This is a genomic window from Paraburkholderia sp. UCT2 (assembly GCF_014397665.1).
GTDB classification, from domain to species: Bacteria; Pseudomonadota; Gammaproteobacteria; order Burkholderiales; family Burkholderiaceae; genus Paraburkholderia; species Paraburkholderia tuberum.
In genome coordinates this window covers 1-114,287 of record NZ_VZQO01000005.1, presented here as the reverse complement: position 1 = coordinate 114,287, position 114,287 = coordinate 1, and the positions used below count along the sequence as shown (strand labels likewise).

Genomic DNA, 114,287 nt, shown 5'->3' with positions numbered 1-114,287 from the left:
CGCGGCGAGCACCCTGTCGCGGGTAGCGGTCCGCACGTTCTCGTGGCCGTTCAGCACGCGCGACACTGTCGCGACCGACACGCCCGCCTGCTCGGCCACGCCGGCGATCGACGGCCCGTCGGCCGCGCGCGGCGAGCGCCTCTGCGGCTGAGGTTGCGGTTGACTGCTCGCGCCGGACACCACGGCCGGCGACGATCGGGACGGCGTTCGGGACACACGACCTCACAGCAAAAATGTAATCGATTACATTTTGTGGCGATGGCGATGCGAATCGCAAGGACGGATCGCTAGGGATTAACACGGGGGCCGCCCGGCCTGTCGCTTGCCCGCGAGCGGCCGACGCGAGTCCGCCATTTGATACAATCCCGCAGTTCCCCTGACGCGGCTTGCGATGCGAATACCTTGCTCCGAAGCCGCGGCCGCCGGCAATCCGCCGGGGCCGGGTCAGGACAAAAGTCTGCGGCAGCCGCCGCCCGCTCGCCAAACCAAAACCGCCGAATCCACCATGAACATCGAGCAAGCGCGTTTCAACATGATCGAACAGCAGATCCGCCCCTGGGAAGTGCTCGACCAGGACGTGCTGAATCTGCTGTCGATCGTCAAACGTGAGAATTTCGTCCCCGCCGCTTACCGCGACCTGGCTTTTGCGGACTTCGAAGTGCCGCTGCCGGCCGGCCAGCACATGCTGGCGCCGCGCGTCGAGGCGCGCGTGCTGCAGGAACTCGCGGTGAAGAAGCACGAAAGCGTGCTGGAAATCGGCGCGGGCTCGGGTTACATGGCGGCGCTGCTCGCGCATCGCGCGCAACACGTGTTGACCGTCGACATCGAACCGGAACTGGCCGAGTTCGCGAAGAGCAACCTGATCGCCAACGGCGTGCTGAACGTCGAAGTCGCGACCGGCGACGCCGCGCGCGGCTGGACCGGCGCGGCACCGTACGACGTGATCTGCGTGTCGGGCGGTCTGCCGGTGCTGCCGCAGGAAATCCTCGAACAGTTGAAGATCGGCGGCCGTCTCGCGGCGTTCGTCGGCAGCGCGCCGGTGATGAAGGCGCAAATCATCACGCGCATCGACGAGAAGCAATACCGCATCTCCGACGTGTTCGAAACCTATGTCGAGCCGCTCGCCAACGCGGTGCAGCCGGCGCGGTTCAGGTTCTAAGCGGCTCTTTTTCGCTGCGCTTGGCCGCTGTATTGTTGATCTGGACGGACGGCGAGTAAGCCGCCGCCCCACGAACTGGATGTCTTGCTGATGCAAAACCTGACCGCTCCCGCACTCGCCGAATGGCTCGCCGATACCTCACGCCCCGCACCCGTGCTGCTCGACGTACGCGAGCCGTGGGAACTGCAAACGGCGTCGATCGCCGGCATCGTGTCGATTCCGATGCGCGAGATCCCCGCGCGCAGCGAAGAACTCGATGACGACGCGCAGATCGTCTGCATCTGCCATCACGGTGCGCGCAGCGCGCAGGTCGCGATGTTCCTCGAATCGCGCGGACACACCAACGTGTTCAATCTGCAAGGCGGGATCGACGCGTGGTCGCGTCAGGTCGATCCGTCGGTTCCGACTTACTGAGATTCGGCGCGAAGGTAGCGCGTTGAAGCGGCGCAAGGGCTGACGGTCCTTGCGCCGTTTGTCTTTGGTGCTGCGCCAGAAATGGTGGCGAACACCCCGCAAGATCGACGGCTTGCGGGGTGTTTTGTTTTTTGTGAGCGATCATTCAGCCCGTCATTGAGCAGGGACTAACGGTTGTTCGTGGACGTCCCTGCCGACCGATGACTATTGCGCACGCTGGCAAAAGCAAGCGGAAATTTTGGGCCGTCGCCCATATACGGACAACCGATCGCGCGGTGATTATCTGATCGCTGCCGATCCGGGCAGCGCCTTCAAATAGATCGTCGGCACCCCTATGTCCCTGTCCGTATTTGAGATGCACTCCGTGGAGTTGTTTTGCCAGAGGCCGTTGAGCGCTTGTTATGTGATCTCCGATGAGTGGCACTACAAGGCGTGCCTGCGCAAAGCCGCCGACCTCGAGACGGCCAAAGCAGATACGCGGGAATTTCTCGATATTGCCGGACTGAACTGTCGCGACTGGGAGGAAGACCGGAAGCTGGTCGAGCGCATCATAAGGCGTCGCTGGCTGTGGTTTCATAATGTGCAGGACCGGAACCCCGACACTGATGGCTGGTGGGTCATCAGTGCGCTTCTCGACGAAGTGCGCAGGGGCGCCCTGCTTGCCATTAAAGGGCGTCGTACTGACCTGCTTCCGCCACCCGACAGCACGCCAATGACGACTTTCACGGCGAGGGCAGTCGATTTCCCGAACGACGGACCCAAGCTGTTCGGCCGGTCTGATCCCGCCACTCGGCAAAGCCAGTTCATTGCCGCGCACACTGCTAGAGGTGGAAGCGATCTCGCCGACGATGGGCACACCTCAACGCTGCTCGGCAATGTGCAGCCGTTCGACTATCAGCCCGACGTGCCGATCGGCAACGCGATGGAATTGGCTGGAAGCGAAGGAAGGCCGCGCAACAATTTCGCCCAGAACAAACAGACCAATGACGTTGCCAGAGTCTTGCGCCTGACTCCCGACCAGGCCCAGCAGCTTCATTACGAACTCGGCAGTGAGCCTCCCATGGGATTTCACGAAATCATGGAACGAGCTAAAGACATGTTCAATCTGTGGTAACACCAGCGGGTTTGAGGAGGAATTTTAATGATTAACGATCAACGAGAAATCGAGCGCCGCTTGCAGGTGCTGCGAGGCTTGGAATGGAGCGACGTCAGCCGTGCAGCGGATATGCTTACCTTGGGTTTTGGTCCGAAGCACGAGGCGAAAAACTTTTATGGTGTCCCCAAGCAGGTCAGCGCATGGGCTCTTCATATTCAGTGCGCCTGGACGCTGAGTGAAGCTGGCAACGTCATAGCAACTGAACAGTCTCTCTGGGGTCCCGACGAGAAGGCTAACGAATTTGCACTGCGTCTGCGGCAATTGTTAGCGCGGAATGCACCCATCATCGTCGAGAGCATATCGGCCAACTCGGACTGCGGCCTGGTCGTGTCCTTGTCGCAAGCGTTCCGTTTGATTGTAGCGCCGGACGTAACATCGGATCACGAGAACTGGCGGTTCTTCGAGTCGAAACGCGATGCGAAACATTTGGTGATTGAAGGCGGGACAGTCGCTTCGGAATATCGGTAGCGCAACCTCCAGGATGACCCAACATGAAAATCATTGAACAGTACACATCGCTTCACGACTGGTACCTGCTCGGTATAACAGCAGACATGGAGTAACAGGTCGAGTGCTTGAGCAACAATGCAAATGCTTTCTCGATGATCGAATGGTGAAATCAAATCTTCTGGTAGTGGCGGTAATCGCGTCACTTGGCCTCGTTCTCGCCAATCAGGCTTGCGCAACAGAATTGGCGTGCTTGCCATCAATTTCAGTCAATGAGTCATTGAGCCAACCGATATCCCAAGAATGGACGCCCCAGATGGATACGTCACCTCGCTTTTTGCAAGGGATAACATTCTTTGATGATGATCCGAAAAAGAACGCAAGCATCGCCCCGACTAGCGACACGGCATTGTCGGGCCACGAGCGAATAGCCTGGTGGCGCTTTCGATCAAGCGGTGTCCCGATCTGGCTCGGGTGTCGATATGGAGGCACCGGCATCGTGCTTACAAGGCAACTACCTGCTTCCTATAAAGAATGCCGGCTTGTTTATGGCCCCGGTGGAGTCCTCAAGAAGATTAGCTGCGACTAGTAGTCCCTTGAAGTCGAACCCGAATCATCGGTTTAAGACACTGGCAAACTGAAAGCCGACCCTCGCGAGTCGGCTTTTTTGTGCCTGCGCCGCCTGCTTCCCGCTACGCTGTCTCCCTCAACATCTCAGCCACCGCCCTTGCTTCAGATTTAGCGTATGCGGCAAATGATCGACCGCCGGCGGCAACCCACCTGAAAAGCCTTCCGATTCGACGCGATACCACCGACCGAAATCCCGCCGCAGCCGAACCCGACGCCGTGATAGCCGCGCTCGCGTCCGATGAACCGGGTGCGCTCCCCTCCGCCTTTTGCGTGGTAGCAGGCAAGCGCTATCTTCTACGCGGTATCGACCGCTTCGGAACCCGGGTTCGCAGAGAAGATGTGCTTCAGATCGCCCGGCGTATGACGCGCGATTTTCGTCGCCGCCTCGAAGGCCTTCGGATGTCCCCTCCGGACGGTCTGCGCGAAATCCATTTCCGCGGCCTGCGCCTGCACCGCCGCGACGATCTCGTCGCGGCAATGGCCCGCGTTCACGCACCACAAGCCCGCCGTGCCGTCGAGTACGCGGCGGCCATCGTGCGTCGTGTAACACATCCCCTTCGCGCTCGCGAGCACCCCGCGGCGCGTTCGCTCATGTCGAGCCTCCTTGTTCCGCATCAGTGGCCATCCAGAGTAGCCAGAGCGCACGTCATGCACAAAGACGCGGCGCCCCGATGCCGCCCATGCACCGCCGATGCCCAGCGCGCGCCAGCGGCGCTTCGCTGGCGGCGAAGTGCGCTTCGTCGCGGCGCGACACGCACCCGAACGAGGCGCGGCGCGCGCGACTGCACCACTTTCGCGCCGCGGCATCGATGGCTCGACGCGCAGCCCTCTCGCCGGTAGCCGCGCCGCAACGGGCATCGCACGCGCATCGCACCGAATGTGTCACATGGCATGTGCCTTGCAGAAGACGATCGGCTAGTCGTGCGAGCTCAGCCAGGCTGGCTGAAATCGACGCTCATAAACAGTGACCATCAATGACAAGGGGAAAGCACATGAAACGTCGCAGTCTGTTGAAGTTCGGCTCCATGTCCGGCGCGCTCGCGCTCGCGGGCCGCGTGCCGTTCGCGCACGCGCAGTCCGATAGCGGCCCGATCAAGGTGGGCATCCTGCATTCGCTGTCCGGCACGATGGCGATCTCCGAAACGTCGCTGAAAGACACCGCGTTGATGACGATCGCCGACATCAACAAGAACGGCGGTGTGATGGGCCGTCAGATCCAGCCGGTGGTCGTCGACCCCGCGTCGAACTGGCCGCTGTTCGCCGAGAAGGCGCGCCAGCTTCTGACGCAGGACAAGTGCGCGGTCGTGTTCGGCTGCTGGACCTCGGTGTCGCGCAAGTCGGTGCTGCCGGTGTTCGAGGAACTGAACGGCCTGCTGTTCTATCCGGTGCAGTACGAAGGCGAGGAAATGTCGCGCAACGTGTTCTATACGGGCGCCGCGCCGAACCAGCAGGCGATTCCCGCGACCGAATACCTGATGAGCGCCGAAGGCGGCGGCGCGAAGCGCTTCTTCCTGCTCGGCACCGACTATGTGTATCCGCGCACGACCAACAAGATCCTGCGCGCGTTCCTCAAATCGAAGGGCGTGCAGGAAGCCGACATTCAGGAAGTCTATACACCGTTCGGTCACAGCGACTATCAGACCATCGTCGCGAACATCAAGACCTTCTCGCAAGGCGGCAAGACCGCGGTGATTTCGACCGTGAACGGCGATTCGAACGTGCCGTTCTACAAGGAGCTCGGCAACCAGGGGCTGAAGGCGTCGGATGTGCCGGTCGTCGCGTTCTCGGTCGGCGAAGAGGAGCTGCGCGGCATCGATACGAAGCCGCTCGTCGGCAATCTCGCGGCCTGGAACTACTTCATGTCGTTGCGCAATCCGACCAACGAGAAGTTCAAGAAGCAATGGGCCACGTGGGTCAAGGACAACAACCTGCCGGGCGGCACGAAGCGCGTGACCAACGATCCGATGGAAGCGACCTTCGTCGGCATGCATATGTGGAAGCAGGCGGTCGAGAAAGCAAAGAGCACCGAGGTCGACAAGGTCCGCGTCGCGATGGTCGGCCAGACTTTCGCCGCACCGTCGGGCTTCACGCTGGAGATGGACGGCAACCACCATCTGCACAAGCCGGTGATGATCGGCGAGGTACGCGCGGATGGCCAGTTCAACGTCGTGTGGCACACCAAGGGACCGATTCGCGCGCAACCGTGGAGCCCGTTCATCGCCGGCAATGCTGGCAAGCCGGATGTGGTCAGCTCGATTCCGGCGTTCCTGCGGCGCTCGCGCGTCGCATGACGTGTCGGCGTGAGCCTCGTTGCGGCTCGCGGCGGCGGTGTGGCGCGCGGGTCGCCGCTCCGGTCGCGACCCGCGACCTGCGAGCCGACGCGCGCGCGGCTCGCGCGTGACCCGGACGCGCTGCGCTTCGCGCCGCCGCCGCGCGTTCGCTGCGTCGCGCGGCGTGACCGCGCACGCCAATGCGCGGCAACGTCCCACTGAAGCGGCGGCGACGTCTGACGCGACGCCCTCGCGCTCTCGAGCGGGTCATCGATTCAACCCAGTGCAAAAGGCCATCATGGCGTTTTCATTTCCGACTTCCGTACGACGACGCGCCGCGACGCTCCTGCTGCCGCTCGCGGTCCTTCTCGCCGCCGCGCCGGGCGCCGCATTCGCGCTGACCCAGGCCGACGTCGCGCCGCTCGCGGGCGACGACTTCGAGGCGAAGTCCGCCGCGATCGACAAGCTGATCTCGACGCACGATGCCGCGTCGCTCGCGGTGCTCAAGGCGCTCGCCGACGACAACGCGCTCGCCACCGACGCAGGCGCGGTACTGCTGCAGGACGGCGACGCCACCCGCGATGCCGTCACCGGCCAGCCCGTCGCCACGAGCGACGCGCAACCGGTCACGCTGAACAACCTGCTGCGCTCGAAAGTGGCGGGCGCGCTGTCGGGTCTGCAACTCGCCTCGCCCGACCAGGCGACACGCGCAGCCGCCGTCGATGCGCTGCTGCAAAACCCCGATCCGTCGATCAAGCCACTCGTCGACGCGGCGCGCGCAAAAGAAACCGATCCCGCTCTGAAGAAACGTCTCGACACGCTGTGGGCGATGAGCGCATTGCACGACCCGGATCCGGCCAAGCGCCTCGAAGCGGTGCAACTGGTCGCCGCGCGCCACGACCTCGAAATGAACGAACTGCTGCGCCCGCTGGTCGCGAAGAAAGCCGACGGCACGTTTGCCGAAGCCGACGAACGCGTGCGCGCGGCCGCGCAAAGCGGCATCGATGAGCTCGATGCGATCCAGCGCCGCGGCCAGATCGCGGGCACGCTGTTCGCGGGGCTGTCGCTCGGCAGCGTGCTGCTGCTCGCCGCGCTCGGCCTGGCCATCACATATGGCCTGATCGGCGTGATCAACATGGCGCACGGCGAATTCCTGATGATCGGCGCGTACGCGACCTATGTCGTGCAGAACCTCGTTCAGCGTTTCGCGCCTAACGCGTTCGACTGGTATCCGCTACTCGCAATACCGGCCGCGTTCGTCGCGGCGGCGCTGGTCGGCATCGTGCTCGAACGGCTCGTGCTGAAGCACCTGTACGGCCGCCCGCTCGAAACGCTGCTGACCACCTTCGGCGTGAGCCTGATCCTGATTCAGGCCACCCGCATGCTGTTCGGCGCGCAGAACGTCCAGGTCGTCAATCCGTCGTGGATGAGCGGCGGCGTCACCGTGCTGCCGAATCTGATCCTGCCGTACAACCGGCTCGCGATTCTCGCGTTCTCGCTGATCGTCGTCGCGATCGCGTGGGCCGTGCTCACGCGCACGCGGCTGGGTCTGTTCGTGCGCGCGGTCACGCAGAACCGTCGCATGGCCGCGTGCGTCGGCGTGAAGACCGCGCGCGTCGATTCGTATGCGTTCGCGTTCGGCGCGGGCATCGCGGGGCTCGGCGGCTGCGCGCTGTCGCAGATCGGCAATGTCGGGCCGGACCTCGGCCAGAGCTACATCATCGATTCGTTCATGGCGGTCGTGCTCGGCGGCGTCGGCCAACTCGCGGGCACCGTGCTCGGCGGCTTCGGGCTGGGACTCGTCAGCAAGGCGATCGAACCGTTCTGGGGCGCGGTGCTCGCGAAGATCGCGGTGCTCGTGCTGATCGTGCTGTTCATCCAGAAGCGTCCGCAGGGCATGTTCGCCTTGAAGGGCCGTAGCGCGGAGGCATGAGATGACATCGGCTACTTCATCGGCAGACCCCGCTTCCGCTTCGTCGTCGCGCGCCGGTGCCGCTGGCGCTGGCGGCGCGCGCGAGTCCAACACCGGCTTCGCGCTCGGCCTGCCACCGCGGCCCGCGCTGTTGTCGCGTCGCGCGTGGCTCGCGCTGATCGCGCTGATCATCGTGTTCGGCCTCGGCGTGCCGTTCGCCGCGCTGGTGATTCCGGAGACGAGCGCCTTGCATCTGTCCGCGTATGCGATGACGCTGACCGGCAAGTTCATGTGCTATGCGATCGCCGCGCTCGCACTCGATCTGGTGTGGGGCTACTGCGGCATCCTGAGTTTGGGTCACGCTTTGTTCTTCGCGCTCGGCGGCTACGCGATCGGCATGTACCTGATGCGCGCGATCGGCCACGATGGCAAGTACGGCAGCGATCTGCCCGACTTCATGGTGTTTCTCGACTGGCACCAGCTGCCGTGGTACTGGCAGGGCACGCAACATCTCGGCTACGCGCTCTTGCTCGTCGTGCTGGTACCCGCCGTGCTCGCGTGGGTGTTCGGCTTCTTCACGTTCCGCTCACGCGTGAAGGGTGTCTATCTGTCGATCATCACGCAGGCCATGACCTTCGCCGCGATGCTGCTGTTCTTTCGCAACGAGACGGGCTTCGGCGGCAATAACGGCTTTACCGACTTCAAGCGCATCGGCGGTTTTCCGATCACGCATCAGGGCACGCGCGCCGCATTGCTGCTCATTACGTTCGCGGTGCTGATCGCCGCGTTCATCGGCGCGCGCGCGATCGTCACGTCGAAGCTCGGCCGCGTGGTGACCGCGGTGCGCGACGGCGAAACGCGGCTGATGTTCCTCGGCTACAGCCCGCTCGCGTACAAGCTGTTCGTGTGGACCGTGTCGGCGGTGCTGTGCGGCATCGCGGGCGCGTTGTACGTGCCGCAGGTCGGCATCATCAATCCGGGCGAGATGTCGCCGGGCAACTCGATCGAAATGGCGATCTGGGTGGCGGTCGGCGGACGCGGCACGCTGATCGGCCCCATCATCGGCGCGTTCGCCGTGAACGGTGCGAAGAGTTTCTTCACGGCGAACTTCCCCGAATACTGGCTGTTCTTTCTCGGCCTGATCTTCGTGCTGGTGCCGCTGCTGCTGCCGAACGGCATCATGGGGCTCGCCGATCTGCTGACGCGTAAAAGGAACCGCTGATGAACGAAAACCCGATGGTTCCCGATCTGGATTTGCCCGAAGCACCACCGGAACGCTCGCTGAGCGGCGTCGCGAGCATGGGACACGCGGTCGTGCCCGGCGAGATCGACGTATCGCACGGCACGATTCTCTACCTCGAAGACGTGACGGTCAGCTTCGACGGCTTTCGCGCGCTGAACGCGCTGTCGCTCGCGATCGACGCGGGCGAACTGCGCTGCATCATCGGCCCGAACGGCGCGGGCAAGACGACGATGATGGACGTGATCACGGGCAAGACCGCGCCCGATCACGGCAAGGTGTTTCTCGGCCAGTCGATCGATCTCACGCGCATGAACGAACCAGCGATCGCGCGCGCCGGCATCGGCCGCAAGTTCCAGAAGCCGACCGTGTTCGAGCAGCATCCGGTGTGGGAAAACCTCGAACTCGCGATGAAGACCGACAAGGGCTGGTGGGCGTCGCTGCGCGCGCGGCTCGATGGCGACGCGCAGGCCCGCATCGAGGAAACGCTCGCGCTGATCGGGCTGGAAAGCGAAGCGCGAAGGCTCGCCGGCGAGCTATCGCACGGCCAGAAGCAGCGCCTCGAAATCGGCATGCTGCTGATGCAGCAACCGGCGCTGCTGCTGCTCGACGAACCCGCGGCCGGCATGACCGACGACGAAACCATGCAACTCGCCGAATTGCTCAACCACCTGCGTGGCACCTGCTCGATGATGGTCGTCGAGCACGACATGGAGTTCGTCGCGGCGCTCGCGGGCGACACAGGCAAGGTGACGGTGATGGCCGAAGGCCGCGTGCTCGCGCACGGCACGCTCGACGAAGTCAAGCGCGACGAGACGGTGATCGAGTCTTATCTAGGCCGCTGATTGCTGCTGGAAGCGGCACCGCATCGTCAACCCGACCGGATGACTGAACCATGCTCGAAGTAGACCGACTGAACCAATACTACGGCGGCAGCCATATTCTGCGCGACGTGAAGCTCACGGTGCCCGACGGCAAGCTGACGGTGCTGCTCGGGCGCAACGGCGTCGGCAAGACCACGCTGCTGCGCTGCCTGATGGGCGTCGTGCCCGCGAAAAGCGGCGCGATCGCATGGCGCGGCGAACAGTTGATGAAACTGCCGACCCATGCCCGCGTCGCTCAGGGGCTCGCCTACGTGCCGCAGGGCCGCGATATCTTTCCGCGCCTCACCGTCGAGGAAAATCTGCTGGTGGGCGCCGCGAGCAGAAAGGCGCCGAAGAAAATCCCCGAACGCATCTACGAGCTTTTCCCGGTACTGAAGGACATGCGCAACCGGCGCGGCGGCGATCTCTCCGGCGGTCAGCAGCAACAGCTCGCGATCGGCCGCGCGCTGATGAGCGAGCCGCAACTGCTGATCCTCGATGAGCCGACCGAGGGCATCCAGCCGTCGATCATCCAGGACATCGGCCGCACGCTGCGGCAGCTCGTCGAGGACATGGGCATGACGGTGCTGCTGGTCGAGCAGTACTACGACTTCGCCAAAGCGATCGCCGATCGTTACTGGGTGATGAGTCGCGGCGAGATCGTCGCGGGCGGCGAGGGGGCGAACATGGATGCGGATGGGGTAAGGGGGTTGATTGCCGTGTAAGCGAGCTCAAGTTATCCGCCGCGCAACCGTTACACAGGCTAGGCAACGCCGCAACGGTTCGACGAGGTGGACACCATGGACGACAACAAGCAGGTCAGACGCGAGTTTTACAGAAACCCAGCCTCCTATTGCAGGGTGATGAACGTCGTGTCGGCGGTCACTTTTGGTCTATTCGAAGTGGACAGCGGCGGTACGGTCGGCATGCTGTCGGTGCGCTGGGAGAAGCTCGGCAACGAACTCGCGCCGCAGCTGCACGCGTATTACGACAGCTGGCACGTGCTCGCGTCGTTCCCCGACGTTCTCGCGAGAATGGCCGGGACGACCGGGCCGTCGTGTTCGCCGGAAGCTTTCTGTCAGCTATTGCTCGACTGCGGATTCATCAATCGCGCGGAACGGGGCGTGGACGATCACGCCGAGCCGACACCCGTACGCTAGACGCCGCCGCGATACGGCCTGGGTCGGCGACACAACATCGATATAGAGGGAGAAAAGCATGTCCGTGACGGTTCACGTCGAATATCAGTATTGCCAACATGGCAGGAAAGCCATCCAGACAGGCAGCGACTCGTTGACCGTCCAGGAAAACACCCCCCGCGCGATCCTTGCGTTGCTGCGACTGTTGCATCCGCAGTGGGAGGGCATCAAGGTGCTGTCGGTCACCGAAGCCTCGCCCGAGAGTACCGCGTCGTAGCCGCTGCCGCGGCTTCCGCGCTTCGACACGCGTGCTATCCTCGTCGCACGCCGATTCCCCCATCCATCCGCATGTCGCTTCACGAAAACCACGCCACGCTCGCCGCCGCGCACACGCCGTGGCGCGCGCGACTCGAACTCGGCTTCGTCGGCGGCGACGCTCGCACGACGCTCGCGCACCGGCTGCACGACGGACCGCTGCGCGTGCAGCGGCCGCTCTATCCGGAAGGCCCGTCGATCTGTCACGCGGTGATCGTGCATCCGCCCGGCGGCGTCGCGGGTGGCGATCAGCTCGACATCGACATCACGCTCGCCGCGCAAACGCATGCGGTGCTGACGACGCCGGGCGCAACCAAGTGGTACAAGTCGAACGGCCGCGCGGCGCGGCAGCGCATCGCGCTGCGTGTCGGTGAGCACGCGAAGCTCGACTGGCTGCCGCAGAACAACATCGTGTTCGATCACGCGAACGCGCACCTCGATTTTTCGCTGACGCTCGGCGACGGCGCGAGCGCGATCGGCTGGGACGCGACCCAGCTCGGACGTCAGGCGGCCGGCGAACGCTGGTCGGCGGGTAGCTTGCGCGCGGTGTCGCGCATCGTCGGCGCGAATGGCGAGCTGCTGTGGTTCGAACGCGCGAGCCTCACCGCCGACGATCCGCTGCGCGACGCGCCGCAGGGGCTCGCCGGCTTTCCAGCCTACGGCACGCTGTGGGCCGTAGGCGCCGCTTGCGACGACGCGCTCGCCGAATCGCTGAGCGCGCAACTGCCGTTCGACGACACGTTGCGAGCAGCCGCCTCGTGCGTGACGAACGGCGTGCTGCTCGTGCGTGCGGTGTCGCGCTCGATGGAAACGCTGCAGCACGCGCTCACGCGCTGTTGGCTGCAATTGCGGCCGGTCGTGCATGGTGTCGCGGCGGTGCCGTTGCGGATCTGGTCGACCTGACAGCGCGCTTCCCGCTTTCGTCTTCATCACGCTCTTTGCGCACCAAGGCGGCGCACGCGCACGCCCCAACCATGTGCGCGAACTGGCGCAGCACGCCGCCGCGCCACGCCGCAGAGGGATGGCACACAGCTTGCATTGCACTCGCCACTTCGCGGCCGGCCACGATGAAGCCAGCGACGACCCGACACCCACGACACCACCACTGCTCACGCCCATGACCCGCACTCTCCCCCGCTCCGCGCGCCGCGCCTTGCTGGCCGCATTGATCGCCCTGCCCATCGTCGCCGATCTCGCGTTTCATGCGGGCCCCGCGCACGCCGACACGCTCGACAACATCGCCAAGGCCGGCGTGCTGAAGGTCGCCGTGCCCGAGGACTATCCGCCGTTCGGCGCGGTCGGCCCCGACATGAAGCCGCAGGGCTATGACATCGACACGGCCGCGCTGCTCGCCAAAGCGATGAACGTGAAGCTCGAACTCGTGCCGGTCAACAGCGCGAACCGCATTCCGTATCTGCAAACGGGCAAGGTCGACCTCGTGATCTCGTCGCTCGGCAAAACGCCCGAGCGCGAGAAGGTGATCGACTTTTCGAGCGCGTACGCGCCGTACTACCAGGGCGTGTTCGGTCCCGCCGACATCAAGGTGAGCGGTCCCGCCGATCTCACCGGCAAGACCGTCGGCGCGACGCGCGGCGCGCTCGAGGAAATCGGTCTCACGCAGATGGCGCCGAACGCGACGATCAAGCGCTTCGAGGACAACAACGCGACGATCGCCGCGTTCCTGTCCGGCCAGGTGCAGCTGATCGCGGCCGGCAATATCGTCGCGGCCGCGATCCTGGCGAAGAATCCGCCGCGCCGTCCGGAGCCGAAGTTCGTGATCAAGAACTCGCCGTGCTTCGTCGGCATGAACAAGAATGAGCCGCGCCTGCAACAGAAGGTCGATGCCGCGATCGCCCAGGCCAAACACGACGGCACGCTCGGTGCGATGTCGAAGAAGTGGTTCGGCGCACCGCTGCCCGCCGACCTGTAATTCTGCAGACGCGGTGGCACGCGCGGTCGCAAACGTAGTTGTAAGCGCGCCGTTAGCCGGACTTGATACCGTGACCGGATGATCGCGCGACGCCAGGCCCCCGTCACCGCGACGCGAACACGACGCCGCCACGACACATCAAACGCCGAGACCCACACCCGATGAAGCTGACACCTCGCGAGAAGGACAAGCTGCTGATCTTCACCGCCGCGCTGCTCGCCGAACGGCGCCGCGCGCGCGGCCTCAAGCTGAACTATCCGGAGGCGGTCGCCTTCATCACCGCCGCGCTGATGGAAGCCGCGCGCGACGGCAAGAGCGTCGCCGAGGTGATGCACTATGGCACCACGCTGCTCACGCGCGCCGACGTGATGGAGGGCGTGCCCGAGATGATCCCCGACATCCAGGTCGAAGCGACGTTTCCCGACGGCACCAAGCTCGTCACCGTCCATCACCCGATTCCCTGAACTCCTCTTCGTCAAGGCTGGCCCCATGATTCCCGGCGAACTCCTCATCGACGACGGCGAGCACGAACTGAACGCGGGCCGCGCGACGGTCACGGTGGTCGTGTCGAATACCGGCGACCGTCCCGTGCAGATCGGCTCGCATTATCATTTCTACGAGGTGAACGACGCGCTGTCGTTCGATCGCGAAGCGGCGCGCGGCTTTCGCCTGAACATCGCGGCGGGCACCGCGGTGCGCTTCGAGCCCGGTCAGGAGCGCACGGTCGAACTCGTCGCGCTGGCCGGCGAGCGCATCGTCTACGGCTTCAACGGCAAGGTGATGGGCAAGCTGTGATGCGCTGCCCGCGCCCTGGCGTTTCGACCGCCCTGCTCCGCCTTGCCTTGCCTGTCGCTCGCTTGTAGCTCATTCCGGACCCACACCATGACACTACGCATTGGCCGCCGCGCGTACGCGGAGATGTTCGGCCCCACCACCGGCGACCGCGTGCGCCTCGCCGACACCGAACTGCTGATCGAGATCGAGCGCGACTTCACGACCTACGGCGAAGAGGTCAAGTTCGGCGGCGGCAAGGTGATTCGCGACGGCATGGGCCAGTCGCAGCGCGTGCATGCCGAGGTCGTCGATACCGTCGTGACGAACGCGGTGATCCTCGATCACTGGGGCATCGTAAAGGCCGACATCGGCATCAAGGACGGCCGCATCGCGGCGATCGGCAAGGCCGGCAATCCCGACATCCAGCCGAACGTGACGATCGCGATTGGCGCGGCCACCGAAGTGATCGCGGGCGAAGGGCTGATCGTGACCGCGGGCGGCATCGATACGCACATCCACTTCATCAGCCCGCAGCAGATCGAGGAAGCGCTCGCGAGCGGCGTGACGACGATGCTCGGCGGCGGCACCGGCCCCGCGACCGGCACGAATGCGACCACCTGCACGCCGGGGCCGTGGCATCTCGAACGCATGTTGCAAGCGGCCGACGGCTATCCGATGAACCTCGGCTTTCTCGGCAAGGGCAACGTGAGCCAGCCGGCCCCGCTGACCGAACAGATCGCCGCGGGCGCGATCGGTTTGAAGCTGCACGAGGACTGGGGCACGACGCCCGCGGCGATCGACAACTGCCTTGGCGTCGCCGACGATACCGACACGCAGGTCGCGATCCACACGGATACGCTAAACGAAGCGGGCTTCGTCGAAGCGACCGTCGCCGCGTTCAAGGGCCGCACGATCCACACGTATCACACCGAAGGCGCGGGCGGCGGCCACGCCCCGGACATCATCAAGGTGTGCGGCGAAGCGAACGTGCTGCCGTCGTCGACGAATCCGACGCGGCCCTACACGGTCAACACGCTCGACGAGCATCTCGACATGCTGATGGTGTGCCATCACCTCGATCCGTCGATTGCCGAAGACATCGCGTTCGCCGAATCGCGGATTCGCCGCGAGACGATCGCCGCCGAGGACATCCTGCACGATCTCGGCGCGCTGTCGATGCTTTCTTCGGATTCGCAGGCGATGGGCCGCGTCGGCGAAGTGATCATCCGCACGTGGCAAACCGCGCACAAGATGAAGGTGCAACGCGGCGCGCTGCCCGAGGACAACGCGCGCCACGACAATTTCCGCGCGAAACGCTATGTCGCGAAGTACACGATCAATCCGGCGATCACGCACGGCATCGCGCATGAAGTCGGTTCGATCGAACCGGGCAAGTGGGCCGACCTCGTGTTATGGGAGCCGGCGTTCTTTGGCATCAAGCCGTCGCTGATCCTGAAGGGCGGCATGATCGCGATGGCGCAGATGGGCGATCCGAATGCGTCGATTCCGACGCCGCAGCCCGTGCACTATCGCGAGATGTTCGCGACGCGCGGGGGAGCGCTGGGCCGCACGTCGCTGACCTTCGTGTCGCAGCTCGCCGCCGATGCGAATGTGGCCGAACGCTATGGTTTGCACAAGCGCATCGTCGCGGTGAAGAACTGCCGCAACGTGACGAAGGCCGACATGATTCACAACGCGTGGCGCCCGAACATCAGCGTCGATCCGGAAACCTACCAGGTGATCGCCGACGGCCAGTTGCTGACCTGCGATCCGGCCACCGTGCTGCCGATGGCGCAACGCTATTTCCTGTTCTGATCATGCGTACACTGAGCAAACTTCTCGCGCCGCATCTGAAGATCGCGCCGGTACTCGTCAAGCGCGCGCCGACCTTGACGCTCGCGTTCGATGAACGTCGCAAGAGCCGTCTCGCCGCGACGCTCGATGACGGCGAGGAAGTCGCATTGCTGTTGCCGCGCGGCACCGTGCTGCGCGATGGCGACGTGCTCGTCGCCGATGATGGCGGGCTCGTGCGTGTCGTTGCGGCTGATGAAGCCGTGCTTGTCGTACGCGCATCGGACGCGTTGACGTTGACGCGCGCCGCCTATCACCTCGGTAATCGTCATACGCCGGTCGAAGTGGGCGCCGATTATCTGAAACTCGAATACGATCCGGTGCTCGCCGACATGCTCAAGCGCATCGGCGCGACGGTCGAGCAGGTGTCGCTGCCGTTTCAGCCTGAAGCCGGGGCGTATGGCGGCGGACATAAGCATGGGCACGACGAGACGTTCGCCGAGGACTATGCGATCGCGCAGCAGGTGTTTGGTGAGCATCATGGGCATGAGCATGCTCATGCCCATGAGGGCTCTTCGCACTCGCACGATCACGACCATGACCACGTGCACGACGAATCGTGCGGACATGGACACCACCCGCATCGTCATGCGCATCGCTGAATTCACCGCGCTGCTGCATCTCGCGTCGCCAGCACTGCCGATTGGCGCGTTCAGCTATTCGCAGGGTCTCGAAGCGGCGATTGAAGCGCAGCTCATCACCGATGCCGACTCCGCGCGCATATGGATCGAACGCGGCCTGACCGACGTGCTCGCGCGCGGCGAGTTGCCGTTCCTCGCGCAGCAGATCGAACGCTGGCGTACGCACGACGCCGTGGAACTCGCCGACGCCAACGCCGAATTCCTCGCGAGTCGCGAGTCCGCCGAACTGCGCCGCGAAACCGAGCAGATGGGCTGGTCGCTGCGACAGCTGTGCGTGTCGCTCGAATGGGGCGACGTGGCGAGGCGCGAAACGCTCGCGTCGCTGACGCCACTCGCGCAGCCGAGCGCGTTCGCGTTCGCCGCCTATGCGCACGATGCTCCGGTCGATGCCGCGCTCGCCGCCTATGCGTTCAGCTGGGTCGAGAACCAGGCCGCCGCCGCGTTGAAGGCGGTGCCGCTCGGCCAACTCGCGGGGCAACGCATCATCGTCGCGCTGCGTGAGCCGATCGACGCGGCCGTCGCGCGCGCGCTCGCGACCTCGCGTGACGACCTCAACACGTTCGCGCCGCAGCTCGGCATTCTGTCGGCGCGCCACGAGTCGCAGTATTCGCGGCTCTTCCGCTCGTAGCACGATTCCCACGATCCATCATGAACGCATCTCATCATTCCGCTTCCCATACCGCGAGCCAGATCCGCACGAAGAAGCTGCCGCCGCTGCGCGTGGGCGTCGGCGGCCCGGTTGGCTCGGGCAAGACCACGCTGCTCGAAATGCTGTGCAAGGCGATGCGCGACCAGTACGACCTCGTCGCGATCACGAACGACATCTATACGAAAGAGGATCAGCGTCTGCTGACCGTCGCGGGCGCGCTGCCGGCCGAGCGCATCATGGGCGTCGAGACGGGCGGCTGCCCGCACACCGCGATCCGCGAGGACGCATCGATCAACCTCGAAGCGGTCGACCGCATGCTCACGCGTTTTCCGGATGCGGACATCGTGTTCATCGAATCGGGCGGCGACAACCTCGCGGCGACTTTCAGCCCGGAGCTGTCGGACCTGACGATCTACGTGATCGACGTCGCGGGCGGCGAGAAGATTCCGCGCAAGGGCGGACCCGGCATCACGAAGTCGGATCTGCTCGTGATCAACAAGACCGATCTCGCGCCGATGGTGGGCGCGAACCTCGATGTGATGGCATCCGATGCGAAGAAGATGCGCGGCGAGCGGCCGTTTGTGATGTGCAATCTGAAGGCGCTCGAGGGTCTTGATGATGTGGTGAAGTTTATTGAAAAGAAGGGGTTGTTGAAGGTGTAAGCAAGTGACGCTTCACTCGCCAGGATGGCATTCGCGCAGGAATGCCATCATTTCGGTGCCATCCTTCGATAGATAGAAGCGCACCATCTTTTCGTTGCCGTCGAAGAAAAACTGCTGCAACGCGCCGAACAGGAAGAACGCGCAGCCGCGCTCGAATGGATTGGAGACTTCTTCGCTGAGCGCGCGGGTCCCTGCGCCGAAAACCCAGTTGAGCTCTGGAGCACCCGGCACGGTAGGCAAAGGCGTATACCGCCCCGCATCACCCAGCGCGACGTCGGGCGTAGAGCGCGTTTGTTCACCTTCACCTCGGAAAACGCCCCCACTCGAGCGCTACGTTACGCGCTGCCACGTGGCTCTGCAAATCGCCGAACGTAAGCTTGGCGAGCGTGAATCGATCATTCCGCAACAGCGCCAGCAAACGCTTTGAAGCGTTCGCGAGGTTCAAAATCTGCTCATGATCGGATATCTTCCGACCACCGGCGGTGACGCCGTCGAGCAATGTCTTCACCTCGACGAACGTCGACGGATTCCCTTCGAGTACGCCTGCGTCCCACACGAACTCCGGCAGCATTCGGTGAAAACGGGAACATACACGTTTGACCGGATGGACGGGAACGTCTGGTGGAATCGCGGGGCGATCCCACCGAAAACCCAGTTGGGAGAAAAGTGTCATTGCCAGAGGTGAAAAAGCGATTGGTCCAACCAGCGACATGCTAGCTTTGAAGATTTTGCGACGGATCCAGTGGTACGCTGAGGCTTCAGATGTGAGCGTGAGAACATTTGCTCATATCTCACTGATACGCGCAAATATGTGGACTGTGCTGGCAGACGTTGGCGTGCCGCAGTGCGCGCATGCTGACGATACAAGGACAGACAATGGCTGAACCAAAAACCGAAGATGCAGGCTCTTCTTCCGCCGAATATGTGCAGCGCGTCACAACCTTCCTGGGGGAAGTGAGTGCCTGGTGCAGAGACCATGGTCTCACCGTGGAACGCGACGTCACAACACTCAATGAAGAGATGATGGCCCAATATGATGCCCCGAGCCTTCACATATCAAAGGACGGAGTGTCAGTGGCCAAGATCCAGCCTGTCGGATCGAAAATCATCGGCGCGCACGGGAGAGTGGATCTAATCGGCCGTGTGACGAGACATGCGTTCCTTTTCTACGTTGGAAAAGGTCCGACGTTTTCGACGCAGACTACCGTTGGTGGAAAAAACACAACCTCGTCGTCGGCACCCATGCTTTCTGGAGTCGACGGAGATGGCTGGTACTGGATCGAGGCCAGAGTACGTCGAGCAAAGCGCGTTGAAGAGGGTCTGTTTCTTGACCTGCTCACGGATGTTTCCGACTATGAATTTTAATAATCCTCTGGATCCAGTCTATAAGGCATTTGCTGTGGCGAACGATTGCTTCAAAGTCGCCACGCGCACGATTCAAATCCAGCACGAAGAACTCATCCGACGCACACAGTTCATTGGGGCAACTCCGGAGGAAGCAAATACCGCCCTTCAAGACGCAGCCAGGCAAGCGGCTGACCTTGCCATTTTGGCGCTATTCGCCACATTTGAGCGGTTCGTCATCGAGCATCTGCAAACGGCCAATCGGCTGCTGGCCGCCGGATATCCGCAGCAGTATTCCGACAAGCTGGCTGAAAAGTTCGAGAATGAAGTCGAATACTGGAAGTTTGGTGAGATTCTCAATCTTTTCAAAGGCGAAGTTGACCCCGATCTCATCGGGCAGGTCAAGCAAATCAAGCAGTATCGCGATTGGATTGCACATCAAAACCCAGGCAAACCAACCCCGACGCAAGCCACGCCGGAAACGGCTTTTGATGTCTTAACCAAGATGATTGAGCAAATCCGGCAGACCCACACACCTCCGCAGGAAGAGGAAGCGCTCGACGCCGTAGCGCCGACACAAGCCCAATAAGCGACGAGTCTGTCGCGAAGCAGCAATAACACTCGGACGGTTCATATCACATAAGCAAGCGTTAGCCACAAAGTGCGTGGCGCTTGCGGCTTGAATAATTCGCTCGGCGCGGTCGTCACCGGCGTTCCGGGACCTCAGCTCAGAATTTTGCACTTCGATTGGCGCGGACTGCGCCTTGTCGCTTCCTGAGGCCCCCGACATCTCGGGCACGACGCCACTGCAGGAAAAAGTACAACAGAGTCGAGTAGCCCTTTTTTGCTAACCGCGGCACCACAGTCACCTCTACTCCGGCAGCAACGCCGCCAACACATTCACCGTCCTCGCCGTCGCCCCGCGATGCCTCGCCGCAAACGCGGCAGCCGCACCGCCCATCGCGAGCCGCCGCGACTTGTCGCCGAACAGCTCGCGCAGCGCGCGCGCCAGATCGGTCGGGTCCTGCACCTGCACGGCGGCACCGGCCGCGACCGCATCGGCGGTGGCTTGCGTGAAGTTGAACACGTGCGGCCCGATCAGCACCGGCACGCCGACCGCACACGCTTCGATCAGGTTCTGTCCGCCAAGCGGCAACAGACTGCCGCCGATAAACGCAAGATCCGACGCCGCGTAGTAAGCGCCCAACTCGCCCATCGAATCGCCGAGCAGCACGTTCACGTCGCGAGGCAGCGGCGCCACGCCATCGTCGGCGGTGCGCGCCGCCGACGCGACCTTCGCATCGGGCGCCCAACCCGATCGGCGTTCGAGCCGCAACCCCGCTTTCTCGACGAGCGCCGCGACTTCATTGAAGCGCTGCGGATGACGCGGCACCAGAATCAGCAGCGCATCGTCGATGCCGAGCGCCGCGAACGCCTCGAGCACGAGCGCTTCTTCGCCCTCGCGCGTGCTCGCCGCGACCCACACGGGCCGCGTGCCGATCGCCGCGCGCCACGCGTGGCCGCGTGCCGCGAGTTCGGGCGGCGTGCTCATGTCGAACTTCAGATTGCCGAGCACCGCGACATTGCGCGCGCCGAGCGAGGTCAACCGCTCGGCATCGGACGGACTCTGCGCGAGCACGCGCGCGAAGCCGCCGAACACGTCTTTCGTCGCGCCGCCGAATTTCGCCGCGCGCTTGAACGAACGCGCCGACATCCGCGCGTTGGTCAGCACGAGCGGCACGTCGGCGCGACGGCACTCGTCGATCAGGGTCGGCCACACCTCGGTTTCCATCACGAGACCGAGCGACGGCCGCCACCCGCGCAAGAAGCGCCGTACCGCATGCGGCATGTCGTACGGTAGATAACTGCGCAACACGCGGTCGCCGAAAATCTCGATGCCGGTCGCGCGGCCGCTCGGCGTCATGTGCGTAAGCAGAATGCGCGCGTCGGGGCGCGCCTTCATCAGCGCATCGATCAGCGGCTGCGCGGCGCGCGTCTCGCCGACCGACACCGCATGCACCCAGATCAACGGCGCGCTGTCCTCCAACAAGCGCCCGCGCGAATAACCGAAGCGCTCGCCGATATGCTCGCGATAGCCGCGCTCCTTACGCGAACGGATCAACAGACGCAGCACCGCCAGCGGCGCGATGAGCCACCAGAGCGCGCGATAGATCGCCCTTAGCATCGGCGCCCCGCGTGATGCGGAAAGCGCAGCGCGCTCACGCGCGCGATGCGGGCCGGCATCTGCCCGGCCCTCGAATCGACCGCCGCGCTCAAACCAGCGCCCTGCCCTTCAGGCGCTCGAGAATGCCGAGCGGCGCGCATTCCGGCTGCGCCATCGCCTTCACCGGCAGGAAGAAAGTCTGCTCCAGCATGAACTGGCCGGACATCACCGCATGCGAGGTCTGGTCGGAGAAGCACACCCACACGCTGCCCGGCGGAAACGGCATGGTCTGTTGCGGGCTCGTCTTCTGATAGTCGAGGTCGGCCTTCATGCCGTCGTGCAGACTGAGCATCAGATGATCGTATTCGCTGCGCAGCGATTTGGTCACGTGCAGCAGGTTCAGCAGCCACGCGGAGCCGGGCATCTGCGGCTTGATACGCGGCAGGAAGCGCTGCGCCATATCCTCGAACGGCTCGCCGACGCGCCATACGCGCGGCACGCCACGCGGATTGACGTTGGTGAACACGCGCAGGATGCGCTCGCCGTAATTCGGCCGCGACGGAAACGCGTCGACGTGCAGGCGGCTATCGTCCTTGCGCCACGAGGTTTCGCGAGTCTCGACCTGATGCAGCCGCAGGCTCGTCGGCGCGACCCGCAGCTTGCCGCTGTACTCGGGGAAGAGCCCGTCGACGAGCGTGCGCGCATTCGCCTGATAACGCGCGATCAACGCGCGCACCGCCGACTGCGTGACCGCATCGCCGGCCACGCCATGCAACGCGCCGCCGTTCGGTTCGAGGCTGATGTTCTTGCGGTTCGGATCGGCGAGCGCCGGGTCGAGCAGCGCCTGCTCGCCACCGTCGATCGCGAAGCGCAGGTTCGGGAAGTACAGCACCTTGCCGCGCTCGACGCCGGCGAGCAGCGTCTCTCGAGGCACGGACAGGTTGCAGCCGTGCCAGTCGGCGTTCGCTACTTCGATGATCTGGGTTTCGTTCATGGTCGCCCTTTGGAACGGAGGGTGCGCAAGGCGAAGCGCACCGACAGGATGCAGCAGGTGCTGATGCCGGCCGGCCCGGGTTACAACAGCCCGAAGCCGGCAAGCACCGACTTCACCTGCTGCAGCGTAGGCGGCTGCCCCGCCGCGCCGAGATTGACGACGTTCGGCGACCAGTAGCCGCCGGTGCGCCACGCGGTCGAGAAATTGTACAACTCGACCGTGGGCCGCTTCAGCGCCGCCGCGATATGGACCAGACCTGTGTCAACCCCGACCGTCGCGGCCGCGCCATCGATCAGCCCCACCACCGCCGGCAGCGACAGCTTCGGCGGCACGATCGCGGCCGCGCCGAACTCCTTCGCGAGCCGCTCGCTGGTCGCGCGCTCGGCGTCGCTGCCCCACGGCAGCACGATCGAAGCGCCGCGCCGCACCAGCGCCTGCCCGAGTTCGATCCACGCGGCATCGGGCCACTGCTTGTCGGCGCGCGAAGTCGCGTGCACGAACACCACGTACGGCACCGGCAGATTCAGATTCGCCTGCGACAGCGCGAGCGCGGCACGGCCCGTGTCGAGACCGAAGTCGATGTCGTCGGTGGGTTGCGGCGGCGGATCGTTCAGCGCCGCGGCCACCAGTTGACGCGTGCGTTCGACCACGTGCGTGCGCGGCGCGATCGGCACGCGCCGCCCGTAGAAAAAGCGCACCGGCCATTCGTAGCCGGCGCCTTCGGTACGGTTGCCGAGGCCGACGAGCGGTCCGCGCGCCATGTTCGCGAGCCACGCGGTCTTGATGAGGCCCTGGCAGTCGATCACCAGATCGTAGTGCTCGGCGGCGAGCGCGCGGCGAAACGCGCCGATCTCGCGCCAGTTGTCGACGGACAGGATGCGCTTGCGCCAGCGCCGCAGCGACACCGGAATCGCGCGCCGCACGCCGCTCACGAGTTCCACGAGCCCGACGAAGCTTTCCTCGACGAGCCAGTCGATCTGCGCGTCGGGATGACGGCGCCGGATGTCGGCAATCACGGGCATGTTGTGAACGACGTCGCCCAGCGACGACACCCTCACGATCAGTATCTTTTGCGCGCTCAAGAGTGGGAAAACCGGCGATCCGGCTCGAAGATGCGTTGAAAGGACCGCAATTCTAGCGCGCCGTCCACGAAAGACATGAAAAACGCGGCGCGGTAAGGCAACCCGCGCCGCGTTCGGTAGGGGCGACGCTTCGAGCCGTCTTGACGAACTTCGAAGCGCAGCGCCGCATCAGCCGTCAGAACGGCAGTTTCGCATCGGCCTTCTCCGCGAGAATCACGCGGCGGAAGTCGTCCTGGATGCGTTTGAGCGCTGCGTCGTTGTCGGCCTCGAAACGCATCACCACGACCGGCGTCGTGTTCGACGAACGCGCGAGGCCGAAGCCGTCCGGATACTCGACGCGCAGACCGTCGATCTTCACGACGTTGTCCGCGCCGGTGAACTTCGCGTTCTGCTGCATACGCGCGATCAGCTCGAAGTTCTCGCCTTCCTCGAGTTTCAGCTGCAGCTCGGGCGTGGAGTGCGAGTTCGGCAGCGAGTTCAGCAGCTTGCTCGGGTCGGCGACACGCGTGAGGATCTCGAGCAGACGCGCCCCCGTGTACAGGCCGTCGTCGAAACCATACCAGCGGTCCTTGAAGAACACGTGGCCGCTCATTTCGCCAGCCAGCGGCGCGCCGGTTTCGCGCAGCTTCGCCTTCACGAGCGAGTGGCCGGTCTTCCACATCAGCGGCTCGCCGCCCTTGTCCTTGACCCACTTCGCGAGATTGCGCGTGCACTTCACGTCGTAAATGATCTGCGCGCCCTTGTTGCGCGACAGCACTTCTTCGGCGAACAGCATCAGCTGACGGTCCGGGTAGATGATCTGGCCGTCTTTGGTGACGACGCCGAGGCGGTCGCCGTCGCCGTCGAACGCGAAGCCGATTTCCGCATCCGTTTCCTTCAGCGCGCGAATCACGTCTACGAGGTTCTCCGGGTGCGCCGGGTCCGGGTGGTGATTCGGGAAGTTGCCGTCGACTTCGGTGAACAGTTCGACGAGTTCGCAGCCGAGCTTCCTGAACAGCTTCGGCGCAAGCCCACCGGCCACGCCGTTGCCGGTATCGACGACGATCTTGATCGGACGCGCGAGCTTCACGTCGCTCGCGATGCGCTCGAGATACGCGTCGGCGATGTCGTACTCGGCGTAGCTGCCGCTGCCGTCGGCGAAGTTCTCGTCGACGATGCGCTGATGCAGCGCGAGAATCTGCTCGCCGTAAATGGCCGCGCCGCGCAGCACCATCTTGAAGCCGTTGTAGTCCGGCGGATTATGGCTACCCGTCACGACGATGCACGAGTCGACGCGGCGCTCGCCGCCCGCCAGTTTCAACGGAACGCTCGCCGCGAAGTAGCCGACCGGCGTGGGCACCATGCCCACGTTCACGACATCGACGCCGGCCGCACGCAGGCCGTCGGACAGCGCCCCGATCAGCTCGGGGCCCGACAGGCGTCCGTCGCGCGCGACCACGACCGCGTCGCCGCCCTGCGCGCGCACTTCGCTGCCGAATGCGCGACCGATGGAACGCGCGGCGTCGGCGTCGAGCGTCTTGCCAATGACGCCACGAATGTCATACGCCTTGAAAATGGATTTGGAGATCATGTTGGCTCACTTGCGTGCAATGGAAAATTTTGACCTGCGCACCGACCTCGACCGGTAACAATCGCCGGTTAAAACGCGGTAAAAATTCGCGTTAAAAACCACGGTAATACTCACGTTAAAAACACCTGTTACCGCGCCTCGATGCGCCCTTGCCGGAAGCGCTCCGGTTCCAACTTATAATTGCGTTTTTCTGACCAGCCTGAATACCGCCATTCTAATGCTTAGACGCCCTCCATTTGTAAAGTTGCCGTGGCTGCCGGCCGGGCGGGCGAATGCGCATAGCGCCGCATGCATGGCCGTGCGAGGCGGCTTGACCGACGCGCAGCGGCGAGCGGCCAACGGATGCTGACGGTCAAGCGCTTCGCCAATCCCGACGTCACCCGAGCGTTTTCGAACATCGTCTGGCTGGGTCTCGAGCGGCTCACGCAGATCGGCGTCGCAATCGTGATCAGCGGCATGCTCGCGCGTTACTTCGGGCCCGAAACGTTCGGCAAATGGCAGTACGCGAATACGCTGCTGCTGGTGCTGTCGCCGATCACCTGGGTCTGCGGCGCGGAAATCCTCGTACCGACCATCGTCAACCGGCCGCCCGAACAACTCGGTACCGTCCTCGGCAGCGCGTTCGCGTTGCGCTTCTCCGTCTCGGCCGTTGCGCTGCTGCTCACGTGGCTCGGCATTGCGCTGCACTTCTTCGAACCGCTCGTCGGTGCGATGCTCGCCGGCCTCGCGGTGACGATGCTGTTTCGCGAGCCGTTCGTCGGCGTGATCAACGCGTGGCTGCAAAGCATGACCTACAGCAAGCCGCAATTGCTGACCAGCATGAGCACCGCAGTGATCAAGGCGGCTCTCGTCTATCTGCTGGTGCGCGCGACGGCCGCGCCCGCGCGTTTCGGCTGGCTGTGGGCGCTCGAATCGGCGGCGATCGGCGCGGTGCTGTTGCTCTACTTCATGCGCCGGCATGGCGGCAAGCTGGGCTGGCATGTCGAACGTTCGCTCTTCAGGCACTTCGCGAGCGCGGGCACCGTGTTCTGGCTCGGGCTCATCTGTATGTATCTATTTCTGAAACTGGACCGGCTGATGCTCGAGCGCGCGATTTCGTTCGCCGACCTCGGTCGCTACTCGGCCGCCCAGCAGTTGAATGAAAACTGGATCACGCTCGCGCTGATGCTCGCGCAAACCATTGCGCCCGCATTCGTCTACCGCGTGCAAGGCATCGCGCAACTGCGCCGCAACATGTGGCGGCTCACCGCGCTGAGCGCCGTGCTGATGGTGTGCGGCGCGTTCGTGCTCGATCTGCTCGCGGGCTTCATCATCCGCCGTGTGTTCGGGCCGGACTTCGAAGGCGCGATCGAAATCTTCCGCTGGGCCGTGTGGCTGTCGGTGCCCGCCGGCGTCGAGGCGATCAGCAATCTGGTCGTGCTCAAATATCAGGCCAGGTTCGTGTTGCTCACCAAGTGGCTGCTCGCGCTCGCCGTCGCGTTCGCGGTCAATCTGCTGGCGATCCCGCGGCTCGGCGCGTATGGCGCGCTCGTCGGCCTCGCGGCCGGCTATCTGGCGGCCGTCTCGGTCAATCTTTATTACATCCGTTTCAAATTGCGCCCATGACGAATTCATCCGCCACCGCGCAAACCACGCTCGACGACGTCGCGGTGCTGATACCCGCCTATAACGGTCAGGCGGACGTCGATTCTACGCTCGCGTCGTTCGAAGAAAGTGCGCTGGTGCACGTACTGATCGTCGATGACGGCAGCACGCCGCCGATCGTCGCGCCCACGCTGCCGAACCTGAAGATCGAAGTGCTGCGCATGGCGCAGAACGGCGGCATCGAGCGTGCGCTGCGAACCGGCATCGACGCGCTCGCGCAGCGCGGCTTTCGCTATGCGGCGCGCATCGACGCGGGCGATCGCGCGGTGCCGCGGCGGCTTGCGAAGCAGCGCGCGTTCATGGAAGCGCATCCGAACGTGGCGGGCCTCGGCATGTGGACCCAGGTCGTCACGCGCGCGGGCGAACCGCTTTTCATGCTGACGCCGCCGGCCGAGTCGAACGTGATCCGGCGCCAGCGCTTTTTCCGCTCGTGCCTCGCGCATCCGTCGATGATGCTGCGTATCGATGCCGTCCGCACAGTCGGCAACTACCGCGCCGCGTATCGTTCGGCGGAGGACCTCGATCTGTTCGTACGTCTGATGGAACGCTATGACTGCGCGAATCTGCCGGAACTCGGCCTTTTCTATGAGCTGAACGAAGGCGGCATCAGCGCGACGAAACGGCGCCGGCAGATCGGCTCGACGCTGCGCTTGCAGTTGCGCTACTTCAACGTGGCCAATCCTTACGACTGGTTGGGCCTCGCGAAGAATCTGTTGCATCTGATGCTGCCTTATCGCACGTTACAGCGGGTCAAGCGCGCGCTGCTCACGCCGCGCGCGAGCCGTTGAGTCGCGCCGCGTGTGAGCGCTGTCGTTGTCGTTGTCGTTGTCGTTGCCGCTGTCGCTTCATTCGCTGAGGTTCGCGCCGCATCGTAGGGCGCTGTCTTCGTATCAATGGTCCACACTTCATTCAACGCCCGGCATTTCTTCGCATGAAGCCCTCTTTCAAGTCGACGCCCGCGCTACGCATTACACTCGTTTGCAACACGGCCTGGGCAATCTATACCTATCGGCAAGGGCTGATCCGCACGCTGATCGGGCGCGGCGTCGACGTGACGGTGCTCGCGCCGCGCGACCGCACGTTCGAGTTGCTCGCCGCGATGGGCTGCCGTTGCATCGAGCTGCCGATGGCGTCGAAGGGCACGAGTCCGGGCGAAGATCTGCGCACGCTCGTCGCGCTGTATCGGCAGTACAGGACCATCCGTCCGCATGTCGTGTTTCACTACACGATCAAGCCGAACATCTACGGCTCGATCGCGGCGAAGCTGGCTGGCGTGCAGTCGGTGGCGGTCACCACCGGGCTCGGCTACGTGTTCATCCAGCACAGCCGCGCCGCGCAGATCGCCAAAAGGCTGTATCGTTTTGCGTTCCGCTTTCCGCGTGAAGTGTGGTTCCTGAATCGCGACGATCAGGCCGCGTTCATCGACGGCAAGCTGCTCGTGCATCCGGAGCGCGCGCGGCTGTTGCACGGCGAGGGCGTCGATCTCGAGCAGTTCGCGTTCACGCCGCTGCGCGAGCGCGCGGAGTTTCGCTTCGTGCTGATCGGGCGGCTGCTGTGGGACAAAGGCGTCGGCGAATACGTCGAGGCCGCGCGGCAATTGCGCGCGCGCTACCGCCACGCGCGCTTTCAACTGCTCGGGCCGGTCGGCGTCGACAATCCGAGCGCGATCACGCGCGACGAAGTCGCCGCGTGGGAACAGGAAGGCGTGATCGAATATCTGGGCGAGGCGCACGACGTGCGGCCGTTCATCGCCGATGCCGATTGCGTGGTGCTGCCGTCGTATCGCGAAGGCGTGCCGCGCACGCTGATGGAAGCGTCGGCGATGGGCCGGCCGATCGTCGCGACCGACGTGCCCGGCTGCCGCGAGGTGGTGGCCGACGGCGTCAACGGCTTGTTGTGCGAAGCGCGCAATGCGCAGAGCCTTGCCGCGAGTCTCGCGCGCATGCTCGACATGAGCGGCGCGGAGCGGCGCGCGATGGCGGAACGCGGCCGGCAGAAAGTCGCAACCGAATTCGACGAACGCATGGTCGTCGAAACCTATAAAGACCTGGTGCAAAAAATCACGGGTGTTTTACTTTAATGGGAGCAACAGCATGACCACGAAGGGCACGATTCTGGTAACGGGCGGCGCGGGTTTCATCGGCTCGCACACCTGCGTCGAACTGCTGAACGGCGGCTACGACGTCGCGGTGATCGACAACCTCGTGAACAGCAAGCGCGAAGCGTTGCGGCGCGTCGAGAAAATAACCGGCCGTGCGGTGAGCTTCTACGACGACGACGCGCGCGACGCAGCCGCGCTGCAGCGGATTTTCGATGCGCATCCGATCACCGGCGCGATCCATTTCGCTGCGCTGAAAGCGGTCGGCGAGTCGGTCGCGAAGCCGATCGAGTACTACGCGAACAACGTCGGCAGCCTGCTGACGCTACTCGGCGTGATGCGCGATCGCAACGTCAAGCAGTTCGTGTTCAGTTCGTCGGCAACGGTGTACGGCGTGCCGAAGAGCTCGCCTATCGACGAATCGTTCCCGCTGTCGGCGACCAATCCGTATGGTCAATCGAAGCTGATCGCCGAGCAGATCCTGCGCGATCTCGAAGTGTCGGACCCCTCGTGGCGCATCGCGACGCTGCGCTACTTCAATCCGGTCGGCGCGCACGAAAGTGGCCTGATCGGCGAAGATCCGGCCGGCATTCCGAACAACCTGATGCCGTACGTCGCACAGGTGGCGGTCGGCAAGCTCGACAAGCTGCGCGTGTTCGGCGGCGACTACGAGACGCCCGACGGCACCGGCGTGCGCGACTACATCCACGTGGTCGATCTCGCGCGCGGGCATCTCGCCGCGCTCGATGCGCTCGTCGAGCGCGATGCGAGCTTCGTCGTCAATCTCGGCACGGGCCAGGGCTATAGCGTGCTCGACGTGGTGCGCTCGTTCGAGAAGGCGTCGGGGCGGCCGGTGCCGTACGAGATCGTCGCGCGCCGCCCGGGCGACGTCGCGCAGTGTTTCGCGGACCCGAGCGCGGCCGAGAAAATCATCGGCTGGCGCGCGCAGTTCGGCATCGAGCGCATGTGCGCGGACCACTGGCGCTGGCAGTCGACGAATCCGCAGGGGTTTGCATAAAGCGCTTCGGCACCGGCGCATCCCGTTAAAAAAAATGGCGGCGGCATTCGCGTAGCGCGGATGCCGCCGCCGTTTGCTTTGGCGCTCACCTCGTCAGAACGGTGAGCGCCGTGGCTGCTGAACGCGTTACGCCGTTGCCCCATCCAGCTGGAACACCGCGACCGCATCACGCAACGCCATCGCATGCTCCTCCAGCGACTTCGCCGCGGCCGCCGCCTGCTCGACGAGGGCCGCGTTGTGCTGCGTGACCTCGTCGATCTGCGACACCGCCTTGTTGACCTGCTCGATGCCGTCGCTCTGTTCGAGCGCCGACGCCTCGATCTCGCTCATCACGCCGGTCACGCGCTCGACGGCCGTCAGCGCTTCCTGAATCGTCTTCTGCGCATCCGACACCAGCGACGCACCCTCCTCGACCTTCGCCGCCGATTCGCCGATCAGCTCCTTGATCTCCTTGGCCGCCGCGCCCGAGCGCTGCGCGAGGCTGCGCACTTCCGAGGCGACCACCGCGAAGCCGCGTCCCTGCTCGCCCGCGCGCGCCGCTTCGACGGCCGCGTTCAACGCGAGAATGTTGGTCTGGAACGCGATCCCCTCGATCATGCCGATGATCTCCGTGACCTTGCGCGACGACTCGCTGATGCCGTCCATCGTCTCCGTCACGCGCGACACCACCTTGCCGCCGCGCGTGACCGTATCGAGCGCGCCGTGCGCGAGGCGGTTCGCCTGCCTGGCGTTGTCGGCGTTCTGTTTCACGGTCGCCGACAGCTGCTCCATGCTCGCCGCGGTCTGCTGCAGCGCGGCCGCCTGCTGCTCGGTGCGCGCCGACAGATCGGCATTGCCCGACGCGATTTCGTTCGCGCCCTGCGTGATCGCGCTCGTGCTGCCGCGCACCTTGCCGACCGTTTCGACGAGGCCGTCGCGCATCCGCGTCAGTGCGCCGAGTAGCTGGCCCATCTCGTTGCGCGATTTCACCTTGATCGCGCCGCTCAGGTCGCCGGCCGCGATGCGCTCGAAGTGCTTGACCGTCGCGTTGACCGGCTTGATCAGCGCCGACGACAATGCGACGCGCGCGCCCACCGCGATCACGAGCGCGATCACCGCGATCGCGCCGAACAGCACTGTCGCGAGCTGGAAGCGTCGCGCGCCGGTCGCGGCCTGCTGATGCTGATTGTCCATCTGCGCTTTTTCGAGCGCGTCGATCGCTTTCGAGTAGGACGCGTACAGGCTGTTCGCCGTGTCGCCCTGGATGTTGCGGAAGGTGTTGAAGTCGAAGTCGGTCAATGCCTTGAATTCCGGTTCGATCGCCTTGTCGACGAGCGCCGCGCGCGCGTCGCCGACGCTCTGCGCGAGCTTGCGCTCGGCGTCGCTCTCGAACGGGCCGGCCATGTAGTTGCGGAAGTCGTTGTTCGATTCGAGCAGCACCTTGTGCGCGGCCGGCAGCAGATCGTCGGTCTGCTTGCCGACGCTGAACAAGGTCTGATAGGTGCCCAATGCGAGCTGCACCTGCAGAAGCTTCTCGGAACTCGCCTTCAGATGCGACAGCGCGACCGCACTGCGCTGCGTGTCGTCGAGGCTGTCGTTGGCGAGCTTCAGCGCGCCGTAGCCGACAGCGATCACCGTCAGAAGGAAGGCGACGAATACGCTGATCACGAGCGTCAGTCCGCCACGAATTGTGATGTTATTAAGCATTGGGTCTCCGGAACGCCTTTGTTGCGCGCGACTTACACTTCGTCGCATCCAGGTTTACGGTTGCGGCGCGCGCGCGCCGCATAGGGGGAATCCATGAGGAGCGAGCGCTCACGGGCCTGTGCGGGCCACTTCGGTCTCGCTATCTGGGATTTTTTGCCGGCCTGGATGAAAGCTTCGCGCCCGTGCCGCGCGCCGGCCGCCGCACGTTTCGTTTGTATAATTCCGCGTCTTCGCTCAGGCCCACTTTCATGCTTAGTTTTGCGCTCGGCTTTCTCGTCTCTCTGCTGATCACGCTGTTGATCGTGCGCTATGCGCATCTGCATGAAAAGTTCTCGACCGACACCGATCTGGCCGGCGTCCAGAAATTCCACGTGCGGCCGGTGCCGCGCATCGGCGGGACTGGGATTCTGGTCGGGCTGATCGTCTCCGCGGTGCAGTTGCATCGCGCGTATCCGGCCGTATCGGGCAGCATTCTCGGGTTGATCGCGTGCGGCATGCCGGCGTTCGGCTCGGGGCTCGTCGAGGATCTGACCAAGCGCGTGTCGCCGCTCGCACGCCTGATCTGCACGATGGCGGCCGCCGCGCTCGCCTGGTTCTTTCTCGACATCGCGGTCACGCGCATCAGCGTGCCGCCGCTCGACTTTCTGCTGTCATATGCGGCGATCTCGTTCGTGGTCACGGTGCTCGCGGTCGCCGCGCTCGCCAACGCGATCAATATCATCGACGGCTTCAACGGCCTCGCGTCGATGGTCGCGTTCATGATGTTCGCGTCGCTCGCATATGTGGCGTTCCAGGTGCACGACCCGGTCGTGCTGTCCGCGTCGTTCATGATGATGGGCGCGGTGCTCGGCTTCTTCATCTGGAACTTCCCGGCCGGGCTGATTTTTCTCGGCGACGGCGGTGCTTACTTCATCGGCTTCATGCTCGCCGAGCTGTCGATCCTGCTCGTGATGCGCAATCGCGACGTATCCGCGTGGTATCCGGTGCTGCTCTTCATGTACCCGATCTTCGAGACCTGCTTCTCGATCTACCGCAAGAAGTTCATTCGCGGCATGTCGCCGGGCATCCCGGATGGCGTGCATCTGCATATGCTGGTCTACAAGCGGCTGATGCGCTGGGCGGTCGGCGCGCGCACCGCGCGCGAGCTGACGCGCCGCAACTCGCTGACGTCGCCGTATCTGTGGCTGCTGTGCCTGATTGCGGTCGTGCCGGCGACGCTGTTCTGGCGGCACACGCTGCATCTGTTCTGCTTCGTCGTGGTGTTCGCGGCGACTTATGTGTGGCTTTACGTGAGCATCGTGCGGTTCAAGTCGCCGCGGTGGATGGTGGTGAGGAAGGGGAAGCGGTGAGCAGAAACGACAAAGGCTGAAATCGGCTCACTCGGCTCGAAATGTAGCAATAAATCCTCTCTTCACGAGATTCCTCCAAATTCATCAATGCACGGGATAAACAAAAGCCCCGCCGCCGGGGCTTTCGTCTACCTCGTGCGATACCACCGCCATAGCTTCAGGATCGCCACATACGCCAGCGCCGCCACGATCAGTTCGATAGTCACCCACACCCCGATATACAAATCTTCGGGGTCGCGGACACCGAGCCAATCCGAAGCCCCCCACCATGCTCGCGCTTCACCTTCTGTCCACTGATGGGATATCCGGACATAACGAAATGAAAGAAGAAACAACCCGATAAACAGCGCGATCTTGAAGAGCCTACCGACAAGTGTTGCCATATGTGATGACCTCAATTGTTCCGTAAGCGCGAAGCCCCGAAATGCCGGCAGGGATCGTCATGGTGTGCAGGAGTGAGTTGCGGATTCTCAGGAAATCCGTACGGCTCGGCAGGGTAATGCAGCCAAGCGAAACACCCTGACCACCTGCCGGATGCAACCGGAACTGGCCACGCTTGACGCCATTGACCCATGTCCAGTCATCAATCACACCATCGTCACGATATAGCGCGAACCATTCGTTGTGATCGGTTGGCCTCCCATCATAGGCATTAAACGCATCTTTTATCCACGCTAAAGCCCTGGAGCCTACACCGCCAGCGGGACGCGCGACGATCCAGTATTTACCAGCGGGAATTGGCCCTTTGCCCACCACCGCCGTGCAGCCGCCCCGATTGCGATATTGCTGATCACCCGAAAACGCGTCGAATGTGCCAATGCCATTAATGGTGAGCGGTGACAGCGGCGCGTTGTTCACGAGAAATTTGCCGAAGTAAGCCATGTTTCACGCCTCCTGATTGCGCTGGCTGTAGGTCATTCTCCTGCATAGGCTCCTCCCGTTGGTGAACCTTGACCGTAACCGCGCGGGCCGCTGGCGCGCTACAGGTCGATTCCGGATTTGCCGCCTCTTTCGCCTGGAAAAAAACGCGCCTCAAGGGCGCGCAAAACCTTTGCATCACAGAAAAAGAGCCAATAGAGCCGCCACCTCAGCGGGAGTGACATACTGGGTGGCGACGGTTCAATGCTAGGTGTATGTGCCGGGCGCAGGCTTCAGACAACTCCGAAACGCCGAGGCGTGCGCGATGGTCGTCAACTTTCCAAGGCAGAAAAAAGCCCCGTCGCCGAGGCTTTCATCTACGTCGTGCGAAACCACCGCCATAGCTTCATGATCGCCACATACGCCAGCGCCGCCGCGATCAGTTCAATCGTTACCCACACCACGAAATACAAATCTTCGGGATCGCGAACACCGAGCCAGCGCGAAGCAGCAAACCACGCGCGCGACTCGCTTTCTGTCCACTCATAGGGGTACGGACGGACATAGAGCAGGGAGAGACAGAACAGGCCGATAAACAGGGCGACCTTGAACACCCTACGGGCAAGTGTTGCCATATGTGATGATCTCAATTGTTCCGTGGGCGAGAAGGCCCGAACAGCGCGCGGGAATTTTGACGGTGTGCAGCAGCGCGTTGCGGATTTTCATGAAGTCGCTATGGCTCGGCAGCGTGATGCAGCCAAGCGAAATCCCGCGTCCGCCTGCCGGATGCAAACGGAACTGCCCGCGTTTGACGCCATTGATCCACGTCACATCATCAATCGTCCCATCATCACGATATAGCGCGAACCATTCACCGTGATTCGATGGGTGACCCATTGCTGCATTCCACTCATCTTTTGCCCATGCAAACACCTGAGAACGGATGCCGCCCGTGGGGCGGTCAACGATCCAGTATTTACCGGCAGGAAGCGGCCCATCATTAGGCACCATCGTGCAGCCGCCCCGATTGCGGTATTGATTGTTGCCTGAATACGCGTTGAACGTGCCGATGCCAAAAATGGTGAGCGGTGATAGGAGTTCGTTATTCACGAGAAATTTGCCCGTGTAGGCCACGTGTCACGCCTCCTGATTGCGCTGGCTGTAGGTCATCGCGTTCTGCATAGGTTCCTTCCGTTGGTGAACCTTGACCATAAGCGCGCGTGCCGCTGGCGCGCTACAGGCGATTCCGGATTTGCCGCCTCTTTCGCCTAAAAAAAAACGCGCCCCACGGGCGCGCAAAACCTTTGCATCACAGAAAAAGAGCCAATAGAGCCGCCACCTCAGCGGGAATGACATACCGGGTGGCGACTGTTCAATGCTAGGTGTATGTGCCGGGCGCAGGCTTCAGACGACTCCGAAAAGCCGGGGCGTGCACGATGGTCGTCACCTCTCCAAGGCAAAAAAAAGCCCCAGCAGGTCTGCAGGGGCTTTTATCGATAACCATCCGACGGCCAACTTCAACGGGTCAAATGACCTGCCTTCGCGGGTACCGATCCAATGCTTCGACTACTCCGATGACTCGCGGCGGCGGAACGCCTACGACACCCGCGTCGCCGGCGCCACACTACGCAGCGTCGTCGCCGTTGCCGGCAGATACTCCGGCACCCAACGCCGCAGATCGCGCCGCACTTCATCGTCGGCCGGCACGCGATGCTGCATCAGCCACGGCAGCAGATTGTCGATCAGGCTGTCCGGCACCTCGCGCGCCTGTGCGATGCGCAGCTTCGGATGCGGCGTGCGCGTGGTGGTTTCGTCGTCCGCGAGCAGTTCTTCGTAAAGCTTCTCGCCCGGGCGCAAACCCGTGAACACGACGCGAATCTGCTCTTCGGTGAAACCGTACAGGCGGATCAGATCGTGCGCGAGATCGGCGATTCGCACCGGCTTGCCCATGTCGAGAATGAAAATCTCGCCGCCGCGCCCCATGCTCGACGCCTGCAACACGAGCTGCGACGCCTCCGGAATCGTCATGAAGAAACGCGTGATTTCCGGATGCGTGACGGTCACCGGCCCGCCGCGCGCGATCTGCTCCTGGAACTTCGGAATCACGCTGCCCGCGCTGCCGAGCACGTTGCCGAAGCGCACCGTCTCGAACTGCGTGCGCCGCGCGCCCTGCTGCTGCAGCGCCGAGCACGCCATCTCCGCGAGCCGCTTGCTCGCGCCCATCACGTTGGTCGGGTTGACCGCCTTGTCGGTCGAGATCAGCACGAAATGCGCGACGTCGTGGCGGATCGCCGCGCGCGCGACGCGGTACGTGCCAAGCACGTTGTTGCGCACCGCCTGCCACGTGTTGACCTCCTCCATCAACGGCACATGCTTGTAGGCCGCCGCATGAAACACGATGTGCGGACAGTAGCGCGCCATCACCTGATCGAGCAGCAGCGAGTCCTTCACGTCGCCGACGATCGGCACCACCGACACTTCCGGATATTTGTCGCGCAGCTCTTCGTTCAGCCGATAGATCGAGAACTCGGAGATGTCGAACGCGACCAGTTGCACCGGACCGAAGCGCAGGATCTGCCGGCATAGCTCCGAGCCGATCGAGCCGCCCGCGCCCGTCACCATCACGACGCGGTTTTTCAGCAGCGCGGCGACGTGCTCGGTGTCGATCGTCACCGGGTCACGGCCGAGCAGGTCTTCGAGATCGATCTGCCGCACGCGCGACAGGAACGCCTGACCTTGCGTGAGCGGCGTGAGCGCGGGCAGCGTCATCGCGCGTACGCCGGCGCGCACGCACAACGTGGCGATGCGCCGATGCGCCTCCACCGACGCCGACGGCACCGCGATGATCACATGCTCGACCTTCAGCTCCGTGCAGATTTTCTGCAGATCGCTGATCGCACCAACCACGCGATAGCCGTAGATTTCACGGCCCTGCTTGATCGGATCGTCGTCGAGCAGACCGACGAGGCGCCATTGGCCCGAGCGCTTCAGCTCGCGCACGAGGTTCGCGCCGGCATTGCCCGCGCCGAGCACGAGCACCGGCTTGCCCTGGCCGACCAGTCCGCCGTAGCGATAGAACTCCTTGGCCGCGCGATACAGCGCGCGCGAGCCGCCCATCGTCAGGAACAGCAGCATCGGCGACACGATCAGCACCGAGCGCGGCACGACCGGCGCCGGCTGCAACAGCGCCGAGCCGATCACGACGACGAGCGCGCCGACGCCGATCGCTTTCGCGATCCGCACGAGATCGGGCAGGCTCGCGAACACCCACATGCCGCGATAGAGGCCGTAGCCGCGGAACATCACCGCGTAGATCAGCAGCACCCACACGAGCGCATGTAGCCCGCTCGACCAGAACGGCGCGGGCACCGGTCCGTTGAACCGGATCACATAGGCCAGCAGCCAGGCCATTGCCACCGCGCACAGGTCGAACGCAAACGCACTGAACGAAAGCCATCTGGCTTTGAAGCTTTTCATTGCGCAGAACCTCAGATTGGCCCGGAACGGGACACATGGCGCCGCCAGCGGCGATCAATACACAGGCCCGCGACGACCAGCACGGCAGCCCATGCGACGACAACCAGCCATTGATACAGAAGAGCGAATTGTAGCGCCCAGAGAGCAAGTATTATGCCCGCCGCCATGAACAAATACCAAATCCACGCGGTCGATGCGTGCCCGAAACCCGACTGCACCAGTCTTTGATAGTAGTGTTCACGATGCGCCTGCCAAAATTTTTCACCGCGCAGCAGACGCTTGAGCAGCGTGACCGACGCATCGCCGATGAACGGCGCGAAGCACAGCGCCGGAAACCACACTGGCCATACACCCTCGCGCCACCCCCAATAGCCGAGCGCGCCGGCCAGAAAGCCGAGCGGGATCGAGCCGGCGTCACCGAGAAAAATGCGCGCCGGATGAAAGTTGAACAGCAGAAAGCCCGCGGCCGCGCCTGTGACGATCAGGCTCGCCGTCGCGAGCGCCGGGTCCGCATGCGACGACAGCGAGGCGGCCACCGCATAGCCGCCGAAGCCGAACAGCGCCATGCCGCCCGCGAGGCCGTCCGAGCCGTCCATGAAGTTGTAGAGATTGACGAGCCACACGAGTAGAACCGCCATGCACGCGAGCGCCCACCACGGCACGTCGGCCGGATAGACGGCGATCAGTGCCGCCACCGCCGCCGCATGACCGCCGAAGCGCACGCGTGCGGGCAGGCCACGTCGATCGTCGAGCTGCGATAGCGCCGCGAGCAGCGCCGCGGCAAGCGCGGGCAGCCACAGCGACGGCGCCGCCAGCGCGATCAGCAGCACCGCGACCGGCACGATGCCCCAGCCGCCGACGCGCGGCGTCGGGCGCGTGTGCAGCGAGCGGTCGTTGGGAATGTCGGTGGCGAGCCGCCACGCGAGGCCGGTGCGCAGCAGCGTCCACAGGATCGCCGCGCAGGCGGCGAGCGCGGCGACGCCCCACGGCAGTAGAGAGACGACGGAAGAGGCGGAGTGTGCAGCGAGCGGCATCGATAGCGTTAGCGGTTCAGGTCGGAGTCAAGGCGGGTTCAACCCGTGGTCAATGCGTTGAGCGATACCACGCCGCGGTTTCGAGCAGCCCATGCTCGACCGTATGCGGCGCAGACCAGTTCAGACATTCGCGGATATGCGAACTGTCGACGCGCAGCTCGCCGGTCAATCGATCGATCTGCGCCGAGCGGCCGGTCAGGCGACCCGCGAGACGCAGCAGGCTGGCCGGCACCGGCACGAGCCGCGCGGGCACGTGAAGCTGCGTGGCCAGCAGACGCGCGAGTTCCGGCACGCTGAGGTCGCGGCCGTCGGTCACATGGAAGGTTTCGCCGGCCGCGCGCGGATCGGTCGCGCAATGCACGAGCGCGTCCGCGAGGTTATCGACGAACACGAGGCTGCGCAGCGCGCTGAGCGCGCCGAGCGGCAACGGAATGCCTCTCGCGACCGCGTTCATCAGCTGCAGGAAGTTCGCGCGCACGCGCGGCCCGTAGACCAGCGGCGGCCGCACCACGACGACTTCGAGACCCGTCGAGCGGCCGAAGTCGAACAGCGCGCGCTCGGCTTCCAGTTTCGAGATGCCATACGCATCGGACGGCGCGGGCTGATCCGTTTCGGCGATCGGCCGGCCGCTGCTCGCCTCGCCCATCGCCTTGATGCTGCTGACGAACACGAAGCGCCTCGCGCCCGCGCGCCGCGCCGCGGCCGCGACGCGCAAGCTGCCCTCGACATTGGTCGCGCGATAGGCGGCGAGCGGCTCGGTCAGGGTCTCCCGCATCACGTGCACGCGCGACGCCAGATGGATCACCGCATCGCAAGTGAGCGCGACCGGCCAGCGCTGGTCGATGCCCGCAAAGTCTTCGGTATCGAGCAGCCATTCGCGCACGCCCTCGGCGGCCGTCTGCGGCCGGCGCACCACGCCAGTCACGCGATCGCCCCGCCGCAGCAACGCGCGGGACACCGCCTGGCCGACGAAACCGTTGGCGCCGGTGACGAGGATCTGCAGACTCATCGCAATGCTCCGTCATGCACTTCGCGGCGCACGATTACGCCCACGCCATGCCGCGCGACCCACGCAAACAGACGATCGCAGTCAGGACTCGACGCAGCCGCAAACGGCGGGAAAGGCGGATCGGACACGATACAATCTGGCATCGGCGGTGCTTTCTCAGGAAGTCTGGCTGGGAACGTATTGTATTCGGGCCGTGATAATAAAACGGACCTGCGCCTGCTGGCGCGTCGTTCGTACACTTCGTAACAACTCAAACATATTCGCGCATGTGGAATTCGTGGTATCGATCCGACGTGCTCGACAACAGCACACGCCGGCCTGCCCGCTGGCCGTGCGATCCGGCTCCGGCCCGCGCGCCGGCAAGGCCGCGCAAGCGCGCGGCGAGCATCCACGTGAATGCCCCGAAACCTGCCGGTCTCGCCGCCCTGTTCGCGCGTTACGCGCAGCGACGTGCCGCGACGCGCTGGTCTGAAGAAAAGAACTGTTTGAGCGACTAGAGTCCCACCTATGAAAGTGCTGTTCGCCACCTACCCGATGGCTTTCCATACCCCCGGCGGCGGAGAAATCCAATTGCTTGCGTATCACAAGCATCTGCCCGCGCATGGCGTCGACGTTACGCTGTTCGATCCGTGGAAGCCGCGTTTTCTAGAACACGACGTGGTGCATTTCTTCTCGTGCGTCGGTGGCTCGGTGCACTTCTGCAACTTCGTCAAGCAACTCGGCTTGCCGCTCGTCGTGTCGTCGAGTCTGTGGGTGACGGAGGAAACCAGGCATCTCTATCCGATCGGCGAGATTCACCATCAGTTTTCTCTCGCGGACCGGGTGGTCGCGAACTCCGAAATCGAATGCGACACGCTCGCTCGCACCTTCGATCTGCCGCGCGAGAAGTTCGCGAGCGTGTTGAACGGCGTCGAACAGAGCTTTTACGAGCCGGTCGCGGCGGAGCCGTTCCGCCGTGAATCCGGCATCGAGGGCCGCTTCATCCTGAATGTCGGCAACATCGAGCCGCGCAAGAACCAGCTCGCGCTGACCCGGGCGATGAAGTCGTTCCCCGACCTGAAGCTCGTGCTGATCGGCCATCAGCGCGATCCCGAGTATGCGAAGGCCTGCTTCGACGAGGGTGGCGCGCAGGTCGTCTACGCCGGCACGCTGCCCCACGATTCGCCGCTGCTGCGCTCAGCCTACGCGGCCTGCGAAGCGTTCGTGCTGCCGAGCACGCTCGAAACGCCGGGGCTCGCCGCGCTCGAAGCACATGCCTCCGGCGCCCGCATCGCGGTGACAAAAGTTGGCTCTACCCAAGAATATTTCGCGCAGCACGTTGCCTACCTGGATCCGTTCGACGTCGACAGCATCACCGGATCGATTCGCGCGGCGCTCGCGCAACCGCGCGGCGCTGCCGCTGCTCCGACGCGCGATCTGACCTGGCAGGCCGTCCTGTCGCCCTTGAAAGACCTCTACGATTCCCTGCTGACGAAATGACAAAACCCGTGACGAACCTCGTGAAGAACCTCATGAAGAACTTCGAACTTCGTCCCTTGAATAACGTCGAGGCGTCCTCGAATTCCGGGTTCGCCTGGAACGCGACGAACGGCGATCCGCAGTTCGAGCTGACGGGATGGGAAGAGCTGTCGGGTCGCGCCGCGCGTATTTCGTTCGAGCTCGCGAAAGAAGACATGCCGGCCTCGCCATGCATGATCTATTTCGACGCGGGCGCGGGCATGTCGGAGCACGCGACGATCGGCCTCGTGGTCGACGCTGACGGCAAGGTGGATCAGGTCGTCGCGTTTCCGCCGCTCGTCGGTCCGTTGCGCCTCGATCCGATCGCGCGCGCGGGACTGTTTTCGATCACCGGCTTCAACGTCGAACTGGTGGCCGACGCCGACTGCCCGACGGAACTGCTCGAACGCGCGCGCCGGATGGCGTCATGGAGCGGCGGCGCTCAGCCCGCGCCGGCGCCAACCGTGGGTCACACGTATCAGGAATGGATCGAGCGGCACGAGCCGCCCGCGTCGCATTACCCGGAACTGCGTGCGCGCTCGAAGGCGTGGGCGCTGCAACCGCTGATCAGCATCGTGATGCCGACCTACAACACGCCGGCCAGGTGGCTGCGCATGGCGATCGATTCGGTCGTCGACCAGGTCTACGAGAATTGGGAATTCTGCATCGCCGACGACTGCTCGACGAACCCCGAGGTCAAGCAGGTGCTCGACAGCTACGCCGCCAAAGATCCGCGCATCAAGGTCGCGTACCGCACGACGAACGGCCACATCAGCAGCTCCAGCAACACGGCGCTCGAGCTTGCCGTCGGCGAATTCGTCGGCCTGCTCGACCACGACGACGAATTGCATCCGCTCGCGCTCTACTGCGTCGCCGAGCTGATCAACGCGCATCCGGACGCGACGGTGATCTACAGCGACGAAGACAAGATCTCGATCGACGGGGTCCGCTCGGACCCGTACTTCAAATGCGACTTCAACTACGATCTGTTCCTGAGCCAGAACATGATCTCGCATTTCGGCGTCTACAAGACTTCGGTCATGAAGGAGGTCGGCGGCTTCAGAACCGGCTTCGAAGGCTCGCAGGACTACGACCTCGCGCTGCGCGTGATCGACCGCGCGGGTCATCACACGGTGTATCACGTGCCGCGCGCGCTGTACCACTGGCGCATGATCCCCGAGAGCACGGCGGCCGGCCATGAAGCCAAGCCGTACGCGCATATCGCGGCGATGCGCGCGCTCGACGAACACCTCGCGCGCAACGGCATCAACGCCCACACCGAGCACGCGCCGGGCACGGACGCCTTCAACAAGGTCGTGTACGACTTGCCCGAGGTGCTGCCGTCGGTGGAGATCATCATTCCGACGCGCGATTCCGCCGGACTCGTCGAGCAATGCGTGGAATCGGTGCGGCAGAAATCGAGCTACCCGAACTTCCGCATCACGATCATCGACAACGGCTCGCTCAAGCAGGAAACGCACGACCTGTTCGCGCGTCTGCAAGAGGACGAGCGCATCAAGGTCGTGCGCGACGATTCGCCGTTCAACTACTCGGCGCTGAACAACCGCGTCGCGCTCGCGAGCACGGCGGACTTCGTCTGTCTGATGAACAACGACATCGAAGTGATCAGCGCCGACTGGCTCGAGGAAATGGTGTCGGTCGCGCTGCAGGCGAATGTCGGCGCGGTCGGCGCGAAACTGCTGTATCCGGACGACACGATCCAGCATGGCGGCGTGGTGCTCGGCGTCGGCGGTATCGCGAGCCATGCGCACAAGCATTTCCCCAATTCGCACCCCGGCTACTTCGCGCGCGCGCGCCTGCGCAACGTGATGTGCGCGGTGACCGCCGCGTGCCTGCTGATCCGCCAGTCGATCTACAAGGAAGTCGGCGGCCTCGACGAACAGTTACACGTCGCTTACAACGACATCGATTTTTGCCTGCGTGTGCGGCAAGCGGGCTACCGCAATGTGTGGACGCCCTACGCGGAGCTTTATCATCACGAATCGGCAACCCGCGGCGCCGAAGACACACCGGAAAAAATCAGCCGCTTCAACCAGGAATCTGAGTTGGTCAGACAGCGCTGGGAGCATCTGTTGATGAACGATCCCTGCTATTCACCCAATCTGACACTGACTGCCGACGATTTTTCCTTTGCTTGGCCTTCAAGGATTGCAAATCTTGATTAATCTGGGACCCAAAAAAAACAAGACCGGATGGCTGGCGGAGTACCGCCATCCATCGCCGGGGGAACTGTTCTGCCTGCCGAGCGCGATCTACTTTCTGATGAAGTTCAGAGCCGATCTCGCGCGCTTCAATTCCAAAGTGCTGGATGACCGCGTCACGCTGTATTTCTGGTGGGAAATGTCGGCGCGCGAAACGTATCCGGACTTCAACTGGGTGCTGCGACAGGAAGACCTCGAATATTTGCGTCAGCTCGACAACGACACGCTGATCGAGCGGCATCCGGACGCCGTCACGTACTGGCTCGGCTCGACCAAACCGAGCGTGCTCGATGCGAAGCATCTGAGCGAGACGCTGCACGAGCCCGTCACCGTGCTCGAAGAAGCCGGCCTGCAATTGCCGAAGCTGATGACGACGGTCGTGCGCAATCGCGGCGATCTGTCCCAGGCATTCAACCTGAACACGCTGACCGGCTATCTGAACTGCCTCGACTGGTGGGAGCAGTACGGTCAGGTCACCTGCCCGCGCGTGACGTGGCGTCCGCCGATCGCGTGGCCCGGGCTGCTGGAACCGATCGACGCGCCCGACTCCAGCGCGATGCCGTTTCCGCGCTTCCTCGCGCTGATCACGACCGAGCGGCCCGATCTGCGCTGCGCGTTCAATCTGAACAGCTTCACCTCGCGGCTCAACGCGCTCAGCTGGTGGGAAGACCACGGCCAGCGCGAGTATCCGCGCATCAAGTGGTCGCAGCCGCCGATCGGCGGCTTCATGCTCGAGCCCGAAGCGCTTCCCGCGGACGGTGGCCCTTACGTGCCGCGCTTCCTGTGCGAGATCTACAAGGACCGGCCGGACCTGCAGGCGACCTTCACGCTGCAGTCCTTCCGCGGGCGGCTCAGCTGTCTGTCGTGGTGGATCGAACACGGCCAGCATCAGTACCACGCGATCAAATGGGTGCCGCCCACGCCCTCCGCCGTGATGTTCGAGCCCGAATTTGGCTCGCACGCAGACTGGCTACCGGTGCCGCGCTTCCTGCGGCTGCTGCACGGTGAGCGCCGGGACCTGCAGGAGCTCTGCTCGCTCGACAGCTTCACCGGGCGCCTGAAGTGCCTGTCGTGGTGGATCGAGCACGGGCAGCACCAGTATCCGGCGATTCACTGGGGCATCCCGCCGTTGCCCGACACCCTGTTCAAAATGGAAGCCGGCGAGCAAGGCGCGCTGCCGCTGCTGCCGCACTTTCTGCCGCTGATCTGGAACGAGCGGCCCGACCTGCAGGCGTCGTTCAACCTGAGCAGCTTCCGCGAGCGGCTCGCGTTCATTTCGTGGTGGGAAAAGCACGGGCACAGCGAGTACTACGCGATCGAATGGTCGCCGACGCATCTCGCCGAAGAACGCGAGGGCGAATGGGTGCCGCCCACCACACCCGCATTGATGTTCGAGCCCGAATGGGGCACGCACGCCGACTGGCTGCCGGTGCCGCGCTTCCTGCGGCTGTTGCATGACGAGCGCCAGGATCTGCAGGAGCTCTGCTCGCTCGACACCTTCACCGGGCGTCTGAAGTGCCTGTCGTGGTGGATCGAACACGGGCAGCACCAGTATCCGGCGCTTCACTGGGCCATCCCGCCGTTGCCCGACAGCTTGTTCGGCGCGCAAGCCGGCGAGCAAGGCGCGCTGCCGCTGCTGCCGCGCTTTCTGCTGCTGATCTGGAACGAGCGGCCCGACCTGCAGGCATCGTTCAACCTGAACAGCTTCAGCGAACGGCTCGGCTTCATCTCGTGGTGGGACAAGCACGGCCACGACGAGTACTACGCGATCAAATGGACGCCGACTCATCTGGCCGAAGAGCTCGCGAGAATCGACGACGAGCAGCCGGCGGACGACACCTTGCTGCCGCGCTTCCTGACGATGATCGCGAATGACCGCCCGGATCTGCGCGAAGTGTACGACCTGAACACCGCGGATGGCCGCGACCAGCTCGTGCGCTGGTGGAACGAATGGGCGTCGACCGAATATCCGCTGGTCGGCTCGCTGAAGGTGCGCTGGACCGACAGCGCCGACGCCGAAGCCGATGACGACGCGCACGAGCCCGCGCGCTATCACGCGCGCGTCGAAGGCATCGGCTACGACTTCGGCGTCAACATCATCGGCTTCCCGCAAGGCGTGCTCGGCCTCGGCGAAGACGCGCGCATGGCCGCCCGCGTACTGCAACTGTCGTCGACGCCGGTCACGCTGCTCAATGCGCCGATGGCGGGACCCGCGCGCCTCGAACACTCGGTCGATCATCTGATCAGCGACGAGCTCAAGTACAACATCAGCCTGATCTGCCTGCCGGCGCCCGAAATGGTGCGGCTCGCGCTGGAAGGCGGCCGCAGCCTGATCGACGCGCCCACGCACAAGATCGGCGCATGGCCATGGGAACTGCCCCACTGGCCGAACGCATTCGGCAACGTGCATCAGATGGTCGACGAAATCTGGGCGCAGAGCCGCTTCGTGCAGAGCGTCTACAGCCGGCTCGGCAACACGCCGGTCTACCAGATGCCGATGGCGGTCGAGGTCCCCGCGCCGCTCGAGCCGAAGCGCGAGCGCTTTGGCCTGCCGGCCAACGAGTTCCTGTTCTACCTGATGTTCGACGGCAACTCGTGGCTGAGCCGCAAGAATCCGCTCGCCGGCGTGCAGGCGTTCAAGCAGGCGTTCGGCGACAGCTCGCCGGGCGTCGGGCTCGTCATCAAGGCGATGAACGTGCGCGACGACGACCCGGTGTGGCGCGCCGTGCTCGACCTTGTCGCGGGCGATAGCCGCATTCACATCGTGTCCGAGCGCCTGAGCCGCCAGGACTCGACCGACTTCATGGCCTGCTGCGACGCCTACATTTCGCTGCACCGTAGCGAAGGCTTCGGCCGCGTGATCGCGGAGGCGATGGCGTTGGGGCAGCCGGTCGTGGTCACGAACTTCTCGGGCAACGTCGACTTTTGCGAACCCGACACCGCGTTCCTCGTGGATGGCGAACTCGTGCCACTGCGCCCCGGCGACTACCTGTTCGCCGAAGGCCAGTACTGGTGCGATCCGGAGGTATCGATCGCGGCGGAACAGCTCAAACGCATGATCGACGATGCGCCACTCCGTGAGCGCATCGCACTGGCGGGGAAGGCGCGCATCGAGCGCGACTACTCAGTTGAGGCAGTCGCACGCGCGTATGCGCGACGGTTGAACGACATTGCGGAGGCGAAGACGATATGACGCTGCGGGTATGTGCTCCGGACATTTTCTCGGGCGATGCGGTGGGTAACCACTGCATCGGTTTCGTACGCATGGCTGAACGTCTCGGCATGAGGGCCGAGCTGTATGCAAGCGGTTTCGAGGAGGGAACGAATGGAGTGCGCCCGCTTGACGCATTATTCGAAGAGGTCACTCGCGACGATGTGGTTCTGCTGAGTTACTCGATCTACGATCCGTACCTCGAGCGGATACTCGCGCTCGATTGCAGGAAGATCTGCTACATCCACGGCGTGACGGACCCGCAGTTGCTGCGCGCGCTCGAACCGCGCACCGCACAGTTGTGCGAGAAGGCACTCGCGCAACTGCCGCTGCTCGCGCACTTCGACACCGTCGTCGCGAATTCGCGCAGCACGGCGGCGAGCCTCGCCGGCATCGTCGCGGCGGACGCCGTCAAGGTCGTGCCGCCGATCTTTCCCGACATGTACGTGTTCCGGCGCGAAGGACCGCGCAAGGGCCGCAAGCGCCCTGAGCCGAACCTGCTGATGGTGGGCCGGGTGGTGCCGCATAAACGCATCGAGGACGGCATCGAGATTCTCTCGCTGCTGAAGCAGCGTGATTTCGGCGCGACGCTGAGCATCGTCGGCAGCACGCCGAACTACGATTACCTGAAATTTCTGATCAATCACGCGCGGCGTCTCGGCGTGCTCGAGCAGGTCGACTTCAAGGGCATGCTCGACGACGCCGATCTGTTCGAGTGCTACGAATCCACCCACGCGTTGCTCGCGATGAGCCGCCACGAGGGCTTCTGCGTGCCGGTGCTCGAAGCGATGCATTACGGCAAGCCCGTATTCGTGCGTGGCGGCACGGCCGCTCAGGAGATTTGCCCGCCCGACTGCGTGTTCGACGCCCATGCCGAACTCGCCGCCTGGATACCCGTGATCACGCAGCGCCTCGGTCAGACCCACGGCCGCTGTCCGATCGACACGGCCTTCGTCAAACACGCCGACGGTGTGCTGCAACGTGCCAGCGACGAGGTATGGCGCAACATCTTCATCGGCGCCGGGGTCGGCATGGCGGCCGCGTCGACGTATGCGCGCGCGGGTACGGCGGCCGTTTCGCTGAAAAGAGATAGATAGTCAGCGCCGCCGCTCACCAACCCATCCCGGCGCCCATCGGCGCGATCCAACCCGATCGCGCCGCCTCACTCGTTCGCTGGCGGCTTGCCGGTCCTGTCGAAGTCGATCGGTTGCCCCGTATGCGGATGCGGCGTGAACGAGAAATGCGCGCGCACGTACTTCTGCGATAGCGTGCACAGCAAGTCCATCAATGCAATCTGCTCGGGCGGAAAGACCGGCGCGCGATCCGCCGCGTCGATCGGTTTTTGCATGTAGCGCACGATGTCTTTTTCGAAATCGCTGACGCAATAGTCCAGCACCCGATCGCCTTCGATCGGATAGGCCGCCACCTTCAGTTCGGGATGCAGCGACAGATACGTGCTGAACAGACGCTCGGCAACGAATGGCAGGAACGGTGCGTCGTCCGAGTGGATCGTGGGCTCCAGCACCCCGCGCGCGGCCTCGGTGCCGCTCTGCGTTTCGAGAAACGTGGCAATCGGCTCAAGCACCTTGCCGACGTAGCTTTCCCAGAACGACTGCGAACCGACCCAGAAATTGCAATAGCACAGCGTGTGCGGCGACTGACGGGGCGCCTCACGCAGATTCCACGCGATGCCGCAGGCGTCGAGCAGTTGCTGGCTGCGTTCGACGAGTCCCGGATGCGCATGCTCGCCCTGCATCCACGCGGTGTACGAGAAATACGCGAGTTGCGGAAACGGATTGATCATCCAGACGTCGGCGTCGGCATTGGCCTGCACGAACTCCAGAAACCGGCTGCCGTCCATGCGCGCCTTCAGCGCGAACTTCGGCGAAAAAAGACCGGTGATCTGCTGCTGCCGATGCATGCCCTTGCGGTACATGTCGACGAGAATATAAAACTCGCGCCACGCGGCGTGCGCGTTATCGCGCAGTTCGAGCGGATGAAAAGCCTGTTCGGACAGGACCTGTCCCGGCGCGTAAAGCGGCTCGAAGATCTTGATCGATGCACTCATGACAGCCCTGCGATCTGCAGATAATAGTTTCCGGTATGCACGTTGCGCCGGAACAGCGTGAGCGATGCATTCGGCACCAGCACGTTGGGAAAGCGGGACAACGGCACGTTCAGCAGGTATTGCGAGATCACCGAGATCGGTCCCGCGTGACACACGGCGGCGATCAGGCCAGGCTGCTCAGCGTGCCGCAGCACTTCCTCCTCGAGCCAGTTCACCGAACGCGCGGCCAGTTCGAGATGCGACTCGCCGCCCTCGTAACGGTCCGACAGATGTTTGCCCCAGTCGGGAAACGCCAGACGAAAATCTTCGGCCTTCCAGGTCGCGAACCGCCCCGCATTGGTTTCGCCGAGACGCGCGTCGACGGACCAGGCACTGTTGTCCTTGAACAGCACTTCAGTGGTTTGCAACGCGCGCCGCCACGGGCTCGAAAAAACGCGGTCGGGCGCGAAACCGTGACTTTCCATCAGCGTGCGTAGCTTCGCGGCCTGCTGCAGGCCATGCTCGGTCAACTCGTCCTGCTCGGTCGAGTTCAACAGGCCAGCCACGTTGGCGTGCGATTGGCCGTGGCGAATCAGAAGAAGATCCATAGGTGTTAGCTGCTTTAAGGCTTGGGGTCGGGCAAGGCCTTCAGGAACATCGACGAAATGCGTCGCACGCTGAAACGGTCGAACACGTCGGCGTAGGCATTGCGGCGGATCGACTGGCGAAGCTGCGGGTCGCCCAGCATGTCCTCCAGCGCTCGTGCCCAGCTCTCGGCCGTGTTCGACGCAATGTATCCCGTCTCACGATGTTTGACGTTCTCGCGGTAGGTCGGGCAATCCGAATAGATGCTCGGGATGCCGAGGCTGCCGTAGTCCGCGTATTTGATCGGCGACTTGCACGAGTTGAAAAACAGCGTCTCCGGATCCTCTTCGGCGCCGAGCGGCACGATCGCGAACGTGTAGCCTTCGTCGCGAATGGTCTTCTTGTATTCGAGGTTGCCGCGGCTGCCGCGATGCGTCATGCGGGCAATCGTGTTGAGCTCCGGAAACGGATCGCCCCAGAAGTCGATCGACACGTTTTCGTGGCGCGCGAGAAAACTGCGCAAGGTGCCGAAAAACTCCTTGCGAAAGCTCACGAGCTTGATGCCGTCGAGATTGGAGAAGATGATCTTCGGCGGCTGGGTTTCAGTCCACAGTTCCGGCGACAGGTCGAACGCCTGATCGTCGAAACCGTTCGGGATGATCAGGACGTCGTCCGAGCGCCGCACTTTGCGCATGCGCTCCTGCAACAGCGGATTCGACGCCGTAGCCGCGCTCGCTTCGCGAATCATCGCGAGCACGTTGTAGAGCACGTCCTCGTTCATTTCGAGCACGCTCCACGACGGCAGATCGAGCAGCCAGTCGTCGAGATCGTAAATCGTATGAAGACCGAGTTCGTTGGCCATCCGCATGATCTTCAGCGACAGATTCGACACGTGCTTGTTGAACAGCACGACGTCGAAGCGATGCAGATGGCTGACGCCAACGTCCGCCTCCGAGATCTGCTCCCATTCGATCAACCGATGGCGCTGCATGTACGAAAGCAAAGGCGCGAAGCGCGCGCCGATGGTGCGCGAATTCATTCGCCCATCGGTCATGGAGCGCCGCTGAACGACGAGCAGTCGGGGAATCTTAGTAATTTGTGAGGCCGGCATCGATCAGGTGTCTGATTAGGTCTGCTGCTACCGTGCTCGACGAGTGCCGTGCATAGACGCGTTCGTAGTTACTTTCAATCTTTTCGTCCCTGTCCGGGTCGGTCAGGGCAGCCTGAATGGCGGGAACGATGTCCGGCGCGCGGGTGGAAGCCGCGTACCAGACATTGTCGTCGAAGTGCTCGCGCTGCCAATCCCCATCAACCATGACGAGCGGCTGCTTCACGAACGCGCCTTCGAGGCACGAGCGCCCGGGCGGATCGAGGCTCGGCTCCGCCACTACCATCGCGCTGGCGAGCGCGGAGCGCAACAGCGCGCTGCAGGGCTGGATGAACGGCAGGAAATGAATGCCGCGACGCGCTTCGCGAACGCACTGCCGGTAATACTCCTCGTCCCTGAAACCGCCGACCATCAGGCCGTTCATGTCGAGCTGGTTCAATGCGCGGATCAGTTCGAGCTGATTCTTGATCGGCTCGATCAAGCCGAGGCACAGCACGTAGTCCGAGACGTCGCAGACCGTGGGGAGCAAATCCTTGTCGGCCGGCAGCAGGAACCGGTCGGATATGCCGGAGCCCACCACCACGCATTTACCTGGATCGACCGGGATGTACCTGTTGAAGTGCGCGAGTTCGGTGGAAGACTTGAACAGTAGCCGCTCGGCACGCTGCACGAACGCCTCGATGCGGCTGATTTCCGCCGGGTCGGGCGCGCTCAACCACCAGACATTCGGCCACAGGAACAGCTTCTTGCCCTGATTCACCGTTTCGCGAACGATCGCTTCGCCGTCCGCATGGACGGAGAAGTGCATCACCGCGTCGTAAAAGCGTAGCGGCCGGCTGCGAATGCCGTAAATGTCGGCCTGTACGTCCGAATCGTTGAGCAGTTCGGCGACCTGCACGAGTTCCGACTCACCACCACCGCTCGTCATGAACGCGGTACTGTGAGTGGTCAGGAGAATTTTAAAATGCATATTGCGGGCTCCGTCCCGAATCGTCCCGTATCGTGGGCGCTGCTGCCGTCCGCCGGACGGTGCGAAATTCACGCGTTCGCGACCTGCGAAACAGGCGCGGACTATTATCGGCAGGGGCTCGATTTTACGCCAAATCGTAACGCAGACGATCGCCCACGAGCGACGCGCAGAGCACCCTGCTGCAAGCTTTCGTCGGCTTACGTGGCTTACGAAACGACGACCGCCCCGCCCTCTTCTGCCGCGCACTCGCGAGCCACGCGCGGTATCCGCGGAAAACGGACGGCACGTGACCCTTGGCCTCGCGGCTATGCCGATTGCTACGACGAATAATTTGTAAGTAACGGTAAATGCGGGCTCATGTCCGAACATCAGGAAATGTTGGACGTGCAGAATACTGGGGGTACGATAGACTGGCCGGCCGGGAGGGCCCGGTCGCCAGCCAGTCGGCATATCGGTATGAATTCGCTGCTCTGTCATGGCTTTTCGCAAATTCTTTCAAGCGGAGAAACAAGATGTCGGCATCGCCCGAGCTTCTCGATTCACTTGCCGCGCAGCATCCCGAGATTGCAGAACTGATCGCTGAACGGGACAAGTATCGCGACGCGCTTCAGGTCAATATTCCGCACTTTTCGAATCTCGGCGACGTGCCTCCAGGCCACTACTATTCGCCGATCCCGTCGATCCCCGACATCAAACAGGACGAAGCACGGCTGTTCGGTAACGTCTCGCGCACGCTGCCCGGCATCGAGTTCAACGAAGAGGCGCAGGTGCGGCTCGTCGGCGAGTTCGCCGACAAGTACTACGGCGAAATGCCGTTCGAGCCGCACAAGAAAGACGGCCTGCGCTTCTACTTCGAGAACGTGATGTTCTCGTATGGCGACGCGACGTCGCTGTACTGCATGATTCGCCACCTGCGGCCGCGCCGCATCGTCGAGATCGGCTCGGGTTTTTCGTCCGCCGTTTCGCTCGATACCAACGACCTGTTCTTCGACGGCCAGATCCAGTGCACCTTCGTCGAACCGAACAATGAACGCTTGCTGTCGTTGCTGACCGAGAAAGACAAGGTCACCTCGAAGATCGTCAAGTCGCTCGCGCAGGACGTCGACCTGTCCGTATTCGCGGAGCTCGAAGCGAACGACATACTGTTCGTCGATTCGTCGCACGTGAGCAAGATCGGCAGCGACGTGAACCGCATCGTCTTCGAGATACTGCCGATCCTCGCGCCCGGCGTGCACATACACTTTCACGACGTGTTCCTGCCGCTCGAATACCCGCCGCAGTGGATCTACGAAGGCCGCGCGTGGAACGAAGCCTATCTGCTGCGCGCCTTCCTCCAGTACAACAGCGCGTTCGAAGTTGTCCTGATGAATACGTTCATGGGACACTTCCATGCGGACCTGATGAACGCGCGGATGCCGCTCTTCATGCGCAATCCCGGCGCGAGCTTCTGGATTCGAAAGACACGTTAGGCGCCGCGGCGCAAACGTCTCACATTTTGCGGAGATTGATAGATGACTTCGACGAACGCGCTCGAGCATCGCACCGAAGGGGCGTCCATGCGAGCCGGCTTGCAAGACGGGGTGCGCGCGATGAAGGTCGGCCGCATCCCGGTACCTGAGTTGCTGCCCGGCACCGTGATCGTCAAGGTGGCGAGCGTCGGTATCTGCGGCAGCGATCTGCACGCTTACCGGAACGTCGACGTTCATCAAAGCTTTCCGAACGGCCACGAACTGAGCGGCACCACGGTCGAGATCGGCGAGGGCGTGACGAGCGTGCGCGTCGGCCAGCGGGTGACGATCGACATGGTGATGGGCACCGCGTGCGGCAAATGCGAGTACTGCAAGCTCGGCACGCCGATTCACTGCCGCGCGCGCGAATTTCCGTTCGGCGGCGGCTTTGCCGAATACGTGCGCACCAAGGAATCGGGCGTGTTCCCGCTGCCCGATGCCGTCGACGATCAGCTCGGCGCCATCGTCGAGCCGGTGGCGGTCGGCATCCACGGGTGCCGCAAGATGCCGATTGCGCGCGGCTCGGTCGGCGTCGTGATCGGCGCGGGCACGATCGGCCTCGCGGCACTCGCCGCGGCGCTGGACGCTGGCAGTGAAAATGTCTACGTGGTCGCAAGACACGCGGCTCAGGCGCGCGCGGCGCTGGCGATGGGCGCCACCGCGATCCTGCCGGCCGATCGCGCCGCAGCGCTCGCCATGGTCGAACAGGCAACCGGCGGATTGGGCGCGCACTACGCGATCGAAGCAGTCGGCGGAACGGCCGACACGTTCGACTTCGCCTGTCAGTTCGTGCGCCCGCTCGGCCACGTGTGCGTGCTCGGCGCCTTCGATCACGGCTTCAGGAACATCGAAATCATCAAACCGCACATCAAGGAACTGACGATTCATCTGCCGAACTGCTACGGCTATATCGACGGTCAGCACGACTTCGCGCTCGCGATCGATCTGCTGGCGCGCAAGGGCGATACGTTGCGCGCCATGATCACGCACGACCTGAGCCTCGACGACGTCGACGAGGCCTTTCGTCTGGCCAGCGACAAAAGTTCGGACTCCATCAAGGTGCAGATGCATACCTGATGGTGTAAGCGGTCTCGCGCAATGCAGTGAACATCGGTCATAACTGGAAGCTGTGCCGTCCAATACGAGGAGGCAACATGGCGAAGGAAGACAGCGGACTAAGCATCGGTGAATTTCGGGATAAGCGGCGTTGCCGTCTGCTGAAAGGGCTAGACGTCAGCGCCTTAGTGGGCGTAGAAATAGGCCCGCTTTGCTGGCCTCTCGTGCGACGCAGCGACGGCGGCGAAATCATCTACGTCGACCATACGGACACACCGCACCTGCGTCAGAAGTACAAGGACGATCCTCATCTCGACATTAATGAAATCGTCGATGTCGACGCGGTGTGGGGGCGCAACACGTTGCATGAAGCGATCAAGGGCCGCTATGTCGACTACGTGGTGGCCTCTCACGTCGTCGAGCATGTTCCCGATCCGGTGACGTGGCTCAGAGAGCTGGCCGCGGTCCTCAAACCGACCGGCGAAGTGCGTCTCGTGGTTCCCGACCGGCGCTTCACCTTCGACTATTTCCGCCGCGAAAGCCGCCTGCCCGAAGTACTGGCCAGCTATATCGCCCGTGCGCGGGTACCGCAGCCCTACTCGCTGCTGGATCACTGCCTGTCCGCCGCCGATGTCTCGGCCCACGAAGCGTGGCGAAAGCGGATCGACCCGCACTCGGTCAAGCGGCATCACACATGGCAAGGCGCGCTACATCTCGCGCGCGACGCGTTCGAAAACGGCACGTATCACGACGTTCACTGCTGGGTTTTCACGCCGCGCTCGTTCGCAAAACTGATTGCCGATCTATGCGAGATGGAGCTGATCGATTTCGCTTGTGAAAACTTCTGCGACACGCTGCACGACGACATCGAGTTTTCTGTAGTAATGAGGCGCTCGCGGAATCGCGAACATATTGCCGACAGCTGGCGACGAATGGAGCGGCAGGCCAGCGACGCAACGCCGGCCGTGCCGTTCTGGCGCACGCACCGCAAACTCAAGGAGCTATGCTCCGGACAGGACGCCGGTAACAGCTCGCAGCGCGTCTGCGGAAAGCGTAGCGAACTGGACCCGGACCAAGCGATTGAATTGCCGCCGGATTTCAATGAACAGGAATATCTCGCCGTCAATCCGGACGTGGCGGCGGCAGGAGTGGATGCGGGTCAGCATTACCTGCATTATGGGTGGCGGGAGGGGCGGCCCATTCGCCGCTCCATGGTTGTTCCGGCGCCGGTCCTGTCCGAAGCCCGCTGAGCAAGCGGGGGAAATACGGGTGTTGGGGGCTGGAGGATGCCTTAAAGACATTTGAAATGCTAGGATTGCGCGCTGTTACCATTCCTTCGGCCCGCAGCACATGCATCCTATTGAATCTGCTGAGCGACTACCGCAACGCCGCCAGTTTGCGATATGCGTCGCCATCGTCATACTCGCCCCCCTACTGGTCAAGGCTCCCTTGTTGTTCGGGATTCTGATTTCCGATCCGGTCGCGCTTTATACCGGAATCGCCACCAACGTGTTGCCAGGTCCCTTCGGCGGCTTTCCTCCGATGCCGACCATCGACCCGAATATCGCGTTCACGAGCCACGCGCTCGGCTATCGTGCCGCACTCGATGTTCTGTCGGGCCACCTGCCCTGGTGGAATCACTACGAGGGTGTGGGCGCGCCGCTTGCCGGCGAAATGCAGGCGGCAGCGCTATCGCCGTTGAACGTACTGCTCGCGCTTCCAAACGGCCAGCTGTACATGCATCTTTCGCTGCAGATCATCGCCGGGCTGTCGACCCTGGCGTTGCTGCGCAAGCTCGGCTGTGCACCGCTCGCCGCCCTGGCCGGTGCGCTGGCCTTCGAATTCAACGGCACGTTTGCCTGGCTCGCCAACGCAATCGTCAACCCTGTGCCATTCCTGCCGATGGTGCTGCTGGGCGTCGAAAACCTCCGGGAGCGCGTCGCTGAAGGACGCCGCGGCAATGCAGCATGGATCGTCGTCGGCATCGCCGCGTCGCTGTATGCGGGCTTTCCGGAGGTCGCCTATCTGAACGGCCTGCTGATCGTCGTCTGGACGCTGGTGCGCGCGGCCTCGCTGCCTGGCGCGCAGCGTTTGCGCTTTGTCATGCACGTGGCGGTGGGTGGACTCGTCGGGCTGGCCATCTCGGCGCCGATCGTGCTCGCCTTCTTCGATTACCTTCCGCTCTCTGAAACGGGCGGCCATGCGGGTGATGGATTCGCGACCGTGTATATGCAGCGCTCGACCGTGCTCGGCACCTGGATGCCTTATGCATTCGGCGGCATCTTCCAGTTGCCGGGCATCGAGGGGTTCTGGGGCGCGATTGGCGGCTATGCCGGCATTGCATTGTCCGTGCTGGCGGTATATGGCATGTTTGGCACGCGGCTGCGCGGCCTGCGTATCGCACTTGCCATCTGGGTTGTCGTGACGCTTGGAATGACTTATGGCGTGCCGGGCATTCATAAGCTCGTCCGAGTGATCCCGGGGCTCAAATACGCGGCGTTTTTCCGCTACTTCCCGCCATCCTGGGAGCTCGCGCTGTGTGTATTGTCGGCGCTCGCGTTGACGGATATCGGCTTGCAACCTCGTCCGGTGCGACTGAAGCTCGCGGTCGTCGCAACGGCGCTCGCCTGTTTGCTCAGTCTCATCCCGATGATCCAGCATAACGTCGTGCCTACGGGCATGATCGCTCACGGTGGCGCCGCTTTCGGTCTCGCGATCCTCTTTGCTCTCGCAGTCATCGCGTGGCGGACAGAGGCGATCCGGTCGCCTGCTGCGGCGCTCGCTGCAGTGCTGATCGTTGAAAGCGTGGTCAATTTCCTCGTGCCGACGCTCAGTCATCCGCGCCACTCGACCGTTCATCTCGCCGGCGTACGTTACTTGCAGGACAACCTGGGGCTGAACCGTTTCGCGACGTTCGGACCGATCGCGCCAAACTACGGCTCGTATTTCGGCATCGCTTCGATCAACTACAACGACCTGCCGGCACCGACCGACTGGACGCGTTACATCAACGCGCATCTTGACAGCAACCAGGAGCCCATTCCAGGCGTGTCACGGCATGACCCGAACGGACCTTCCGCGGCCGATAGCCTCGTCGCAAACATAAGTGCCTACGCGCGCATCGGCGTGCGCTACGCGGTCGTGCCGGACAATCTCGACGCCCCGCGTTTCGAGAAGCTGCGTGGGTATCTGGCAAGCGCGCCGAATCCGGGCCTCAAGCAGGTCTATCGCGACGAGGCCATGCGGATTCTCGAGCTGCCTGCGCCGGCACCTTATTTCAGCGCGCCCGGCTGTACGGTCAAGCCGCTGGATCGGGACGCAGTTCACGTGCAATGCGACGCTCCGTCGACGCTATCGCGTCTCGAACTGTTCATGCCGGGCTGGCGGGCCATGATCAATGGAAGCGACGCGCCGATTGCGCGTAGCGGAGAAATCTTCCAGGAAATCGCGCTGCCTGCAGGTAGCTCCGACATCCAGTTCCGCTTTTTGCCCATACATATGAAGTGGGCGTACCTCGCGCTGCTCCTCGGCTGCCTCGTATTTGTCTTCGACGTGATGCGCGGCTTCCGCGGGGCCAAGGCGCGTTGATCCCACGACACGCGATTGCGCATGCCGCGCGGCCCGCGCGCGGCATGCGGTTCACGACACGCCACCGGGAAGCTATACGGCTTCAGGTAAAATTACGGAAAAAGGCGATGTCTTCCAGCGCCTTTCATCATTCACAGGCGGTCTGGGTTCGCAACAAGACGCTACCAGCAAAACACCTCATAGAATATGGTTGACACCTCTGCTGTTCGAATTGCTGTAGTCATTCCCTGCTACAACGAAGCGGCTGCAATCGGCACCGTCGTCAGCGACTTCCGCGAAAGCCTGCCCACGGCTGACATTGTCGTATTCGACAATAATTCGAAGGACAACACGGCCGACGTCGCCCGCGCGGCCGGCGCGGCGGTTATTTCCGTGCCGCTGCAAGGCAAGGGCAACGTCGTGCGCCGCATGTTCGCGGACGTCGATGCGGACGTCTTCGTGATGGTCGACGGTGACGCGACTTACGATGCGGCCGCCGCTCCGATGCTCGTCGACCTGCTGATCGAAAACAGGCTGGACATGGTCGTCGGCTCGCGTCTCAGCGACGAGCAAACCGCGTATCGGCTCGGTCACCGCTTCGGCAACGTGATGCTCACGCAATGCGCGGCGACGATTTTCGGCAAGACCTTCAAGGACATGCTGTCGGGCTATCGCGTGTTTTCGCGCCGCTATGCGAAGACCTTCCCGGCGCACTCCAAGGGCTTCGAAATCGAAACCGAGCTCGCGGTCCACGCGCTAGGTATGCGCATGCCCGTGGCTGAAGTCGAAACCCGCTATTCGTCCCGTCCCGAAGGCTCGGAAAGCAAGCTCAACACTTACCGCGACGGCTTCAGGATCCTGATGATGATTCTGAAGCTCTTCAAGTCGGAAAAGCCTTTCGCGTTTTTCACGACCGGCTTCGCGGCCTGCACGCTGCTGTCGATCGCACTCGCGATCCCGGTCTTTACGACTTATGTCGAAACCGGTCTCGTGCCGCGCATCCCGACGTTCATTCTCAGCACCGTGCTGATGTTGCTGGGCGCTATCCTGCTGATCTGCGGCATCGTTCTCGATACGGTGACCCATGGCAGAAACGAACTGAAGCGCATCGCTTATCTCGCGATCCCCGCCCTGAAGTCGCGGAGCCACGGTGGCTAAGTTGCACCGCGAATTCATCTGGTTTGCGATCGCCGGCGTTGTCGGCTTTGGCGTCGATGCCGGAGTGCTGTATGGGGCACTGGCGCTCGGTTGCGGCCCCTACGTGGGGCGAGCGATCTCGTTCCTTTGCGCCGCTTTCGTCACCTGGCAGATCAATCGGCGCATCACGTTCAACGCGGCGGCGGGCGAATCGCTGTGGCGCGAATGGTGTCAGTATCTCGCCGCGATGTCGCTTGGCGGCGCATGCAACTACGGCGCCTATGTGCTCGTCTTGCATCTACTGCCGCGCAGCCCGGCGAGCCCTTTGCTGGCTGTCGCCGCCGGTTCTATCGCCGGTATGTTCGTGAACTTCGCGACGGCGAAGCTTTGGGTCTTCCGACCCACGCCGCAAAAGGACGCGAAGTAACGCGAAAACCAATGCTTCCGGACCATTGGCGAGCTTTGCCGTCCAGTTCGTCCACTGGCGAAGGCAGCAGACTGCAAAAGATCTCGTGGACCACCCGAACGCTATAGCGCAGCACGTACGGAAGAGCGCCAAATTCAAGCGGCGGCGAACCATTCGTTCCGACAGCATTCTTGTCGTCCATTCCTTTCCGACGCTTTCGGCCAAGACGCGCACATTTTCTACGGCGCGTGTTTCCTGGTTCGCCGACGCTTCAAGCGCACCTCGATTCACGCAAACACAAACTTCTTATCCAACCGATACTTGACGACGTAACCGATCACGAGCCCAATCACTCCCCCCATAAACCGCGCGGGTTCTGAATGATAAATCGCATCCGCGCCGAATTCGAAGCTCCAGAAAATCGCGGTGGTAGCGAGCCCCATCACGGTGTAGAGCATAAAACTCTGGATGCCGTGCGAGAGGTCGCGATGGCGATAGCGAAAGATCCAAATCTTGTCGAGCGCGAACTTCACCACGAGCCCAACCCCTGTCCCAACGACAACCGATAACGGCACGCTCAACGCGCCGGAATAGACCAGCAGCGAAACCTTCTGAAAACCAATATTCGCGAGAATCGAAAGTCCCGCGAATAGCGAGTAAAAGATGACGAGGCGCGACGCGCTCATCGGGGCTGCAGACGAGTTCAAAAGAAGGACCACCATGTCAGGAAAGAATAATCGACCATCCGCCCGCGTGGCATGCGGCGCATTACAGCGAAAGCCGCTTGAACACGCGGCCGGGAATGGAGCGAATGATCAGCATGATGCCCGACCAGAACCACGGCGTATAAACGACGTCCCTGCCCCTCTCCACCGCCCGCACGATATCGGCGGCGACCTTGTCCGGCGTCGCCACGAGCGGCCCCGGCAACGGCAATCCCGCGGTCATCGGCGTAGCAACGAAGCCCGGCTTGATCGTTACGACGTGAGCGCCCACTTTGAAAAGGCGCGACCGCAAGCCCTCGCAATAGGCCGACAACGCCGCTTTCGCGCTGCCGTACAGATAGTTCGACTGGCGCCCGCGATCGCCAGCAACCGATGAAATCACCGCAATCGTGCCGCGGCGCTGCGCTTCGATTACGTTCGCAAAGCGCGTCAGCAGCGCGATCACCGACACCGCGTTGGTGTTGAACTCGCGCACTGCGACGTCGACGTCATGCTGGCAAACCTGCTGGTCAGGCAATGTACCGGGTGCAACCAACACGATGTCCAGCGCGCCGAATTCGACGGCGCAGCGCTGCATCATGGCCGCGTGCTCGCCAAGCTGATCGATGTCCAACAGCTGGCACTGCACGGTCTGCGCGCCACGCGCCTTCAGGTCATCCGCGACCTGCTGCAAACGGTCCGCATTACGCGCGACGAGAAAAAACCGCGCGCCCTGATTGGCCCACTGACGTGCACAGGCCATAGCGATCGCCGAAGTGGCGCCTACGATAACGATATTTTTCATATTCGAGTCGTTCGTTCCCAAAAGCGCGACAGCAAAGCCGGGTCGCGCAGCGCTTCGACCTGCTGCCACTGCGGATAGGCCGCGCGAAAATCCTCGCCCGACATATGAGCATCTTTCGCCGGATACATGCGGCCGCCGCTCTCGCGCACGATCGCATCGAGCCGCTCGAACAGCTTGCGATTCGAGGTGTCGCGCTGCGGAAAATCGAGCGCAAGCGACGTCCCTTCCAGTGGAAAGGACAGCAAGCCCGGCGAGCGGATATCGCCGCAGCGCTTCAGCACCGCGAGTATCGAGCCGGTGCCGCTGCGGGCGATCACGTCGAGAATCGCGCGGGTCGCATCGCGCGCAACCGGTGCCGGTATCACGCATTGATACTGCTGAAAACCCGCTCGACCGTAAATGCGATTCCATTCGAGCAGGCTGTCGAGCGGATAAAAGTAAGAATCGTAGCTGACCGTGGAGCGCACCGCGTCCGCGCGTTGCCGTCTGTAGTACAGCTCGTTGAAGGCACGCAGCGTCAGCCGGTTGAATACGGGAATCGGCGACGTGAATGGCACCGTGCGCATCTTGCGGCGTTCAATTTCGAGCCCCCCGTCGGACGCGTGGTCGCCCACCATGAAAATGCCTCTGCCCAGCGCGGCATCGCGGCTTTGACAGTCGACCCAGGCCACGCTGTATTCATGCTGTGCATCGAGCCGCTCGGACAGCGCGAAGAATTCGTCGAGATTGGCAAAGCGGATGCTGGTCACGTCGAGCATGCTCGATTGGATTGGCATCAACTGGATCTCCGCCCAGGTGATCAGCCCGGTCATGCCGAGGCCGCCGATCGTCGCCGCGAAGAACTCGGCGTGCATGTCAGGTGCGCATTCGAACTGCGTGCCATCGCTGCGCAACAGACCAAAGCGCCGCACATGCCGGCCGAATGTGCCGCGCACATGATGGTTCTTGCCGTGCACGTCGTTGGCGATCGCGCCGCCCAGGGTCGCGTATTTGGTGCCGGGTGTGACCGGCAACATCCAGCCGCGCGGGATCACCACTTCAAGGATCTGCCCGAGCGTCATGCCTGGCTCGGCGCGCAAGATCCCGTTCTGCCAATCGGCCGAAATCAGCCGGTCCATCGGCAATGTCTGGATCACATGCCCCGACGAAGCGAGACAGCTGTCGCCATAGCTGCGTCCATTGCCGAATGCGAGCGTCGTGCGTTCCTCGTCGCCAACCTTGCGCCAGACCGCGGCTGCTGAATCGCGCCACGCGATCGGATGCGCATCTTGTGGCGCGTACGGATAGCGCCCCCAGGAGTGAACTTTCGGCATCCGCTAGATGGCCAACCAGAAAACGATGCCGCACAGCGCGAAGACCACCCAGCTGCCGTGGTCCTTGGCCGCGAACACGATCGGATCGTCGTGCATCTGCCCGCGATGCGCGATGACCCACGTGCGGCTCACCCAGTAAAGCAGGAGCGGACAGGCTATCCAGATGAACTGCGGATGCCGGTACAGGCTCGTGGTATTGCCGTCCTGAATGTAAAGCGCGAGAACCAGTACGGAAAGATAGCCCGAGGCGGCCCCAAGCGACGAGATCAGCGGCAGATCGTCAGCGACATAGCCCCGGCCGCGCGATTTGACGAGGCCGCGCTCCTGCAGCGCGAGGAGTTCCGCATAGCGCTTGACGAGCGCGAGGCTTAGAAAAATGAACATCGAGAATGCGAGCAGCCAGAACGTGAGTTTAGCATCGATCGCGGCGGCGCCGGCGATGATCCGCGTCGTATAGAGGGAGGCCAATACGACGACATCTACCATGACTCGCCGTTTCAGGTGAAACGAATAGGCCAGTGTGAGGATGTAGTAACCCAGCAGTACCAGCATGAACTCGCGCGGCAGGGATAACCACGCGATCGCGCCGCCCAACACCAGCAGAACAGGAAAAAGCGCCATACCCCACACGAGCGGGACAGCGCCGGACGCGAGAGGCCGCCGACGTTTGGTCGGATGGTGCCGGTCGTCTTCGAGATCGAGCAGGTCGTTCAGCAGATAGACGCTCGACGCGCACAGGCCGAACGCGAAAAAGGCCAGGATGGCGGCGATGACCGCGGGGACGTGCGACAGTTGATGCGCCGCCAGCAACGGGACGAAGATCAGCAGATTCTTGAGCCACTGATGCAAGCGCAGCGATTTCGCCCACGCCCCTGGCCAGCCGGAGCGTTCGTCGATCACGCGCTCGACATTGCCTTGCTTGCGCGCTGCGCGCTCCACACCGTTCGATGGATTGACCACATATGCACGCTCGGCGGCGGCCCAAACGGCGACATCGTCGTGAGAATTTCCCGCGTAATCGAAGCCCTTCTCGCCGAACTCGGCGACCAGTCTGTCGCGCTTGCGATGCGCGGACAGATTGACCGCGCCATCCGTGGCGAAGGTCTTGTCGAAAAATCCCAGATGATCGGCAATCGCGTTCGCGTAGCGCTCATGGCTGGCAGTAGCCAATACGAGGGAGCGTCCCGCGGCGCGCTCCGCTTTGAGCCATTCGATTACCGCGGCATCGTAGGGCAGAACGGTGACATCGATATTGGTCGCTTCGGCGAGATGAGCCTTCAGGCCCGGTTTGCCCTCGCGCGCAAACCACAGAAGAGGCTCGTAAAACCGATGCGGGGCAGACTTGGCGAACGCAAATCCGCATTCAATCAGGACATCCGATCGAATCAAGGTACCGTCGAGGTCGACAACGAGAGGTTTGCTGCTCATGCACTGGGCCGCCGCAGGACAGATTTAAGATGAAGAGCCATGAGATTTGGCAGGAATGGGTTCTGCCAGAATGCCTGGTTAATCCAAACCGCATTGGGCCTGATGTTCGAACCGCGTAAAGCGAGCACACCCTACTATCCAGCCACCGGACCTGCAAACCAACCGGAGCGCCCGTGCAGAGGCCGTCCGGTCTTGCCAGTTGCAAAACGACGCGATGCCCGGCGAAGTTTCGCCGAGCTGGGCAAATATTACAATACTTGATACGCAAGACAGTTCAGTAGCCCACCAAACTTCCGCGACTCAAGGGAGTTCGAGGGAACAACTACCCGGCGTCAGACGGCCACTACCTGCCGATATAGCGCTTCGTAAGCGCTTCCCAACGCTGGCCCCGAAAACAACCGCTCATACCGTTCCCGCGCCGCCGCTCCCATGCCGCGCGCCAGTGCTTCATCCAGCGCCAGCCGGTTAATCGCGGCGATCAGCGGTTCGGGCGCCTCGGGCGGCACGACAAACCCCGTCACCCCATCCTCGTTGACGAACGAGGTCCCCGACCCCACCTCACAGCACACCATCGGTTTGCCGAACATCGCGGCTTCGACCAGCACCATCCCGAACGCTTCGGAGCGCAAATGCGAGGGCAGCACCATCGCGCGACAGCCCTCGAGCAGCGCAACCTTTTCCTCATGCGTGACCTGCCCGGCAAACACGACGTTGGTCGCGCCATGCTGCCGCGCCAAGGCGGCGAGCCGCTCGCGCTCCGGCCCCGAGCCAGCGATGACGATTTTCGCCTGCACCTGCCGGGCGGCCTCGACGAGCGTATGCAGTCCCTTGTAGTAGCGCAACACGCCGAGCGCCAGAAAATACGGCTCGCCCGCCGCCAGGCCGAGCCGGCTCTCGAGCTTGCGCTGCGCATCGAGCGGCTGCGGCTCGTCGCGATAGTCAATGATGCCGAGCGGAATCGTCTTCAAACGCTCCTTCGACACGCACGCGGCAAGCGTCTCACTGGTCCGCGCATAGGCGGCCGACGTCGCGACCACCGCGGACATGCTGCGCAGCGTGCGCCGCATCAGCGGTCCATAGACGGCGCCGAGCAGCTTCTGCCGCACGATGTCGGAGTGGTAAGTCATCACCGTCGGTTTGCTGGTGCGTCCGAGCAGATGCAATACGTCGGCGAACGGCCACGGAAAGTGGAAATGCACGACGTCGGCCCAGTCGGCCAGCTCGCGATACCTGATCACCGAGCACGGCCCGCCGAGATCGCACGATGCCGGCGCCGCCCACGATTTCTCGCGGATCACCTGCCCTTCCGGGCGTTCGACGACGGTCGGCGTCGGGCTCGGCGACAGCGTCAGAATGCGCGGTTCGACGCCGCGCTCGCGCGTCGCTAGCGCAATCTGGCGGATCGCTTCCTGCAGGCCGCCGGGCGGGTCCGGGAAGTACGTGCGGTACACATGAACGACCCTCACGTGCGCACCTCAGCGCCGTGTGGCCGCGCGCCGCCGCCGCCCGCCTGCGGGAAGTGGAAGGTGATCGCCAGCATCTTGTCCAGCCGCGCTTCCCACGTGTTCTCGCCAACCGCCGCGCGCGCTTCCTCCACGCTCAGCTTGCCGCGTGCAAGCTGTTTCTCGATCGCCGCGATGAACGCGTCGGCATCGCTGCCCACTTCGAGCCCCGCGCGCGGTTCCTTCGCGAAATCGAGCGGCGTCGATACGACCGGCAGACCGGCCGCGAGATATTCGTAGAACTTCATCGGAAACATCGAGTGCGTGTATTCGTTGATCAGCGTCGGCAACACACCGACCCGCATGCCGCGCAAATACTGCGGCAGCACGCGATACGGCCGGTAGCCGAGCAGATGCACGTTCGGCAGACGCTTGAGCTGCGCGAGCAGGTCGCTGCGCTGCCCTTCGCGCTCCTCGCCGATGATCACCCATTGCCACTGCGGCCGCGCCTGCGCGGTTTGCAGCAGCAACGGCAGATCGACCTTGAAGTCCGACAGCACGCCGTGATACACGAGCCGCGGCTCGTCGATCGCGGCGAGCTCGGCGGGCAGTGGGCCGTCCGCGCACGCCGCGCCGAAGTGCGCTTCATCGACGACGTTGCCGAAGAAATGCGTATTGGGGTTAAACGGCAGGCACACGTCCTTCAGCGACTGCGCAGTCGTGAATACCGCCTCGCAGCGCCCGAGCAGGTCCTGCTGGGCATTGCGGAACGCGTCGACGTCGACGCCCGGAATCGCCGCAATATCGTCGACGCAGTGGTAGACCAGGGTCCCGCGCGGCAGCGTCGCGATCGCATCGAGCATGTACGGGTGGTACGTCCACACGACCGGCTTGACGTAGCGATGCGACCTCGCGAAGCGGTTCACCGAAAAACGCAGCATCGCCTGATTCAGCGAGCGCACGAACGGCAGATGATGCCCGGCCGGCACCATCAGCGGCGACAGCACCCAGATGTTGTCGGCGCGGCGCGGCGGGCCGAGCACGAGCGACTGCACGCCGCGCCACAGACGTCGCCACAGGCGCGACCAGTCGCGGCCGCTCGCCACTTTCGGCGAGCGGAAGCCAACGCTTTCCACATACAGAATCCGCCAGCCGCGCGCGGCGAGGATGCTCGCCGTGTGCTGCTTGTTGGTCCAGTACGGCTCGTCCCAGTCGGCGGTCGAAAACAGCACGCAGTCTTGCGGGGCAAGCACGGGGTTCGTGCCGTCAGCCAACGAACACCTCGACCGGTCGGCCGCGCAGGCTGTCAACGATGCGTCGTGAGGCCAGTCCGTCGCCGTACGGATTCGCGCGATCGCGCAGCGCCGCGCGCCGCGCGGGATCGTCGAGCCAGCCGATCACCGCGCTTTCGATGCTCGCCGCGCTCTGGCCCGCGAGCGTCGCGAAACCGGCGTCGACGCCTTCGCGGCGCTCGGTGTGATTGCGCATCACGACGACCGGCACGCCGAAGGTTGGCGCTTCTTCCTGGATGCCGCCCGAATCGCTGACCACGACGGCGCTGCCGCTGATCAGATAAAGGCTCGTCGGATAGTCGACCGGCTCGATCAGCGCGAGGTTCGGGATGCCGTCGAGCTCGCGATGCACGGGCCCGCGCACGGCCGGGTTCAGATGCACGGGGAACACCCAGCGGTAATCGCTATAGCGCTGACACAGGTCGCGCAGCACGCGGCAGATGTCCTGCAGCACGTCGCCGAAATTCTCGCGCCGATGGCACGTGACGAGCACGTGCTGCTGCTGCGCGCCATGCCATGCGGGCAGCGGACTCGCCGGCGGCGTGACGCTCCAGCTCGCGCGCACTTCGCCGATCGCATCGACGACCGTGTTGCCGGTCACGACGATCTTCTCTGGCGCGACGCCTTCGCTGAGCAGGCTGTCGCGCGCGCGCGAGGTCGGCGCGAAATGCAGCGTCGCGATGCGGCCGAGCAGGCTGCGGTTCGCTTCCTCGGGAAACGGACTCGCCAGATCGCCGGTGCGCAGCCCCGCCTCGACGTGGCCGACGCGGATGCCGCGCTGGAACGCCGCGAAGCCCGCACAGAACGCGGTCGTCGTGTCGCCCTGCACGATCACCCAATCGGGACGTGTTTCGTCGAGCGCGCGATCGAGCGCGGCGATCAGGCGCGACGCGAGCGCGTTCAGCGATTGACCCGGGTGCATCGTTTCGAGCGTGATGTCCGGTTCGATGCCGAAGAATTCGAGCGCCTGCGCAGCCATGTCCCTGTGCTGCCCGCTCGCGCAGACGATCGTGTCGAACTCGCTGCGCAGCGCTCGCACGAGCGGTGCGAGCTTGATGACCTCGGGCCGCGTGCCCATCACCACCATGACTTTCATTGCAGTGCTTTCCCCGTCTCGACCTTGGTATGAGCGCCCCGGAACTCGACGCCGAGCGCGAACGGCGTCGTGTCGGCGAAGGGCGTGACGACGCGAAAGGCGCCGTCGTGTTCGACGATCTGCGCGAGCGAGCGCAAGCGCAGGAAATCGAGCGCGGCTTCCTCGTGCAGGAACAGCGGCCGTTGGGCCTTGCCGCGCATGTAGGCGATCAACTGCTCGTGCGCGTCGATGCGCGCCGCCTCGTCGGACCAGCCGTACGCGTAGCGCTCGGAGAACGGATGGTCGAGATAGCCGAACAGCGTGTTGGTCGCGTACGCGGTGTCGAAGGCCTGCTTGAAGATCGCGAGCGGATCGCCCTCTTTCAGCATGCAGTCGCCGTGCAGCATGCACTGTTGGCTGTGACCGACGAAGCCCGCCGGCAAGCCGGCCAACGCGCCGCCGCGTGCGCTCAGAAACTCCGGATCGTTGCGGATGATGCCGCCGATGCAGCCCGCGTAGCCCGCGTCGATCAGGCCGCGCATCGCGTACGGCGGCGACTGGTGAAACGGCGACACCGCGTAGCGCACCGGCACGCCGGTCGCTCGTTCGAGCAGTTCGGCCGATTGCACGCCTTCCGCGATCGCGGTGTCGTAGCTGCCGCCCCAGTTCGGCGAGTGCGTCGCCGTGTGCGACAGCACCGCGCCCTGCTGCCGGTCGGCAAGCAGTTCGCGCAGGATGTCGTGCTGGCCGCCGCGTTGCAGGTTCTGCGTATGCACGGCGAGCGTGAACGGCACGCCGAGACGCCGGTACGCGTGCCACAACGGGCGCGCCGATTCGACGTCCTCGTCGCAATCGAGCCGCGACGTGATCGCCGCGTCGTAACCCCACGGGAGTTCGCTCAGCACCGGCTGACATGGCAGCGCATCAGCGCGGTAGCGCGACAGAAACTGCTCGACGAGGCGCCATTCGAACGAATCGCACGGGCCGACCGGCCGGTTGAACCACAGCACGGCCGATGCGCCCGCATCCCACAGCGCCGCGTACGCGAACTGTCGCTCGCCGTTCACGACGACCGCGGCCAGCTCCACTTCGGCCGGAACTTCGGGCGCCTGCGCGAGCGCCCAGATCGAGCCGTCGGCGCGAATCGCGCCGTAGCCGAGGTTGTTCCATTCGTCGGTGAAATCGAAGCGCTCGAACGGGCGATGCCATGGCGCGCCGCCGAGTGTCTGCGCGAGCGCGCCGTAGCGCACCGCCGCCGCGCTTTCGCGCGACTCGCCCGAAGGCGCCGTTGCACTGCGGCTCGCTTGCGAGAGGTCGGCGGGCAACGCCGCGGGCCGATAACGCAGATAGTCCGCGAGCGCGATCGGCATATGGCCGAACACGATCAGCTTGCGCGGCCGCGCCTGCACGAACGCGATCAGGTCGGCGCTCCACGCATCGGGCGCGTCGACCGCGACCACGACGTCGGGCGCGCTCTCGTGCAGCATGTTGCGCGCGATCGCCTGGGCCTGGGTCGCGCTGACCGAGCGCCGCAGCGCCGCCAGCACGTATTGGCCAGCGTCGGCGCGGGCGTCGGGATACGCGACGCCGATCATGCGCTCACCACGTGACGGAATTTGGCGCGACTGCCCACGCGCACGAAATCGTCGTGGCCGACGTAGGCGATCGTGAACGCGTCCTGCCAGAAGTGGCGCAGCTTCGCGGTGGTGTCCTCCGCGTTCGCGTGCGGTTCGAGCACGATGCGCAAAGTGGGCGGCGCCGTGCGCAGATCGATCTGGAATTCCTGGATGCCGCCGACGCGGTGATCGAGCATGTCCTGGATGTGGTGCGTCGGATGCGCGACGCCGTTGATCGGCACGACGTCGTGAATCCGGCCGACCACGTCGGTCAGGAAGAAGCCCTTCTCCGTCTCCTGCACGCGCGCGAGGTCGCCGGTCGTGTAGCGGATCAACGGCATCAGCCGGTTGCGGAACCCGGTGAACACGAGCTCGTGCGCGCCGTCGGGGTTGTCCGGCGCGACGCGGCTTTCCGGCCAGCCTTCCGATTCGAGGATCTGGAAGCCGCCTTCGTGACCGTCGAGCTCATAGGCCATCACACCGAGCTCGGCGAGGCCGTAGCGGTCGATCACGCGGCAGCGCAACGCCTTCGCGATCATCTCGCGCGCATGCGGCTCGAGCAGCTCGCCGCTCGACTCGAACACCTGGAACGCGTTGCCGCCGCCGTACTTGCGCTCGACATAGCAGGCGAGCGCGTACATCGTCGACGGATGCGAGTGCGCGAGATACGGGCGGCGGCGCTTCAGCGTGCGCCACATTTCCTCGAGGCCGTGATCGTCGATGCGGTCGAAGAAGACATTGCTGCGATTCATCGCGAAGCATTTGAAGTCTTCGCGCGACGGCCACTCGGGCACGAGCTGATCCGGGAAACGGCACGCGAAGTGCAACTCCGAGCGATGGCGCAGCTTGCCGATCCGCTCGCGGCAATAGTTGGTGACCGCCGACGAATAATCGGCGCCTTCCTGGTCGTAGTAAATCGTCGTGGAGAGGCCGGTCGAGCCGCCAGTCTTGCACGCGTGGTGCTTGCCAGCCTCGAGCGGTCCCGACAGGAGACGCGGACCCTGCTCGCGGATGATGTCCTTGGTCAGATACGGCAGTTCTTCGAGGTAGCGCGGGTCGTTCCTGACCTTGGCGGGATCGAACTGCTTCGCCTGGAACAGGTCGCGATAGTAAGGCACCTTCGCGCCGGCGAATTCGAGCGTGGCGACGAGCCGTTCGAGCGCGATGCGGCGGCGATGCGGCATCGGCAGCGAATAGTGCTCGCGCAGCTCGCGGATTTTCGGGCGCACGTTGCGCTTTTCGGCGTTCTCCGCAATCGGATACGCGATATAGCCGCCCGCGAAACCCTTCAGCGTGCGAAACGGCTGACGCACCAGCAGGGATTCGGAGTAGCGCAGAAATGGGTGATTAGCTCGCATCAAATTCGAACCTTGTTACGCCTCGGGATTGGCCACGAGGGTGTTGCTGAACTGCGGGACTGGCTTGCGCCGGGGCGCGGTTTAGCCGATGAGCCGATGGATTTGCCTGCCGCCGTCGCGCTCGCAGCTCGCGCGTCGGCGCACATGCGGCAGGCTCAGCATGCGCCGCGCAGCTCGCGCGCCGGCGTGCTCAGTGCGGCAACTGCGCGGTGTGGCTGATGAGCGGCTCGTCGGATTTTTCCGACGGCAGCACGGGTTCGTCGGCGACCATCTTGCCGTGCTCCATCGAGATCTTGCGGCTGCACACGCGCGCGACCAGCGACGGATCGTGCGACGCCACCACCAGCAGCGCCGCCTTGCCGACGAGACCTTCCAGACGCTCGGCCGCCTTCACGCTGAACTCGGCGTCGCCGACGCTCAGCCATTCGTCCATGATCAGGATGTCGGCTTCGACGCTCGTCGAGATCGCGAACGCGAGGCGCAGCATCATCCCGCTCGAATAGGTGCGCACCGGCAGATTCAGGTAATCGCCCAGTTCGCTGAAGTCGGCGATCTCGTCGATCTTGCTGCGGATGCGCGCGGGCTTCAGCCCGTCGAGAATGCCGCGCAGATAGATGTTTTCGAAGCCGGTCGCGTCGGGGTCGAGGCCCATCGACACGTCGAGCAGCGACGCGATCTTGCCCCGCACCTTCAGCTCGCCGCGCACCGGCGCATAGACGCCCGACAGCGTGCGCAACAGCGTCGTCTTGCCCGAGCCGTTGTGGCCGATCAGGCCGACGCGCTCGCCTTCGCTGAAGGTGAAGCTCAGGTCGTCGATCGCGCGGACGATCGCATGGCGACCCGCGTCCTGGCCGATCCGGCCGCCCGTCGTCAAATTGAGCACCGCCTTTTTCAGCGAGCGATGCGAGTTCTCGTAAATCGGAAATTCGACGGAGATGTTACGAGCGACAATCGATGAAGAACTCACAATATCAAAGCCAGTAAGGAACGCGATTACGGAAACGCTTCATCAGGATCTGCGCGAACGCAAAGCCGACGATCAGGAGACCAATCGACCACGCCCACGACTCCCAGTGGGTCGGGCGGCCGGTGAGCGGCGCGCGCACCGTTTCGATCAGGTGATAGAGCGGGTTGTATTCGGCGACCCACGCGCGGTCCTTCAGGATTTCCGGCGACCACATGACCGGCGTGAAGAAGAACACGACCTGGATCAGGTTCGTGACGATCGGCGGAATGTCGCGAAAGCGTGCGCACAGCACGCCGAGCGTGACGCCGAGCCACACGCCGTGCAGCAGCAGGATCACGAGCGCGAACGGCACCAGCACGATTTCCCAGCCCTGCCAGTGACCGAACACGAACAGCAGCACGACGACGACCGGCAGGCTATGCAGCAGGATCACGAAGTTGCGCCACGCGATGCGGCACACGTGCACGGTGAGCGGCAACCTTATCTGCTTGATCAGATAGGCCGAGCCGATAAAGGCCATGCAGCCCTCGTTGGCAACCGACGCCAGATACGCCCACACGACGAGACCCACCGCCAGATACGGCAGATAGTCGGAGAGTTGCTGGTGCAGCAGCGTCGAGTACAACGCGCCGAGCACGACCACCATGATGACCGTGCTGAGCGTGAACCAGAACGGCCCGAGCACCGAGCGGCGATAACGCTGCCGGATGTCGTGCCAGCCGAGCGTGCCCCAGACCCGCACCGCTTTCATGCCGACCAGCAGGTCGTCGCGCTCGTTGTGACGTGTCAGGTCTTCCGAGTCGTTGGTAAAACTGATATCCATCTCAAGTACGTCCGTAAATGTCTTCGAAGCGAACGATATCGTCTTCGCCCAGATATTCGCCGCTTTGCACTTCGATCATCACGAGCTCGACGACGCCCGGATTTTCGAGGCGATGTTTGTGACCCGCCGGGATATAGGTCGACTCGTTGGTCGACACGAAGAACTCTTTTTCGCCGTTGACGACCTTCGCCATGCCGCTCACCACGACCCAATGCTCGTTGCGGTGATGATGCATCTGCAGGCTCAGGCTCGCGCCCGGCTTCACCTCGATGCGCTTGATCTTGAAGCGCGGCCCCTCTTCGAGCACCGAGTACGTGCCCCACGGCCGATGCACGGTGCGATGCACCTTGTACGTCTCATGGCCGCGCGACTTCAGCTCCGCGAAAATCTGCTTCACGTCCTGCGCGCGATCCCGGTGCGCGACGAGCAATGCATCGGGCGTGTCGATCACGATCAGGTTGTCGACGCCGACCGCGCCGATCAGGCGCCCGTCGCTGCGCAGATACGAGTTCTTCACGTCGACGAGCAGCGCCTCGCCTTCGACGCGGTTGCCGCTCGCATCGGCCGGCGACAGGTCGGACAGCGCGGTCCACGAGCCGACGTCGGTCCAGCCGAGGTTGCAGCACACGACCGCCGCGTGCTCGCACTTCTCCATTACCGCGTAGTCGAACGACAGCTCCGGCACCGCGCCGAAGCAGCCCGGCTCGAGACGCACCTGCGCGCCGCTCTTGCCTTCGGCGGACGGCGACTTGTCCATGCATTCGGCCGCGGCATCGAGAATGTCGGGACAATGCTCGCGCATTTCCTTCAGGATCGTGCCCGCGGTGAAGCAGAACATGCCCGAGTTCCACACGAACTTGCCCGACGCCAGATACTCGCGGGCCTTCTCCAGTGACGGCTTCTCGACGAAGCGCACGACCCGCTCGCCATCGGCTTCGATATAGCCGTAGCCGGTTTCGGGCGTATCCGGATGCATGCCGAAGGTGACCACGTTGCCGGCCTGCGCAAGCGTCTGCGCACGCGCGACCGCCGCGGCGAACGCGGTTTGATCCGCGATCAGGTGATCCGCGGCGAGCACCAGCATCACGGTGTCTGCGCCATGCGCCTTCGCCGTGTGCAAGGCCGCCGTGGCAACCGCCGCGGCCGTGTTGCGGCCGAACGGTTCGAGAATGAACGAGGTCGCGACGTTCTTGCCGTTCACCTCGCGGAAATCGTCTTCGGTCTTGAAGAACAACTCACGGTTGGTTACCGTGAGCACTTCCTTCACGCCGGGCAACGCGACCGCGCGCAGGAACGCTTTCTGCAGCAGGCTTTCGCCGTCCGCGAGACGGATGAACGGCTTCGGGTGCGATTCCCGCGAGACCGGCCAGAGCCGCGATCCCGCTCCGCCGCACAGAATGATCGGTAACAAACTCACAGCTCCCTCTCGATACCGTATTTTTTACGTGGCCATACTGGCTTGCGCGCGGTTGATGCACACGTTTGCAATCTACTGCGCATAGAACGTTAAATCCGCGCCTGGAACGCCCTCGCGTCGAGCGACATTCTACCGCCGCACCCTTTCACCATTGTCAGGAACAATCGTTTCGATCGGTCCCGGTCCACGACGGCATCATGGCGAGCGGCGTGCGCGGCAGGACGTCCGATGCGAGTGTTTCTTTCGCCGCACAGGCGCTCGCGAGTCCTGCGTCGAAACCGCGACTCAGGTGCGCGCCGCCGGCGACTTTGGAAAACCGTCCGTCAGACACAGCTTCAACGCGTCGCGCCAATGCGGCGCGGCGAGCCCGAACACGCGCGCCAGCTTGTCGTTCGACATTCTGGAATTGGCTGGGCGCTTCGCGGGCGTCGGGTAATCCGCGGCCGGAATCGGCAGCGTGTTCGGCCTGTTCGGCAAATCCGCGAGTTCAAAGATCGCCGACGCGAAACCGTGCCACGACGTCGAGTCGCCCGCGCACAGGTGATAGATGCCCGAACGCTCGTCCCACCACTTCGCGCCGTCTTCGGCGGCGAAGGACTGCGCGCACAGATGCGCGCTCAGCGTCGCGATCGTGTTGCACCAGGTGGGCGCGCCGAACTGGTCGGCCACCACCTTCAGCTCCGGACGATCGGCGCCGAGCCGCAACATCGTCAGCAGAAAGTTCTTGCCGCGCGTGCCGTACACCCAGCTCGTGCGCAACACGAGGTGATTCACGCCGCTCGCCGCGATTGCCTGCTCGCCCGCGAGCTTGCTGCGGCCGTAGACGTTCTGCGGATCGGTTGGATCGTCTTCGACGTACGCGCCTTCTTTCGTGCCGTTGAACACGTAGTCGGTCGAATAGTGGATCAGCGCGGCGCCGAGCTTTTTCGCTTCCTCGGCGAGCACGCCCGGTGCTTCGCCGTTGATGCGCATTGCCAGGTCGCGTTCTTCTTCGGCCTTGTCCACCGCCGTATAAGCGGCCGGATTGACGATCAGCGCGGGGCGCAGGTCGCGCACCACCGCGCGAATCTGATCGAGGTTCGACAGATCGAGCCGCGAGCGGCCGACCGCGACCACGTTGCCGAGCCCTTGCAGCGTGCGCGCGAGCTCATAGCCGACCTGGCCATTTACGCCGGTGACGAGAATCGTCCGTTTCACGTCGTGTGCGCTCATGCGATCCCCTTATGCGTAGACTTCGGCGTCGGCGAGACGCTTGCCCGCCGCATCCTTGGCCGCGAGCAGCGGCTCGAAGTCGACCGGCCATTCGATCCCGATCGCCGGATCGTTCCACACGATGCTGCGCTCGTGCTCGGGGAACCAATAATCCGTGGTCTTGTAGAGGAACTGCGCGGACTCCGACAGCACGACGAAGCCGTGCGCGAAACCGGGCGGCACCCACAGCTGCCGATGGTTCTCGACCGACAGCGTCACGCCGACCCACTTGCCGAAGTTCGGCGAGCTCTTGCGGATGTCGACGGCGACGTCGAACACCTCGCCCTCGACCACGCGCACGAGCTTGCCCTGCGCATGCTGGATCTGATAGTGCAGACCGCGCAGCACGCCTCTCGCCGAACGCGAATGATTGTCCTGCACGAACTCGACGCCCGGCTCGACCTTCTCGGCGAATTCGAGCGCATTGAAGCTTTCGAAAAAGAAGCCGCGCGCATCGCCGAACACCTTCGGCTCGATGAGCTTGACTTCGGGCAGCGAGGTTGCGGTTACCTGGATGGCCATGCGACGTGATCCGTGAGAATGTTTTGCAGGTATTGCCCGTAGGCATTTTTCGCGAGCGGTTTGGCGAGCGCGAGCAACTGCTCGCCGTCGATCCACTGCCGCCGGTACGCGATCTCTTCCGGACACGCGACCACCAGACCCTGGCGCTTTTGCAGCGTTGCGATGAAGGTCGCGGCTTCGATCAACGAATCGTGCGTGCCGGTGTCGAGCCACGCATAACCGCGGCCCATGATCTCGACGTTGAGCGCCGCGTTCGCGAGGTAGCGCGAGTTCACGTCGGTGATCTCGAGCTCGCCGCGCGGCGACGGCTTGATGTCCGCGGCGATATCGCAGACCTGCTTGTCGTAGAAGTACAGACCCGTGACCGCGTAGTTCGAACGCGGTTTGGCCGGCTTCTCTTCGATCGACAACGCGCGGAACTGCTTGTCGAATTCGACCACGCCGTAGCGTTCCGGGTCCTGCACGTGATACGCGAACACGGTGGCGCCGTCGGTCTGATCGTCGGCGCGTTCGAGTTGCTTCGCGAGATCGTGGCCGTAGAAGATGTTGTCGCCGAGAATCAACGCCGACGGATCATTGTTCACGAACTCGCGGCCGATGATGAAGGCCTGCGCGAGTCCATCCGGCGACGGCTGCACCGCGTACTGGATGTTCATGCCCCACTGGCTGCCGTCACCGAGCATCGCCTCGAAGCGCGGCGTGTCCTGCGGCGTGGAGATGATCAGCACGTCGCGGATACCCGCCACCATCAGCGTGGACAGCGGGTAGTAGATCATCGGCTTGTCGTACACCGGCAGCAGCTGCTTGGAGACGACGTGCGTGATCGGATACAGGCGGGTGCCCGAGCCGCCCGCGAGAATAATGCCTTTGCGCGCCATTGCCGTGCCTTTACGCGCGCTGCGCGTAGTTGGTCTCGACCCACTTCCGGTATTCGCCCGAAGCGACTTCGTCGACCCATTGCTGGTTGTCGAGATACCACTGGACCGTTTTGGCGAGCCCCGTCTCGAACGTTTCCGCCGGCTTCCAGCCGAGTTCGCGCTCGAGCTTGCGGGCGTCGATCGCGTAACGGCGGTCGTGACCCGGACGATCTTTCACATAGGTGATCTGGTCGCGATACGAGCCGGCCGCCTTCGGGCGCTGCTGGTCGAGCAGGTCGCACAGCGTGTGCACGACCTCGAGATTCTTCTTCTCGTTCCAGCCGCCGACGTTGTACGTCTCGCCCGGCGTGCCCCGCGCGAGCACTTCACGGATCGCGCTGCAGTGGTCGCCGACGTACAGCCAGTCGCGCACGTTCTGCCCGTCGCCATACACGGGCAGCGGCTTGCCGCCGAGCGCGTTGGCGATCATCAGCGGAATCAGCTTTTCGGGGAACTGGTACGGGCCGTAGTTGTTCGAGCAGTTGGTGGTCAGCACCGGCAGGCCGTACGTGTGGTGGTAGGCGCGCACGAGGTGATCCGAACCGGCCTTGGTCGCCGAATAGGGGCTATTCGGCGCATAAGGCGTAGTTTCGGAGAACTGCGGATCGGTTGCCGACAGCGAGCCGAACACTTCGTCGGTTGACACGTGCAGGAAGCGAAACGCGGCGCGCTCCGCAACGCCCAGCGTGTTCCAGTAGCTGCGCGTCGCTTCGAGCAGCGTGAAGGTGCCGACGACGTTGGTTTGCACGAAATCGGCCGGACCGTGGATCGAGCGATCCACATGGCTCTCGGCCGCGAAATGCAGCACGGCGCGCGGCTTGTGCTCGGCCAATAGCGTATCGAGCGCGGCGCGATCGCAAATGTCGACGCGCGCGAAAATGTGTTTGGGATTGCCCTGTAGCGACTTCAGCGTGCCCAGGTTGCCGGCGTAGGTCAGTTTGTCTACGTTGAGCACCGCTTCGTCCGACGCATTCAGCCAGTCGAGCACGAAATTAGCGCCGATAAAGCCGGCACCGCCCGTTACCAGGATCATGTAATTCCCTTGTCGATGTTAGTGACAGACGGCGAAGAGCTTGCGACCTGTTCACCCCGCGTGGTGTCCGTTTCTCTGGTCGTCCGTCGCGTTCCCCGGAGAGTGCACACTCAGACGCCAATTTTATGAACCCCCAATTATAAAGCCGCCCAGTGCAAAAACTAGAACCCTAACAACTTGAAACAGCTTGACAGAATTCGTTGCCGTTGGTCTGTGAAAAGGAGCTTTTCGGTGCGATTACGCGCATTTTGGCGCCTGTCATGATGTGCGCCACATACTGTGCGGCGCGGCACGGAAAGAGTGGGAAACGAAGAAGAACGGCGAAAGCGTCATGAAAGGCCGCAAACGCGGCCCTTCGGTGCAGACCGTCAGGCGGTTGCTCGCGCGAGCGCGCTCAGGCCGCGAGCATCCAGCGCAGCGTATCGATGAAAGGGATCGACTCGACCGCCGGCACCAGCGAGTGCAATTTGGCGGGCGAACCGGCAAGCATCTTGACGTCCGTTTGGCGGACAAAGGCGGGATTGACCTGGACTTCGATGTCGTGACCGGTGAGTTCGCTCGCGGTCGTGAGGATTTCACGCAACGAATACGGCGTGCCGGTGCAGACGTTGACGATTTCGGCGGCGACATTGGAGTCGAGCAACGCCTCGTACGCGCTCGCCACATAACGCACGTCAGAGAAGTCGCGCGCGATGTCGATATTGCCGAGTTCGATCGATGCCGCGCGCCGCGCGAAGTGGCTGACGATCTTCGGCACGAGGAAGTTCACCGCCTGGCCGCGGCCGGTGTAGTTGAACGGCCGCACGATCAGGATCGGCAGGCGGTCGAACCATGTGCGCACCAGCGCTTCCATGGCCGCTTTGCTGGCCGCGTAATGATTGACCGGCATAAGCGGGAAGCTCTCGTCGATCGCGGCGCTGCTGACGTTGCCGTACACGTTCGCGCTGCTTGCGATCAGCAGCTTGCGCGGCACATGGCCAATCGCGACACAGGCTTCGAGCAGGTTCTGCGTGCCGATCACGTTGACGCGATAAAAGTCGAGCGGATCGTTGTGCCCCACGAAGCTGATCGCGGCCAGATGCACGATGAAATCGGGCCGCACGGTTTCGAGCACGCGCCGGCAGTCTTCCGGTGAGGTGATGTCGAGTTTGACGCGTGCCAGCGTGTCGGGCTCGTCGCGGCCGGACACCGCTTCGATCACGGTATGGCCGCGCCCGGTCAGCTTCTCGACCAGATAGCGGCCGGTAAAACCGTTCGCACCGGTGACGAGCGTGCGAAATGATTGCTTCACCGCGGAAGACGACATGCTGGCTTCGTTCACGAGAGAGTCATCCTGTTGTTGTATTGGAATCGCGCGCGGTCCATGCGTGGTTGCCGCGGTGCCGTGTTACGGCGGTTTTCCACCCGCGTCCCGCAACGTGATCGCGCGATACCCGAACCCCAAACGGGCTATTATGTCACGCTATCTTGCTGCTCTGCCCTGCGTGGCACGCGTCGTGCAGCACCGCGCGTATCGAATCGCCTTGATTTCCTCGATGACACCCCTCAACGCTTCCAGTACCTCCGCTCCCCTCGTCCCTCTTGCTTTCGGCGATCTGCAAGGCTGCCGCGCGCCGTTTCGGCAACTGCTGGCCAAAGCCGCGCCGCCGGACGGCACACCGCTGTGGTTCGCCGGCGATCTGATCAACCGCGGCCCCGACTCGCTCGACACCTTGCGCGACGTGATCGCGTTCGGCGAGCGCGCGGTGCCGGTGCTCGGCAATCACGATCTGCATCTGCTGTCGGTGTCGGCGGGGATTCGCAAGTCGAAGAAAGGCGACACGATCGAAGAGATCCTCGCCGCGCCCGATGCCGCCGATCTGCTCGAGTGGATACGCCACCGCCCGCTCGCGCATTTCGACAACGGCATGCTGATGGTGCATGCGGGCGTGCTGCCGCAATGGGATGCGACGCTGACGCTCGAACTCGCCGACGAGTTGCAACGCGCGCTGCGTGCGCCGAACTGGAAAGAGACGCTGGCCGGCTTGTACGGCAATGAACCGAACCGCTGGAAGCCGGGCCTGAAGGGTATCGAGCGTCTGCGCGTCACGTGCAGCGCGTTGACGCGCATGCGCTTTTGCAGCGCCGATGGCGTGATGGATTTCAGCAGCAGCGGCACGCTCGCATCCACGCCGAGCGGCTGCATGCCGTGGTTCGACGTGCCGTCGCGCCAGACCGCCGACGTGACCGTCGTGTTCGGACATTGGGCCGCGCTCGGCCTGATGTTGCGCGACAACCTGATCGGCCTCGACTCGGGTTGCGTGTGGGGGCAGAAGCTGTCGGCGGTACGGCTCGCGAAAATCCCGGCTGAGCGGACGTTGACGCAAGTCGATTGCGATTCGCGCGGCGTGCCGCGCGGGGGCAACTAAACAGAAGACGGCGACGCTGCCCGGCAGCGCCGCCGCTTAGACCGAGCGGCGCGGCTGATCGACGGGCTCGATCAGCGTTTCCGCCGTCTCAGCGGCGTCGCTCGACGACGCAGCATCTACGACGTCGCCCTCTTGCGCGACCGTCCCCGCCACTGCGTTGCCGGCCTGCATGTCCCGCAACGCGTTCGCCACCACCTGCTGAGCCTGCGCCGCAAGCACCCGCCGGTCCGCGTCCGGCGCGAGCGGTGCGCCAACATATACGTGGGCGGTCAGCGGACCGCCACGCAACAGCATGTCGAGCGAGTCGGACAACGACACGTCGTCGATATATGCGGGTGCCGTCGACTGCCGGCCCTGCGCGTCCTCGTACATGATGCACAGCGGCTGCACCGGCACACCGGCCGACACCGCGGCCTGGAACATGTTCGCGTGAAACGGCAGCAACTCGAGCCCGTTCGACGTCGTGCCTTCGGGGAACACGCACATCAGTTCACCCGCGCTGAGCCGTGCGGCGAGTTCGTGCATGATGCGCTTCGCGTCACTGCGCTTCTCGCGCTGGATGAACACCGTATCGAGCTGCTGTGCGAGCCATCCGACCACCGGCCATTGCCGGATCTCCGCCTTCGAGACGAACGGCGTCGGCCGCCACGCGTTGATTACGTAGATGTCGATCCACGAGATGTGATTGGCGACGACGAGCACGCCACGATCGAGCCGCACCGCGTCGTTATGCACGACGAGGCGCATGCCGCACAGCCGCAGCATCTTCAGCGACCACGCGCGATTGAGCGCGTGACGCCGCTCGGCGCTCGCGTTCGGAAAGCGCGTCGCGACGGTCCACATGCCGTGCAGCAGATGCGTGATGAGACGGACCTTGCGTAACGCGAGCTTCATGGCCGGAGCTTTCCTTGACTGGACCGAAACGATACCGCTCAGCGCTGTTCGTAGGCGAGCTGACCGGACACGACGGTCGCGCGCACCTGTGCCGGCAGCTCGTAGCCGAGGAACGGCGTGTTGTGCCCCTGGCTCTTCAGCGCACGCGGCTCGACGCGCCAGTGAGCGTGACGGTCGAACACGCAGAGATCGGCCACCGCGCCGAGCGCGATGCGGCCAGCCGCTTCGAGGCCGAGCACCTGCGCCGGCGCCGCGGTGATGCGATTGAGCGCGCTCGCGAGCGGCACGCCCGCTTCGTCGGCCCACTTCACCGTCAGCGACAGGAACAATTCGAGGCCGGTTGCGCCCGGCGTCGCTTCGGCGAACGGCAGCAGCTTTTCGTCGTCGTCGACCGGCGTGTGCGCGGAGCAGATCGCATCGATCGTACCGTCGACGAGGCCCGCGCGGATCGCTTCGCGATCGCGCTGCTGGCGCAGCGGCGGATCGAGCCGGAACTGCGCGTCAAAGTAACCGATGTCGAGGTCGATCAGATGCACGTGGTTCACGGTGACGTCGCACGACACCGGCAGGCCCTCGCCCTTCGCCGCGCGCACGAGCGCCACGCCCGCCGCCGACGACACATGCGACACATGCACGCGCGCGCCGGTTACGCGCACGAGTTCAAAGATCGTATGCAGCGCGATCGTTTCGGCCGCCACCGGGACACCCGACAGCCCGAGCCGCGACGCCAGCGCGCCGCTCGCGGCGACGCCGCCCTTGCCCAGATACGCATCGACGGGACGCAGCCACACGGTGAAATCATAGGTCTTCGCGTATTGCAGCGCGCGCATCAGCACCTGGGTATCGACGATCGGCGTGTCGGCCTGCGAGAAGCCGACGCAGCCCGCCTCGGTGAGCTGGACCATCTCGGTGATGACCTGCCCCTTGAGACCGACCGTCAGCGCGCCGAGCGGATACACGTGCGCCTTGTTCTGATTGCGCGCGCGGAACTTCAGCATTTCGACGAGGCCCGGTTCGTCGAGCGTCGGATCGGTGTCCGGCGGACATACGAGGCTCGTCACGCCGCCCGCGAGCGCCGCGGCCATTTCCGAGCCTAGCGTCGCCTTGTGCTCGTACCCCGGCTCGCGCAAACGCGCGCACAGGTCGACGAGACCCGGCGCGATCGACAGACCGCGCGCGTCGAGCGTACGCTCCGCCTGGAAGCCGGCCGGCGCGTTGCCCAAGGCGGCGATCTTGCCCGCCTCGATAAAGATGTCCTGCTGCTGTTCGGTGCCCGCTGCCGGATCGATCAGCGTGCCGCCTTGAATATGAATCTTCATGCGCTGCCTTTGTTAAACCTGTGGTTCAGCCTATCGTTCGGCTTCCCGATCAGTCGTTGCTTAGTCGTTATTGCCCGCGACGATCCCCATCACCGCCATGCGCACCGCGATACCGAACGTGACCTGATTCAGGATCACCGATTGCGGGCCGTCCGCGACCTGCGAGTCGATCTCGACGCCGCGGTTCATCGGGCCGGGGTGCATCACGATCGCATCGGGGGCGGCGAGCGCGAGACGCTCGGGCGTGAGCCCCCAGCTCTTGAAGTACTCCTGCGACGACGGCAGCAGCGCGCCGCTCATGCGTTCATTCTGCAGGCGCAGCATGATGATCACGTCGACATCCTTGAGACCTTCGTCGAGGTTGTGGAACACGCGCACGCCCATCTGTTCGAGGCCGCCCGGCAGCAGCGTGCGCGGACCGATCGCGCGCACTTCGGGCACGCCGAGCGTGGTCAGCGCATGAATGTCCGAGCGCGCGACGCGCGAATGCAGGATGTCGCCGACGATCGCCACGCGCAGCTTCGTGAAGTCCTTCTTGTAGTGGCGGATCGTGTACATGTCGAGCAGACCCTGCGTCGGGTGCGCGTGACGGCCGTCGCCGGCGTTGATCACGTGCACGTGCGGCGCGCAGTGCTGCGCGATCAGGAACGGCGCGCCGCTCGACGCATGACGCACGACGAACAGATCCGCGTGCATCGCCGACAGGTTGTTGATCGTGTCGAGCAGCGATTCGCCCTTGCTGGTCGACGACGCGTTGATGTTCAGATTCAGCACGTCGGCCGACAGCCGCGTGGCCGCGATCTCGAACGTGGTACGCGTGCGCGTCGAGTTTTCGAAGAACAGGTTGAACACCGACTTGCCGCGCAACAGCGGCACCTTCTTCACTTCGCGATCGGTCACGCTGACGAACTGATCGGCGGTCTCGAGAATGTGATTGACGATGGCCTTCGGCAGCCCCTCGATCGACAGCAGATGTTTGAGCTCGCCGCTCTTCGTGAGCTGCGGGTTGCCCTTCAGGAAGCCGTAGCGGAAGCGCTCGGATGCGCTAGCGGAGGAATCTTGCGGAGCCGGGGTGGCGGTGTTCATGATGTACCTGCTTCAAATACGGGCTTCAACGTGATCGAGGTCGCGTCGACACGCCGCTCACGCGCGTTTCAATCGACGCGTGCTTCAGTGTGAAAAGAAAACCGCTGGCCGCCCGCGCCGTCGTCTTCATGGGCCAGCACGAGCGTCGCGTTGGCCGGCACGTCGACCACGCCACCGACGAAGCGCGCCGCCACCGGCAACTCGCGTCCGCCCCGATCGGCGAGCACCGCGAGTTCGACCGATGCCGGCCGGCCATAGTCGTACAGCTCGTTGACCGCCGCGCGAATCGTGCGGCCGGTGTACAGCACGTCGTCGACCAGCACGATGCGGCGGCCGTCGACCGCGAACGGCAGCGAGGTCGGGCTCGCCTGCGCGTGCAGCCCCTTCTTCGCGTAGTCGTCGCGATGCAGCGCGACGTTCACCACGCCGAAGCTCGGCAGTTTCAGGTCGCGCGCGAGCCGCTCGGCGAGCCACGCGCCGCCGCTATGGATACCCGCCAGTACCGCCGCGTCGGCACCGGCTTGCGTGGCGGCGAGCTGGTCGCCGTACGCCGCTCGAATCTGGTCGAGCAACGCGCGATACAGCGCTTCGGCGTCAATGGAACTCATGATCGTCGGAAAGTCCGTCTAGATATTGCTGGAGGATGATGCTCGCGGCTTCGGCGTCGAGCATGTCGGCGCGGGCATTGCCGGCGCGGATTTCCGCCTCGGCCTCGACCGACGAGTAGCGCTCGTCGACCCACGTGACCGGCAGATTGAAGCGGCCGTTCAGCTGGTTGCCGAAGCGCTTCGCGAGTTGCGTGCGCTCGTGCGGTGTGCCGTCGGGGTGCATCGGCAGGCCGACCACCAGCGCATCGGGCTTCCATTCGGCGATCAGCTTGCCGAGCGCTTCGAAGCGGTACTCCCTGCTGCGGTTCTGCACGACGACGAGCGGCCGCGCGCGGCGCGTCAGCGAATTGCCGACTGCCACGCCGATGCGTTTCTCTCCGTAGTCGAACGCAAGCAGCGTCGCCTCACGTCCGGCCGGCAGATTCATGCGCGGCCCCTCATGCGTGCCCGGCCTCGCCCGACAGCATCGACAACGACACGCCGAGCAGCGCGAGCGCCGCTTCGAGACGATCTTCGGCGGGCACGTCGAAAACGATCTTCGGATCGGCCTCGACCGTGAGCCAGCCGTTCTTGGAGATTTCGTCTTCGAGCTGACCCGCGCCCCAGCCGGCGTGGCCGAGCGTCAGCAGGAAACGCTCCGGACCGTTGCCGCTCGCGACGGCCTCGAGCACGTCTTTCGACGTGGTCATTTCGAGCCCGCCCGGCACCGACATCGACGACGTGTATGCGCTGCCGCCTTTCGGGTCGTGCAGCACGAAGCCGCGCTCGGTCTGCACCGGGCCGCCGAAATACACGGGGACATGGAGAAGCGGTTCGATCTCGAGCTTCAGATCGATGCGATTGAAGAGCGCCTGCAGGTCGATATCGGTCGGCCGGTTGATCACGAGGCCGAGCGCGCCGCGCTCACTGTGATCGCAAAGGTAGACCACCGTTCCTGAAAACGTCGGATCGGCCATGTTCGGCATGGCGATCAGGAACTGGTTGGTCAGATTGATGCGATCGGTACTCTTGGACATAGTTCGGATTTTAGCAAAGACGATGCGCGATGGCGGGCTGCTTTGAGCATTGCAACCCGTTGGGTTGCACGCTACGCGACGCGCCATCGACGCCGGATCAAGTTGCACTCTATCACGCGAGCGACTTGCGCCATGCCGCGATCAGGCGCCGAAACACCGCGTAGAACGGCACGTTCGGCGCGCGTCGCGAAGTAGGCGGGATTGTGACTTGTCACAATGGGTTTCAGCGGGTTCGGCGCGCGTCGGTCGAAGCGTTGCGGACGCAATTCGCGCGCCACGTCGCGCGTTTGGTTCGACCCGGCTTGCGCTTCACGCGCCGCCCTGCTCGATCGCACGCGTGAGCGCGGCGAGCGCCGCCTGCGTGAAGCTGCCGCCCGCCGGCCCAACGCCCGCGGCGACCTTGTGCAGCGACGCACGCAAGGCCTCGGCGGCCTGCTCGAGCGTGTCGGCCGGCGGCGCGCCGACGATCACGTGCGCGCGCACCGCCGGCGTCGCGACGCCCGCATGCGCACGACGCCGCCATGCGAGACCGAGCGCGTCGGCGAGCAGCGCCACGTGACCGAGACCGAGCGCGCAGGCGGCCGAGCCAAGCCGGTAGGCGGCGTCGCCCGCCTGCAGCGCTTCGCTCGGGTCGGCTTTTTCCGGCTGATCGGCCGCGCGCGCATGGGCGGCCAGCGCCTCGATGGACGCGTCGGCGGTCTGCAGGAAGTCTTCGTACGCGTTCGCGTTGACGCTCAGCACGCCGAGATCGCGCGTGTGCGGCAGCGACTGCGCCTCGAGCGCGCCCGCCTCCCACAGCGCTTCCGACGACTGCGTGCCGGCGACGTGCCAGTCGACGGTCAAGCCATAGTCGTGCAGCACCTCGACCTGGTCGGCGTCTTGCGCGGCCGCGCCGAACAGCGCGTAGTCGCGCCACAGCAGCGCGAGCGTCGCGCGCACCAGCGAACGCGGCGCGCGCTCGATGCCGCGCGCGTGATCGGCGAGCGCCAGGTTGCAGCGCGCGTAGAAGCGCCGCGCCTCGATATCGCGGATTGCGTGGCCGCGCGCGCGCAGCGCCTTCGCGCAGGCGCGCGCGAGCCGCCAGAAGTCATACGGATCGGGGCCGGCGAGTTCGGTGAACACGGCGTCGAGCTCGTCGAGCGCGGCGTTCGTGACCGCAAGCGCCACCGCGCTGCCTGTGTCGGCCTGCGAGCGCAGCACCGGCAGCAACGCGCGCTCGTAGCGCGCCCGCTGATGGGCAAGCTGATCGGCCGATTGCGCGTGCAGCGAAGCCGGCGGCACTGGCCGCGCGCACAGCGCGAGGTCTTCGAACGCGACGGCGGAGCCCGGCGTGGGTTCGATGAGTTGCGCACACAGCTCGCGGTAGTGGTTGAACAGCATCGGCGAGCAACTGAGCTCGCGCAGATTGTGACGCTCGAGCGCCGCGCGAAAGTCGCGCAGCGCCGCGGCGAACACTGGCCGCGCGCTTTCCGCTTCGGCTGGCTCGCCGCTCGCGAGCGGCGAGAGCCGCACGAGGGCGTCGGTGAAACGCTGCGCGCTGAGCCAGCCCGCCGTGCGCAATGCATGCGACGCGCGCAGCAGCGCGGCACCGCTCTCGTCGCGCTGCTCGAACGCGAGCGACGCCTCGGCGAGCGCGAGTTCCGCAGGGCGGACCGCGCCGCCGCGCGGGTTCGGCAGTGCATCGATGGAAACGGGTGCTGCGGATCGAAGAGTCATGGGCAGGCGACACGAAGCTGACGGGGCCGTCGCTTCGCGCCGCATGCTGAGTGAGCGGCCACCGCGCGAACCGGCGACAGGACAATGACAGACTACCGTTGCGACACGACGCGACCGGCGATGTTCCGCGCCGGCGCGCTCAGACGGGCGCCGGGCGTGCCGGACGCATCAAGCGATTGCAGCAATTGCGCGGCGTATGACGCCGCTGACTTTTTGGGATCGAAGCTCAGGGTTCAGGTTCGGACCGAATCTCGGGACCCGGTTTGGGGGCCGAAGCTTCCGGCGTGTCGCACGAGCCCATCAAACCGCGACGCCGGAACAAATGATCAAGCGACGCGAACGACCGACCGGCTGACGCCGGCGGCTTGCCGAACTTCAGATCTGGACCATTTCGAAGTCTTCCTTGCGCGCTCCGCACTCCGGACACGTCCAGTTGATGGGCACGTCTTCCCAGCGCGTGCCCGGCGCAATGCCTTCGTCGGGCAAGCCGGCCTCTTCGTCGTAAATCCAGCCGCAAATCAGGCACATCCAGCTTTGATATTCCATTCTTTTGTCGCGTCGTTGAGTCCGTGGAAGCGGGAGCCATGATGGTACCGTGTTGCCGCCCCCATGCCTAGCAATCGAAAACTCGCAATCGTAGCGTGGACCGGGCTTCGGCGGTGCGCCCGCGCGCCGTGCGCACGACGCTCGCGGCGTCATGCCGCATGGCGGTGGGGACACCCGGCAGCGCGATAGAGGGCGCCCTCGGCAAGCTCGCGGCGCTAGCGTGGCAACCTCAAAGCATTCCCCGCCGGCCGCGCGTCAGCGGGCCGCGAGCCAGCCTCTGGCGATCCCCGCCGCGCGAAAAAACGCCCTCTCCACGGTTTAGGCCGCATAATTGAGCCAATTGCGCATTGCGCGCCGAAATCCTGCTTTCTTTATCCATTTTCATGCCCAGCGACACGCCTCCGATCGTCCTCACCTTCGGTCTCTCCGACCCCACCGGCGGCTCCGGCCTGCAGGCGGACCTGTTGACACTTGCCAGCATGGGCTGCCACGGCGTTTCCGTGCTCACGGGCTATACCGTGCGCGACTCGGCGAACTGCGACGAAGTCACCGGACTCGACCCGGACATCGTCGCGACGCAGGCGCGCATGCTGCTCGAGGACATGCCGATCGCCGCATTCAAGGTCGGCGCGTGCACGCGCGCCGAAGTGGTCAGCGCGATCGCGGAAGTTGTCGCCGACTACGACGACATCCCGCTGATCCTCGCCCCCGACTTCACGCTCGACGACGAACACGTGCTCGCCGCCGACGAACTGCGCGAAGCGATCGCCGATCTGCTCGCGCCGCAAACCACGCTGCTGGTCGCCGACTCGGCGACGCTGCTCGCGCTCGCGCAGCCCGACGGCGACGCGGAGGCGCCGAGCCTCGACGCGGCGATCTCGCATCTGCTGTCGCAGGGCTGCGAGTACATTCTGTCGACCGAAACCGGCACGCATCGGCTCGTCAACACACTCTTCAGCGAGGACGGCCAGTTGCGTCAGGACATGTGGGACCGCGCGCCGCATCGGTTGACGGGCCTGACCGATACGCTCGGCGCGGCGATCGCCGCGCTTCTCGCCAACGGCCAGGAGCCCGCGGAAGCGGTGCGCGAAAGCCAGGAGTATCTGTATCAGGCAGTGCGCAATGCGTTCCGGCCCGGCATGGGGGCGTACATGCCCGATCGCTTCTTCTGGGCGCGCAGCAGCGATGAAGACGAAACACCGCCCGCGCAAGGCAAGGGCGCGGCGCCGGGGGAAGCGCGGCACTGACCTCGCCATTCGTCGGCATCTTAAAAACCCGCTGTCAGCCGGTTTTTTCATTAATGTGACTTTCGCGATTGGTGCGCCTTTCCAATTCGATTTATACAAATTGAACAATGTAATTAGCGCGTAGCTATCGATACTGCCGCGCCCAGTTCGTCTCGCGGGCATCTTAGTCAATTTATTGTGCATAGCCGCATGAATCTTGCTGTCGGCGATGCAACCAGACGTTATATCGCGTAATTAAACGTTACAACGCCGATGACATCTTTTGTCTAGACTTTACGCATCACGATCAGTCATATGTCCCCACATGTCATTTCCCACCTTCTTCATCCATCCACCGAAATGCGGCGGTTCGACCGTTATTTCGTTTTTTGATTTGAATAAAGGTAATGACCAATTCATTAGCTTTGTCTGGGATCAGGATGGCTGGGGAAACTGTCGTGCGAAGCTGCTCGATACGCAGGTAGGCGGCGGTCATCTCCCGTATGGCATTCATCGGATGATCAAACATCCGGTCAACTACTGCACGATCCTGCGCGATCCGCTCGCGCGCCAGATCTCGCACTACTGGTATGCGGCGAACGGCAAGAACGGCGAGGTCACACGCGGCGTCAGTGTGTCCACGCCGGAAGCTCTGGCGCAGCAAGGTGTGCTGTCGCTCGACGAGTGGGTCAGCGAATCGCTCGGCGGCAAGAACCTGTTCGTGCACATGTTGAGCGGCGAGCCAGTGGCTAATCAAACGAGCCTCGCCGTTGCGCAAATCCATTTGCGCGAACAGATCGGCACCGTCGGCGTCTGCGAGGACATGAGCGAATTCTTACTGCGGCTTTGCGGTTCGACTGGGATGAAATTGCCGTTCTATTTCGAAGCGAATCGCACCAATGGCACGGCGAAGGGCAAGGCTCACTTAAGCGACGCAACAAGACAAAAATTTATCGAGGACAATAGCCTCGATTACGAACTGTTCCGCGACGCGAGTCAGATCGTGGAAGCTTACGCGAAAGAAACGGGGAGCGTCTTTTCGAATGCGCTCGAATTGGTCCGCGTGATTCAGTCCGAAATCGATCAGCTCGACAATCCGCACGTCTATAGTTCGACCGTTTTCGGCTTCGACGGCTCATTCCTGTCGCGCGTGCATGAGGTGATCCGCCGCTTCGATCTCGCGCCGATCGACACCTATCTGGAGTTCGCGCGAAGCCGGCAGCGTCCGCCGGTCGACCTGTTCGACGGTTTTGTCGACACGGTGCGCGACGGCGTAGTGTGCGGCTGGGCCGTCAACCTGAGCGAGCCGCAGCGGCAGGTACCGCTCGAGGTGCGGGTCGGCACGCAGATCGTCGCGACCGGCTGCAGCGGCGAGCCGCGGCCCGATGTGGCGAGCGCCGGCTATCCGAGCGCATACAGCGGATTTTCGATTCCACTGCCGAACGATATTCCGGAAGGCTTTCGCGTTACCATTGCCAATTCCACCGAAAGCCTGCACAACGCCGGCACGTGGCGGCAAGGCTGGCACTGCGAATGAGCCAGAAGAGCCAAGAGAACCGATCCATGAAAGAGCCGCCCCAGTTCGTGCAACGCTTCCACGGCAAGATCGCGGTGCAGGACCGCATACGCATGTTCGATCAGATGCCCGCCACGATCTGGCTGACCGGCCTGTCCGGCGCCGGCAAATCGACGCTCGCGTTCGCGCTCGAGGAGCAGCTGATTGCGCTCGGTCACGCCTGCTATGTGCTCGACGGCGACAACATCCGCCACGGTCTGGCGAGCGACCTTGGATTCGAACCCGACGACCGGCGCGAAAACATCCGCCGGGTCGCGCACGTCTCCCAATTGATGAACGACGCGGGTCTGATCGTGATTTCCGCGCTGATTTCGCCGCTACGCGAAGATCGGGCGATGGCGCGTGAGATCATCGGAGCCGACAAGTTCGTCGAAACCTATGTGTCCGCCTCGCTCGCCACCTGCGCGAGCCGCGATCCCAAAGGTCTTTACGCGAAAGCGAGGTCTGGCGAGATCAGCTCGTTCACCGGCGTATCAGCGCCCTATGAAGCGCCGATCGATCCCGACCTGCACGTCGACACGGGAACGCTGAGCCCCGCGCAAAGCGTCGCGCAGATCTTCCACTACCTGCGCGAAAAGTGCCTCGGAAGGTCCTCTCATCGCACGGCTCACGCCGCGGGCGCCTGATCCGGACAAAAGGGCGTGCGGAAGCGCTCGCCAGCAAGCACATCAACGCCGGCCCCAAACGAAAAAAACCCGCATAAGCGGGTTTTTTCGTTTGGGGAAACGCCTCGCGGCGCACTCCCCACATGGACTTCCAGCCGGGCCTCGTCCGTGATCCAGACGCGCGGCAGTTCAACCACGCGGCCGGACCACGAGGCCCGAGCGGAATTACATGTCCATGCCCATGCCGCCCATGCCGCCGGGCATGCCGCCAGGCATCGGAGCATCTTCCTTCGGCAGTTCGCAGACAGCTGCGTCGGTCGTCAGCAGCAGGCCAGCAACCGAAGCTGCGTTTTGCAGCGCCGTGCGCGTCACCTTTGTCGGGTCCACGACACCTGCGTCGACCAGGTCGACGTACTCGCCGGTCGCTGCGTTGTAGCCGTAGTTGCCCTTGCCAGCAGCAACCGCTGCCACGACGACACTCGCTTCTTCGCCACCGTTGGCGACGATCTGGCGCAGCGGCTCTTCCATGGCGCGCAGAACGATCTTGATACCTGCGTCCTGATCGGCGTTAGCGCCCTTCAGGCCAGCGATTGCCGTACGTGCACGGATCAGCGCGACGCCGCCACCCGCCACGATGCCTTCTTCCACAGCCGCGCGCGTTGCGTGCAGTGCGTCTTCGACACGTGCCTTCTTTTCCTTCATCTCGACTTCGGTTGCAGCACCGACCTTGATCACCGCAACACCGCCTGCCAGCTTGGCGACGCGCTCTTGCAGCTTTTCACGGTCGTAGTCCGAGGTCGCTTCTTCGATCTGCGTGCGCACTTGCTTGACGCGAGCTTCGATGTTCGCTGCTTCGCCAGCGCCGTCGATGATCGTAGTGTTTTCCTTGCCCACTTCGATGCGCTTCGCCTGGCCCAGTTCAGCCAGCGTTGCCTTCTCGAGCGTGAGGCCGGTTTCTTCAGCGATGACCTGACCGCCGGTCAGGATCGCGATGTCTTCCAGCATCGCCTTACGACGATCGCCGAAGCCCGGAGCCTTGACGGCAACGGTCTTCAGGATGCCGCGGATGTTGTTGACGACCAGCGTTGCGAGCGCTTCGCCTTCGACGTCTTCAGCGATGATCAGCAGCGGACGGCCAGCCTTCGCGACTTGCTCGAGCACCGGCAGCAGGTCACGGATGTTCGACACCTTCTTGTCGTGCAGCAGCACGAACGGGTTCTCGAGCACGGCGACTTGCTTGTCCGGGTTGTTGATGAAATACGGCGACAGGTAGCCGCGGTCGAATTGCATACCTTCGACGACGTCCAGCTCGTCTTGCAGCGACTTGCCGTCTTCGACGGTGATCACGCCTTCCTTGCCGACCTTGTCCATTGCTTCAGCGATGCGCTCGCCGATCGACGAATCGCTGTTCGCCGAGATCGCGCCAACCTGGGCGATTTCCTTGTTGGTCGTGCACGGCTTGCTGATCTTGCGCAGTTCTTCGATTGCGGCTGCAACAGCCTTGTCGATACCGCGCTTCAGGTCCATCGGGTTCATGCCCGATGCGACGTACTTCATGCCTTCGCGGACGATCGATTGCGCGAGAACCGTTGCGGTCGTCGTGCCGTCGCCTGCGTTGTCGCTGGTCTTGGAAGCGACTTCCTTGACCATTTGCGCGCCCATGTTCTGGAGCTTGTCTTTCAGTTCGATCTCTTTCGCGACCGACACACCGTCCTTGGTGACCGTCGGGCCGCCGAAGCTGCGCTCGAGAACCACGTTGCGGCCCTTCGGACCCAGCGTGACCTTCACGGCGTTGGCGAGAATATTCACGCCTTCGACCATCTTGGCACGGGCGGAATCACCGAATACGACGTCTTTAGCTGCCATCTTCTAACTCCTTGAATACTTTGGATATAACCGGTGAAGTAGCGACCTTGCGCTTACTTCTGCACCACGGCCATGATGTCTTCTTCGCGCATCACGAGCAGTTCGTTGCCGTCGACCTTGACGGTCTGGCCTGCGTACTTGCCGAACAGGACGCGGTCGCCGACCTTCACGTCGAGCGCAATGGCTGCGCCCTTGTCGTCGCGCTTGCCCGGGCCGACTGCGAGGATTTCACCTTGATCCGGCTTTTCCGCTGCGGCTTCGGGGATCACGATGCCCGACGCGGTCTTGGTTTCCTGATCCAGACGTTTGACGATCACGCGATCATGCAAAGGACGAAGGTTCATACATACTCCTCTCTGATTGAGACTGAAGAACGCTGAGAAAAACCCGGCTGGCCGAGCCAACCGGAGATGTTGTTAGCACTCTCGTGCAGCGAGTGCTAATTATATGGACCGGCAGTGACAAATTCAAGAAGCGGGAACGCGGTCGAAGTTCACTGACCCTGAAACGTGATTCGCTCGGGCTTGAACCCCGCCCCGTGCGGAACGTCTGCCGTTCGGCATTTTCTCTAAGAAAACAATAATTTACCGACGTGTTGCGTTGAGATTCGGCCCTTCGTGAAGGAAGAGGCGAGCCATGACGAGGCAGCGACTTGGGAGCGGAGCGCCCGCTCGAAACGTCAAACCCAGGGAAATCCCCGTAAGCGCGGGCCGTTACGATAGTCAGCCTTCAGGCAAGTCGAGGGGGCTCGTGAATGTGCTTCACGGCTGAGGCACCCGTCGGTCCAGGTATATCTGGACCGTTGCAGCGGCCGTTGATAGTGGGATTGTGAAATTGATAGCAGCTGCAAGGACGATCCTTGCAGAACCGTAGCGCTATAACTGAGTTCGAAAGATTTGAGATCTTTCCACTCTGAAGATCAGCGACAAATATGTCCAACTGACAAGTCGGTAATTGCGCTCCTCCAGATAGCGAAATATGGCGGAATCTATTACTTCCCTTATCGAAGTCAGCGTCGACTCCACAATGATGATCTTTGGTTTATACCTGCTGATATCAATCGATCGCAAGACTTCGTAATCGTGACCTTCCACGTCGATGGAAAGCAGATCGATTTCCTGGCCGGCGTACGGGGTGTGCTCGAGAACGTCGTTCAATGTGGTGGTTTCAACGGTCCGGACGGAGATAGGTTTCTGGACTTCGGCCGCAGCCACTATGGGATCTATGGTCGAAGTCAACCCATAATTTGAAAAATTATAGACTTCCTTGAGCTGTTTCTCGTTCGAGACGGCCGCACATACATTGACATCACCAGACCGCGCAAGAGAAAACGTTTCAATTTTCACTGGATCCATGTCTATGTTGATGCCGCGCCAACCACGCTTGTAAAGCGCATGTGTGTTCGAGAACTTGACAGGGTGGTATGCACCAACGTCGACATAAACACCCTTATTGCACCGGGGACTGATTATCTCGCGCAACACTGCGTCCTCTCCAAACTGCGAGTAGTACAAACGCGGCCCGCGTGTTATCCACGTCTTGCGGACGAGCCAAAGGAAGTGTCCGAACGTCTTCGGGTTCAACATAATCGCTCCTCACTTCGAAACGATAACGGCAAAAGGTCAAACAGCGTTTGATCTGGAAACTTGCCCAGCAGAAGGTCGGTCCGGCATTACGTTAGCTAATATTCACATAGCAGGCCTCATTACCGCCGCAAATGTGCCGCAGTACGGACAAAACGATATTCGCGAATTAGTTACATGCTCGAAAAGTCGTTGAGAGTTACATCTGCAGACTACTCGACGGTTAGCCGAACATTAAGCGAAAGTCATAATAATGTGTATTTTTGGCCGAAACCGTCGAGTGATGCAAAAAGCTTCCGGTTCCAGTCGCTTCGCATGTCGCGGAATACAACCGCGCGATATTCAGCCCGGCGAAGCCTTCTGCATCAGGCCACGTTCCGCCAGTTTCGACCGCCCGACAGCACGCTCGTTTCACTTCACTTCTGCGCAGGCCGGTGCAACGCATTACCCGCGATCCACTTGAGCCGTTCGCAATTGACCTTGATGCGCGCCGCGAATTCCTTCGGATCTCGCTCGCGCAGTGCGTTCATCTGGCTATTGGTGATGTCGGCGCGGTGCCAGCCCGTGTCCCAGTGCTGATCGAAATCGGTCGCACCGGTCAGGACCTTCCGGAGCCGCTCCTTATAGGCGCCGATCCGCTCGGGCGACACGTCGCAAAACGCCTGCGCGAAGCTTGCGCGCTCGCCCGCCGTCTCCGCGCTCAGGTTGGCGTCGCTCGCGCCGCTCGCTAGCGGCGCGGCGAGCGACAGCACCGACAGACAGAACGCTGCGCAAAGCGGCCGATAGCGATACGATAGGTTTTTCATCTTCGACTCCTGACGATCCTTCGTGGCGACCAGGGATTGTCCCGATCTTCAACGCCGCCTCGCCGATTGTGTCCTGATTGCACTGCACGATGGCGTTTTCGCGCGCTATCCGATGCATCGCGTGGCCAAACCGAGGTGCTACGCTCGTTAAAGCGGCATTCGCGACGTGCCCGTTCCGGGGAGCCGTGGCGCAAGCACCGCAACGCCACGGCCTATCGGCAGGCCGCGACAGAAGCACGAGCGCCAGGCATGAGAACGAGCTCGAACACGACGCGCAACGAGCACAGAACGAAAGCACGACACGAAATCAAACACAAAAAGGCGAGACATCGCTGCGGGAGTGACTGCGATGGCATTTAGAACATATACCGTACTGACGCTGTTGGTGACGAGCACTGCCGCGTTTGCGTGGCGGCCTGTCACCTATCCGATCCGAAGTCAGAGCCCTTACGAGCGCAGCATCGACAACGCGATGTGCTACGCCGAGGCGAACCGCGTGACCGGGGTCAACATGGCCCACGAGTCGCAGATTCCGCCGCGTCAGCCGCCCGCGGCCAAAGGTGCGTCGACCGGCGTACCGTCGAAGCCGCCGCTTCCGCCTAGTTCCTTCACAGCCACGCCGCTGCCGTGGAGCGCGAGCGCGCCCGAAGCCGCGAGCGCGCCGTTGGCTGGCGCGCAAGCGCCTGGCGGTGCATCGTCGGCGAAACCGGTGAACGAAGCCGCGGCCGGCGCCAGCGCGCCAGGCGCACCGGCCACCGCGGCGGCGAATGCACCGCCGAACGCATCGGCAGCAGCAACGGGCCCCAGTGCGACCGCGGCACCCGGCGCGTCGGATGGGGCGGCCGCTTCGCTGCAGGCCAACGCGGCGTCGAACGTGAAGCTGCCGCCGCTGCCCGCGCCCGAGCCGCCGATGACCCGCTATTGGGCCGCCTACGGCGCGTGCATGCAGGCGCGCGGTTACGTCGTCCAGTAGTCCGGCCGACGCCGCTTGCGGGCGTCGTTGCATTCATTCTTTTTGATGGCGCCGCCCTTCGGCGCCAGTGGAGCGACACGGCCATGCCGCGCGACACGACCTCCGACCAGCCATTTTTCCATCACTGCGCATACTGCGGCGTGCCGCTGTCCGGCCGCTTTTCGCCGTGTCCCGCATGCCATGCGCTGCCGATCGATTCGTTCGATACGGACGACAAGCCCGGCGAGCGCTCCGCGCGATCCCGGGCGCTGAGCGCATCGCGCACGCAACTCGAACCGCTGCCAGCGGTCGCGAGCTTGCCCGCGGACCGTTCGTCGCGACGCTCCGCGCAAACGAAGATGAGCCCCTACGATCTGATCGACGAAGCGACGTTCGAGCCGGGCGGGCGTCGACGGCGGCATCCGCTCGCGCTTGCCGCAGCCGCGCTCGCGACGCTCGGCGTCGTGTACGTCGGCTTCGTTCTACTCAACGACGACGATGCGAGCGTCGACACGCCGGTCACGGTCTTCGGCACGGTGCGCCCGGACAACCCTGGCCAAGCCCCTGCACAGAACGTTGCGCAGAATGCGGCGCCGTCGGTTGCCGCGGCGCCGAAGCCGGCGTCGATCGTCGCGCAACGGCCGCGTCCCGTTGTCGTCGCGCGGCAGCAACCGGCGAACGTGCACGCGGCCACCGTCGCGCCACCGTCACCGCCCGTCGTGGCGACCGCGCCGACCGTTGCGCCATCGTCACCGCAGGTCGTTGTGACCGCGCCTGCCGTAGCGCGATCGAGCCCGCCCATCGTGGCGACCGCACCAACCGTCGCGCCATCGTCAACGCAGGTCGTTGCGACCGCGCCTGCCGTAGCGCGATCGAGCCCGCCCATCGTGGCGACCGCACCGACCATCGCGCCATCGTCACCGCCGGTCGTTGCGACCGCGCCTGCCGTAGCGCGATCGGCTCCACCCGTCGTTGCGACCGCGCCCGTCCCAGCGCGACCGTCAACGCCCGTCGGTGCGACCACGCCGACCGCAGCGCGACCGACACCGCCCGTTGTCACGACCGCGCGCGCCGTAGCGTCAACGAAGACATCGAGCGCGGCCATCTCCGCGCCCACGCCGCGTGGCACGGCGCTCGCGTCGACCAGTACCAACACCAACACCGACACGATGGCCGCCCCGCTCACGCAAGCCGACAAACAGCGCGCCGACGCCGAGCGCAATCTGAAAGCCGCGCACGGCTATCTGCAACGAGGCAATCTGGCGGCGACCAGAGCACGCCTCGCCGCCGTAATCAACGCGCAGCCCGACAATCGCGACGCGCGCAGCATGCGCGTCCAGGTGAGCACGCTAGAGCAGCAACGCGACGCGTTGCTGAGCCTCGCGCGCGGCTGCAGCAACGTGGGACATTGGGAGTGCGCGTCGCACAACGCCAACGAAGCGTTGCGGATCGATTCGAGCAGCAAGGCCGCGCAGCGTCTCGTCGCGCTCGCGTCGCACGAGTCGGCGTGGCAAACCATGCAGCCGACGGCGGAAGAGTCGCGCGCATTGCGCGATCTGCTGCGTCACCACTAAGGATTGCGAGGTATCTCGCGGGACGGCGGCACGGGCGTGCAGTCGATCACGCCCGCCCGCGCGGCGCCCCGAAAGACGCGCGCGCGGGCAGCAGTGTCAGCCGGCGATGCTGTCGTAGCCGTAATAGCCGCCCTGATACCCTGAGCCGAGAAACGCCGCTTCCTGCGGCACGTCGGTGAGCAGCACGCCGCGCAGACCGACGCCACCATTACGCAGGCGTTTGGTGGTTTCGATGATCTCATGCAGCGGTTGACGCCCATGCCGCACGACGAGCAGCGTCGTCGCCGCGTATTTGCCGATCAGCGTCGAGTCGGTCACGGCGAGCACCGGCGGCGTGTCGATGATCACGACGTCGTATTGCGGCTTCAACACCTCGAGCATCGCTTCGAAGCGTTTGCTCATCAGCAGCTCGGCCGGGTGCGAGGGCAGCGTGCCTTTCGCGAGCACGTCGAGGTTGGGCAGCACGTCGCGCTGGATCATCGCGTTGAGATCTCCGCCGCACAGCACGTCGGACAGTCCCGGCCGATGGCTGACGCCGAAATGCGAATGCACGTCGCCGCGTCGCATGTCGCCGTCGATGATCAGCACGCGCTTGTTCGCCGACGCGACCAGCGTCGCCAGATTCACCGACAGGAACGACTTGCCCGCATCGGGCCGCGAGCCGGTGATCATCACGACGTTGTTGGCCGCATGATCGAGCGACAGCTGCAGCGAGGTGCGCAGATTGCGCACCCCTTCCACCGCGATATCTTCGGGCGCCTGTTGCGCCAGCACATGCTGCCCGCGCTGGCGCAGCGACACCTTTTCCTGCAGGCGCAACTGCGTCTGGCTGCGCGGCACCACCGCGAATACCGGCACGCCGAGCATCCCCTCGAGTTCGTCCGGGCGCTCCACGCCGCCGCGCATCGCGCGCCGCAAGAAGACCAGCAGCAAGCCGAGCGCGAGGCCGCCGCCGAGCGAGATCAGGATCACCAGCATGCGCTTCGGCCACACCGGATCGTCGGGCGTTTCGGCGAAGTCCACCACGCGCACGCCGCTCACCTGACCCGCCTGCGCGACCCGCAGTCGCTGCACGCTGTTGAGCAGGTTCGTGTACAGATCGGTGTTCACGTGCACGTCGCGCTGCAGACGCAGCGCGGTCTGCTCGGTGTCGGGCATCGTCGAGACGCTGTGGTTCATCGTGCTCTGCGCGCCCTGCAACGCGGCGATCTGCGCATCGAGCGCGGCGACCATCGGATGATTTGGCGTAAAACGCTGCAACAGCTCCGCGCGCTGCTGCTGCAGATCGAGCAGCTTCGTCTTGTTGTCGACGATCTGCTGCAGCAGCAGCTTGCTTTCTTCACCGAGATCGACGGCGCCATGTGTATTGCGGAACTTGCCGTAGCGCTCTTCCGCGTCGTCGAGCGCCTTGCGCGCGTCGGGCAGTTGCTGTTCGAGATACGCGAGCGTGTGGTCGGATTCGGTCGAACGGCTCGCGAGATCCTGCCGCACGAACTGGCGCGCCACGTTGTTGACGATCGCCGCGGTCAGCGCCGGATCGGCGCCTTCGAGACTCACGCGGATCACGCCGGAGTCCTCCGCCGTTTCCTGCACGACCATCGTCTTCGCCAGACGCTCTACCGTGCCGAGCGTCGACGCGCGCGTCAGCTCGAAACGCGAGCCGGGCGCGCCGACCAGTGTGTCGACGTGCAGCGTGACCGGGCCGACCGCGGTATCGGTTTGCACGGTCTCGCCGACGCGCCCCGACAGGATCGCGCTGCCGTGAGGATCGCGCAGCATGAAGGTGTTGCCGGCGCCCGCGACTAGCGTGAAGGTCTCGCCATACAGGTCCTTCGACGTGTCGAAGCGCGACACCGCGATGCTCTCGTTGCCCCACGCGAACCCGCGCAGATTCACGAACGACGGCAGCCGGAACCACCAGTGCCCGTTCACGAGTCCGGCGATCTTGCTGCCGATCACCGGCAGATAACGCGGCTTCGCCGTGATGTCGAGGTGCAGCGCGCGGACCGCCTCCTCGGTGACGAGACGCGACTTCAAAAGCTCGATCTGCGCCGCGGTCGACGGCTTCGAATCGTACGCGCCGGGAAGCGGCGCCGCCGCGTCCCGGCCGTTCGCATTGACGTTCACCGCGTTCGCCGTCCTGTCCTGGACGTGAAACAGCACGTCCGAACGATAGACCGGCGGCGTGAGGAACGCGTACGTGCAACCGAGCGCGAGCGCGATCAGCGTCACGGTGAGGATCGTGCGCCAACCGCGCACGATCGTGCGCACGTAGTCCGACAGATGCAACTGCCCCGGTTCATACACGCCGGCGTAACGGTTTTCGTAATTGATTGCCATGTTTTCACCCAACAAGGCCTGCCGGTTCAGATATCGCGTCACGCATGCATCACTTCGACACGACGACTCCCGTCACCGCCGCGTTGATCGCGGGCAACAGCAGGTTCAACACGCGGTTGAAGCGAACCAGACCGCCCTGACCGACGTACACGATGTCCTTCGGCTGCAGCTCGAACTGGTTCGCGAGCAGCATCGCCACCGGCGAGGTCGCATCGAGGTGATAGATCTGCGGCGAGTCGCTGGTCGAATTGCGGATCACGAACAGCTGCTGCCCCGAGGCCGTATTCGAGTCGAAGCTGCCGCCGTCGGAGATCGCCTGCGACAGCGTCAGCGAGCCGTTGCGCAACGGCAGCACCGTGGCCGGCTTGTTGACTTCGCCCATCACGTAGACGCCGCTGTCTTCGCGCGCGTTCACGCGCACGGTATCGCCCGGCTGCAGATAGATATCCGACGGATTGCGGCCGTGCTTGATGAGGTCGTCGATGTTCAGCCTATAGGTCTTGCCGTCGCGGATCAGATCGACCCGGCTGCGATCCGCGGTCGTGTTGAAGCCGCCGCTCAGGCCGATCGCGTTCGTCAGCGACATCGGAATGTCGTTGATCGATTGCGTGCCCGGTGTGCGCACTTCGCCGTCGATATATACCGTCGCGTTACGGAACGACGCGACGCGCACCGTCACCTCGGGCTTCTGATAGACCTTGCTCAGCCGCGAATACAGCTCGCGCTGGATCGTCGCGACGTCCTTGCCGGCGACGTGCAGGTTGCCCGCGTACGGAAACTGGATGTCGCCGTTCTCGTCGATCAGGAAGCCCGGACTTGCATCGGAAGGGCGCGAGGTCGTCGGCGGCTGTCCCAGCGCGGCCGCGAGTTCCGGGTGATCCCACACGACGATCTGCAGCACGTCTCCGGGGCCGACCCTGTAGACGGCCGGCTTGCCGAACAGACCCGTCGTCGTCGGCGGCAACACCGCGGCAGTCTGGTCGGCATTCAGCTTCTTCAGCAGTTCCAGATTGATATCGGTGATCGGAATCTGCTTCTGCTGCGAGGCTTCGGTACTGAATTCGCCACCCGTGTCCTGAATCGTGGCCGGCGTGACCATCCGTTGTCCCGGTACGATCTGACATCCGGAAAGCAATGCTGCGCTTGCGAAAACCACAAGACTTCCTGTGCGAAAACCAAGTGAGCTCATGATCTTTACTCCTTCGCCCCGAGGCGTTGTTATCGACTTTCTAGTAAGCGTTTCGATGCACCAGTCCGGCGACAATCGTCGCGCCGATGATCCGCATGTCGAGTGCGAACGACCAGTGACCCAGGTAGTACAGGTCATGTTCGACGCGACGCTCCATCTTCTCGATGCGGTCGGTTTCGCCACGGAAGCCGTTGATTTGCGCCCAGCCCGTGATTCCCGGTTTGATCCGGTAGCGATTGATATAGCCCGCGACCACCTTCTGATAGAGGTCGTCGTGCTCGAGCGCATGGGGACGCGGTCCTACGACCGACATGTCGCCACGCAACACGTTGAAAAATTGCGGCAGCTCGTCGAGGCTCGTGCGGCGCAGAAACGCGCCCACTTTCGTCACGCGCTCGTCGTTGCGCGTCGCCTGGCTCAAGGTGCCCTTCGCTTCGGTATGCACGCGCATCGAGCGGAACTTGTAGATCGTGAACACTCGGCCGTCCGCGCCCTTGCGCTTCTGTCTGAACAGCACCGGTCCGCGCGAGGACAGCTTGACCGTGATCGCGATGCCCAGCAGCAGCGGCGCGAGGGCAACGATCGCCGCCGCGGCGAACAGCCGGTCGAAGACTTCCTTTTTCAGCATCGCGTTGGCCGACAGCGGCGAGGCGACCAGATTGATCGCCGGCACGCCGAGCAGATCGACCACGCCACTGCCTTCGAACAGCGCATGGCTGCGCACGTCCGGCATGAAGCGGATATTCACGAGGTCGTCGCGGAACTCGTCGATCAGCGCGCAGATCAGCGGCTCCTCGGACAGCGACAGCATCAGCCATAGCTCGTGCACGTCGTTGGTGCGGATGTAGTCGGCCAGCAGATCCACGCGATCGAACACCGGCACGCACGGATTCGTCACGCCGGAGTCGTCCGGGCGCGTGTTGTAGACGGCGGTCGCGCGAAAGCCCGCGGTCGGCGCCGACTCGATGCGGCGCAGGAGCGCATCGCACTGCGAACCGCTGCCGACGATCGCCACCTGATGCAGGTTCATGCCCGCGCCGCGCGCCCGCGCGAGCACCGCGTGCGCGATCACCCGATTCGCGATCAGCAGGCCACCCGTCGTCGCGGTCCAGTACGAGAACCACAGCCGCGACACGATATCGATGCGATGCAGCGAGTACATCAGCACGAGCGCGCAGGCCTGCACGATCAGCCACGCGAGCGACACCTGACCGGCGAGCCCGAGCTTCGAGCGGCCGCGCCATGATTCGTAGACGCCGAACGCGGGGAAGATCGCGAGCGCGAACGCAGCCGAAAACATCACCAGCGCCCAGTAGAAACCCGACTGGCCGAGATAATCAAAGCGGATCCGCGACGCCACGGTCGCACCCGCCAATACCAGAGCGACATCGAAAATCCGCGCGAGCAGATCCTGAAACTTGCGCATTTTACTTACCTCGTTCTGCCGTTCCTGTACGCAAAAAGGGGCGTGCATGGGCTGCCTACGGGCAGCGGCCGTAGTTGTCGTCAAACCTCACGATGTCGTCTTCGCCGAGATAGGTACCCGACTGGATTTCGATGATTTCGAGCGGCACCCTGCCGGGGTTTTCGAGCCGGTGACGCGTGCCGAGCGGAATGTAGGTCGATTCGTTTTCGCTGAGCAGGAACTGCTCTTCGCCGCGTGTGACGAGCGCGGTGCCGCGCACGACCACCCAATGCTCAGCGCGATGATGATGGAGTTGCAGCGACAGCTTTGCGCCGGGCGTCACGACGATGCGCTTGACCTGGAAGCGCTCGCCGCGATCGATCGAGTCGTAGAAGCCCCACGGGCGCCGCACCTTGCGATGCGCGTCGGCCTCCGGCGCGTGCTGCGCCTTGATGCGCGACACGAGCCCCTTGACGTCCTGCACATGCGAGCGATCCACCACGAGCACCGCGTCCGCGGTCTCGACCACGACGACGTTCGCGGTGCCGACGCACGCGACGAGCCGCCCTTCCGAATGCGCATAGCAGGACACCGCGCCTTCGAACGCCACGCGGCCGCGCCCGGCGTTGCCGTTCGGGTCCTTCTCCATCGCGGCCCATACCGCGTCCCATGAGCCGAGGTCGGACCAGCCGGCTTCGAGCGGGATCACGACGCCGGGGGGAATGACCGCGGCTCGACTTTGAGCTTGCATGTCAGTCTGTGCCGCGCCTTGCGCTTCGACGTTGCTCGCGCTGTCGTCTTGCGCCGGCGGCGGTTCGGTCAAACGCTCCATCACCGCGTAGTCGATCGAATCGGCGGGCACGTCGAGGAACGCATCGTGCGATGGCCGGAATACGTCGCCGTCCTGCTTGCCGCTCGCGAACGCGGTTGCGCACGGCGCATGCATGTCGGGCCGCAGCGCCGCGAGCGTGTCGAGCCACACGCGCGCACGCACGATGAAGATGCCGCTATTCCACCAGTAGGTGCCGGCCGTCAGGTATTGCCTCGCGATTTCCTCGGCGGGCTTCTCGACGAAACCGTCGATCGCGTGGCCGCCAGCGGCCAATGCCGCGCCGATCCGGATATAGCCGAAGCCGGTGTCGGGACGCGTCGGCGGCACACCGAGCGTCGCAATCGCGCCCTCGCTCGCGTGGTGCGCCGCGCACGCTAGCGCGCGCTGCAGGGCAGGCACGTCCGCGATCGCGTGGTCGGCCGGCATCACGATCAGGATCGCGTCGTCGCCGGCCGCGCACGCGAGCGATGCCGCGAGCGTGAGCGCAGGCGCCGTGTCGCGGCGCGCGGGCTCGACGATCAGACGCGCGTCGACGCCGTTTTCATGCAACTGTTCGGCGATCACGAAGCGATGCTCCTCGCCGCACACGACGATCGGCGAAGCGTCGACGCTCCAGCCCGCCGGGAAGCCCTCGAGGCGCCGCGCGGTCGCCTGCAGCAGCGAGTCGGAGCCGACCACGTCGATCAACTGCTTCGGAAAGTTTTCGCGCGACACCGGCCAAAGCCGCGTGCCCGAGCCGCCCGCGAGAATGACCGGGACGATGTGCGCGCAGCGCGCGCCAGCAACCCCGGCGCTTGCGCCGTTCGGCTCGACGGATCGGGCGCTCACACCTGCCTGCGTCAACATATCGGGAATCCTTTTCGATCTGCAAGGTACGACGAACAACGGACCAGTCCCCGCCTGTCACGCGCGGTTACCGGGCTGGCGCCGTCGGTGCTACTCGCCTGCCATGCGGCGGCTTTGAATCCTGAACTCGGTCGGCGAAATCCTCATCCGCTTGCGAAACACTTTCGCGAGCCGGTCGCCGTTGCCCATCCCGGTGCGCCGGGCGATCTTGTCGACCGGCAATTCCGATTCGGTCAACAGGCTGCACGTCACCGCGAGGCGCTCGTGCAACAGGAAACTCGACGGCGTGATACCCATTTCCATCTTGAAGCGGCGCAGAAAGTTGCGCTCGCTCATCGCCGCGAACTGCGCGGCATCCGCAATCGAAATCGACTGCTGGCAGTTTTCCTGCAGCCAGCGCGCCGCCGCGCGAACCTTGTCGCCGGGACTCATGCCGCCGTCCTCGCCGAGCAGCGGCGCGAGGTTCGTGCACGAGTCGGACAGCAGCCGCTCGGCAGCCGAGCGCGCGGTCGCGTTGCCCAGATCGCGCTTGATCATCGCGAGCGCGCTGCGCATCGATTCCAGCCGGTCGTTAAGGTCGACGACGCCCTGCTCCGCCGAGCCCGCGCCATTTCTGGCCAAGGCCGGCTGGTGCAAGTCGCTCTCTTCCTTGTCCTCGGGCAGGGCCGCCGCGTCGAGCACCGCGCGCCCTTCGGCGATCGGCCGGATCATCGCGGTGTTGCGACGCACGCGCCGCAGCCATCCGAGCAGACGCTCATCGCGCGCCGCCGACGCCGCGCCCTTGCCGCCCGCCACATAGAGCGCGTCGAAGCCGCCGTAATGGCGCGCGTCCAGTCCGTCGGTCCAGACGCGCAAACCCGACGACGAAATCACCATGCCGCCGCCGGCGGACAAGAACGACACGTCGTACAGCCACGCGCCCGAACCGGAAGTGGCGAGTTCGTTGGCAGCCTGGAACACCTCGGCGATCACGCCCGCCCCTTGCAGCGAGCAGTCGTTGAACAACAGAATCGCGACACGACGCACGCCCTTGTTCGGAGCATGCACCCAGCGCAGCATTGCAGACTCCAGACTCGCGCAGGTCATAGTCATCCTCTCGACAGAAAACGATCTACTACACCTTTTACGATCACGCACAATGCGAACTCCGCGCAGTGCATCATAGCGACGGCCTCCGGCGCTCTGCCGTCATGTCCGAAAGTGCAGACATATTGGCACTATGAATACGTGATCGGCCAGTGCAATTCGGCACAATACCGAAACGACCGTCTTTTCACTGGATTAATCGTCTAACCGCATATGGTTGAATATGCACTCGCAAATCTTAATGCAATTTGAAAAATGAATGCGTACGCCACCGCACACTGCGCGGCTACTCGAAAAACGGCGTGTCTCCGCCTTATGTACCCACCGAGGCCTATTTTAAAAGACATTTTTTGCTGAAATGGGCTATTTTTGAGTGGAACACCCCCGCCCCTACCAAGCGGGCCCGGCTCCATCGACAACTTCCCCTGACGATCCGCGCAAGCGCCGCGCAACCGACCCTTCGGCCGTCCAATGCAAGCACTCAACGCGCCAGAACAGATTATTTAATCTATTTTTATTGACGGCGTGAATATTAACGTGGCGATTAACGTTTCAAACCTGAAACACGGATATCGGACGACTTTAGCGCCCCCGCAATAGATGGGCCAATGGCGGAATAAGTCGGGTGCGAGCGGGTGCATTTCCGCCAACCGATTGCGGAAATGGACTAAGAGGTTTCCGCAAAGGAGGTTGGGGACAGCAAACGAAGTCCGCCCTCCCTATGCAACGACTGTGACACCCGTGCAAAACGCGCCGCGTAATGGCACGACGCGACGATAGTTCGGCGTCGCCTGACAGGTTTACGGCGGGCAAGCGCACATAAAAGTGTTTCTGAACGGGGTACGATGCCCCCGACAAACGCGCTGGAACCGCACACATGAACGGCATTTCATGGATCACGCTGATACTTGCCACGATGATCGGCGTGTTCCTGTTCGCAATGATCGGCGTGGTGCTGCTCGCGCTGCTGCTCGGCAACGTATCGGACCGGCTGTCGAGCAACGACGAGACTCGCCAGGACTCATAGGGCCTGTTCACGCTAATAACGGGCTTGCGCTGGCCCTAGCTACTTCGAAAGATCCTCGAGCGCGACATCGCGCGTCTTCGGTCCCAGCGTACCGATCGCGACCATGACGATCGCCATTGCCCCCGAGATGAACACGAACACGCCGTTCACGCCGAAGCGACCGAGGCAGGCGGCGATCACGAACGCCGAGAACATCGCCGAAATCCGGCTCCACGAGTAGACGAAGCCGACCGCGCGCGCGCGGATGCCGGTCGGAAACAGTTCGGCCTGGTACGCGTGATAGCTGTATGAAATGATGTTGCCCGCGAGCACGAGGCACACGCCGAGGCTCACGAGCAGCACCGTCTCGCGCGCCTGGCTGAACGCGAGTCCGCACACGACGTTGACCGCCGCCATGCAGACGATGACGGTCTTGCGCTCGAAGCGATCGGCGATCAGCAGCCCCAGCAACGGCCCGAGCGGCGCCGCGATCGCGATGATGCTCGCGTACATCAGACTCGTCGTCACCGTGATGCCCTGCTTCATCAGCAGCGTCGGAATCCAGTTCGCGAAGCCGTAGTAGCCCATCGTCTGGAACACGTGAAAGATGATCAGCATCAGCGTGCGCCTGCGATACGGCGGCACCAGCAGATCACGAAACGCGGCCCGCGCGCGCACCGGTTCGGGCAGCGCCGGCTCGGGCAACGGCAGGCCGCATTGGCGCCGATACTCGCGCGCGACGCGTGCTTCGAGACGGGTCATCACCGCGTCCGCTTCGTCGAGGCGGCCTTTTTGCGCGAGCCAGCGCGGGCTCTCCGGCAAGCCGCGGCGAATCCACCACACCACGATCGCGCCAATCGCGCCGATCAGGACGACCACACGCCAGCCGTCGAGACCGAACAGGCGTTGCGGCACCAGCAGATACGACAGGAACGCGACGATCGGCACCGCGCAGAAGCCGACCGCCTGCGAGCACGCCGAAGCGCGCCCGCGAATGTGCTTCGGCACGAGTTCGGAAATATACGTGCCGATCGTGACGATCTCGACGCCGATGCCGATTCCCGCGATAAAGCGCCAGCAGTTCAATCCGAGCGCCGTGTGCTGGAACGCCATCACGACGTTGGCCGCCGTGTACCACAGCAGCGACCAGGTGAAGATCGCGCGCCGGCCGAAGCGGTCGGCGAGAAAGCCGCACGCGGCCGTGCCGATGAACAGGCCCGCGAACAGCGCGGCGATGAAACTCGCGACGCCGCTCGTGCCGAACAGGCCGCGCGTCGTGGCCGTCAGCAGGCCGCTGTGCACGAGTCCCGGCGCGATATAGCCGGAGTACATCAGGTCATAGAGTTCGAAGAACATGCCGAAGCTCAGCAGCATCACGAGTTGCCAGATCGTGCGGGTCGCGGGTAGCCGGTCGAGCCGCGCGGAAATGCGCGCGCCGTCGAGCGCGATCGCGTCGGCGCGGTCCGAGCCTGCTGCATCTGCGCCCGCGTCCGTGGGTGAGCCGTCGAGCGCGCCGGCATCGCCGAGCGCCGTTGAGTACATCGCCTGATTCGACGATTTCATCGTCTGTCTCCAAAATTATTGGTCTATTGCCCGCTGCGGCGGGTCAAGCGCGGCACGACGCTCACGCAGCCGCGCGCGGCGCCCGCGATTGCACGCCACCGCCGAGCTCCGCGATCCGCGCGTCGTCGAACCCGAGTTCGCGCAGCACCTCGACGGTGTGCTCGCCGATCTTCGCGATCGGCCGACGCGGCCCGAGACGCGCACCGTCGAGCGAAATCGGCAGCAACGGCATCGCGGTTTCGCTGCCGTCGTCGAGCGTCAGCGGCACCAGGCCGCCGCTCGCGTTCAGGTGCGGATCGTCGAACAACTCCTCGGGCTTCGTGATCGACGCGAACGGAATGTGATTGCGCTCGAACAGCGGCACGAGCGTCGCGCCGTCGAGACGGCTCAGGCTTTCGCCGAGCGTCTGCAGCAGCCAGCCGCGCGCGAGCACGCGGTCGTTGTTGGTCGCGAGGCGCGCATCGGCGAGCAGATCGTCGCGTTCGAGAATCGCGCACAGCGCGCGCCACTGCGCGTCGCCGGTCGCGGCGATGAACATCTGCTCGCCGTGCGCGAGCGTAAACACGTCGTAGACGGCCCAGGCGCTGATGCGCTCGGGCATCGGCGCGGCGGCCACGCCGGTCGCCGCGAACTGCTGCATGTGCTGCGCCGAGAGCAGCACGCAGTTCTCGAACAGCGCGCTCTGCACCTCCTTGCCGCGGCCGCTCGCGTGCCGCTCGTGCAGCGCCGCCAGCACGCCGATCGCGCCGAACATGCCGCCCATGATGTCGTTGACCGAGCTTCCCGCGCGTAGCGGACGGCCCACCGGACCGGTCATGTACGCGAGGCCCGCCATCATCTGCACGACTTCGTCGAGCGCCAGACGATGTTCGTACGGACCATTGAGAAAGCCCTTGTGGGACACGTAAATCAGCCGCGGATTGCGCTCGCGCAGCGTCGCGTAATCGAGGCCGAGACTCGCCATGCGGCCGGGCTTGAAGTTTTCGACGAAGACGTCGGCGCTATCGACGAGTTGCTTCAGCGCGGCGAGACCGGCTTCACTGTCGAGATCGAGCGCGACGCTCTTCTTGTTGCGATTGAAGGTGCGGAAAAAGCCCGCGCCGGTGCCGAGCAGCCGGCGCGTGCTGTCGCCGCGCGGCGGCTCGACCTTGATCACTTCGGCGCCGAGGTCGCCGAGAATCATGCCGCAGGTCGGACCCATCACCATATGCGACAACTCGATCACGCGGATGCCCGCGAGCGGCAAGGTACCCGGCTGCGGCGAAGACGTCGACGACGAAGCTGAAGTAGCGGAGGAAAGCGGAGTCATTGCGGCACCTGCGGAACGGAAGAATGGGGACGACGCAAAGATTCGGCGTAGCTGGCGGAGTCGCGCGCGACCGCTTGCGCGTGCGTGAACTGTTTCGGTAGTCCCGCTCGCGCGAGATAGCCGTACAGCGGCTCGCCCGGCAGCGCTTGCGCCAGCACCGCGCGCGATGCGAGTAGCCGCGCGATGTCGATACCGGTGTCGTAGCCCATGCTGTGGAGCATGAACACGAGGTCTTCGGTATTGACGTTGCCGGTTGCGCCCGGCGCATGCGGACAGCCGCCGAGACCAGCCAGCGACGCATCGAACTCGCGGATCCCGTGCTGCAGCGCGACCAGCGTGTTGGCGAGCCCGAGGCCGCGCGTGTCGTGGAAATGCAGCGAGCGCAGCCTGTCGCCCGCCACGTCGCGCACCAGCTCGATGACCTCGCCGACCTGACGCGGCGTCGCTTCGCCGGTCGTATCGCCGAGCGCGATTACGTCGGCGCCGGCCTGCACCGCGGCGCGCGCGATCGCGGCGATATCCGCGTACGGCACGGCGCCCTGCAGCGTGCAGCCGAACACCGTCGACAAACCGGCGATCAACTCGACGCGGCGCCCACCTGCAGGGGACGCGCCATCGATCAGCTCGCGCATCGCGGCGAACGCGTCGATCATCTCGGCGGGTGTCTTGCGCACGTTCGCGGCGCTATGCGCGGCGCTCACCGAAATCGGCGCGACGATGCGCTCTACGCCAGCCTCGAGCGCGTGCTGCGCGCCCTTCAGGTTCGGCACGAGCGCGCTCACGCTGAGATCGTCGTAGCTACGGGCGTGAGCGACTACGTCGGCGGCGTCCGCCATTTGCGGCAGCAGCTTCGCCGGCACGAACGACGCGACTTCCATGTGGCGCACGCCGGCCGCGTAGGCGGCGTCGATCCAACGACGCTTGTCGTCGGTGGACATGATGCGGGCAATGCTTTGCAGACCGTCGCGCAGACCGACCTCGGTCACGACGACGCGCTCGCGGGTTTCATTCATTGGCTGGAATCCTGGTCGTGGACGCGGGCTTCAGAGGCCCGTTGGATAGAAGTGATGCGCTGACTGGGTCACAGCGTGCCCGCGCGACGACGCGCGGCAAAGTCTGCTTTGACGAAGCACACCATCGCCGCTCGCGATGGCCGCTCAGGCCGATGGCGCGGGCTTTGTCGCTCGCCTGGGTGAAATGCTTAGGGGTTTGTCTGGGGAGGTGGCGAAGGCGTGGGTGACGAGGCGTGTCGCCCGTCTTATCTGGCGCTCAGCAGATGCTCGAGCAATCGCGCGGCCGCCAGCGTCAACGCCGCGCGATCGCGCATGCAGATCACGAAGCGCCGCGCGGCCCAAGCCTCGCGCAACGGCACGGCGACGATGCCGTACTCGTCGGCCGCATGGCGCGGCAGCGCCTCGCGCGGCAGGATCGCGACCGCGAGACCCGCCTGGATGAAGCGATAGGCGGCATCGAACGTCGATACATAGGTGCGGTAATTCAACTCGCTGCCCTTCTCCAGCGCGATGCGCTGCATCAGCGCATTGACCGACGCATTCGATGCGAGCCCCAGATGATCGAACCCGAGCGTCTGCTCGAAGCCGATCTGCTCCTCGCCCGCGAGCGGATGCGCGCGCGGCACGATCAGCGCGAGATGGTCGGCGCGATACGGCAACGTGTCGAGACTGCCGAGCGGCACGGTGTCGCGGCAGATGCCCAGATCGGCCACACCCTCTTCGAGTCCGCGCACGATGTCCGCGCTGACGCGCTCCTCGACGTCGACGCGAATCGCCGGATTCGCCTGCAGAAACGCCGACAACGCCTCGGGCAAAAACTCCACCATCGACGACACGTTGGCGAGCACGCGCACATGCCCACGCGCGCCGGCCGCGTACTCGCTGAGCTCGGCCTGCAGGCGTTCGTGGCCCCGCATGATGAGCCGCGCGTGGCGCAACAGCGCTTCGCCGGCGGCGGTCGCGCGCACGCCGCGCTGGCTGCGCGACAGCAACGCGACGTCGACGAGCGCTTCGAGATCGGCGAGCCGCTTGCTGACCGCCGACGGCGCGATGAACTCACGCTCGGCCGCGCGCGCGATCGTGCCTTCCTCGCACACGGCGATGAACAAGCGCAGCGTCACCTGATCGATTTGCCACATCGGCGCAGCGGATTCGTGGGTTGGGGGTGGGGGAAATTATGGTTGATCGTGGAAGGCCGTGGAGGATTTCTGTCGCTTGCGGTGCGGCTCGAACCACGGCTTGCCGTGCAAAGCAGTGCAGAAACAAGGACGTTGACGCTCGAATGGAAAGCCCGCAAAGCGGGGCGACTTGTTTGAGGCGCGGTTGCCTTCCGTTAGTCTTCCGTGCTCTTCAGATCGCTTATCCGCCCTTTCGTTATGCGCGCCATGCAATCCCAAAACGTCATATAACGCACCGACGCTTCGCCTAATGAATAGGTCTCAGCGTAACACTGGTTGTCGCGATACTCGACCCATGCCCTTTGTCCTTTCTCAAAGTAAGGCAATGCGACAGGATTGTTATCGACCTTCAAATCAACATCGCCTTTCCTCAACTCAGTTTCCAACGATTTAATCGTGGAATTCAATTCTGCGTAAATTTGTTCGAAATTCCTGTGGCTGCACGCAGCGATATCGGCGGTTGCCGCGTGCTCACCGGTCTTGCAAAGACGGTCAATTTCTTCGCGCAATTTTCCAGAAAAATAAACCGATGATGGCGCTGCTTTTTTGTAGTCGAACTGCACCGAGTAAATTGTTTTGCTCAGCGCAGTTGAATCAAAAAAATTAAACATCGAAATCATGATAAGCCGCACAGCAAGCATTCTAGTGGGACGCATCATATACACCTTCAGAGAACACTCCAGCCTCCGTTTCCCGGCGTTGACGCAAGCTCGAGGAACAGCGAAATCTTTTTTATGTAATTCGGAATATTTCGGTAGTCACCTGATTTTCGCGATGCGTCAATTCGTCCGCAGCATGGTCTGCTACAGCATTAAAAAAAACACTCACCAATGCATCGTACACGTACTGAAACAACGGTACGTGCACTTTTGCATTGATGGCGCGTTCTGTTCGCCTCAAGTCCTTTCAAAGACTCTCTGGCGTGTTGACTGATACTGTCTGCCTAAGGTGCAGATTGTCTTCCGGCAAGACAAGATGGAAGGTCCCACAAAGCGTGGCCAACGATTGCAGCCATAGGATCCGCAAACTATTGTGGTTGGGCTGGCTCGACTTCAATAGAGTCCAGCGTTTCCGTAATCGAAGTGGTTCCGCGTAGATCGGTACCGGTTATTTGCCGACGGTGGCGATCAAAAAACTCCGTTTTAGTATCAATTACAAGAGTAACAGGAGTGTCGCCACGCGGACTATGCCAGATAGCCTGGAATCTGTATGGTCCCATTCGCGCGCCGCCCATATGGGGCATTGTCGGACTATTTATTCGGATCCCCCATCCCGTATCCGTAACCGAAAACGATTGCAGTATAAATTCCTTAAATTGGGGGCGATCCTTCAGCATCGGCACGATGTAATCGTTGAAGCTAATCGACCCGTCAGCGTAGACAGTCGGAACAAGCAACGTACAAAATAACCCGGCGCTGAGTCTATGTGCTAAGCGTTGTTTACTCATAACTCTATTCCTCGACGGTCATCCAATATACTTAACTTTGCGCTGCGTATTGTTTACCGCCCCATGCTCCCAAGCGGACTGGACAACGGCGCCCGCACCGACGAAATTGTCAATGTGATGGCCGGTAATCGCGCTGCCGGTATCATCGGCGAAGCGTCTGCCGACGATCTCTATTTCGACTTGAGCGTGCTTCGGTATGACGTTAGGATCGACCGCTATTGAACGATTCTCCGTAACCGGTCCGAATGCGCCTTGCACTGAGTCCGTGTAAGCGAATGCTACGCCCTCCGGGTTGCTGAGATAGTCGCGATTGCCGCGGCTATTTCTATGCCAACCTGAATTTACCTGTGTTGGTCGAATGTAGCGCCCATTAGATGCTTTACCCGTTCCCTGCATGACAACGCCTCGCGCCCCATAGAGAAAATCGCGCTTGTGTTGATCGTTGGTTCCGCGAGCAATTACAAGTTCACCCGTAAAATCCTTTTCGAAGCAAACGTGATACCCCGTTATAAGAAACGTGCTCTCGTACCATGCCTCCTTGAACCTCAAACGCAGCGGGACTGATGTTATATCTTCGTCAGCTACCGTGAGTGTCAAATCCCCGGGTTCACGCGATTCGAGAATAACCGTCGCGCAACCGTCTAAATCGGTCGGGCCCGAGACCTGTACTGTGTCGCTCGGACGGCTACTGCTGATAGATATGATGCGACCGAAAACAGAATTTCGTCGACGACTTTTCACTGTGACTTTGATAGCCAGACGGTACAGAATCTTTCCGTGCAACACACGCGAGGACGAGGGAATGACAGGCAACTTGTCGCCGTAACTATTGGCCGGAATATTCCACGACAACAGGTTCGCTGCAATCCGAACTTCAACGCACGAGTCCGGGTTTGTGTTCGTACACGCAGTGTCGTGAACCGTTAGCCAATCCGGACTTTCCGGCATTCCTATTGCTCCAATTAAAGTTTGAGGCTTGCTGTTCCGCGAGTAACTACGCGCACAGTGTGTCCGCTCTGGCTTGTGGTTCCCGTTATCACCCGTTTACCGTCAACGACAATTCTGTAACGCACGTTGGCGAGGGGTTGGCCATCGCTTTTTTTGAGCACGTAATACTCGTCGCGAGTGCGAATTTTCGACGTCAGCGCTGAAGCTGCCGTGCGACCGCGGCAATCGCACGCCCATGCATAACCCAGGGCGTCGGCCATTTCGTAACCGTTCGAATACGACCGAAGCCTATCCTGCGGAAACCATTCGCCAGTTTCGACGTTCATCGCCATTGCAGACGGCATTGGCGGGAAGTTTGCGTATATTGAATAGGTGACACGACAAACTTGGCACTCTTGCTCGCCCACGGCACCTGCCTGTTTCTGTTGTTCCATTCGACCTCTTTTGATTTTCCAGAAAACATCCGGCAAATTAAGCATCTAAACGGTGGCACGGTCAATGATTTTAAGTTGAGGCAAAACTTCATTGACAGATATTAACGATTGCTCTGGCCATCTCATTTTTAGGCGAATTTTTCCAGATACCACGGCCAAACAAAAAAAGCGGCATTGAGCCGCAATGCCGTTCAGTTGAGCAACTGAGCGGCATTTTTGTTTTTCTGACAAAAAGACCGTTGTAAGCGAGCGCGGCGATGTTAGCTTTCATCGCCATGCTGGCCGATCCGCTGAAGCGAGTCATCGCGCGTCGAGTCTCACCCATCCCCGCCCTTGCCCGCGATTTTCGGTCTGGCTATGCTGGCGGGTGCGCCGGCTGCCCGCAGGCGACCGCCCCAACCAGAACAACGCTCGAGAACCTGCCCATGTCCACCACCAGTCTGTTTTTCACGGCCGCCGGCGTCGGCCTCGCGATCGCTGCGCCGGTCGGCCCGATGGGCATGCTGTGCATCCGCCGAACGCTGAGCGGCGGTCCGCGCGCGGGACTCGCGATCGGCTTCGGCATCGCCAGCGGCGACGCGGCCTACGGGCTGATCGCGGCGCTCGGCCTCGTCGGCATTTCTCAGTTCATGCTCGCGTACGACCGCCCGCTGCATCTGCTCGCGGGCCTGTTCCTGCTATATCTCGGCGTGCGCGCGCTGCTGCAGAAGCCGCCCGCTGAAACCGCCGACGGCAATGGCAATGGCAATGGCAATGGCAATGGCAAGCTCGCGCAGATCGGCCGCGCCGGCGCGCTGCGTGCGTACGCGAGCGCGCTGCTGTTGACGTTGACCAATCCGCAGACCGTCATCATGTTCGCGGCGCTATTCACGACGCTCGCGCCACGCGGCGCGTTCTCGCCGGCCATCGCGCTGACGACGGTCGGCGGTGTGTTCGCCGGCTCGATCGCGTGGTGGTGCTGTCTGGTGACCATGGTGTCGCTCGCGCGTCACGCGATCGGCAGCAGGCTTCGCGTCGCGATCGATCGCGTGGTCGGCTTCACGCTCGCGGCGTTCGGCGTCGTCGAAATCCGCCGCGCGCTCTGAGCGGCACCTCACACGCCATGCGGCACATCAGCGCCGTACACGCCGAACGCAGCCCGCTGCCCGCGGCGACGCGCTCCCCCTGAACAAGTGCCACACGCTGGCGCGGCAGTTTTGCGACAATAGCGCCTTTCGCCGCTGAGGCGCCGGCCGACGCGGCCGTGCAGCGCAC

Annotated in this window: 108 protein-coding genes and 1 pseudogene (1 of these 109 running past the window's edge); 45 read left to right on the top strand and 64 right to left on the bottom strand. The window is 63.6% G+C overall.

Annotation, left to right across the window (positions count from 1 at the left end; translation table 11 throughout):
• Positions 1 to 216, bottom strand: partial view of a LacI family DNA-binding transcriptional regulator gene (locus tag F6X39_RS06190; protein WP_187615971.1) — the start only. 873 nt of this gene lie to the left of the window's left edge; only the first 216 of its 1,089 coding nucleotides appear in the window; it begins with the start codon at positions 214 to 216; its stop codon lies off the left edge, out of view.
• Positions 217 to 505: 289 nt separating this feature from the next.
• Here F6X39_RS06190 and F6X39_RS06185 point away from each other — a divergent pair, with 289 nt between their 5' ends.
• The 5 genes from F6X39_RS06185 (at position 506) to F6X39_RS37555 (ending at position 3,765) form a co-directional block, all read left to right on the top strand.
• Positions 506 to 1,159 (top strand): protein-L-isoaspartate O-methyltransferase family protein, encoded by a 654-nt coding sequence (locus F6X39_RS06185; protein WP_187615970.1) that lies wholly within the window; start codon positions 506 to 508, stop codon positions 1,157 to 1,159.
• 90 nt (positions 1,160 to 1,249) lie between these two features.
• Positions 1,250 to 1,573 (top strand): rhodanese-like domain-containing protein, encoded by a 324-nt coding sequence (locus tag F6X39_RS06180; RefSeq protein WP_018419659.1) that lies wholly within the window; start codon positions 1,250 to 1,252, stop codon positions 1,571 to 1,573.
• A gap of 334 nt (positions 1,574 to 1,907) precedes the next feature.
• Positions 1,908 to 2,687, top strand: coding sequence for a hypothetical protein (locus tag F6X39_RS06175; RefSeq protein WP_187615969.1), 780 nt, complete (start codon positions 1,908 to 1,910; stop codon positions 2,685 to 2,687).
• 27 nt (positions 2,688 to 2,714) lie between these two features.
• Positions 2,715 to 3,197 (top strand): hypothetical protein, encoded by a 483-nt coding sequence (locus tag F6X39_RS06170; protein WP_187615968.1) that lies wholly within the window; start codon positions 2,715 to 2,717, stop codon positions 3,195 to 3,197.
• Positions 3,198 to 3,339: 142 nt separating this feature from the next.
• Positions 3,340 to 3,765, top strand: a complete 426-nt coding sequence (locus F6X39_RS37555; RefSeq protein WP_410449882.1) for an STY0301 family protein — start codon at positions 3,340 to 3,342, stop codon at positions 3,763 to 3,765.
• Between the two features lie 138 nt (positions 3,766 to 3,903).
• Here F6X39_RS37555 and F6X39_RS06165 read toward each other — a convergent pair.
• Positions 3,904 to 4,421, bottom strand: a pseudogene (locus F6X39_RS06165) (aminotransferase class III-fold pyridoxal phosphate-dependent enzyme); the annotation flags it as partial.
• A gap of 377 nt (positions 4,422 to 4,798) precedes the next feature.
• Here F6X39_RS06165 and urtA point away from each other — a divergent pair.
• From urtA to ureG, 15 genes are all read left to right on the top strand, one after another.
• Complete coding sequence (gene urtA / locus F6X39_RS06160; protein ID WP_184020929.1) at positions 4,799 to 6,097, top strand: urea ABC transporter substrate-binding protein; 1,299 nt, start codon at positions 4,799 to 4,801, stop codon at positions 6,095 to 6,097.
• A 277-nt stretch (positions 6,098 to 6,374) separates the two neighbouring features.
• On the top strand, positions 6,375 to 8,009 hold the full coding sequence (gene urtB / locus F6X39_RS06155; RefSeq protein ID WP_187616039.1) for an urea ABC transporter permease subunit UrtB: 1,635 nt from the start codon (positions 6,375 to 6,377) through the stop codon (positions 8,007 to 8,009).
• Between the two features lies 1 nt (position 8,010).
• Entirely contained in the window at positions 8,011 to 9,210 is a 1,200-nt protein-coding gene (gene urtC / locus F6X39_RS06150; RefSeq protein WP_184020924.1) for an urea ABC transporter permease subunit UrtC, read from the top strand.
• The gene (urtD, locus tag F6X39_RS06145; RefSeq protein WP_187611808.1) at positions 9,210 to 10,073 is read left to right on the top strand and encodes an urea ABC transporter ATP-binding protein UrtD; all 864 of its coding nucleotides are present in this window, start codon (positions 9,210 to 9,212) and stop codon (positions 10,071 to 10,073) included. The genes urtC and urtD overlap by 1 nt, the downstream gene beginning before the upstream one ends.
• A 50-nt stretch (positions 10,074 to 10,123) precedes the next feature.
• Complete coding sequence (gene urtE, locus F6X39_RS06140) at positions 10,124 to 10,816, top strand: urea ABC transporter ATP-binding subunit UrtE (RefSeq protein ID WP_018419653.1); 693 nt, start codon at positions 10,124 to 10,126, stop codon at positions 10,814 to 10,816.
• Positions 10,817 to 10,891: 75 nt separating this feature from the next.
• A complete protein-coding gene (locus tag F6X39_RS06135) occupies positions 10,892 to 11,251 on the top strand; it encodes a hypothetical protein (RefSeq protein ID WP_262413495.1) in 360 nt (119 codons plus the stop codon).
• A 58-nt stretch (positions 11,252 to 11,309) separates the two neighbouring features.
• Positions 11,310 to 11,507, top strand: coding sequence for a hypothetical protein (locus tag F6X39_RS06130; RefSeq protein WP_187615967.1), 198 nt, complete (start codon positions 11,310 to 11,312; stop codon positions 11,505 to 11,507).
• 71 nt (positions 11,508 to 11,578) lie between these two features.
• Positions 11,579 to 12,448 carry an urease accessory protein UreD gene (locus F6X39_RS06125; RefSeq protein WP_187615966.1) on the top strand — a complete coding sequence of 290 codons (870 nt, stop codon included), beginning with the start codon at positions 11,579 to 11,581 and terminating at the stop codon, positions 12,446 to 12,448.
• Between the two features lie 214 nt (positions 12,449 to 12,662).
• Complete coding sequence (locus F6X39_RS06120; RefSeq protein ID WP_187615965.1) at positions 12,663 to 13,475, top strand: transporter substrate-binding domain-containing protein; 813 nt, start codon at positions 12,663 to 12,665, stop codon at positions 13,473 to 13,475.
• A 161-nt stretch (positions 13,476 to 13,636) separates the two neighbouring features.
• Positions 13,637 to 13,939, top strand: a complete 303-nt coding sequence (gene ureA, locus F6X39_RS06115; protein ID WP_008923043.1) for an urease subunit gamma — start codon at positions 13,637 to 13,639, stop codon at positions 13,937 to 13,939.
• 25 nt (positions 13,940 to 13,964) lie between these two features.
• Positions 13,965 to 14,270, top strand: a complete 306-nt coding sequence (locus tag F6X39_RS06110; RefSeq protein ID WP_018419648.1) for an urease subunit beta — start codon at positions 13,965 to 13,967, stop codon at positions 14,268 to 14,270.
• An 87-nt stretch (positions 14,271 to 14,357) separates the two neighbouring features.
• Positions 14,358 to 16,064 carry an urease subunit alpha gene (gene ureC / locus F6X39_RS06105; protein WP_187615964.1) on the top strand — a complete coding sequence of 569 codons (1,707 nt, stop codon included), beginning with the start codon at positions 14,358 to 14,360 and terminating at the stop codon, positions 16,062 to 16,064.
• A gap of 2 nt (positions 16,065 to 16,066) precedes the next feature.
• Entirely contained in the window at positions 16,067 to 16,702 is a 636-nt protein-coding gene (gene ureE, locus F6X39_RS06100) for an urease accessory protein UreE (RefSeq protein ID WP_187615963.1), read from the top strand.
• On the top strand, positions 16,689 to 17,369 hold the full coding sequence (locus F6X39_RS06095) for an urease accessory protein UreF (protein WP_187616037.1): 681 nt from the start codon (positions 16,689 to 16,691) through the stop codon (positions 17,367 to 17,369). Before ureE ends, F6X39_RS06095 begins: the two co-directional genes overlap by 14 nt.
• A gap of 20 nt (positions 17,370 to 17,389) precedes the next feature.
• Positions 17,390 to 18,052 carry an urease accessory protein UreG gene (gene ureG / locus F6X39_RS06090; protein ID WP_187615962.1) on the top strand — a complete coding sequence of 221 codons (663 nt, stop codon included), beginning with the start codon at positions 17,390 to 17,392 and terminating at the stop codon, positions 18,050 to 18,052.
• A 12-nt stretch (positions 18,053 to 18,064) separates the two neighbouring features.
• On the opposite strand, the gene F6X39_RS36600 is transcribed toward ureG, so the two are convergent.
• Positions 18,065 to 18,292 carry a hypothetical protein gene (locus tag F6X39_RS36600; protein WP_262413492.1) on the bottom strand — a complete coding sequence of 76 codons (228 nt, stop codon included), beginning with the start codon at positions 18,290 to 18,292 and terminating at the stop codon, positions 18,065 to 18,067.
• Positions 18,293 to 18,353: 61 nt separating this feature from the next.
• The gene (locus tag F6X39_RS36595; protein ID WP_262413491.1) at positions 18,354 to 18,623 is read right to left on the bottom strand and encodes a hypothetical protein; all 270 of its coding nucleotides are present in this window, start codon (positions 18,621 to 18,623) and stop codon (positions 18,354 to 18,356) included.
• A 305-nt stretch (positions 18,624 to 18,928) separates the two neighbouring features.
• Here F6X39_RS36595 and F6X39_RS06080 point away from each other — a divergent pair, with 305 nt between their 5' ends.
• Entirely contained in the window at positions 18,929 to 19,417 is a 489-nt protein-coding gene (locus F6X39_RS06080) for a hypothetical protein (protein WP_187615961.1), read from the top strand.
• Positions 19,407 to 19,985, top strand: coding sequence for a hypothetical protein (locus F6X39_RS06075; protein WP_184065214.1), 579 nt, complete (start codon positions 19,407 to 19,409; stop codon positions 19,983 to 19,985). Before F6X39_RS06080 ends, F6X39_RS06075 begins: the two co-directional genes overlap by 11 nt.
• 282 nt (positions 19,986 to 20,267) lie before the next feature.
• Here the strand turns inward: F6X39_RS06075 and waaA are convergent, their stop codons facing one another.
• The 4 genes from waaA to F6X39_RS06055 all read right to left on the bottom strand — a co-directional run bounded on the left by waaA (position 20,268) and on the right by F6X39_RS06055 (position 25,206).
• Positions 20,268 to 21,581 (bottom strand): lipid IV(A) 3-deoxy-D-manno-octulosonic acid transferase, encoded by a 1,314-nt coding sequence (waaA, locus tag F6X39_RS06070; protein ID WP_187615960.1) that lies wholly within the window; start codon positions 21,579 to 21,581, stop codon positions 20,268 to 20,270.
• An 88-nt stretch (positions 21,582 to 21,669) separates the two neighbouring features.
• The gene (locus tag F6X39_RS06065; RefSeq protein WP_187615959.1) at positions 21,670 to 22,554 is read right to left on the bottom strand and encodes a Kdo hydroxylase family protein; all 885 of its coding nucleotides are present in this window, start codon (positions 22,552 to 22,554) and stop codon (positions 21,670 to 21,672) included.
• A gap of 80 nt (positions 22,555 to 22,634) precedes the next feature.
• Positions 22,635 to 23,636, bottom strand: coding sequence for a lipopolysaccharide heptosyltransferase I (gene waaC / locus F6X39_RS06060; RefSeq protein WP_184059725.1), 1,002 nt, complete (start codon positions 23,634 to 23,636; stop codon positions 22,635 to 22,637).
• Between the two features lie 175 nt (positions 23,637 to 23,811).
• Entirely contained in the window at positions 23,812 to 25,206 is a 1,395-nt protein-coding gene (locus tag F6X39_RS06055; protein WP_187615958.1) for a phosphomannomutase/phosphoglucomutase, read from the bottom strand.
• Between the two features lie 342 nt (positions 25,207 to 25,548).
• Between F6X39_RS06055 and F6X39_RS06050 the strand changes: the two genes are divergently transcribed.
• The 4 genes from F6X39_RS06050 to galE all read left to right on the top strand — a co-directional run bounded on the left by F6X39_RS06050 (position 25,549) and on the right by galE (position 29,966).
• On the top strand, positions 25,549 to 26,811 hold the full coding sequence (locus F6X39_RS06050) for an oligosaccharide flippase family protein (protein ID WP_187615957.1): 1,263 nt from the start codon (positions 25,549 to 25,551) through the stop codon (positions 26,809 to 26,811).
• Complete coding sequence (locus F6X39_RS06045) at positions 26,808 to 27,638, top strand: glycosyltransferase (protein WP_187615956.1); 831 nt, start codon at positions 26,808 to 26,810, stop codon at positions 27,636 to 27,638. The genes F6X39_RS06050 and F6X39_RS06045 overlap by 4 nt, the downstream gene beginning before the upstream one ends.
• A 143-nt stretch (positions 27,639 to 27,781) precedes the next feature.
• Entirely contained in the window at positions 27,782 to 28,930 is a 1,149-nt protein-coding gene (locus tag F6X39_RS06040; protein ID WP_184059731.1) for a glycosyltransferase family 4 protein, read from the top strand.
• Between the two features lie 13 nt (positions 28,931 to 28,943).
• Complete coding sequence (gene galE / locus F6X39_RS06035; protein WP_184045471.1) at positions 28,944 to 29,966, top strand: UDP-glucose 4-epimerase GalE; 1,023 nt, start codon at positions 28,944 to 28,946, stop codon at positions 29,964 to 29,966.
• Between the two features lie 126 nt (positions 29,967 to 30,092).
• Here the strand turns inward: galE and F6X39_RS06030 are convergent, their stop codons facing one another.
• Entirely contained in the window at positions 30,093 to 31,652 is a 1,560-nt protein-coding gene (locus tag F6X39_RS06030; protein WP_187615955.1) for a methyl-accepting chemotaxis protein, read from the bottom strand.
• 248 nt (positions 31,653 to 31,900) lie between these two features.
• On the opposite strand from F6X39_RS06030, the gene F6X39_RS06025 reads away from it, so the two are divergent.
• A complete protein-coding gene (locus tag F6X39_RS06025) occupies positions 31,901 to 33,001 on the top strand; it encodes an MraY family glycosyltransferase (RefSeq protein WP_090803345.1) in 1,101 nt (366 codons plus the stop codon).
• A gap of 128 nt (positions 33,002 to 33,129) precedes the next feature.
• Here F6X39_RS06025 and F6X39_RS06020 read toward each other — a convergent pair whose 3' ends face one another.
• The 7 genes from F6X39_RS06020 to F6X39_RS05990 form a co-directional block, all read right to left on the bottom strand.
• On the bottom strand, positions 33,130 to 33,384 hold the full coding sequence (locus F6X39_RS06020) for a hypothetical protein (protein WP_187615954.1): 255 nt from the start codon (positions 33,382 to 33,384) through the stop codon (positions 33,130 to 33,132).
• Complete coding sequence (locus F6X39_RS06015; protein ID WP_187615953.1) at positions 33,365 to 33,883, bottom strand: DUF2778 domain-containing protein; 519 nt, start codon at positions 33,881 to 33,883, stop codon at positions 33,365 to 33,367. Before F6X39_RS06015 ends, F6X39_RS06020 begins: the two co-directional genes overlap by 20 nt.
• A gap of 353 nt (positions 33,884 to 34,236) precedes the next feature.
• Entirely contained in the window at positions 34,237 to 34,494 is a 258-nt protein-coding gene (locus F6X39_RS06010) for a hypothetical protein (RefSeq protein ID WP_187615952.1), read from the bottom strand.
• Positions 34,475 to 34,993, bottom strand: a complete 519-nt coding sequence (locus F6X39_RS06005; RefSeq protein WP_187615951.1) for a DUF2778 domain-containing protein — start codon at positions 34,991 to 34,993, stop codon at positions 34,475 to 34,477. Before F6X39_RS06005 ends, F6X39_RS06010 begins: the two co-directional genes overlap by 20 nt.
• Before the next feature lie 462 nt (positions 34,994 to 35,455).
• Positions 35,456 to 37,336 carry a polysaccharide biosynthesis protein gene (locus F6X39_RS06000; protein WP_090803332.1) on the bottom strand — a complete coding sequence of 627 codons (1,881 nt, stop codon included), beginning with the start codon at positions 37,334 to 37,336 and terminating at the stop codon, positions 35,456 to 35,458.
• Between the two features lie 11 nt (positions 37,337 to 37,347).
• Positions 37,348 to 38,370 (bottom strand): MraY family glycosyltransferase, encoded by a 1,023-nt coding sequence (locus F6X39_RS05995; RefSeq protein ID WP_187615950.1) that lies wholly within the window; start codon positions 38,368 to 38,370, stop codon positions 37,348 to 37,350.
• 49 nt (positions 38,371 to 38,419) lie between these two features.
• Complete coding sequence (locus F6X39_RS05990) at positions 38,420 to 39,379, bottom strand: NAD-dependent epimerase/dehydratase family protein (RefSeq protein WP_187615949.1); 960 nt, start codon at positions 39,377 to 39,379, stop codon at positions 38,420 to 38,422.
• A gap of 507 nt (positions 39,380 to 39,886) precedes the next feature.
• Between F6X39_RS05990 and F6X39_RS05985 the strand changes: the two genes are divergently transcribed.
• Genes F6X39_RS05985 through F6X39_RS05970 form a run of 4 tightly spaced genes read left to right on the top strand, consistent with a single transcriptional unit; the run spans position 39,887 to position 47,406 of the window.
• A complete protein-coding gene (locus F6X39_RS05985; RefSeq protein ID WP_187615948.1) occupies positions 39,887 to 40,858 on the top strand; it encodes a glycosyltransferase in 972 nt (323 codons plus the stop codon).
• Positions 40,855 to 43,062: a glycosyltransferase family 2 protein gene (locus F6X39_RS05980; protein WP_187615947.1), complete on the top strand. Its 2,208-nt coding sequence runs from the start codon at positions 40,855 to 40,857 to the stop codon at positions 43,060 to 43,062. Before F6X39_RS05985 ends, F6X39_RS05980 begins: the two co-directional genes overlap by 4 nt.
• Entirely contained in the window at positions 43,055 to 46,291 is a 3,237-nt protein-coding gene (locus F6X39_RS05975; protein ID WP_187615946.1) for a glycosyltransferase family 4 protein, read from the top strand. The genes F6X39_RS05980 and F6X39_RS05975 overlap by 8 nt, the downstream gene beginning before the upstream one ends.
• Positions 46,288 to 47,406 carry a glycosyltransferase gene (locus F6X39_RS05970; RefSeq protein ID WP_187615945.1) on the top strand — a complete coding sequence of 373 codons (1,119 nt, stop codon included), beginning with the start codon at positions 46,288 to 46,290 and terminating at the stop codon, positions 47,404 to 47,406. Before F6X39_RS05975 ends, F6X39_RS05970 begins: the two co-directional genes overlap by 4 nt.
• 65 nt (positions 47,407 to 47,471) lie before the next feature.
• Here the strand turns inward: F6X39_RS05970 and F6X39_RS05965 are convergent, their stop codons facing one another.
• From F6X39_RS05965 to F6X39_RS05950, 4 genes are read right to left on the bottom strand one after another with little or no spacing between them, the layout of a single operon-like run.
• Positions 47,472 to 48,377: a hypothetical protein gene (locus tag F6X39_RS05965; protein WP_187615944.1), complete on the bottom strand. Its 906-nt coding sequence runs from the start codon at positions 48,375 to 48,377 to the stop codon at positions 47,472 to 47,474.
• A complete protein-coding gene (locus tag F6X39_RS05960) occupies positions 48,374 to 48,964 on the bottom strand; it encodes a histidine phosphatase family protein (RefSeq protein WP_187615943.1) in 591 nt (196 codons plus the stop codon). The genes F6X39_RS05965 and F6X39_RS05960 overlap by 4 nt, the downstream gene beginning before the upstream one ends.
• 14 nt (positions 48,965 to 48,978) lie before the next feature.
• Positions 48,979 to 49,980 carry a glycosyltransferase gene (locus F6X39_RS05955; protein WP_262413473.1) on the bottom strand — a complete coding sequence of 334 codons (1,002 nt, stop codon included), beginning with the start codon at positions 49,978 to 49,980 and terminating at the stop codon, positions 48,979 to 48,981.
• Between the two features lie 49 nt (positions 49,981 to 50,029).
• A complete protein-coding gene (locus F6X39_RS05950; protein ID WP_410449880.1) occupies positions 50,030 to 51,091 on the bottom strand; it encodes a glycosyl transferase family 1 in 1,062 nt (353 codons plus the stop codon).
• Between the two features lie 440 nt (positions 51,092 to 51,531).
• On the opposite strand from F6X39_RS05950, the gene F6X39_RS05945 reads away from it, so the two are divergent.
• The 6 genes from F6X39_RS05945 to F6X39_RS05920 all read left to right on the top strand — a co-directional run bounded on the left by F6X39_RS05945 (position 51,532) and on the right by F6X39_RS05920 (position 58,714).
• The gene (locus F6X39_RS05945) at positions 51,532 to 52,488 is read left to right on the top strand and encodes a class I SAM-dependent methyltransferase (RefSeq protein ID WP_187615941.1); all 957 of its coding nucleotides are present in this window, start codon (positions 51,532 to 51,534) and stop codon (positions 52,486 to 52,488) included.
• A 42-nt stretch (positions 52,489 to 52,530) separates the two neighbouring features.
• Positions 52,531 to 53,604 carry a zinc-dependent alcohol dehydrogenase gene (locus F6X39_RS05940; protein WP_187615940.1) on the top strand — a complete coding sequence of 358 codons (1,074 nt, stop codon included), beginning with the start codon at positions 52,531 to 52,533 and terminating at the stop codon, positions 53,602 to 53,604.
• 77 nt (positions 53,605 to 53,681) lie between these two features.
• A complete protein-coding gene (locus F6X39_RS05935) occupies positions 53,682 to 54,833 on the top strand; it encodes a methyltransferase domain-containing protein (RefSeq protein WP_184045423.1) in 1,152 nt (383 codons plus the stop codon).
• 202 nt (positions 54,834 to 55,035) lie between these two features.
• Positions 55,036 to 57,171: a hypothetical protein gene (locus tag F6X39_RS05930; protein ID WP_222945134.1), complete on the top strand. Its 2,136-nt coding sequence runs from the start codon at positions 55,036 to 55,038 to the stop codon at positions 57,169 to 57,171.
• Positions 57,172 to 57,357: 186 nt separating this feature from the next.
• Positions 57,358 to 58,308, top strand: a complete 951-nt coding sequence (locus F6X39_RS05925) for a glycosyltransferase family 2 protein (RefSeq protein ID WP_187615938.1) — start codon at positions 57,358 to 57,360, stop codon at positions 58,306 to 58,308.
• Entirely contained in the window at positions 58,301 to 58,714 is a 414-nt protein-coding gene (locus tag F6X39_RS05920) for a GtrA family protein (RefSeq protein WP_316251664.1), read from the top strand. The genes F6X39_RS05925 and F6X39_RS05920 overlap by 8 nt, the downstream gene beginning before the upstream one ends.
• A gap of 266 nt (positions 58,715 to 58,980) precedes the next feature.
• Here the strand turns inward: F6X39_RS05920 and F6X39_RS05915 are convergent, their stop codons facing one another.
• The 17 genes from F6X39_RS05915 to F6X39_RS05835 all read right to left on the bottom strand — a co-directional run bounded on the left by F6X39_RS05915 (position 58,981) and on the right by F6X39_RS05835 (position 77,962).
• Complete coding sequence (locus F6X39_RS05915) at positions 58,981 to 59,379, bottom strand: GtrA family protein (protein WP_187615937.1); 399 nt, start codon at positions 59,377 to 59,379, stop codon at positions 58,981 to 58,983.
• Positions 59,380 to 59,461: 82 nt separating this feature from the next.
• Positions 59,462 to 60,202 carry an SDR family oxidoreductase gene (locus tag F6X39_RS05910; RefSeq protein WP_187615936.1) on the bottom strand — a complete coding sequence of 247 codons (741 nt, stop codon included), beginning with the start codon at positions 60,200 to 60,202 and terminating at the stop codon, positions 59,462 to 59,464.
• Positions 60,199 to 61,515: an FAD-dependent oxidoreductase gene (locus F6X39_RS05905; RefSeq protein ID WP_187615935.1), complete on the bottom strand. Its 1,317-nt coding sequence runs from the start codon at positions 61,513 to 61,515 to the stop codon at positions 60,199 to 60,201. The genes F6X39_RS05910 and F6X39_RS05905 overlap by 4 nt, the downstream gene beginning before the upstream one ends.
• 3 nt (positions 61,516 to 61,518) lie before the next feature.
• Positions 61,519 to 62,943: a UbiA family prenyltransferase gene (locus tag F6X39_RS05900; RefSeq protein ID WP_187615934.1), complete on the bottom strand. Its 1,425-nt coding sequence runs from the start codon at positions 62,941 to 62,943 to the stop codon at positions 61,519 to 61,521.
• Positions 62,944 to 63,275: 332 nt separating this feature from the next.
• A complete protein-coding gene (locus F6X39_RS05895) occupies positions 63,276 to 64,409 on the bottom strand; it encodes a glycosyltransferase (RefSeq protein WP_187615933.1) in 1,134 nt (377 codons plus the stop codon).
• On the bottom strand, positions 64,406 to 65,659 hold the full coding sequence (locus F6X39_RS05890; RefSeq protein WP_187615932.1) for a glycosyltransferase: 1,254 nt from the start codon (positions 65,657 to 65,659) through the stop codon (positions 64,406 to 64,408). The genes F6X39_RS05895 and F6X39_RS05890 overlap by 4 nt, the downstream gene beginning before the upstream one ends.
• The gene (gene wecB, locus F6X39_RS05885; protein ID WP_187615931.1) at positions 65,652 to 66,773 is read right to left on the bottom strand and encodes a non-hydrolyzing UDP-N-acetylglucosamine 2-epimerase; all 1,122 of its coding nucleotides are present in this window, start codon (positions 66,771 to 66,773) and stop codon (positions 65,652 to 65,654) included. Before wecB ends, F6X39_RS05890 begins: the two co-directional genes overlap by 8 nt.
• Positions 66,770 to 68,347 (bottom strand): polysaccharide deacetylase, encoded by a 1,578-nt coding sequence (locus tag F6X39_RS05880; RefSeq protein WP_187615930.1) that lies wholly within the window; start codon positions 68,345 to 68,347, stop codon positions 66,770 to 66,772. Before F6X39_RS05880 ends, wecB begins: the two co-directional genes overlap by 4 nt.
• Positions 68,344 to 69,726: a phenylacetate--CoA ligase family protein gene (locus F6X39_RS05875; protein WP_187615929.1), complete on the bottom strand. Its 1,383-nt coding sequence runs from the start codon at positions 69,724 to 69,726 to the stop codon at positions 68,344 to 68,346. The genes F6X39_RS05880 and F6X39_RS05875 overlap by 4 nt, the downstream gene beginning before the upstream one ends.
• 190 nt (positions 69,727 to 69,916) lie before the next feature.
• Positions 69,917 to 70,693 (bottom strand): ABC transporter ATP-binding protein, encoded by a 777-nt coding sequence (locus F6X39_RS05870; RefSeq protein WP_187615928.1) that lies wholly within the window; start codon positions 70,691 to 70,693, stop codon positions 69,917 to 69,919.
• Positions 70,694 to 70,697: 4 nt separating this feature from the next.
• On the bottom strand, positions 70,698 to 71,516 hold the full coding sequence (locus F6X39_RS05865) for an ABC transporter permease (RefSeq protein ID WP_187615927.1): 819 nt from the start codon (positions 71,514 to 71,516) through the stop codon (positions 70,698 to 70,700).
• A 1-nt stretch (position 71,517) separates the two neighbouring features.
• On the bottom strand, positions 71,518 to 72,933 hold the full coding sequence (locus tag F6X39_RS05860; RefSeq protein ID WP_187611851.1) for a mannose-1-phosphate guanylyltransferase/mannose-6-phosphate isomerase: 1,416 nt from the start codon (positions 72,931 to 72,933) through the stop codon (positions 71,518 to 71,520).
• A 285-nt stretch (positions 72,934 to 73,218) separates the two neighbouring features.
• On the bottom strand, positions 73,219 to 74,145 hold the full coding sequence (gene rfbD, locus F6X39_RS05855; RefSeq protein ID WP_187615926.1) for a dTDP-4-dehydrorhamnose reductase: 927 nt from the start codon (positions 74,143 to 74,145) through the stop codon (positions 73,219 to 73,221).
• A 9-nt stretch (positions 74,146 to 74,154) separates the two neighbouring features.
• The gene (gene rfbC, locus F6X39_RS05850; protein ID WP_187615925.1) at positions 74,155 to 74,706 is read right to left on the bottom strand and encodes a dTDP-4-dehydrorhamnose 3,5-epimerase; all 552 of its coding nucleotides are present in this window, start codon (positions 74,704 to 74,706) and stop codon (positions 74,155 to 74,157) included.
• On the bottom strand, positions 74,691 to 75,584 hold the full coding sequence (gene rfbA / locus F6X39_RS05845; protein WP_187615924.1) for a glucose-1-phosphate thymidylyltransferase RfbA: 894 nt from the start codon (positions 75,582 to 75,584) through the stop codon (positions 74,691 to 74,693). Before rfbA ends, rfbC begins: the two co-directional genes overlap by 16 nt.
• Positions 75,585 to 75,594: 10 nt before the next feature.
• Positions 75,595 to 76,656, bottom strand: coding sequence for a dTDP-glucose 4,6-dehydratase (gene rfbB / locus F6X39_RS05840; RefSeq protein ID WP_184065108.1), 1,062 nt, complete (start codon positions 76,654 to 76,656; stop codon positions 75,595 to 75,597).
• Between the two features lie 394 nt (positions 76,657 to 77,050).
• Positions 77,051 to 77,962, bottom strand: a complete 912-nt coding sequence (locus tag F6X39_RS05835; RefSeq protein WP_187615923.1) for a GDP-mannose 4,6-dehydratase — start codon at positions 77,960 to 77,962, stop codon at positions 77,051 to 77,053.
• Positions 77,963 to 78,191: 229 nt separating this feature from the next.
• Here F6X39_RS05835 and F6X39_RS05830 point away from each other — a divergent pair, with 229 nt between their 5' ends.
• Positions 78,192 to 79,064, top strand: a complete 873-nt coding sequence (locus F6X39_RS05830; RefSeq protein ID WP_187615922.1) for a symmetrical bis(5'-nucleosyl)-tetraphosphatase — start codon at positions 78,192 to 78,194, stop codon at positions 79,062 to 79,064.
• A 36-nt stretch (positions 79,065 to 79,100) separates the two neighbouring features.
• Here F6X39_RS05830 and F6X39_RS05825 read toward each other — a convergent pair whose 3' ends face one another.
• The 8 genes from F6X39_RS05825 to F6X39_RS05790 form a co-directional block, all read right to left on the bottom strand.
• Entirely contained in the window at positions 79,101 to 79,958 is an 858-nt protein-coding gene (locus F6X39_RS05825; protein ID WP_187615921.1) for a lysophospholipid acyltransferase family protein, read from the bottom strand.
• A 38-nt stretch (positions 79,959 to 79,996) separates the two neighbouring features.
• Positions 79,997 to 81,277, bottom strand: a complete 1,281-nt coding sequence (locus F6X39_RS05820) for a dihydroorotase (RefSeq protein ID WP_187615920.1) — start codon at positions 81,275 to 81,277, stop codon at positions 79,997 to 79,999.
• A gap of 60 nt (positions 81,278 to 81,337) precedes the next feature.
• Positions 81,338 to 82,363, bottom strand: coding sequence for an aspartate carbamoyltransferase catalytic subunit (locus F6X39_RS05815; RefSeq protein ID WP_090803276.1), 1,026 nt, complete (start codon positions 82,361 to 82,363; stop codon positions 81,338 to 81,340).
• Between the two features lie 68 nt (positions 82,364 to 82,431).
• Positions 82,432 to 82,971, bottom strand: a complete 540-nt coding sequence (gene pyrR / locus F6X39_RS05810) for a bifunctional pyr operon transcriptional regulator/uracil phosphoribosyltransferase PyrR (RefSeq protein WP_187615919.1) — start codon at positions 82,969 to 82,971, stop codon at positions 82,432 to 82,434.
• The gene (gene ruvX, locus F6X39_RS05805) at positions 82,958 to 83,398 is read right to left on the bottom strand and encodes a Holliday junction resolvase RuvX (protein ID WP_184038467.1); all 441 of its coding nucleotides are present in this window, start codon (positions 83,396 to 83,398) and stop codon (positions 82,958 to 82,960) included. The genes pyrR and ruvX overlap by 14 nt, the downstream gene beginning before the upstream one ends.
• Before the next feature lie 10 nt (positions 83,399 to 83,408).
• Positions 83,409 to 83,987, bottom strand: coding sequence for a YqgE/AlgH family protein (locus F6X39_RS05800; protein WP_090803272.1), 579 nt, complete (start codon positions 83,985 to 83,987; stop codon positions 83,409 to 83,411).
• Positions 83,988 to 84,296: 309 nt separating this feature from the next.
• Positions 84,297 to 85,703 (bottom strand): hypothetical protein, encoded by a 1,407-nt coding sequence (locus F6X39_RS05795; protein WP_187615918.1) that lies wholly within the window; start codon positions 85,701 to 85,703, stop codon positions 84,297 to 84,299.
• 375 nt (positions 85,704 to 86,078) lie between these two features.
• Complete coding sequence (locus F6X39_RS05790) at positions 86,079 to 86,249, bottom strand: rubredoxin (RefSeq protein ID WP_006047743.1); 171 nt, start codon at positions 86,247 to 86,249, stop codon at positions 86,079 to 86,081.
• A gap of 383 nt (positions 86,250 to 86,632) precedes the next feature.
• Between F6X39_RS05790 and F6X39_RS05785 the strand changes: the two genes are divergently transcribed.
• Positions 86,633 to 87,496: a hydroxymethylpyrimidine/phosphomethylpyrimidine kinase gene (locus F6X39_RS05785; RefSeq protein ID WP_090803266.1), complete on the top strand. Its 864-nt coding sequence runs from the start codon at positions 86,633 to 86,635 to the stop codon at positions 87,494 to 87,496.
• Positions 87,497 to 87,803: 307 nt separating this feature from the next.
• Here the strand turns inward: F6X39_RS05785 and F6X39_RS36590 are convergent, their stop codons facing one another.
• Positions 87,804 to 88,004, bottom strand: a complete 201-nt coding sequence (locus F6X39_RS36590) for a hypothetical protein (protein WP_262413441.1) — start codon at positions 88,002 to 88,004, stop codon at positions 87,804 to 87,806.
• On the opposite strand from F6X39_RS36590, the gene F6X39_RS05780 reads away from it, so the two are divergent.
• Positions 87,993 to 89,012, top strand: coding sequence for a chondroitin 4-O-sulfotransferase (locus F6X39_RS05780; protein ID WP_262413439.1), 1,020 nt, complete (start codon positions 87,993 to 87,995; stop codon positions 89,010 to 89,012). The two genes, F6X39_RS36590 and F6X39_RS05780, sit on opposite strands and share 12 nt — an antisense overlap.
• A gap of 26 nt (positions 89,013 to 89,038) precedes the next feature.
• Positions 89,039 to 89,677, top strand: coding sequence for an adenylyl-sulfate kinase (gene cysC, locus F6X39_RS05775; RefSeq protein ID WP_187615916.1), 639 nt, complete (start codon positions 89,039 to 89,041; stop codon positions 89,675 to 89,677).
• A gap of 204 nt (positions 89,678 to 89,881) precedes the next feature.
• Here cysC and groL read toward each other — a convergent pair whose 3' ends face one another.
• From groL to F6X39_RS05755, 4 genes are all read right to left on the bottom strand, one after another.
• Positions 89,882 to 91,522 carry a chaperonin GroEL gene (gene groL / locus F6X39_RS05770; protein WP_018419577.1) on the bottom strand — a complete coding sequence of 547 codons (1,641 nt, stop codon included), beginning with the start codon at positions 91,520 to 91,522 and terminating at the stop codon, positions 89,882 to 89,884.
• A gap of 53 nt (positions 91,523 to 91,575) precedes the next feature.
• Positions 91,576 to 91,866, bottom strand: coding sequence for a co-chaperone GroES (groES, locus tag F6X39_RS05765; RefSeq protein ID WP_008923887.1), 291 nt, complete (start codon positions 91,864 to 91,866; stop codon positions 91,576 to 91,578).
• A 531-nt stretch (positions 91,867 to 92,397) separates the two neighbouring features.
• Positions 92,398 to 93,108 (bottom strand): FkbM family methyltransferase, encoded by a 711-nt coding sequence (locus F6X39_RS05760; RefSeq protein WP_260330644.1) that lies wholly within the window; start codon positions 93,106 to 93,108, stop codon positions 92,398 to 92,400.
• Positions 93,109 to 93,521: 413 nt separating this feature from the next.
• Positions 93,522 to 93,911 carry a hypothetical protein gene (locus F6X39_RS05755; protein WP_187615915.1) on the bottom strand — a complete coding sequence of 130 codons (390 nt, stop codon included), beginning with the start codon at positions 93,909 to 93,911 and terminating at the stop codon, positions 93,522 to 93,524.
• 349 nt (positions 93,912 to 94,260) lie between these two features.
• On the opposite strand from F6X39_RS05755, the gene F6X39_RS05750 reads away from it, so the two are divergent.
• Both F6X39_RS05750 and F6X39_RS05745 read left to right on the top strand, forming a co-directional pair.
• Positions 94,261 to 94,884: a hypothetical protein gene (locus F6X39_RS05750; RefSeq protein WP_187615914.1), complete on the top strand. Its 624-nt coding sequence runs from the start codon at positions 94,261 to 94,263 to the stop codon at positions 94,882 to 94,884.
• Positions 94,885 to 94,967: 83 nt separating this feature from the next.
• Entirely contained in the window at positions 94,968 to 96,437 is a 1,470-nt protein-coding gene (locus tag F6X39_RS05745) for a hypothetical protein (protein WP_187615913.1), read from the top strand.
• A gap of 96 nt (positions 96,438 to 96,533) precedes the next feature.
• Here the strand turns inward: F6X39_RS05745 and F6X39_RS05740 are convergent, their stop codons facing one another.
• The 5 genes from F6X39_RS05740 to F6X39_RS05720 all read right to left on the bottom strand — a co-directional run bounded on the left by F6X39_RS05740 (position 96,534) and on the right by F6X39_RS05720 (position 104,135).
• On the bottom strand, positions 96,534 to 98,777 hold the full coding sequence (locus F6X39_RS05740) for a polysaccharide biosynthesis tyrosine autokinase (RefSeq protein ID WP_187615912.1): 2,244 nt from the start codon (positions 98,775 to 98,777) through the stop codon (positions 96,534 to 96,536).
• 49 nt (positions 98,778 to 98,826) lie between these two features.
• Entirely contained in the window at positions 98,827 to 99,966 is a 1,140-nt protein-coding gene (locus F6X39_RS05735; protein WP_187615911.1) for a polysaccharide biosynthesis/export family protein, read from the bottom strand.
• Between the two features lie 40 nt (positions 99,967 to 100,006).
• On the bottom strand, positions 100,007 to 101,392 hold the full coding sequence (locus F6X39_RS05730; RefSeq protein WP_187615910.1) for an undecaprenyl-phosphate glucose phosphotransferase: 1,386 nt from the start codon (positions 101,390 to 101,392) through the stop codon (positions 100,007 to 100,009).
• A 55-nt stretch (positions 101,393 to 101,447) separates the two neighbouring features.
• Entirely contained in the window at positions 101,448 to 103,049 is a 1,602-nt protein-coding gene (locus F6X39_RS05725) for a sugar phosphate nucleotidyltransferase (RefSeq protein ID WP_187615909.1), read from the bottom strand.
• Positions 103,050 to 103,139: 90 nt separating this feature from the next.
• A complete protein-coding gene (locus F6X39_RS05720; protein WP_187616034.1) occupies positions 103,140 to 104,135 on the bottom strand; it encodes a helix-turn-helix domain-containing protein in 996 nt (331 codons plus the stop codon).
• Positions 104,136 to 105,012: 877 nt separating this feature from the next.
• Between F6X39_RS05720 and F6X39_RS05715 the strand changes: the two genes are divergently transcribed.
• Positions 105,013 to 105,162: a hypothetical protein gene (locus tag F6X39_RS05715; RefSeq protein ID WP_187615908.1), complete on the top strand. Its 150-nt coding sequence runs from the start codon at positions 105,013 to 105,015 to the stop codon at positions 105,160 to 105,162.
• 39 nt (positions 105,163 to 105,201) lie between these two features.
• On the opposite strand, the gene F6X39_RS05710 is transcribed toward F6X39_RS05715, so the two are convergent.
• From F6X39_RS05710 to F6X39_RS05675, 9 genes are all read right to left on the bottom strand, one after another.
• A complete protein-coding gene (locus F6X39_RS05710; RefSeq protein WP_187615907.1) occupies positions 105,202 to 106,704 on the bottom strand; it encodes an MFS transporter in 1,503 nt (500 codons plus the stop codon).
• Positions 106,705 to 106,765: 61 nt separating this feature from the next.
• The gene (locus F6X39_RS05705; RefSeq protein ID WP_184038399.1) at positions 106,766 to 108,013 is read right to left on the bottom strand and encodes a CaiB/BaiF CoA transferase family protein; all 1,248 of its coding nucleotides are present in this window, start codon (positions 108,011 to 108,013) and stop codon (positions 106,766 to 106,768) included.
• A complete protein-coding gene (locus F6X39_RS05700; protein ID WP_187615906.1) occupies positions 108,010 to 109,026 on the bottom strand; it encodes a hydroxymethylglutaryl-CoA lyase in 1,017 nt (338 codons plus the stop codon). Before F6X39_RS05700 ends, F6X39_RS05705 begins: the two co-directional genes overlap by 4 nt.
• Before the next feature lie 245 nt (positions 109,027 to 109,271).
• Entirely contained in the window at positions 109,272 to 110,165 is an 894-nt protein-coding gene (locus F6X39_RS05695; RefSeq protein WP_187615905.1) for a LysR family transcriptional regulator, read from the bottom strand.
• Positions 110,166 to 110,359: 194 nt separating this feature from the next.
• The gene (locus F6X39_RS05690) at positions 110,360 to 110,863 is read right to left on the bottom strand and encodes a lysozyme inhibitor LprI family protein (protein ID WP_187615904.1); all 504 of its coding nucleotides are present in this window, start codon (positions 110,861 to 110,863) and stop codon (positions 110,360 to 110,362) included.
• A 73-nt stretch (positions 110,864 to 110,936) separates the two neighbouring features.
• Positions 110,937 to 111,104, bottom strand: coding sequence for a glycoside hydrolase family protein (locus tag F6X39_RS37550; RefSeq protein WP_410449879.1), 168 nt, complete (start codon positions 111,102 to 111,104; stop codon positions 110,937 to 110,939).
• Positions 111,105 to 111,669: 565 nt separating this feature from the next.
• Entirely contained in the window at positions 111,670 to 112,503 is an 834-nt protein-coding gene (locus F6X39_RS05685; RefSeq protein WP_222945133.1) for a 3D domain-containing protein, read from the bottom strand.
• Positions 112,504 to 112,613: 110 nt separating this feature from the next.
• The gene (locus F6X39_RS05680; protein ID WP_187615902.1) at positions 112,614 to 113,033 is read right to left on the bottom strand and encodes a hypothetical protein; all 420 of its coding nucleotides are present in this window, start codon (positions 113,031 to 113,033) and stop codon (positions 112,614 to 112,616) included.
• A gap of 88 nt (positions 113,034 to 113,121) precedes the next feature.
• Complete coding sequence (locus F6X39_RS05675; protein WP_187615901.1) at positions 113,122 to 113,337, bottom strand: hypothetical protein; 216 nt, start codon at positions 113,335 to 113,337, stop codon at positions 113,122 to 113,124.
• A 121-nt stretch (positions 113,338 to 113,458) separates the two neighbouring features.
• On the opposite strand from F6X39_RS05675, the gene F6X39_RS05670 reads away from it, so the two are divergent.
• Positions 113,459 to 114,118 (top strand): LysE family translocator, encoded by a 660-nt coding sequence (locus F6X39_RS05670; protein ID WP_184055495.1) that lies wholly within the window; start codon positions 113,459 to 113,461, stop codon positions 114,116 to 114,118.
• The last annotated feature ends 169 nt before the right edge of the window (positions 114,119 to 114,287 follow it).

Bases quoted from the DNA above. Each gene is read 5' to 3' on its own strand.
- F6X39_RS06185 (WP_187615970.1), top strand. From the start codon at position 506: ATGAACATCGAGCAAGCGCGTTTCAACATGATCGAACAGCAGATCCGC.
- F6X39_RS06055 (WP_187615958.1), bottom strand. From the start codon at position 25,206: ATGATCTCCAAATCCATTTTCAAGGCGTATGACATTCGTGGCGTCATT.
- F6X39_RS06080 (WP_187615961.1), top strand. From the start codon at position 18,929: ATGGCTGAACCAAAAACCGAAGATGCAGGCTCTTCTTCCGCCGAATAT.
- F6X39_RS05820 (WP_187615920.1), bottom strand. From the start codon at position 81,277: ATGAAGATTCATATTCAAGGCGGCACGCTGATCGATCCGGCAGCGGGC.
- F6X39_RS36590 (WP_262413441.1), bottom strand. From the start codon at position 88,004: ATGTTTGATCATCCGATGAATGCCATACGGGAGATGACCGCCGCCTAC.
- F6X39_RS05780 (WP_262413439.1), top strand. From the start codon at position 87,993: ATGATCAAACATCCGGTCAACTACTGCACGATCCTGCGCGATCCGCTC.
- F6X39_RS05825 (WP_187615921.1), bottom strand. From the start codon at position 79,958: ATGAAGCTCGCGTTACGCAAGGTCCGTCTCATCACGCATCTGCTGCAC.
- F6X39_RS05690 (WP_187615904.1), bottom strand. From the start codon at position 110,863: ATGATGCGTCCCACTAGAATGCTTGCTGTGCGGCTTATCATGATTTCG.
- galE (WP_184045471.1), top strand. From the start codon at position 28,944: ATGACCACGAAGGGCACGATTCTGGTAACGGGCGGCGCGGGTTTCATC.
- F6X39_RS05815 (WP_090803276.1), bottom strand. From the start codon at position 82,363: ATGAACACCGCCACCCCGGCTCCGCAAGATTCCTCCGCTAGCGCATCC.
- F6X39_RS05735 (WP_187615911.1), bottom strand. From the start codon at position 99,966: ATGAGCTCACTTGGTTTTCGCACAGGAAGTCTTGTGGTTTTCGCAAGC.
- rfbA (WP_187615924.1), bottom strand. From the start codon at position 75,584: ATGGCGCGCAAAGGCATTATTCTCGCGGGCGGCTCGGGCACCCGCCTG.
- F6X39_RS05715 (WP_187615908.1), top strand. From the start codon at position 105,013: ATGAACGGCATTTCATGGATCACGCTGATACTTGCCACGATGATCGGC.
- F6X39_RS05970 (WP_187615945.1), top strand. From the start codon at position 46,288: ATGACGCTGCGGGTATGTGCTCCGGACATTTTCTCGGGCGATGCGGTG.
- urtC (WP_184020924.1), top strand. From the start codon at position 8,011: ATGACATCGGCTACTTCATCGGCAGACCCCGCTTCCGCTTCGTCGTCG.
- F6X39_RS06000 (WP_090803332.1), bottom strand. From the start codon at position 37,336: ATGAAAAGCTTCAAAGCCAGATGGCTTTCGTTCAGTGCGTTTGCGTTC.
- F6X39_RS05755 (WP_187615915.1), bottom strand. From the start codon at position 93,911: ATGAAAAACCTATCGTATCGCTATCGGCCGCTTTGCGCAGCGTTCTGT.
- F6X39_RS05830 (WP_187615922.1), top strand. From the start codon at position 78,192: ATGACACCCCTCAACGCTTCCAGTACCTCCGCTCCCCTCGTCCCTCTT.
- F6X39_RS06040 (WP_184059731.1), top strand. From the start codon at position 27,782: ATGAAGCCCTCTTTCAAGTCGACGCCCGCGCTACGCATTACACTCGTT.
- F6X39_RS06075 (WP_184065214.1), top strand. From the start codon at position 19,407: ATGAATTTTAATAATCCTCTGGATCCAGTCTATAAGGCATTTGCTGTG.
- F6X39_RS05670 (WP_184055495.1), top strand. From the start codon at position 113,459: ATGTCCACCACCAGTCTGTTTTTCACGGCCGCCGGCGTCGGCCTCGCG.
- pyrR (WP_187615919.1), bottom strand. From the start codon at position 82,971: ATGAGTTCCATTGACGCCGAAGCGCTGTATCGCGCGTTGCTCGACCAG.
- F6X39_RS05925 (WP_187615938.1), top strand. From the start codon at position 57,358: ATGGTTGACACCTCTGCTGTTCGAATTGCTGTAGTCATTCCCTGCTAC.
- F6X39_RS05725 (WP_187615909.1), bottom strand. From the start codon at position 103,049: ATGTTGACGCAGGCAGGTGTGAGCGCCCGATCCGTCGAGCCGAACGGC.
- F6X39_RS37555 (WP_410449882.1), top strand. From the start codon at position 3,340: ATGGTGAAATCAAATCTTCTGGTAGTGGCGGTAATCGCGTCACTTGGC.
- ureC (WP_187615964.1), top strand. From the start codon at position 14,358: ATGACACTACGCATTGGCCGCCGCGCGTACGCGGAGATGTTCGGCCCC.
- F6X39_RS05680 (WP_187615902.1), bottom strand. From the start codon at position 113,033: ATGGAACAACAGAAACAGGCAGGTGCCGTGGGCGAGCAAGAGTGCCAA.
- F6X39_RS05740 (WP_187615912.1), bottom strand. From the start codon at position 98,777: ATGGCAATCAATTACGAAAACCGTTACGCCGGCGTGTATGAACCGGGG.
- waaA (WP_187615960.1), bottom strand. From the start codon at position 21,581: ATGCTAAGGGCGATCTATCGCGCGCTCTGGTGGCTCATCGCGCCGCTG.
- F6X39_RS05880 (WP_187615930.1), bottom strand. From the start codon at position 68,347: ATGATCGGCGTCGCGTATCCCGACGCCCGCGCCGACGCTGGCCAATAC.
- ruvX (WP_184038467.1), bottom strand. From the start codon at position 83,398: ATGAATCTGCCGGCCGGACGTGAGGCGACGCTGCTTGCGTTCGACTAC.
- F6X39_RS05985 (WP_187615948.1), top strand. From the start codon at position 39,887: ATGAAAGTGCTGTTCGCCACCTACCCGATGGCTTTCCATACCCCCGGC.
- F6X39_RS05945 (WP_187615941.1), top strand. From the start codon at position 51,532: ATGTCGGCATCGCCCGAGCTTCTCGATTCACTTGCCGCGCAGCATCCC.
- F6X39_RS05990 (WP_187615949.1), bottom strand. From the start codon at position 39,379: ATGAGTCTGCAGATCCTCGTCACCGGCGCCAACGGTTTCGTCGGCCAG.
- F6X39_RS05835 (WP_187615923.1), bottom strand. From the start codon at position 77,962: ATGTCGTCTTCCGCGGTGAAGCAATCATTTCGCACGCTCGTCACCGGT.
- F6X39_RS05705 (WP_184038399.1), bottom strand. From the start codon at position 108,013: ATGACTCCGCTTTCCTCCGCTACTTCAGCTTCGTCGTCGACGTCTTCG.
- F6X39_RS05935 (WP_184045423.1), top strand. From the start codon at position 53,682: ATGGCGAAGGAAGACAGCGGACTAAGCATCGGTGAATTTCGGGATAAG.
- F6X39_RS05700 (WP_187615906.1), bottom strand. From the start codon at position 109,026: ATGAATGAAACCCGCGAGCGCGTCGTCGTGACCGAGGTCGGTCTGCGC.
- rfbB (WP_184065108.1), bottom strand. From the start codon at position 76,656: ATGATCCTGGTAACGGGCGGTGCCGGCTTTATCGGCGCTAATTTCGTG.
- urtB (WP_187616039.1), top strand. From the start codon at position 6,375: ATGGCGTTTTCATTTCCGACTTCCGTACGACGACGCGCCGCGACGCTC.
- F6X39_RS36595 (WP_262413491.1), bottom strand. From the start codon at position 18,623: ATGCTGCCGGAGTTCGTGTGGGACGCAGGCGTACTCGAAGGGAATCCG.
- F6X39_RS06065 (WP_187615959.1), bottom strand. From the start codon at position 22,554: ATGAACGAAACCCAGATCATCGAAGTAGCGAACGCCGACTGGCACGGC.
- F6X39_RS05980 (WP_187615947.1), top strand. From the start codon at position 40,855: ATGACAAAACCCGTGACGAACCTCGTGAAGAACCTCATGAAGAACTTC.
- F6X39_RS06010 (WP_187615952.1), bottom strand. From the start codon at position 34,494: ATGGCAACACTTGCCCGTAGGGTGTTCAAGGTCGCCCTGTTTATCGGC.
- groES (WP_008923887.1), bottom strand. From the start codon at position 91,866: ATGAACCTTCGTCCTTTGCATGATCGCGTGATCGTCAAACGTCTGGAT.
- F6X39_RS06170 (WP_187615968.1), top strand. From the start codon at position 2,715: ATGATTAACGATCAACGAGAAATCGAGCGCCGCTTGCAGGTGCTGCGA.
- F6X39_RS06030 (WP_187615955.1), bottom strand. From the start codon at position 31,652: ATGCTTAATAACATCACAATTCGTGGCGGACTGACGCTCGTGATCAGC.
- rfbD (WP_187615926.1), bottom strand. From the start codon at position 74,145: ATGAGCGCACACGACGTGAAACGGACGATTCTCGTCACCGGCGTAAAT.
- ureE (WP_187615963.1), top strand. From the start codon at position 16,067: ATGCGTACACTGAGCAAACTTCTCGCGCCGCATCTGAAGATCGCGCCG.
- F6X39_RS05940 (WP_187615940.1), top strand. From the start codon at position 52,531: ATGACTTCGACGAACGCGCTCGAGCATCGCACCGAAGGGGCGTCCATG.
- F6X39_RS05960 (WP_187615943.1), bottom strand. From the start codon at position 48,964: ATGGATCTTCTTCTGATTCGCCACGGCCAATCGCACGCCAACGTGGCT.
- F6X39_RS06015 (WP_187615953.1), bottom strand. From the start codon at position 33,883: ATGGCTTACTTCGGCAAATTTCTCGTGAACAACGCGCCGCTGTCACCG.
- F6X39_RS06120 (WP_187615965.1), top strand. From the start codon at position 12,663: ATGACCCGCACTCTCCCCCGCTCCGCGCGCCGCGCCTTGCTGGCCGCA.
- F6X39_RS05710 (WP_187615907.1), bottom strand. From the start codon at position 106,704: ATGAAATCGTCGAATCAGGCGATGTACTCAACGGCGCTCGGCGATGCC.
- groL (WP_018419577.1), bottom strand. From the start codon at position 91,522: ATGGCAGCTAAAGACGTCGTATTCGGTGATTCCGCCCGTGCCAAGATG.
- F6X39_RS05965 (WP_187615944.1), bottom strand. From the start codon at position 48,377: ATGAGTGCATCGATCAAGATCTTCGAGCCGCTTTACGCGCCGGGACAG.
- F6X39_RS06175 (WP_187615969.1), top strand. From the start codon at position 1,908: ATGTCCCTGTCCGTATTTGAGATGCACTCCGTGGAGTTGTTTTGCCAG.
- F6X39_RS05760 (WP_260330644.1), bottom strand. From the start codon at position 93,108: ATGTTGAACCCGAAGACGTTCGGACACTTCCTTTGGCTCGTCCGCAAG.
- F6X39_RS05915 (WP_187615937.1), bottom strand. From the start codon at position 59,379: ATGAGCGCGTCGCGCCTCGTCATCTTTTACTCGCTATTCGCGGGACTT.
- F6X39_RS06025 (WP_090803345.1), top strand. From the start codon at position 31,901: ATGCTTAGTTTTGCGCTCGGCTTTCTCGTCTCTCTGCTGATCACGCTG.
- ureA (WP_008923043.1), top strand. From the start codon at position 13,637: ATGAAGCTGACACCTCGCGAGAAGGACAAGCTGCTGATCTTCACCGCC.
- F6X39_RS05955 (WP_262413473.1), bottom strand. From the start codon at position 49,980: ATGAATTCGCGCACCATCGGCGCGCGCTTCGCGCCTTTGCTTTCGTAC.
- F6X39_RS05730 (WP_187615910.1), bottom strand. From the start codon at position 101,392: ATGCGCAAGTTTCAGGATCTGCTCGCGCGGATTTTCGATGTCGCTCTG.
- F6X39_RS05785 (WP_090803266.1), top strand. From the start codon at position 86,633: ATGCCCAGCGACACGCCTCCGATCGTCCTCACCTTCGGTCTCTCCGAC.
- F6X39_RS05865 (WP_187615927.1), bottom strand. From the start codon at position 71,516: ATGGATATCAGTTTTACCAACGACTCGGAAGACCTGACACGTCACAAC.
- cysC (WP_187615916.1), top strand. From the start codon at position 89,039: ATGAAAGAGCCGCCCCAGTTCGTGCAACGCTTCCACGGCAAGATCGCG.
- F6X39_RS05875 (WP_187615929.1), bottom strand. From the start codon at position 69,726: ATGCGAGCTAATCACCCATTTCTGCGCTACTCCGAATCCCTGCTGGTG.
- F6X39_RS05995 (WP_187615950.1), bottom strand. From the start codon at position 38,370: ATGCCGCTCGCTGCACACTCCGCCTCTTCCGTCGTCTCTCTACTGCCG.
- rfbC (WP_187615925.1), bottom strand. From the start codon at position 74,706: ATGGCCATCCAGGTAACCGCAACCTCGCTGCCCGAAGTCAAGCTCATC.
- urtD (WP_187611808.1), top strand. From the start codon at position 9,210: ATGAACGAAAACCCGATGGTTCCCGATCTGGATTTGCCCGAAGCACCA.
- F6X39_RS05720 (WP_187616034.1), bottom strand. From the start codon at position 104,135: ATGACCTGCGCGAGTCTGGAGTCTGCAATGCTGCGCTGGGTGCATGCT.
- ureG (WP_187615962.1), top strand. From the start codon at position 17,390: ATGAACGCATCTCATCATTCCGCTTCCCATACCGCGAGCCAGATCCGC.
- F6X39_RS05910 (WP_187615936.1), bottom strand. From the start codon at position 60,202: ATGAAAAATATCGTTATCGTAGGCGCCACTTCGGCGATCGCTATGGCC.
- F6X39_RS06020 (WP_187615954.1), bottom strand. From the start codon at position 33,384: ATGGCAACACTTGTCGGTAGGCTCTTCAAGATCGCGCTGTTTATCGGG.
- F6X39_RS06050 (WP_187615957.1), top strand. From the start codon at position 25,549: ATGCTGACGGTCAAGCGCTTCGCCAATCCCGACGTCACCCGAGCGTTT.
- F6X39_RS05675 (WP_187615901.1), bottom strand. From the start codon at position 113,337: ATGACTCGCTTCAGCGGATCGGCCAGCATGGCGATGAAAGCTAACATC.
- F6X39_RS05795 (WP_187615918.1), bottom strand. From the start codon at position 85,703: ATGACTCTTCGATCCGCAGCACCCGTTTCCATCGATGCACTGCCGAAC.
- F6X39_RS06095 (WP_187616037.1), top strand. From the start codon at position 16,689: ATGCGCATCGCTGAATTCACCGCGCTGCTGCATCTCGCGTCGCCAGCA.
- wecB (WP_187615931.1), bottom strand. From the start codon at position 66,773: ATGAAAGTCATGGTGGTGATGGGCACGCGGCCCGAGGTCATCAAGCTC.
- F6X39_RS06180 (WP_018419659.1), top strand. From the start codon at position 1,250: ATGCAAAACCTGACCGCTCCCGCACTCGCCGAATGGCTCGCCGATACC.
- F6X39_RS05750 (WP_187615914.1), top strand. From the start codon at position 94,261: ATGGCATTTAGAACATATACCGTACTGACGCTGTTGGTGACGAGCACT.
- F6X39_RS05695 (WP_187615905.1), bottom strand. From the start codon at position 110,165: ATGTGGCAAATCGATCAGGTGACGCTGCGCTTGTTCATCGCCGTGTGC.
- urtE (WP_018419653.1), top strand. From the start codon at position 10,124: ATGCTCGAAGTAGACCGACTGAACCAATACTACGGCGGCAGCCATATT.
- F6X39_RS06045 (WP_187615956.1), top strand. From the start codon at position 26,808: ATGACGAATTCATCCGCCACCGCGCAAACCACGCTCGACGACGTCGCG.
- F6X39_RS06135 (WP_262413495.1), top strand. From the start codon at position 10,892: ATGGACGACAACAAGCAGGTCAGACGCGAGTTTTACAGAAACCCAGCC.
- F6X39_RS05905 (WP_187615935.1), bottom strand. From the start codon at position 61,515: ATGCCGAAAGTTCACTCCTGGGGGCGCTATCCGTACGCGCCACAAGAT.
- urtA (WP_184020929.1), top strand. From the start codon at position 4,799: ATGAAACGTCGCAGTCTGTTGAAGTTCGGCTCCATGTCCGGCGCGCTC.
- F6X39_RS05745 (WP_187615913.1), top strand. From the start codon at position 94,968: ATGCCGCGCGACACGACCTCCGACCAGCCATTTTTCCATCACTGCGCA.
- F6X39_RS06125 (WP_187615966.1), top strand. From the start codon at position 11,579: ATGTCGCTTCACGAAAACCACGCCACGCTCGCCGCCGCGCACACGCCG.
- F6X39_RS06130 (WP_187615967.1), top strand. From the start codon at position 11,310: ATGTCCGTGACGGTTCACGTCGAATATCAGTATTGCCAACATGGCAGG.
- F6X39_RS05790 (WP_006047743.1), bottom strand. From the start codon at position 86,249: ATGGAATATCAAAGCTGGATGTGCCTGATTTGCGGCTGGATTTACGAC.
- F6X39_RS05900 (WP_187615934.1), bottom strand. From the start codon at position 62,943: ATGAGCAGCAAACCTCTCGTTGTCGACCTCGACGGTACCTTGATTCGA.
- F6X39_RS05800 (WP_090803272.1), bottom strand. From the start codon at position 83,987: ATGTCCAAGAGTACCGATCGCATCAATCTGACCAACCAGTTCCTGATC.
- F6X39_RS06110 (WP_018419648.1), top strand. From the start codon at position 13,965: ATGATTCCCGGCGAACTCCTCATCGACGACGGCGAGCACGAACTGAAC.